The sequence below is a fragment of the Polaribacter aestuariivivens genome (assembly GCF_005885675.1).
GTDB lineage: Bacteria > Bacteroidota > Bacteroidia > Flavobacteriales > Flavobacteriaceae > Polaribacter > Polaribacter aestuariivivens.
This window is the reverse complement of record NZ_VANR01000002.1, coordinates 57,672-173,014: the sequence shown is the minus strand read 5'-3', so window position 1 is coordinate 173,014 and position 115,343 is coordinate 57,672. Positions and strand designations below refer to the sequence as shown.

96 protein-coding genes, 1 other RNA gene, 2 pseudogenes and 1 riboswitch (2 of these 100 cut by a window edge) are annotated in these 115,343 nt (G+C 29.1%); of the genes and pseudogenes, 47 read left to right on the top strand and 52 right to left on the bottom strand.

Annotated elements, in window-relative coordinates:
- The 7 genes from FDT66_RS03945 to FDT66_RS03915 form a co-directional block, all read left to right on the top strand.
- On the top strand, positions 1-450 hold the 3' portion of the coding sequence (locus FDT66_RS03945) for a M48 family metallopeptidase (protein WP_138534859.1). Its footprint begins 783 nt before the window's first position; only the last 450 of its 1,233 coding nucleotides appear in the window; its start codon lies off the left edge, out of view; the stop codon is at positions 448-450.
- A gap of 180 nt (positions 451-630) precedes the next feature.
- A complete protein-coding gene (locus FDT66_RS03940; RefSeq protein WP_138534858.1) occupies positions 631-2,853 on the top strand; it encodes a RelA/SpoT family protein in 2,223 nt (740 codons plus the stop codon).
- A 72-nt stretch (positions 2,854-2,925) separates the two neighbouring features.
- The gene (locus FDT66_RS03935) at positions 2,926-3,378 is read left to right on the top strand and encodes a Fur family transcriptional regulator (RefSeq protein WP_138534857.1); all 453 of its coding nucleotides are present in this window, start codon (positions 2,926-2,928) and stop codon (positions 3,376-3,378) included.
- A gap of 54 nt (positions 3,379-3,432) precedes the next feature.
- Complete coding sequence (locus FDT66_RS03930; protein WP_138534856.1) at positions 3,433-4,704, top strand: adenylosuccinate synthase; 1,272 nt, start codon at positions 3,433-3,435, stop codon at positions 4,702-4,704.
- Positions 4,705-5,144: 440 nt separating this feature from the next.
- Positions 5,145-6,758: an OstA-like protein gene (locus FDT66_RS03925; protein WP_246034757.1), complete on the top strand. Its 1,614-nt coding sequence runs from the start codon at positions 5,145-5,147 to the stop codon at positions 6,756-6,758.
- A 4-nt stretch (positions 6,759-6,762) separates the two neighbouring features.
- Positions 6,763-7,941 carry an aspartate aminotransferase family protein gene (locus tag FDT66_RS03920; protein ID WP_138534855.1) on the top strand — a complete coding sequence of 393 codons (1,179 nt, stop codon included), beginning with the start codon at positions 6,763-6,765 and terminating at the stop codon, positions 7,939-7,941.
- 200 nt (positions 7,942-8,141) lie between these two features.
- A complete protein-coding gene (locus FDT66_RS03915) occupies positions 8,142-8,492 on the top strand; it encodes a hypothetical protein (RefSeq protein WP_138534854.1) in 351 nt (116 codons plus the stop codon).
- A gap of 161 nt (positions 8,493-8,653) precedes the next feature.
- Here the strand turns inward: FDT66_RS03915 and FDT66_RS03910 are convergent, their stop codons facing one another.
- A complete protein-coding gene (locus FDT66_RS03910) occupies positions 8,654-9,550 on the bottom strand; it encodes an anti-sigma factor (RefSeq protein ID WP_138534853.1) in 897 nt (298 codons plus the stop codon).
- Positions 9,551-9,628: 78 nt separating this feature from the next.
- A complete protein-coding gene (locus tag FDT66_RS03905; RefSeq protein ID WP_138534852.1) occupies positions 9,629-10,300 on the bottom strand; it encodes a Crp/Fnr family transcriptional regulator in 672 nt (223 codons plus the stop codon).
- Between the two features lie 98 nt (positions 10,301-10,398).
- Here FDT66_RS03905 and FDT66_RS03900 point away from each other — a divergent pair, with 98 nt between their 5' ends.
- The gene (locus FDT66_RS03900) at positions 10,399-10,953 is read left to right on the top strand and encodes a hypothetical protein (protein WP_138534851.1); all 555 of its coding nucleotides are present in this window, start codon (positions 10,399-10,401) and stop codon (positions 10,951-10,953) included.
- Between the two features lie 55 nt (positions 10,954-11,008).
- Here the strand turns inward: FDT66_RS03900 and FDT66_RS03895 are convergent, their stop codons facing one another.
- From FDT66_RS03895 to FDT66_RS03865, 7 genes are all read right to left on the bottom strand, one after another.
- Positions 11,009-13,279 (bottom strand): aconitate hydratase, encoded by a 2,271-nt coding sequence (locus tag FDT66_RS03895; RefSeq protein WP_138534850.1) that lies wholly within the window; start codon positions 13,277-13,279, stop codon positions 11,009-11,011.
- Between the two features lie 182 nt (positions 13,280-13,461).
- Positions 13,462-13,779, bottom strand: an RNA gene (rnpB, locus tag FDT66_RS03890) — RNase P RNA component class A.
- Between the two features lie 194 nt (positions 13,780-13,973).
- Positions 13,974-15,107 carry a molecular chaperone DnaJ gene (gene dnaJ / locus FDT66_RS03885; protein WP_138534849.1) on the bottom strand — a complete coding sequence of 378 codons (1,134 nt, stop codon included), beginning with the start codon at positions 15,105-15,107 and terminating at the stop codon, positions 13,974-13,976.
- Between the two features lie 70 nt (positions 15,108-15,177).
- Positions 15,178-15,726: a nucleotide exchange factor GrpE gene (locus FDT66_RS03880; RefSeq protein ID WP_138534848.1), complete on the bottom strand. Its 549-nt coding sequence runs from the start codon at positions 15,724-15,726 to the stop codon at positions 15,178-15,180.
- A gap of 114 nt (positions 15,727-15,840) precedes the next feature.
- Positions 15,841-17,151: a UDP-N-acetylglucosamine 1-carboxyvinyltransferase gene (gene murA, locus FDT66_RS03875; protein WP_138534847.1), complete on the bottom strand. Its 1,311-nt coding sequence runs from the start codon at positions 17,149-17,151 to the stop codon at positions 15,841-15,843.
- 3 nt (positions 17,152-17,154) lie between these two features.
- Positions 17,155-17,805 carry a DUF4290 domain-containing protein gene (locus FDT66_RS03870; RefSeq protein WP_138534846.1) on the bottom strand — a complete coding sequence of 217 codons (651 nt, stop codon included), beginning with the start codon at positions 17,803-17,805 and terminating at the stop codon, positions 17,155-17,157.
- A 119-nt stretch (positions 17,806-17,924) separates the two neighbouring features.
- A complete protein-coding gene (locus tag FDT66_RS03865) occupies positions 17,925-20,246 on the bottom strand; it encodes an ATP-dependent helicase (protein WP_138534845.1) in 2,322 nt (773 codons plus the stop codon).
- 300 nt (positions 20,247-20,546) lie between these two features.
- Between FDT66_RS03865 and FDT66_RS03860 the strand changes: the two genes are divergently transcribed.
- Genes FDT66_RS03860 through FDT66_RS03850 form a run of 3 tightly spaced genes read left to right on the top strand, consistent with a single transcriptional unit; the run spans position 20,547 to position 22,396 of the window.
- A complete protein-coding gene (locus FDT66_RS03860; protein ID WP_138534844.1) occupies positions 20,547-21,161 on the top strand; it encodes a SatD family protein in 615 nt (204 codons plus the stop codon).
- Positions 21,161-21,880 (top strand): DUF3307 domain-containing protein, encoded by a 720-nt coding sequence (locus FDT66_RS03855; protein WP_138534843.1) that lies wholly within the window; start codon positions 21,161-21,163, stop codon positions 21,878-21,880. Before FDT66_RS03860 ends, FDT66_RS03855 begins: the two co-directional genes overlap by 1 nt.
- Before the next feature lie 3 nt (positions 21,881-21,883).
- The gene (locus tag FDT66_RS03850) at positions 21,884-22,396 is read left to right on the top strand and encodes a DUF7935 family protein (protein ID WP_138534842.1); all 513 of its coding nucleotides are present in this window, start codon (positions 21,884-21,886) and stop codon (positions 22,394-22,396) included.
- A 102-nt stretch (positions 22,397-22,498) separates the two neighbouring features.
- Here the strand turns inward: FDT66_RS03850 and FDT66_RS03845 are convergent, their stop codons facing one another.
- Positions 22,499-24,445: a TonB-dependent receptor plug domain-containing protein gene (locus FDT66_RS03845; protein WP_138534841.1), complete on the bottom strand. Its 1,947-nt coding sequence runs from the start codon at positions 24,443-24,445 to the stop codon at positions 22,499-22,501.
- Positions 24,446-24,528: 83 nt separating this feature from the next.
- Positions 24,529-24,727: riboswitch (cobalamin riboswitch) on the bottom strand.
- 57 nt (positions 24,728-24,784) lie between these two features.
- Between FDT66_RS03845 and FDT66_RS03840 the strand changes: the two genes are divergently transcribed.
- Entirely contained in the window at positions 24,785-25,924 is a 1,140-nt protein-coding gene (locus FDT66_RS03840) for an ABC transporter substrate-binding protein (RefSeq protein WP_138534840.1), read from the top strand.
- 147 nt (positions 25,925-26,071) lie between these two features.
- Here the strand turns inward: FDT66_RS03840 and FDT66_RS03835 are convergent, their stop codons facing one another.
- From FDT66_RS03835 to FDT66_RS03815, 5 genes are all read right to left on the bottom strand, one after another.
- Positions 26,072-27,406: a LuxR C-terminal-related transcriptional regulator gene (locus FDT66_RS03835; protein ID WP_138534839.1), complete on the bottom strand. Its 1,335-nt coding sequence runs from the start codon at positions 27,404-27,406 to the stop codon at positions 26,072-26,074.
- A gap of 44 nt (positions 27,407-27,450) precedes the next feature.
- The gene (locus FDT66_RS03830; RefSeq protein ID WP_138534838.1) at positions 27,451-27,786 is read right to left on the bottom strand and encodes a DUF2834 domain-containing protein; all 336 of its coding nucleotides are present in this window, start codon (positions 27,784-27,786) and stop codon (positions 27,451-27,453) included.
- Between the two features lie 22 nt (positions 27,787-27,808).
- Complete coding sequence (locus FDT66_RS14110; RefSeq protein WP_222927907.1) at positions 27,809-28,156, bottom strand: YcxB family protein; 348 nt, start codon at positions 28,154-28,156, stop codon at positions 27,809-27,811.
- 207 nt (positions 28,157-28,363) lie between these two features.
- Positions 28,364-31,081 carry a DNA gyrase/topoisomerase IV subunit A gene (locus FDT66_RS03820; protein WP_138534836.1) on the bottom strand — a complete coding sequence of 906 codons (2,718 nt, stop codon included), beginning with the start codon at positions 31,079-31,081 and terminating at the stop codon, positions 28,364-28,366.
- A gap of 3 nt (positions 31,082-31,084) precedes the next feature.
- Positions 31,085-32,944: a DNA topoisomerase IV subunit B gene (locus FDT66_RS03815; RefSeq protein WP_138534835.1), complete on the bottom strand. Its 1,860-nt coding sequence runs from the start codon at positions 32,942-32,944 to the stop codon at positions 31,085-31,087.
- A 268-nt stretch (positions 32,945-33,212) separates the two neighbouring features.
- Between FDT66_RS03815 and lysA the strand changes: the two genes are divergently transcribed.
- The 5 genes from lysA (at position 33,213) to FDT66_RS03790 (ending at position 40,249) form a co-directional block, all read left to right on the top strand.
- Positions 33,213-34,457 (top strand): diaminopimelate decarboxylase, encoded by a 1,245-nt coding sequence (gene lysA, locus FDT66_RS03810; RefSeq protein WP_138534834.1) that lies wholly within the window; start codon positions 33,213-33,215, stop codon positions 34,455-34,457.
- An 86-nt stretch (positions 34,458-34,543) separates the two neighbouring features.
- Positions 34,544-35,059 carry a GNAT family N-acetyltransferase gene (locus tag FDT66_RS03805; protein WP_138534833.1) on the top strand — a complete coding sequence of 172 codons (516 nt, stop codon included), beginning with the start codon at positions 34,544-34,546 and terminating at the stop codon, positions 35,057-35,059.
- 87 nt (positions 35,060-35,146) lie between these two features.
- Complete coding sequence (locus FDT66_RS03800) at positions 35,147-37,294, top strand: Tex family protein (RefSeq protein ID WP_138534832.1); 2,148 nt, start codon at positions 35,147-35,149, stop codon at positions 37,292-37,294.
- 54 nt (positions 37,295-37,348) lie between these two features.
- Positions 37,349-37,861: a hypothetical protein gene (locus FDT66_RS03795; protein WP_138534831.1), complete on the top strand. Its 513-nt coding sequence runs from the start codon at positions 37,349-37,351 to the stop codon at positions 37,859-37,861.
- Between the two features lie 6 nt (positions 37,862-37,867).
- Positions 37,868-40,249: a type IA DNA topoisomerase gene (locus FDT66_RS03790; RefSeq protein WP_138534830.1), complete on the top strand. Its 2,382-nt coding sequence runs from the start codon at positions 37,868-37,870 to the stop codon at positions 40,247-40,249.
- Between the two features lie 8 nt (positions 40,250-40,257).
- On the opposite strand, the gene FDT66_RS03785 is transcribed toward FDT66_RS03790, so the two are convergent.
- The 3 genes from FDT66_RS03785 to FDT66_RS03775 are packed head-to-tail and all read right to left on the bottom strand — an operon-like array spanning position 40,258 to position 42,275.
- Positions 40,258-41,091: a BspA family leucine-rich repeat surface protein gene (locus tag FDT66_RS03785; protein WP_171032309.1), complete on the bottom strand. Its 834-nt coding sequence runs from the start codon at positions 41,089-41,091 to the stop codon at positions 40,258-40,260.
- 10 nt (positions 41,092-41,101) lie between these two features.
- Positions 41,102-41,641 (bottom strand): hypothetical protein, encoded by a 540-nt coding sequence (locus tag FDT66_RS03780; protein ID WP_138534828.1) that lies wholly within the window; start codon positions 41,639-41,641, stop codon positions 41,102-41,104.
- A 40-nt stretch (positions 41,642-41,681) separates the two neighbouring features.
- Positions 41,682-42,275: a hypothetical protein gene (locus FDT66_RS03775; RefSeq protein ID WP_138534827.1), complete on the bottom strand. Its 594-nt coding sequence runs from the start codon at positions 42,273-42,275 to the stop codon at positions 41,682-41,684.
- Positions 42,276-42,354: 79 nt separating this feature from the next.
- Here FDT66_RS03775 and FDT66_RS03770 point away from each other — a divergent pair, with 79 nt between their 5' ends.
- The gene (locus tag FDT66_RS03770) at positions 42,355-44,190 is read left to right on the top strand and encodes a sensor histidine kinase (RefSeq protein WP_138534826.1); all 1,836 of its coding nucleotides are present in this window, start codon (positions 42,355-42,357) and stop codon (positions 44,188-44,190) included.
- Positions 44,162-44,776 carry a response regulator transcription factor gene (locus FDT66_RS03765; protein ID WP_138534825.1) on the top strand — a complete coding sequence of 205 codons (615 nt, stop codon included), beginning with the start codon at positions 44,162-44,164 and terminating at the stop codon, positions 44,774-44,776. Before FDT66_RS03770 ends, FDT66_RS03765 begins: the two co-directional genes overlap by 29 nt.
- 6 nt (positions 44,777-44,782) lie before the next feature.
- On the opposite strand, the gene FDT66_RS03760 is transcribed toward FDT66_RS03765, so the two are convergent.
- The 3 genes from FDT66_RS03760 to FDT66_RS03750 are packed head-to-tail and all read right to left on the bottom strand — an operon-like array spanning position 44,783 to position 47,299.
- Positions 44,783-45,007 (bottom strand): VF530 family protein, encoded by a 225-nt coding sequence (locus FDT66_RS03760; protein ID WP_138534824.1) that lies wholly within the window; start codon positions 45,005-45,007, stop codon positions 44,783-44,785.
- A 1-nt stretch (position 45,008) separates the two neighbouring features.
- On the bottom strand, positions 45,009-45,671 hold the full coding sequence (locus FDT66_RS03755) for an NAD(P)H-binding protein (protein WP_138534823.1): 663 nt from the start codon (positions 45,669-45,671) through the stop codon (positions 45,009-45,011).
- Positions 45,672-45,673: 2 nt separating this feature from the next.
- Positions 45,674-47,299 (bottom strand): aminopeptidase P N-terminal domain-containing protein, encoded by a 1,626-nt coding sequence (locus tag FDT66_RS03750; protein ID WP_138534822.1) that lies wholly within the window; start codon positions 47,297-47,299, stop codon positions 45,674-45,676.
- A 133-nt stretch (positions 47,300-47,432) separates the two neighbouring features.
- Here FDT66_RS03750 and gcvT point away from each other — a divergent pair, with 133 nt between their 5' ends.
- From gcvT to FDT66_RS03735, 3 genes are all read left to right on the top strand, one after another.
- Entirely contained in the window at positions 47,433-48,518 is a 1,086-nt protein-coding gene (gcvT, locus tag FDT66_RS03745; RefSeq protein ID WP_138534821.1) for a glycine cleavage system aminomethyltransferase GcvT, read from the top strand.
- A 75-nt stretch (positions 48,519-48,593) separates the two neighbouring features.
- Positions 48,594-49,592 carry a metal-dependent hydrolase gene (locus FDT66_RS03740; RefSeq protein WP_138534820.1) on the top strand — a complete coding sequence of 333 codons (999 nt, stop codon included), beginning with the start codon at positions 48,594-48,596 and terminating at the stop codon, positions 49,590-49,592.
- A 92-nt stretch (positions 49,593-49,684) separates the two neighbouring features.
- Complete coding sequence (locus FDT66_RS03735) at positions 49,685-50,506, top strand: phosphatase PAP2 family protein (RefSeq protein WP_246034753.1); 822 nt, start codon at positions 49,685-49,687, stop codon at positions 50,504-50,506.
- A 95-nt stretch (positions 50,507-50,601) separates the two neighbouring features.
- On the opposite strand, the gene ychF is transcribed toward FDT66_RS03735, so the two are convergent.
- Positions 50,602-51,693: a redox-regulated ATPase YchF gene (ychF, locus tag FDT66_RS03730; protein ID WP_138534819.1), complete on the bottom strand. Its 1,092-nt coding sequence runs from the start codon at positions 51,691-51,693 to the stop codon at positions 50,602-50,604.
- 153 nt (positions 51,694-51,846) lie between these two features.
- Here ychF and FDT66_RS03725 point away from each other — a divergent pair, with 153 nt between their 5' ends.
- Positions 51,847-53,367 (top strand): carboxypeptidase-like regulatory domain-containing protein, encoded by a 1,521-nt coding sequence (locus FDT66_RS03725; protein ID WP_138534818.1) that lies wholly within the window; start codon positions 51,847-51,849, stop codon positions 53,365-53,367.
- Positions 53,368-53,433: 66 nt separating this feature from the next.
- Here FDT66_RS03725 and FDT66_RS03720 read toward each other — a convergent pair whose 3' ends face one another.
- Positions 53,434-53,784, bottom strand: a complete 351-nt coding sequence (locus FDT66_RS03720; protein WP_138534817.1) for a 4Fe-4S dicluster domain-containing protein — start codon at positions 53,782-53,784, stop codon at positions 53,434-53,436.
- 69 nt (positions 53,785-53,853) lie between these two features.
- Here FDT66_RS03720 and FDT66_RS03715 point away from each other — a divergent pair, with 69 nt between their 5' ends.
- From FDT66_RS03715 to FDT66_RS03675, 9 genes are all read left to right on the top strand, one after another.
- Positions 53,854-54,915 (top strand): acyl-CoA reductase, encoded by a 1,062-nt coding sequence (locus tag FDT66_RS03715; protein ID WP_138534816.1) that lies wholly within the window; start codon positions 53,854-53,856, stop codon positions 54,913-54,915.
- Between the two features lie 92 nt (positions 54,916-55,007).
- The gene (gene serC / locus FDT66_RS03710) at positions 55,008-56,072 is read left to right on the top strand and encodes a 3-phosphoserine/phosphohydroxythreonine transaminase (protein ID WP_138534815.1); all 1,065 of its coding nucleotides are present in this window, start codon (positions 55,008-55,010) and stop codon (positions 56,070-56,072) included.
- 79 nt (positions 56,073-56,151) lie between these two features.
- On the top strand, positions 56,152-57,102 hold the full coding sequence (locus tag FDT66_RS03705; RefSeq protein ID WP_138534814.1) for a D-2-hydroxyacid dehydrogenase: 951 nt from the start codon (positions 56,152-56,154) through the stop codon (positions 57,100-57,102).
- A gap of 1 nt (position 57,103) precedes the next feature.
- Complete coding sequence (locus tag FDT66_RS03700) at positions 57,104-58,342, top strand: DUF1015 domain-containing protein (protein ID WP_138534813.1); 1,239 nt, start codon at positions 57,104-57,106, stop codon at positions 58,340-58,342.
- Between the two features lie 49 nt (positions 58,343-58,391).
- Positions 58,392-59,057 carry a YggS family pyridoxal phosphate-dependent enzyme gene (locus tag FDT66_RS03695; protein ID WP_138534812.1) on the top strand — a complete coding sequence of 222 codons (666 nt, stop codon included), beginning with the start codon at positions 58,392-58,394 and terminating at the stop codon, positions 59,055-59,057.
- Between the two features lie 32 nt (positions 59,058-59,089).
- Positions 59,090-60,169 carry an exonuclease domain-containing protein gene (locus FDT66_RS03690; protein ID WP_138534811.1) on the top strand — a complete coding sequence of 360 codons (1,080 nt, stop codon included), beginning with the start codon at positions 59,090-59,092 and terminating at the stop codon, positions 60,167-60,169.
- Positions 60,170-60,518: 349 nt separating this feature from the next.
- Positions 60,519-61,049: an RNA polymerase sigma factor gene (locus tag FDT66_RS03685; RefSeq protein WP_138534810.1), complete on the top strand. Its 531-nt coding sequence runs from the start codon at positions 60,519-60,521 to the stop codon at positions 61,047-61,049.
- A 3-nt stretch (positions 61,050-61,052) separates the two neighbouring features.
- A complete protein-coding gene (locus FDT66_RS03680; RefSeq protein WP_138534809.1) occupies positions 61,053-61,844 on the top strand; it encodes an anti-sigma factor in 792 nt (263 codons plus the stop codon).
- Between the two features lie 108 nt (positions 61,845-61,952).
- The gene (locus tag FDT66_RS03675; RefSeq protein ID WP_138534808.1) at positions 61,953-62,591 is read left to right on the top strand and encodes a hypothetical protein; all 639 of its coding nucleotides are present in this window, start codon (positions 61,953-61,955) and stop codon (positions 62,589-62,591) included.
- 87 nt (positions 62,592-62,678) lie between these two features.
- Here FDT66_RS03675 and FDT66_RS03670 read toward each other — a convergent pair whose 3' ends face one another.
- The 4 genes and pseudogenes from FDT66_RS03670 to FDT66_RS14260 form a co-directional block, all read right to left on the bottom strand.
- Entirely contained in the window at positions 62,679-64,904 is a 2,226-nt protein-coding gene (locus FDT66_RS03670) for a TonB-dependent receptor (RefSeq protein WP_138534807.1), read from the bottom strand.
- Between the two features lie 25 nt (positions 64,905-64,929).
- Positions 64,930-66,225 carry a tetratricopeptide repeat protein gene (locus tag FDT66_RS03665; RefSeq protein ID WP_138534806.1) on the bottom strand — a complete coding sequence of 432 codons (1,296 nt, stop codon included), beginning with the start codon at positions 66,223-66,225 and terminating at the stop codon, positions 64,930-64,932.
- 229 nt (positions 66,226-66,454) lie between these two features.
- Positions 66,455-67,327: pseudogene (locus FDT66_RS14155) on the bottom strand (DUF4331 family protein).
- 93 nt (positions 67,328-67,420) lie between these two features.
- Positions 67,421-67,693 (bottom strand): annotated as a pseudogene (locus FDT66_RS14260) (DUF4331 family protein); the annotation flags it as partial.
- A gap of 191 nt (positions 67,694-67,884) precedes the next feature.
- Here FDT66_RS14260 and FDT66_RS03650 point away from each other — a divergent pair.
- The 4 genes from FDT66_RS03650 to FDT66_RS03635 all read left to right on the top strand — a co-directional run bounded on the left by FDT66_RS03650 (position 67,885) and on the right by FDT66_RS03635 (position 71,493).
- Complete coding sequence (locus tag FDT66_RS03650) at positions 67,885-68,703, top strand: ion transporter (RefSeq protein ID WP_138534803.1); 819 nt, start codon at positions 67,885-67,887, stop codon at positions 68,701-68,703.
- Positions 68,704-68,707: 4 nt separating this feature from the next.
- Positions 68,708-69,619, top strand: a complete 912-nt coding sequence (gene miaA, locus FDT66_RS03645; protein ID WP_138534802.1) for a tRNA (adenosine(37)-N6)-dimethylallyltransferase MiaA — start codon at positions 68,708-68,710, stop codon at positions 69,617-69,619.
- Complete coding sequence (locus tag FDT66_RS03640) at positions 69,619-70,893, top strand: DUF2254 domain-containing protein (protein ID WP_138534801.1); 1,275 nt, start codon at positions 69,619-69,621, stop codon at positions 70,891-70,893. The genes miaA and FDT66_RS03640 overlap by 1 nt, the downstream gene beginning before the upstream one ends.
- 81 nt (positions 70,894-70,974) lie before the next feature.
- Positions 70,975-71,493, top strand: a complete 519-nt coding sequence (locus FDT66_RS03635; protein WP_138534800.1) for an OmpH family outer membrane protein — start codon at positions 70,975-70,977, stop codon at positions 71,491-71,493.
- An 80-nt stretch (positions 71,494-71,573) separates the two neighbouring features.
- On the opposite strand, the gene guaB is transcribed toward FDT66_RS03635, so the two are convergent.
- From guaB to FDT66_RS03595, 8 genes are all read right to left on the bottom strand, one after another.
- Positions 71,574-73,049, bottom strand: a complete 1,476-nt coding sequence (guaB, locus tag FDT66_RS03630; RefSeq protein WP_138534799.1) for an IMP dehydrogenase — start codon at positions 73,047-73,049, stop codon at positions 71,574-71,576.
- A gap of 66 nt (positions 73,050-73,115) precedes the next feature.
- Positions 73,116-75,524 carry a TonB-dependent receptor family protein gene (locus FDT66_RS03625; protein WP_171032308.1) on the bottom strand — a complete coding sequence of 803 codons (2,409 nt, stop codon included), beginning with the start codon at positions 75,522-75,524 and terminating at the stop codon, positions 73,116-73,118.
- A 1-nt stretch (position 75,525) separates the two neighbouring features.
- Positions 75,526-76,899, bottom strand: coding sequence for an HTTM domain-containing protein (locus tag FDT66_RS03620; RefSeq protein WP_138534798.1), 1,374 nt, complete (start codon positions 76,897-76,899; stop codon positions 75,526-75,528).
- A 67-nt stretch (positions 76,900-76,966) separates the two neighbouring features.
- Positions 76,967-78,067: an imelysin family protein gene (locus FDT66_RS03615; RefSeq protein ID WP_138534797.1), complete on the bottom strand. Its 1,101-nt coding sequence runs from the start codon at positions 78,065-78,067 to the stop codon at positions 76,967-76,969.
- A gap of 87 nt (positions 78,068-78,154) precedes the next feature.
- A complete protein-coding gene (locus FDT66_RS03610) occupies positions 78,155-79,342 on the bottom strand; it encodes a DUF4856 domain-containing protein (RefSeq protein WP_138534796.1) in 1,188 nt (395 codons plus the stop codon).
- A 140-nt stretch (positions 79,343-79,482) separates the two neighbouring features.
- A complete protein-coding gene (locus FDT66_RS03605) occupies positions 79,483-81,006 on the bottom strand; it encodes a bifunctional metallophosphatase/5'-nucleotidase (protein WP_138534795.1) in 1,524 nt (507 codons plus the stop codon).
- A 106-nt stretch (positions 81,007-81,112) separates the two neighbouring features.
- Entirely contained in the window at positions 81,113-83,053 is a 1,941-nt protein-coding gene (locus FDT66_RS14150; protein WP_246034751.1) for a CHRD domain-containing protein, read from the bottom strand.
- A gap of 122 nt (positions 83,054-83,175) precedes the next feature.
- On the bottom strand, positions 83,176-84,030 hold the full coding sequence (locus FDT66_RS03595; RefSeq protein ID WP_138534794.1) for a hydroxymethylglutaryl-CoA lyase: 855 nt from the start codon (positions 84,028-84,030) through the stop codon (positions 83,176-83,178).
- 85 nt (positions 84,031-84,115) lie between these two features.
- Here FDT66_RS03595 and FDT66_RS14255 point away from each other — a divergent pair, with 85 nt between their 5' ends.
- Both FDT66_RS14255 and FDT66_RS14250 read left to right on the top strand, forming a co-directional pair.
- Positions 84,116-84,667: an MFS transporter gene (locus tag FDT66_RS14255; RefSeq protein WP_317130835.1), complete on the top strand. Its 552-nt coding sequence runs from the start codon at positions 84,116-84,118 to the stop codon at positions 84,665-84,667.
- The gene (locus tag FDT66_RS14250) at positions 84,648-85,286 is read left to right on the top strand and encodes an MFS transporter (protein WP_317130834.1); all 639 of its coding nucleotides are present in this window, start codon (positions 84,648-84,650) and stop codon (positions 85,284-85,286) included. Before FDT66_RS14255 ends, FDT66_RS14250 begins: the two co-directional genes overlap by 20 nt.
- Before the next feature lie 189 nt (positions 85,287-85,475).
- Here the strand turns inward: FDT66_RS14250 and FDT66_RS03585 are convergent, their stop codons facing one another.
- The 4 genes from FDT66_RS03585 to pheT all read right to left on the bottom strand — a co-directional run bounded on the left by FDT66_RS03585 (position 85,476) and on the right by pheT (position 90,798).
- Positions 85,476-86,090: a LysE family translocator gene (locus FDT66_RS03585; protein WP_138534793.1), complete on the bottom strand. Its 615-nt coding sequence runs from the start codon at positions 86,088-86,090 to the stop codon at positions 85,476-85,478.
- 84 nt (positions 86,091-86,174) lie between these two features.
- A complete protein-coding gene (locus FDT66_RS03580) occupies positions 86,175-87,209 on the bottom strand; it encodes a quinone-dependent dihydroorotate dehydrogenase (RefSeq protein ID WP_138534792.1) in 1,035 nt (344 codons plus the stop codon).
- Between the two features lies 1 nt (position 87,210).
- On the bottom strand, positions 87,211-88,356 hold the full coding sequence (locus FDT66_RS03575) for a tetratricopeptide repeat protein (protein WP_138534791.1): 1,146 nt from the start codon (positions 88,354-88,356) through the stop codon (positions 87,211-87,213).
- A gap of 15 nt (positions 88,357-88,371) precedes the next feature.
- The gene (gene pheT / locus FDT66_RS03570) at positions 88,372-90,798 is read right to left on the bottom strand and encodes a phenylalanine--tRNA ligase subunit beta (RefSeq protein WP_138534790.1); all 2,427 of its coding nucleotides are present in this window, start codon (positions 90,796-90,798) and stop codon (positions 88,372-88,374) included.
- A 142-nt stretch (positions 90,799-90,940) separates the two neighbouring features.
- Between pheT and FDT66_RS03565 the strand changes: the two genes are divergently transcribed.
- Positions 90,941-92,935, top strand: coding sequence for an LTA synthase family protein (locus tag FDT66_RS03565; RefSeq protein ID WP_138534789.1), 1,995 nt, complete (start codon positions 90,941-90,943; stop codon positions 92,933-92,935).
- On the opposite strand, the gene FDT66_RS03560 is transcribed toward FDT66_RS03565, so the two are convergent.
- The 5 genes from FDT66_RS03560 to FDT66_RS03540 are packed head-to-tail and all read right to left on the bottom strand — an operon-like array spanning position 92,932 to position 96,947.
- The gene (locus tag FDT66_RS03560) at positions 92,932-93,492 is read right to left on the bottom strand and encodes a phosphatase PAP2 family protein (protein ID WP_138534788.1); all 561 of its coding nucleotides are present in this window, start codon (positions 93,490-93,492) and stop codon (positions 92,932-92,934) included. The genes FDT66_RS03565 and FDT66_RS03560 overlap by 4 nt on opposite strands.
- A gap of 1 nt (position 93,493) precedes the next feature.
- Positions 93,494-94,648 carry a peptidylprolyl isomerase gene (locus FDT66_RS03555; RefSeq protein WP_138534787.1) on the bottom strand — a complete coding sequence of 385 codons (1,155 nt, stop codon included), beginning with the start codon at positions 94,646-94,648 and terminating at the stop codon, positions 93,494-93,496.
- A 2-nt stretch (positions 94,649-94,650) separates the two neighbouring features.
- Positions 94,651-95,379 (bottom strand): FKBP-type peptidyl-prolyl cis-trans isomerase, encoded by a 729-nt coding sequence (locus FDT66_RS03550; protein WP_138534786.1) that lies wholly within the window; start codon positions 95,377-95,379, stop codon positions 94,651-94,653.
- Between the two features lie 16 nt (positions 95,380-95,395).
- Positions 95,396-95,929 (bottom strand): gliding motility-associated peptidyl-prolyl isomerase GldI, encoded by a 534-nt coding sequence (gldI, locus tag FDT66_RS03545; protein WP_138534785.1) that lies wholly within the window; start codon positions 95,927-95,929, stop codon positions 95,396-95,398.
- Positions 95,919-96,947 carry a DHH family phosphoesterase gene (locus FDT66_RS03540; RefSeq protein ID WP_138534784.1) on the bottom strand — a complete coding sequence of 343 codons (1,029 nt, stop codon included), beginning with the start codon at positions 96,945-96,947 and terminating at the stop codon, positions 95,919-95,921. The genes gldI and FDT66_RS03540 overlap by 11 nt, the downstream gene beginning before the upstream one ends.
- A 147-nt stretch (positions 96,948-97,094) precedes the next feature.
- Between FDT66_RS03540 and FDT66_RS03535 the strand changes: the two genes are divergently transcribed.
- From FDT66_RS03535 to FDT66_RS03520, 4 genes are all read left to right on the top strand, one after another.
- Positions 97,095-97,514, top strand: coding sequence for a nucleoside-diphosphate kinase (locus FDT66_RS03535; protein ID WP_138534783.1), 420 nt, complete (start codon positions 97,095-97,097; stop codon positions 97,512-97,514).
- Positions 97,515-97,735: 221 nt separating this feature from the next.
- Entirely contained in the window at positions 97,736-98,509 is a 774-nt protein-coding gene (locus FDT66_RS03530; RefSeq protein WP_138534782.1) for an alpha/beta hydrolase, read from the top strand.
- A gap of 2 nt (positions 98,510-98,511) precedes the next feature.
- Positions 98,512-99,924 carry a leucyl aminopeptidase family protein gene (locus FDT66_RS03525; RefSeq protein WP_138534781.1) on the top strand — a complete coding sequence of 471 codons (1,413 nt, stop codon included), beginning with the start codon at positions 98,512-98,514 and terminating at the stop codon, positions 99,922-99,924.
- 41 nt (positions 99,925-99,965) lie between these two features.
- The gene (locus FDT66_RS03520) at positions 99,966-101,165 is read left to right on the top strand and encodes an ATP-grasp domain-containing protein (protein WP_138534780.1); all 1,200 of its coding nucleotides are present in this window, start codon (positions 99,966-99,968) and stop codon (positions 101,163-101,165) included.
- Between the two features lie 78 nt (positions 101,166-101,243).
- Here the strand turns inward: FDT66_RS03520 and FDT66_RS03515 are convergent, their stop codons facing one another.
- From FDT66_RS03515 to FDT66_RS03480, 8 genes are all read right to left on the bottom strand, one after another.
- Positions 101,244-102,446 carry a hypothetical protein gene (locus FDT66_RS03515; protein ID WP_138534779.1) on the bottom strand — a complete coding sequence of 401 codons (1,203 nt, stop codon included), beginning with the start codon at positions 102,444-102,446 and terminating at the stop codon, positions 101,244-101,246.
- A 6-nt stretch (positions 102,447-102,452) separates the two neighbouring features.
- Complete coding sequence (locus FDT66_RS03510; RefSeq protein WP_138534778.1) at positions 102,453-103,268, bottom strand: type 1 glutamine amidotransferase; 816 nt, start codon at positions 103,266-103,268, stop codon at positions 102,453-102,455.
- 14 nt (positions 103,269-103,282) lie between these two features.
- Positions 103,283-104,377: a carboxylate-amine ligase gene (locus FDT66_RS03505; protein WP_138534777.1), complete on the bottom strand. Its 1,095-nt coding sequence runs from the start codon at positions 104,375-104,377 to the stop codon at positions 103,283-103,285.
- A gap of 57 nt (positions 104,378-104,434) precedes the next feature.
- Complete coding sequence (locus tag FDT66_RS03500) at positions 104,435-105,544, bottom strand: ATP-grasp domain-containing protein (protein ID WP_138534776.1); 1,110 nt, start codon at positions 105,542-105,544, stop codon at positions 104,435-104,437.
- Positions 105,545-105,562: 18 nt separating this feature from the next.
- Positions 105,563-106,267 carry an esterase family protein gene (locus tag FDT66_RS03495; protein ID WP_138534775.1) on the bottom strand — a complete coding sequence of 235 codons (705 nt, stop codon included), beginning with the start codon at positions 106,265-106,267 and terminating at the stop codon, positions 105,563-105,565.
- Between the two features lie 123 nt (positions 106,268-106,390).
- Positions 106,391-106,900, bottom strand: a complete 510-nt coding sequence (locus FDT66_RS03490) for a DinB family protein (protein ID WP_138534774.1) — start codon at positions 106,898-106,900, stop codon at positions 106,391-106,393.
- 106 nt (positions 106,901-107,006) lie between these two features.
- Positions 107,007-109,475 (bottom strand): exopolysaccharide transport family protein, encoded by a 2,469-nt coding sequence (locus FDT66_RS03485; protein ID WP_138534773.1) that lies wholly within the window; start codon positions 109,473-109,475, stop codon positions 107,007-107,009.
- A gap of 4 nt (positions 109,476-109,479) precedes the next feature.
- Positions 109,480-110,283: a polysaccharide biosynthesis/export family protein gene (locus FDT66_RS03480; RefSeq protein ID WP_138534772.1), complete on the bottom strand. Its 804-nt coding sequence runs from the start codon at positions 110,281-110,283 to the stop codon at positions 109,480-109,482.
- An 89-nt stretch (positions 110,284-110,372) separates the two neighbouring features.
- On the opposite strand from FDT66_RS03480, the gene FDT66_RS03475 reads away from it, so the two are divergent.
- The 4 genes from FDT66_RS03475 to secA form a co-directional block, all read left to right on the top strand.
- The gene (locus FDT66_RS03475; RefSeq protein WP_138534771.1) at positions 110,373-111,146 is read left to right on the top strand and encodes a class I SAM-dependent methyltransferase; all 774 of its coding nucleotides are present in this window, start codon (positions 110,373-110,375) and stop codon (positions 111,144-111,146) included.
- A 93-nt stretch (positions 111,147-111,239) separates the two neighbouring features.
- Positions 111,240-111,812: a cob(I)yrinic acid a,c-diamide adenosyltransferase gene (locus FDT66_RS03470; RefSeq protein WP_138534770.1), complete on the top strand. Its 573-nt coding sequence runs from the start codon at positions 111,240-111,242 to the stop codon at positions 111,810-111,812.
- A 168-nt stretch (positions 111,813-111,980) separates the two neighbouring features.
- On the top strand, positions 111,981-112,202 hold the full coding sequence (locus FDT66_RS03465; protein WP_015479930.1) for a DUF2795 domain-containing protein: 222 nt from the start codon (positions 111,981-111,983) through the stop codon (positions 112,200-112,202).
- Between the two features lie 145 nt (positions 112,203-112,347).
- Positions 112,348-115,343, top strand: the 5' portion of a protein-coding gene (gene secA, locus FDT66_RS03460; RefSeq protein WP_138534769.1) for a preprotein translocase subunit SecA. 346 nt of this gene lie beyond the right edge of the window; the window shows 2,996 of its 3,342 coding nt (coding positions 1-2,996); its start codon is at positions 112,348-112,350; the stop codon falls past the right edge of the window.

Here is a 115,343-nt window from a genome sequence, read left to right as displayed (position 1 = left end):
ATAAACGATTTAGAAACTCAAGAAATTGTAGCAGTTTTAGCACATGAAGTTGGGCATTATCAAAAAAAACACATCATTTTTAATTTAATCACTTCTCTCCTACTTACAGGATTTACCTTATTCATTTTATCACTTTTTATAAATTCACCTCTTTTATCAGAAGCTTTAGGTGTTACAATACCAAGTTTTCATATTGGGTTAATTGCATTTGGAATTTTATACACGCCTATATCAAAAATTACAGAAATTATTATGAACTTTATTTCTCGAAAATTTGAATATCAAGCAGATAATTTTGCCAAAGAAACATTTGATGCAGTACCTTTAATAAATTCATTAAAAAAACTTTCAAAAAATAGTTTAAGCAATTTAACTCCTCACAAATTATATGAATTTGTGTATTATTCTCACCCTACATTGTTAAAAAGAATAGAAAATTTAGAAAAATAATTGATCTATTTTTCTTTCCATGAGATTATTTTTTTTAAAAGAAAAACTCAATTTTTAAAATCAAAAATTATAACTGCATTTATATTTCTGTTTATTGAAAATTAGAACTCAATTTCTTGTGAATTAAAATTCTTATTGCTAAATTCACTTTAGATTAGTTAACAATACCACAAGCAATTTATGGAGTACAATGTTACCATAGAAGAAGAAAACAAAGAAATTGCAAATCGTTATAAAGATTTATTAAAAGGTACTTATGAGGTTTTATCAAAAGAAGATAAAGAGCTTATAAGAAAAGCTTTTGATATTGCTTTAGACGCACACTCCAAGCAACGCAGAAAAACTGGCGAACCCTATATTTTTCACCCAATTGCAGTAGCTAAAATTGTAGCTATGGAAATTGGTTTAGGAGCAACATCAATTGCTGCTGCACTTTTACACGATGTTGTAGAAGATACCGATTACACTATTGATGATATGGAGCAATTGTTTGGAGAAACTATTGCCAGAATTGTAAATGGATTAACTAAAATTTCTCGTTTAAATAAAGCCCAAGATGCTTCTATACAAGCAGAAAATTTTAGAAAAATGCTCCTAACATTACATGATGATGTTAGAGTTATTTTAATAAAAATTGCAGACAGGTTACACAATATGCAAACAATGGATGCAATGCCTGCTCATAAACAGGTTAAAATTGCTTCAGAAACCCTATATATTTATGCACCTTTAGCACATAGGTTAGGCTTGTATAATATAAAAACCGAATTAGAAGATTTAGGGCTAAAATATACAGAACCAGAGGTTTTTAAAGACATTGTAACCAAAATAAAAGAAAGTAAAGAAGAACAACAAAAATATTTAGAAACTTTTGCAAATACATTAAAACAAGGTTTAGATCAAGAGCAATTTAAATACGATATAAAAGGTCGTTTCAAATCCATTTATTCTATTCGTAGAAAGATGCGAAATCAAAATGTTACGTTTGATGAAGTTTATGATAAATTCGCAATTAGAATTATCTTCACTCCTACTTCAAAAGATGAAAAATTTGATGCTTGGAAAATTTATTCCATAGTTACAGACTATTTCAAGCCAAATCCTTCTCGTTTACGCGATTGGATTTCGCAACCAAAATCTACAGGTTATGAAGCTTTGCATATTACTGTAGTAGGTCCAGATGCGCAATGGGTTGAGGTGCAAATTCGTTCTGAAAGAATGAATGAAATTGCTGAAAAAGGGTATGCAGCACATTTTAAATACAAACAGGGCAATTCTAACGAAAGTGGTTTAGAAGCATGGTTAAATCGCTTAAAAGAATCGTTGGAGAATCAAAGTTTAAATGCAGTAGATTTTGTTGAAGAATTTAAACTAAACCTATATTCGAAAGAAATTTATGTTTTTACACCAAAAGGTGATTTAAAATCACTTCCAAAAGACGCTTCAGCATTAGACTTTGCTTTTTCAATACATACAGATGTAGGATTAAAATGTAGAGGTGCAAAAGTTAACGGAAAATTAGTTCCTTTAAGCCATACTTTAAAAAGTGGCGACCAAATTGAAGTTATTACAAGCTCTACCAACAAACCCAATGCACGTTGGCTAGATTTTGTAATTACAGCAAGAGCAAAAACAAAAATTAGAGCAGCATTAAAAGACGAAGAAAAACAAATTGCAGAAGAAGGAAAAGCAATTTTAATGCGAAAATTGCGTCATTTAAAAATTAATTTTAATGATAAAATTGTAAACGAATTAGTTGTATACTTTAAGCTAAGAACCAGTTTTGATTTGTTTTTTAGATTTGGAAACGGAGCTATTGATAATACACAGTTAAAAGCTTTTGTTTCTCAAAGAAATAGTACTTTTTTAAACTTCTTTAAAACAAAATTAAGAAGAAACAATACTAGCTCAAAAGAAATTATAGATACTGAAGAAGTTACACACAAATACGATGCTTTAGTTTTTGGTAAAGAAGAAGAAAAATTAGATTATAAACTGTCCAAATGCTGTAATCCAATTCCTGGAGATAAAGTTTTTGGGTTTTTAACCATTAATGAAGGTATAAAAGTTCATAAAAAAAATTGTCCGAACGCAATTTCACTTCAATCTAATTATGCTTACAGAATTATGCAGGCAAAATGGATTGACTCCACAAAGCAAGATTTTAAAGTAATTTTACACATAAGTGGTGTAGATAATAAAGGAATTGTAAACAATGTAACTGGTATTATTTCCAGCAGTAATGATGTTTTTATTCACAGTATAAATATTACTGGTGATGAAGGTGTTTTTGATGGTAAAATTAGTGTTAGCGTTAAGAATAGCTCACAATTAAGCAAACTAATAAAAAGCATTCAAAAGGTAGATGGTGTCAAAAAAATAGAACGTGTTAATAGTTTGTAAATATCATTTTTAAAAAACATATATTTATTCAGAAATATCTGTAAATTTGTTGTTTCGTAAAATTTTAAGAAAATGAGTAATTCTCTTGAAAATCAAGAAGTAGTTAAAACAGTTTTTACCACATATTTAGAAGAAAACAAACACAGGAAAACTCCTGAACGTTTTGCGATTCTTCAAGAAATTTATGCGGCAGAAGAACATTTTGATATAGAATCATTATATATCAAAATGAAAAATAAAAATTATAGAGTTAGTAGAGCTACTTTATACAATACTATAGATTTACTTTTAGATTGTGGTTTGGTAAGAAAACATCAATTTGATGGACAATCTATGGCGCGTTATGAAAAAAGTTATTTCGATAAAAACCATGACCACGTAATTTTTACAGATTCTGGTGAAGTAAAAGAATTTTGTGACCCAAGAATACAAATTATCAAAAAAACCATAGAAGATATTTTTGATATTGATATTCACAACCACTCACTATATTTCTACGGAACAAAAAAAAATAATAACAAATAAAAAAAGAGGTTTAACGATTTCTTGCAAACAAACAATCAACAAATTAAACAACTAATGGCAGTAGATTTATTACTCGGATTACAATGGGGAGATGAAGGAAAAGGAAAAATTGTAGACGTATTAACAAAAAACTATGATATTATCGCTCGTTTTCAAGGTGGCCCGAATGCAGGACATACTTTAATTTTCGACGGTCATAAGCATGTATTACACACAATTCCTTCAGGAATTTTTCATAAAACAGCGTTAAATGTTGTTGGAAATGGTGTAGTTATAGATCCTGTTATCTTTAAAAAAGAATTAGAAAATTTAGATAAGCACAAAATCGACTATACATCAAAATTATTAATTTCTAGAAAAGCACACTTAATTTTACCAACACATAGGTTATTAGATGCTGCCTCAGAAACTTCTAAAGGAAAAGCAAAAATTGGCTCTACTTTAAAAGGAATTGGCCCTACTTATATGGATAAAACTGGTAGAAATGGTATGCGTGTTGGAGATTTAGAGTTAGAAAACTGGAAAGAAAAATATGATGCTTTAACTGAAAAGCATATTAAAATGTTAGAGTTTTTTGATGTAAAAATTGAATATAACTTAGATGAATTAGAAGCTGAGTTTAGAAAAGGAATTGACAAATTAAAAACACTACAGTTTATTGATAGTGAAGAGTTTTTAAATCAGGCAATAAAAGATAAAAAAACAATTTTAGCAGAAGGTGCACAAGGCTCTTTATTAGATATCGACTTTGGTACATATCCTTTTGTAACATCTTCTAACACAACTGCTGCTGGAGCTTGTACAGGCTTAGGAGTTGCACCAAACAGAATTGGTGAAGTTTTTGGAATTTTTAAAGCGTATACAACAAGAGTTGGTTCTGGACCTTTTCCTACTGAATTATTTGACGAAGATGGAGCTACTATGGCTAAAGTTGGTCACGAATTTGGTGCTACAACTGGTAGACCAAGAAGATGTGGTTGGTTAGATTTAGTTGCATTAAAATATGCAGTTGATGTAAATGGTGTTACCCAATTAATGATGATGAAAGGCGATGTACTTTCTGGTTTTGATACTTTAAAAGTATGTACATCTTACAATTATAAAGGTGAAGAAATTTCACATTTACCATACAATATTGAACCTGAAAACGTTTCTGTAAATTATTCTGAATTTAAAGGTTGGAGCGAAGATTTAACAAAAATGACTTCTGCTGACCAATTACCACAAAATTTATTAGACTACGTTGCTTTTATTGAAAAAGAAACAGGAGTTCCTGTATCTATTGTTTCTGTTGGTCCTGATAGAAAACAAACTATAAACAGATAACCTCAATAAAATAGTAAAAACAAAAAAGCATCTTTTAAATTCTAAAAGATGCTTTTTTTTCAATATTACTTTGAATAAGGTAAATAATATTTTACCCCAAAATTAAAGTTATTACTGTAAAAGTTTTTTATTGTATAAAATTCGGCATTTCCAGATGTGTAAAAGTAATTAGAAACTGGATAACTAATTTGACCTCCGTATCTTAAAAAGCTTTCTGAAAAAGTATCTACGAAGACACCAGTGTTTAAAAAAAATTCTTCATACAAAGATATTCATACAAAGATAGAAGATTATAAAACATTATATTTTATTAGCAATTTACTACACCCTAACATATTAAAACAATAATTAAATACAATTATCTTTACTAAAAATTAATTTCACTTTTCTTTAATAGTTACAGCGATTCTTTTCTTTATTTTTGTGCAAAACAAATAATTTTGAAAAAAATATTTTTACTACTTTTTATAAGTTTTTCATTTCTAACTTTTTCACAAAATAAAAAGTTACAATATGGTGCCGAAATTCAAGAAGTAGATGAAGACAAATATCCAGGAGCAGTTCTTTTAATTGGAAATGTTAAAATGACTCATGAAGGCGCTGTTTTAACATGTAAACAAGCATTATATTATAAAGATAAAAATTTTTTTAAAGCAATTGATAACGTTTTAATTAAGCAAGGTGATACCATAACACAAACTAGTGATTATGTAGATTATGATGCAAATTCTAAACAAGCACTTTCTTGGGGAAATGTAGTTTTAAAAGACCCAACAATGACGTTAACTACAGATACCTTACAGTTTGACAGATTAAACCAAAAACTATATTATAGAAGTTTTGCTACTATAAAAGACCAAACAAATACCCTAAAAAGTAAAGTTGGAAATTATTATTTGGAAACTAAAAAATTTACAGCAACCAACAGAGTTACTGTTGTAAATCCAGAGCATAATTTAGAATCGAATCATTTAGATTATTATACAAATTCTGGTTTAGCGTATTTATATGGTCCATCTACCATTACAAATACACAAAACGATAATAGAATATATTCGGAAAAAGGTTTTTATAACACAAAAACAGATATTTCTTACTTCGTTAAAAATGCCAAACTATTTTTAAAAGAAAGAACTGTAGAAGGTGATAGTTTATATTACGACAAGAAAAAAGGTTTTGCATCTGCTACAAATAATATTCAGGTAATAGATACTGTTCAAAATTTTGTTACACAAGGTAATTATGCTGAAATTTTTGAATTAAAAGACTCTCTTTTTATCATAGATAAAGCTGTGGCAATTTCTATTATTGATAAAGACTCTATGTTTGTTCATGGTGATAAAATATTAGTCACAGGAAAACCAGAAAACAGAATTGTAAGAACTTTTAATAATGTAAAAATTTTCAAATCAGATTTACAAGGAAAATGCGATTCTATTCATACAGATCAAAAAACAGGACTTACAAGAATGTTTAGAAGTCCAGTAATATGGTCTGATAGTAACCAAATTACTGGAGATACAATTCATCTTTTAACCAACCTTGAAACCGAAAAATTAGATTCTTTAAAAGTTTTAAACAACGCCTTTATTGTTTCTAAAGATTCTTTATCTAAAAGCGATTTCAACCAAATTAAAGGAAGAAACATGTTTGGTAAATTTAAAGACAACAAACTACGATTACTTTTGGTAAAAGGAAATGCAGAATCTGTTTACTATAATAGAAATGAACAAACAAATGAATTAGAAACCATTACAAAAGAAATTTCTAGTAATATTGAGTTTATTTTAGACAAAGGACAAATTGAAACCATAAAATATTTAAAACGCTCTGAAGGTACCACTTACCCACCTTCTAAACTTCCAGAAGAAGTAAAACAATTAAGTGGTTTTATTTGGCGAGAAAGTGAGCAACCCAAAAAGAAAGAAGATATTTTTATAAAAGATAAAAATACACCTAAAGAAAAAAAGAAAGAAGTAATTAAGCCAAAAGCAGCTTTAGAACCAAAGCCTAAGAAAAAATCGAAAAAAACAAACCTTTCTTCTAAAGAATAGCAGAATGAAAACTGATTTTTTAAAATACCAAGCACAAACTTCTCCTCACCCATTGGCAATAGAAATTTCTCATGCAAAAGGAAGTTATATTTACGATACTTCAGGTAAAAAATATTTAGATTTTGTTGCTGGTGTTTCTGCAAACAGTTTAGGTCACAATCACGCAAAAGTAACAGAAGCTATAAAAAAACAGTTAGATGCCTATTCGCATGTAATGGTTTATGGTGAGTTTGTACAGCAACCACAAGTTAGTTTATGTAAATTATTGGCAATTAATTCACCAAAAAATTTAAACTGTGTTTATTTAACCAATTCTGGAACTGAAGCTACAGAAGGAGCTTTAAAATTAGCAAAAAGAATTACAAATAAATCAGAAATTATTGCCGCAAAAAACTCCTACCATGGAAATACAATGGGTGCAATGAGTGTTTCTGGTGTAGAAAAACAAAACCAAGCTTTTAGACCTTTAATACCTGGAACAAAGTTTATTGAATTTAATAATGATGCTGATTTAGAAAAAATAACCAAAAAAACTGCAGCTGTAATATTAGAAACCATACAAGGTGGTGCTGGATTTATCGAACCTAAAAATAATTTTTTGTCAAAAATTAAAAAAAGGTGTGATGATGTTTGTGCCCTTTTAATTTTAGATGAAATTCAAACTGGAATTGGTAGAACTGGAACTTTTTGGGGATTTGAAAATTATAATGTAATTCCAGATATTGTAATTACTGGAAAAGGTTTGGGTGGTGGAATGCCAATTGGAGCGTTTATTTCTTCTTTTGAAAAAATGAGTTTGTTAAAAAACAATCCTAAATTGGGGCACATTTCTACTTTTGCTGGAAACCCTGTAATTGCAGCTGCAGGAGTAGCAACTGTTCAAGAAATTACGACTTCTAATTTAATTTCTGAAACCTTACGAAAAGAAAAAATTATTAGAAAATATTTAAAGCATCCTAAAATTATAGAAATTCGTGGTAAAGGTTTAATGCTATCTGCAATTTTAGAAACATCAGAATTGGCTGTACAAACCGTACACAAATGTTTAGAAAATGGATTGATATTATTCTTTCTTCTTTTTGAAAATCGGGCTATAAGAATAACTCCTCCACTTACAATTTCAGATAAAGAATTAATTGAAGGGTGTAAAATAATTATTGACGCATTAGATTCAACACTCTAAAAACTGCACATAACTTACTAATAATAAAATACTTATAATTTAGTTTGTTCGCCTACAACTCTATTTTAACATAAAATAGTTAATTTTTCACATTTACTTCATTTGTTTGTTAATAAAATATTAAAGTCAATTTTGTATTGAAACGTTTTTGAAATAGTAGCGTCTTTTCAATATAACATTAACCCAAAACACTTATAATTATGAAAAATTTCAAAACCATTATCACTGTTATTGCATTGAGTTTATCAACAGTATTTACTGTAGTTGCAAATGATGTAGATCCGAAAAACAACAAGGAAACAAAAAAATTAAGAACAGAAATGTCTTTATTAATTGGTAAAAATATACCTGTTAAATTGAACAAAACTACAACTGCTCAAGTTTCATTTACTGTAAACAATAAAAATGAAATTGTAGTACTTTCTGTAGAATCTAATCTAAATGAATTAAATTCTTTTGTAAAGAAAAAATTAAATTATAAAAAGCTAGTTACCAAAGCTGTAAAAAAAGGAGAAGTATACATTATTCCCTTAAAAGTAAATGTAAAATAATACAACTGGTTGGTTAGTTGGATGCCTATTAAAAGTAAAATTATTTTTTTTAGGCATTTTTTATACCAAAAAGAGCAATCAAAATAATGATTGCTCTTTTTCTTTTTGAATACTCTTAAATTTAGGGGTTATTAGGGGTTAAGAATATTCATTTATAAAAATTATCTTCTTACAGTTCCTGTTAATATTGCTTTTGGTCCTGCTTCCATATTTAATACTGAATGTACGTTTGCGTTGCTAGGAACTATATGTGCCAAAGGCTTTAAAGTAAATGGTGCTGTACTGTTATCTGGATTCGGTTCTACAGAAATTACAACTGTAGCTCCTTTTAAATCTGTAGGAAAATTTACACCTGCAGCAGCACCAATTAAATAATCTTCTCCTGGAAATGCTGGACCATTTCCAGCTGTACCTTTAAATGGTGATGTTATTGCGTTACTATCTGCTTCAGTAGTAGAGGTAAAAGTTCCTGTACTTATTGGGGTACCATTTAAAACTACCCAACCTTCATATTGCCAACCTGCAGCTAATGTTGGTAAACCTAAACCTGCAACTGCTGGTGGTGCATTTGAATTATCTAAAAACCAAATTCCACTTGCTTCATTAGTATCATCTGTATCTGTTGGAGTTGCTAAAATATACTTTCCCCAAGAGGCGTCTAAAGTTTTAATTGTTCCATTTGCATCCACTACAATATTGTCAGAATTTACGGTAGCTGTATTTCCAGAGAAATCTCCAGCTAAAATTTTGGTTGCAGCTGGTGCTGGATCTGTATCTATTGCTGGTTCAATAGAAAGTACAAATTTTGTAGCATTTTGTAAATCATTAATATCCACTGTATATGTTTGTGGAAAAGATACACTTGTAAAAGTTCCTGTACTTACAGGATTTCCGTTTACAATTAACCATCCTTCGTAAACAAAATCTGGACCTAATTCTTCTAAACCATCTAAATTAACAGTTAAATTAGCCATTGTAGGTGCATCATCGTTATTATTACAGCTTACAAAAAATATTGTTACTGTAAAAACCATTATTAAATTTAAAACTTTTTTCATCTTTTTAATGTTTTTATAATTATTGTTGATGACAAAGTTATAAGGTAGAAATATTATAAAATGTTAGCTAACGAACACTTATGCTATTTTTTTTAATAATCTTATTTCTTTCCTATTAAAATTAATGATATTTTCTTCCTTCAATTCATTCATTAATACATTTAAGTTAGATCTGGAAGTACCTATTAAGGATGCAATATCCTTTTGTGTATATGGATGCTCAATAACCTTATCTCCTGTTTTTTCGCAATCATGTCCATATTCTTCACACAACTCTTTCATAAATTCTAAAAAACGTGTTTTGGTATTTTTAAAAAGTATTAACTGTAATCTTCTTTCTAATTTTTGAAAACGCAACCCTAAAAACTTATAAATTTTTAAACTAAAGGTTTTATTATCTCTCATTAAATCATGCAAAGTATCTACTCCAATTGGACAAATTGATGTTGAATTATCCACAGACTGTGCGAATTCATTTCTAACTTCTTCTCCTAAAATAGCTTTTTCACCAAATAATTGTCCTTTTGTTAAAATTGCATTTACAATTTCATCTCCTTCTTCTGTATAATAACCAATTTTAACTTTGCCCTTTTGAATAAGAAATACTTTACTTGCTGCGTCTTGAGCAAAATAGATATAATCGCTTTTTTTATAACTATCAAAAGTATGGCACTCTTTATATTCTTTAAATTTATGAGGACATAAAAGGTTAAATAGATTTACATTGTCAAAAAACCATATATTTTTCATGTTAACTAATTTGGTTGGATATGAGATAAGTCTTCCATAAATAATAAAGCTTACAGTAACAAAATCAAAAAAAAATGTATTTTTGAAAAAAAAAGAAAATGAAAAAAGTTATTATATTAAATTTCATATTAGTTACATTATTAAATGCTTGTACTGTAGATGAAATAATATCAGAAAATGTTAATTTCAAATTTAATTTAGAAAACTACACAGATATTGATTATCAAAATACAAATTTGATAATAGGTGCTAAAGATAAAAACGGTAATTTTATTGCTCTTGAAACAGTAACATATCCAAATATATTATCAAACATTTCTCCATCAAATGATTATTTAACAGGTGATGAATTACCTTTTTTTAAACCTTCTAGTAATGGTTATTTTTATTATAGGATAAATAACGAGCAATTTGTAGAAATTCCTTTTCCTTTAACTACAACTGGAACAATTAATATTGATGAGAATGAAATTTTAGAAATTTCTGATTTTGCAACTTTTAAAGTTGAATTTGCTAATGGAAACTTTGCTTTTATTGAAGATTTTAATTTGAAAGAAGCATTAGATAATTCAGAAGAATTGATTCATCTAATTGTAAAAATTGAAATTAAAAACAACGGTGTTTCAGGTAATGTAACTTTTAGACCATATTAAAAAAAACTCCTGAATAAATTCAGGAGTTTTTATATTTATAGTAATAAAAATTTAATTACTTAGCGTTTTCTTTCTTGATTAAATTTAATGCAGAACCTTCTTTGTACCATGCAATTTGTGCATCATTATAAGTGTGGTTTAACTTTATTAAATCTTTGCTTCCATCTTCATGAACTACTTCTAAAGTAAGTTGCTTATCTGGTGCAAACTCATTTAAATCTATAAAGTTAAAGGTGTCATTTTCTTTAATTAAATCGTAGTCTGCTTCATTTGCAAATGTTAAACCTAACATTCCTTGTTTTTTAAGGTTTGTTTCATGAATTCTTGCAAAAGATTTAACAATAACTGCTGCAACACCTAAATGTCTTGGTTGCATTGCTGCGTGTTCTCTAGAAGAACCTTCTCCATAATTATGGTCCCCTATAACTACTGTTTTAATACCAGCTTTTTTATAAGCTCTTTGTGTAGCTGGTACTGCATCATACTCTCCAGTTAATTGATTCTTAACAAAATTTGTTTTTTTATTAAATGCATTTACAGCACCAATTAAAGTATTATTTGCAATATTGTCTAAGTGACCTCTAAAACGTAGCCAAGGTCCAGCCATAGAAATATGATCTGTTGTACATTTACCAAAGGCTTTAATTAATAATTTAGCTCCTGTAATTGTATTTCCTAATGGTGTAAAAGGTTCTAACAGTTGTAATCTTTCAGAATCTTCTTTTACGGCAATTTTAACATGACTCCCATCTTCCTCTGGTGCTAAATAACCATCATCTTTTACTTCAAAACCTTTTGGAGGTAATTCCCATCCAGTTGGTTCATCTAACATTACTTCTTCACCATTTTCGTTAATTAATTTGTCCGTTACAGGATTGAAATCTAAACGACCAGCAATAGCAACTGCTGCTACCATTTCCGGTGAAGCAACAAACGCATGTGTATTTGGGTTACCATCTGCACGTTTTGCAAAGTTTCTATTAAATGAATGAATTATTGAGTTTTTTGGTGCGTTTGCAGGATCTGAATATCTTGCCCATTGACCAATACAAGGTCCACAAGCATTTGTAAAAATAGTTGCATCTAATTTTTCAAATACACCTAAAATTCCATCTCTGTCTGCTGTATATCTTACTTTTTCAGAACCTGGATTTATTCCAAATTCTGCTTTTGTTTTTAAGTTTTTATCAATAGCTTGTTGTGCAATAGATGCTGCTCTTGATAAATCTTCATAAGAAGAATTTGTACAAGAACCTATTAAACCCCACTCTACTTTTAATGGCCAATCATTTTTATTTGCAGCTTTTGTCATATCTGAACCTGCTTTTGTAGATAGATCTGGAGTAAAAGGTCCATTTAATAGTGGACTTAATTCAGAAAGATTAATTTCTATAACCTGATCAAAATATTGTTCTGGATTTTCGTAAACTTCTGAATCACCCGTTAAATAATCTTTTACTTTATTAGCTGCATCTGCAACATCGCTTCTATCTGTAGCACGTAAATAACGTTCCATCGAATCATCATATCCAAAAGTAGATGTTGTTGCACCTATTTCTGCTCCCATATTACAAATAGTACCTTTTCCTGTACAAGACATTGCTGTTGCTCCAGGGCCAAAATACTCAACAATAGCACCTGTTCCACCTTTTACGGTTAAAATATCTGCTACTTTTAAAATTACATCTTTTGGTGCTGTCCATCCAGAAAGTTTTCCTGTTAATTTTACACCAATTAATTTAGGAAACTTTAATTCCCATGCCATACCCGCCATAACGTCTACTGCATCAGCTCCACCAACTCCAATTGCTACCATTCCTAATCCTCCAGCATTTACTGTATGAGAATCAGTACCAATCATCATTCCTCCAGGAAATGCATAATTTTCTAAAACTACTTGGTGAATAATTCCTGCTCCTGGCTTCCAAAATCCTAAACCATATTTGTTTGATACAGACTCTAAAAAGTTAAAAACTTCGTTACTTGTATTAAGTGCAGATTGTAAATCTGAACTTGCTCCATTTTTAGCTTGAATTAAATGATCACAGTGAGTTGTTGTAGGAACCGCTACTTTACTTTTACCTGCTTGCATAAATTGTAATAATGCCATTTGTGCAGTTGCATCTTGTAAAGCAATTCTATCTGGAGCGAAATCTACGTAGTCTTTTCCTCTTTCAAAAGCTTTGGTTGGATTTCCTTCCCAAAGATGAGAATATAATATTTTCTCTGCTAATGTTAATGGTTTACCTGTAATTTCACGTGCTGCATCTACTCGTTCCACAACGTTAGCATACACTTTTTTGATCATATCTATATCAAAAGCCATATGTAGTTATTTTTTTATGATTTATTTGTAACAAATTTACAGTATTTATAACAATTTTAAAAGATAAATAATAGATTGCTGTAATTAATGAATAAAAAAAAGCTATTTTTCATATAGCTCATAATTTCGCAAAAAAAAAGTGATTTTTTTATTAAAAAATGAAAATTTCGCAAAAATAATATTAAAAAAGCAGGCTAATAAGCCGAATTCTGTTTCCTTTAGAAGGTTCTTATCATTTATCTAGTTCTAAAATTACTCTTAGAATCAATCTGCCTACCCTTTAGAATCGAGCGAGTAACTCTCTCCCAAAAATTTGGATCTCTAATTTACATGGCATTGCACCTCATAGAGTTTACCTGGTTTCACTACAGCCTAACTGTACTTGCTTTCTGTTGCACTGGTCCTCAACTTACGTTGGACGGATGTTATCCGCTATGATACTCTTTGGTGTTCGGACTTTCCTTCACATTTAAAACATGACGATAAGATAAGCCTGCTTATTTTTAATATTTTGTAAAACTACGTATTCTTTTATAAAAAAACCCACTCAATAAAATTGAGTGGGAAAAATTGCTATGAAAAAGAAAAAGTGTCGCTGATAAAATCAACGACACTACAAATATAAATTAATTCTTACAAAAAGGAAATCTTTTCTTTTAAAGATTTATCAATTTTTTAATTTATAAACATAGGTTTATGAAAACATATCTTTTACTTTTTCAAAAAATGACTTGTCTGATGTATTTGGTGACGGCTTAAAATTTTCGTTAACAGACATTTTTTCAAAAAACTGTTTTTGTTCTTTATCTAAATTTTGTGGCGTCCATACATTTATGTGTATTAAGAAATCGCCTGTTCCATAACGCTCAATACTTGGTAATCCTTTGCCTTTTAAACGTAAAATTTTACCTGATTGAGTACCTGGTTCTATTTTAATTTTTACTTTTCCTGAAACTGTTTCTACTTCTTTACTAACACCTAATACAGCTTCAGAGAAATTAATATATAAGTCATAATGTATATTAGTTCCTTCTCTTTTAAGTTTTTCATGTGGAATTTCTTCAATTAAAACCAGTAAATCTCCCGCAATTGAGTTTTTTCCTGGTGCTTCGTTTCCTTTTCCACCTACTTTTAATTGAACGCCTTCTGTAACTCCAGCTGGAATATTAATTGGTACTGTTTCTTCTTTTACAATTAAACCTTGTGCATCTGCTCCATTAGGCTTGCTTTTCATGATTTCTCCAGCTCCAGAACAAGTTGAACATGTTGTTGCTGTTTGCATTCTACCTAAAATGGTATTAGTAACTCGCATTTGTTGTCCAGATCCATTACAAGTTGTACAGGTTTTATAGGTAACACCTGCTGCTTGTACTTTTCTTTTAACTTTAACTTTCTTTTCAACTCCTTTTGCTATTTCTTCTAAGGTTAGTTTTACGCGAATTCGCATATTGCTACCTTTAACTCTGGCTTGACGTTGGCCTCCACCACCAAAGCCTCCAAAACCTCCAGCGAAACCACCACCTCCGAAAATATCTCCAAACTGACTAAATATATCATCCATATTCATGCCTCCACCTCCAAAGCCACCTCCACCTTGTGGACCTTCAAACGCTGCATGACCATATTGATCATAACGTGCTTTTTTATTTTCGTCGCTTAAAACTTCATAGGCCTCTGCTGCAAGTTTAAATTTTTCTTCGGCAGTTTTATCATCTGGATTTTTATCTGGATGATGTTTAATTGCCATTTTTCTATAAGCTTTTTTTATTTCTGCTTGAGAAGCTGACTTTGAAATTCCTAATATTTCGTAATAATCTTGTTTTGCCATTTTTTAAGTTTTCAGTTTTCAGTATTCAGTTTGAGCTAAAAAACTCTTGTTACTGCTCACTGTTACTAATTTATTGTCCTATAACTACTTTTGGATAACGGATAATTTTGTCACCTAATTTATATCCTTTTTCTACACAATCAATGATTTTACCTTTCATATCTTCTGACGGAGCAGGTATTTGCGTAATTGCTTCGTGAATTTCTGCGTCAAAAACATCACCAGAATTGGTTTCTATTTTTGATAATCCTTTCTGCTCTAAAGTGTTGTAAAATTTATTGTAAATTAGTAGTACTCCTTTTCTTAATTCTTCTGCTTCTTTATCGTCTTCAATATGTGACAAAGCACGCTCGAAATCGTCAATAACTGGCAGTAAAGATGTCATAACTTCTTGTCCTGCTGTTTTAAACAATTCTATTCTTTCTCTTGTTGTTCTTTTTTTATAGTTTTCGAACTCTGCAAAAAGACGTAAAAATTTATCTTTTTCTGCCTGAATTAATTCTTCTGGAGTTGGTTCTTCTTTTACAGATTCTACTTCAACTTCTTGATTTTCTTCAACTTGTGAAGTTTCTTGTTCGTTCTTTATTTCTTCTTCTTTAATTTCTTCTTTCTTACTCATTTCTTTGTAATCATTAAATTGTACATACTTTATTGGCAAAAATGTTGCCAACAAAAAAATAGTGTCAAACTGACACTATTTTTTATATTTCTAAAATTAATTTTTATTAAAAACCTAATCTTCAATTCTTTCAATTTTTGCACCAATAGATTTCAAACGAGCTTCTATATTTTCATACCCTCTATCTATTTGTTCGATATTATTTATAATTGATGTTCCGTTTGCTGAAAGTGCTGCAATTAAAAGCGAAATTCCTGCTCTAATATCTGGAGAAGTCATTTTTGTTGCTTTTAATTGTGACTTATGATTTTGCCCTATTACAGTTGCTCTGTGTGGATCACAAAGAATTACTTTTGCCCCCATATCAATTAATTTATCAACAAAAAACAAACGACTTTCGAACATTTTTTGATGTATTAAAACGGTTCCTTTTGCTTGAGTGGCAATTACTAAAACAATGCTTAATAAATCTGGTGTAAACCCAGGCCAAGGTGCATCTGCAACTGTTAATACGGAACCATCTATATAATTTTGAATTTTGTAAGAATTTTGTGCTGGGATATAAATATCATCGTTTCTTTTTTCTAAGGTGATTCCTAGTTTTCTAAAAACATTTGGAATTTGTCCTAAGTTTTCCCAAGAAACGTTTTTGATGGTTAGTTCTGATTGTGTCATAACAGCTACACCAATCCAAGAACCAATTTCAATCATGTCTGGAAGAACTGTGTGTTCGCAACCTCCTAAAGCATCTACTCCTTGAATAGTTAATAAGTTTGAGCCTACTCCTGAGATTTTTGCTCCCATAGAGTTTAACATTTTACATAGTTGTTGAATGTAAGGTTCACATGCTGCATTGTATATTTTTGTGGTTCCTGTTGCTAAAACTGCTGCCATTAATATATTTGCAGTACCTGTTACTGAGGCTTCATCTAACAACATATCAACTCCTTTCAGTTCTTCAGCTTCAACACCGTAAAAAGATTCTTCTTTATTGTATCTAAATTTTGCACCTAGTCTTATAAAGCCTTCGAAATGAGTATCTAAACGTCTTCTTCCTATTTTATCTCCTCCTGGACGTGGAATGTATCCTTTTCCGAAACGTGCCAAAAGTGGACCAACAATCATAATTGAACCTCGTAAAGAACTTCCATCTCTTTTAAATTCGGCTGATTCTAAATACGGTAAGTTTATTTCATCTGCTTGAAAAGCGTACGAATTTTTACTTAATTTTTGAACTTTTACACCTAATTCGCCAAGAATAAATATGAGTTTATTTACGTCTATAATATCAGGAACGTTATTTACAATTACTTTTTCTGGTGTTAGTAATACTGCACAAAGTATTTGTAAAACTTCGTTTTTTGCTCCTTGTGGTGTTATTGTTCCGTTTAATTTGTGACCACCTTCAATTTTAAATGATGCCATTAATTAATATCTTTTTCTGTTTTTATGATTGCTACTGTTTTGTTTCTTGTGATTTTTAGAATTGTTCTGACCTTGAGAATTTCTCTTTTTTAATAAGCTTTTGGCTTCTGATAATTCTTCATCAGAATTTCTTAAATCTAGTTTTCCGTCAGATAAATCGTATAAATGGTTAAAAATCACAGCATCGTCTACAGTGTCTTTATTCCAATTTAAATAACACTTTTTCATGTGGTTCGCAATGGTATATACTAGTGCTTCTTTTTTTTCATCTTCATCCCAACTTAAGGCTACATCTATCATGGTTTGAATATTGTTACCATAATAACGATATTTTGATGCATATTTTGGATATGGTAAACGCTCTGGTTTTTCTTGAAGCTCTTCTCTTGAAGGTATTGGATATGGAGATTTTGCATCCAATTTAAAATCGGACATGATGTATAGTTGATCCCATAATTTGTGTTTAAAATCTGGAACATCTCGTAAATGTGGTTGTAAATTACCCATAACATCTACTATTGCTTTGGCCATTTTATTTCGCTCTTCTTCATCTTCTAAGGCTACACAATGATCTACCATTTTTTGTATATGTCTACCATATTCTGGAATAATCATTAAAGGTCTTTCTGAATTGTATTCTAAATCGAATGTCATTTATTTTGTTTTGAAGTGTCTTGATTTAGTTTCAAGAATGTCACTTATTATAATTGAAGTTATTTAATGTTGCAAAATAATTAATAATTACGAATTAGTGATTATGAATTCGTAATTATTTATCCTATCACTTTTAGTTTTGCAAATTGTAATAACAATTTCTTTTTACCTGCTGTTGCAAATTGAATTTCTGCTTTTTTATCTGGTCCTTTGCCTTCTAAACCCACCACTTTTCCTTTACCAAATCTATTATGCTCCACAATATTTCCTACAGTAATGTTTCCATCAAATAGGTTCATTTTTGGTGAAACTTGCGATACTTTTTTTAAGTTTTTAGGAATAATAATTTCTTTCTTTTTTGCCAAATCACGTTCCATTTTTTTACGTTGAATTGGTTTTTGAAATCGAATTCCTTTTGGAGCGTCTTCAAAAATACTTTTATCAATAAACCTATTTACAGATGGTTCTGGTACTTTTGGTGTGATGTAGTGCAAAAATTGATCATCGATTTCTTCTAAAAATCTACTTGGTTCTGAGTCCACTAATTTACCCCATCTGTAGCGTGTTTGTGCGTATGTTAAATAGGCTACTTTTTCTGCTCTTGTTAAAGCTACGTAAAATAATCTACGTTCTTCTTCCAATTCGCTTCTTGTATTCATACTCATTGCAGATGGAAACAAATTTTCTTCTAAACCAACAATGTAAACATGTGAATATTCTAATCCTTTTGATTGGTGAATGGTCATTAAAGAAACGCTTGGTTTATCATTATTCTTATCTGAATCGAAATCTGTAGCCAAAGCTACATCTTCTAAAAAGGAAGTTAATGAAGCATCTTCACCTTGCTCAATTTTATCGGTAATAAAATCTTTAATTCCGTTTAACAATTCTTGAACATTTTCTACTTTACTGACAGCTTCAGGTGTTCCGTCTTTTTCTAAATCTTTAATTAGTTGGGTTTGCTTTACAACAACTTCAGCTATTTCGAATGCGTTTTTTGTTTTTGCTTCAATTTGCAATCTCAATATCATGTTCATAAAATTCTGTAACTTACTTTTGGTTCCAGAATTTATTTTTAAATCTATCTTATCTATATATTTTATGATTTCGAAAATGGATTTTTTATAATGATTTGCTGCAATTGTAAGTTTATCTATGGTTGTTGCTCCAATACCTCTTGCAGGATAATTGATGATTCTTTTTAATGCTTCTTCATCATTTGGATTGATTAAAATACGCAAATAAGATAAAATATCTTTGATTTCTTTTCTTTGATAAAAAGAAATTCCACCATAAATTTTATAATCTAAATTCTTTTTTCTTAATGCGTCTTCAATGGCTCTTGACTGTGAATTCGTTCGATATAAAACACAAAAATCGCTCAATTGCATTTGGTTGTTCATGTGATTTTCCCAAATAGATTGTGCTACAAAACGTCCTTCTTCTCCATCTGAAATGGTTCGCATTACGTTTATAGAGTCACCTGCATCATTACTGGTCCAAACTTCTTTATCTAACTTTGTTTTGTTTTTTGCTATTACAGAATTTGCTGCATTTACAATATTACTTGTAGATCTGTAATTTTGCTCTAATTTAAAGGTTTTTACATCTGGATAATCTTTCTGAAAATTTAAGATATTTTGAATATTGGCACCTCTAAAACTATAAATACTTTGCGAATCGTCTCCAACAACACAAATATTACCAAACTTATCTGCCAAAGCTCTAACAATTATATATTGTGAGTGATTTGTATCTTGATACTCATCTACCATAATATATCTAAAACGATCTTGATATTTTGCTAAAACGTCTGGAAAACGTGCCAACAATTCGTTTGTTCGTAACAACAAATCATCAAAATCCATAGCACCTGCTTTAAAACATCTATCTACATATTCTTTATAAATATCACCTACTTTTGGTCTGCTAGCATGCATATCTGCTTCTTGTAAATCAGAATTATTAAAATAAGCTCTAACTGTAATTAAACTATTTTTAAAAGAGGAAATTCTCCCTAAAATTTGTTTTGGTTTGTAACGTTCTTTGTCTAAACCCATTTCTTTAATAATTGAAGTTATTAAACGAACTGAGTCTTGCGTGTCATAAATTGTAAAGTTACTTGGAAAGCCTAATTTATCGGCTTCTGAACGTAAAATACGAGCAAAAACGGAGTGAAAAGTTCCCATCCAAAGGTTTTTTGCTTCACTTACACCAACAACAGTTGCAATTCTTGCTTTCATTTCTTTAGCAGCTTTGTTAGTAAATGTGAGTGATAAAATATTAAACGAATCTACACCTTGCTTCATTAAATGAGCAATTCTGTAGGTTAATACACGTGTTTTACCTGAACCTGCACCAGCAATAATAATCATTGGGCCATCTTTTTGTAAAACAGCTTGTTTTTGAGCTTCGTTTAAAGAATTTAAGTAATTATCCAAGAGTTATTTTTTTGAAGAATTTAGAGTGTGAATTTAGCCAAACTATTCGTTTTTATGAAGAATGAATTCTCTTTTTTATTCACAAGGTTATCAGTTTTTAAATTCGGAGCTTTAACCGAATTTTAAATAATTTATCTTAAAATTCAAATACCCTTGATCTAATTCAAATTTTATCTGCTCACAGCCAGATAAATTAAAATATCTGTCTATAGGCAGATAAATTAAAATATCTGGTTATAGGCAGATAATTTTGGTGTTTTCGTAAATAAAACATACATTTGATAATAAATTATACAATTAATGATAAGTATTTTAACTGGAGACATTATAAATTCAAGAAAAAAAAGCGATGCTTTTTGGCTACAAGCTTTAAAAGAAACTTTAAAAACTTTTGGTAAATCGCCTAATAATTGGCAGATTTATAGGGGTGATAGTTTTCAATTAGAGATAAAAAAACCAGAAGAAGCATTGTATGCTGCTTTGAAAATAAAGTCTCATTTAAAAAAAACAGAAGAGATTGATGTTCGAATTGGGATTGGTATTGGAAAAACAGCATATAAAGACGCAAGTATTACAGAATCAAATGGAGAAGCATTTATAAACTCTGGTTTTGCATTTGACAATTATCTAAAAAAACAAAATTTAGCCATAAAAACACCTTGGCAAGAGATTGATGAAGAAATAAATATTGCGTTAGATTTGGCATTATTAACCATAGATTCTTGGACACAAAATTCTGCCGAAGTTTTTAATTTATCATTGGAAAATAGAGAAGCAACTCAAAAAGAAATCGCAAAGATTTTAGGAATTACACAAGGTAGAGTTAGCGAGCGACAAAAACGTGCTGGTTTTGAACCCATTATGAATCTCGAAACTCGTTTTAGAAAAATTATCAACCAAAAAACTTCTGAATAATGGTACTGTTTTTAAAATTTTTATTGGCACATATATTAGGAGATTTTGTTTTTCAATCAGAAAAATGGGTAAAAGATAAAGAAGAAAAGAAAATTAAGTCTGTTAAGCTCTATTTTCATATTGCAATTCATGCAATTTTGTTATTATTTTTTTTACAATTTAACTTAAAGGAATATTGGCTTGGTTTTACAATCATTCTTATATCTCATTATATTTTTGACGTCTTAAAACTATCTTTTCAAACTAAAAAAAACAAACGAAATTGGTTTTTTGTAGACCAATTTTTGCATCTTATTGTTTTGATTTTTGCTGCAAGTTTATACAGTAATTTCAGCTTTAATTTTGATGCTTTTTTTACTAGCAAAATATTACTATTATTAATTGCAATCTTTTTAATAACAAATGTTTCCTCAGTAATTATTAAAGTATTTATTACACAATGGAATCCTGAAAGTAAAAAAGAAAATGATGATTCTCTTGCAAAAGCAGGACGTTATATTGGTATTTTAGAACGTTTGTTTGTTTTTGTTTTTATCATTACCAATCATTGGGAAGCTATTGGTTTTTTATTGGCTGCAAAATCGGTTTTTAGATTTGGAGATTTAACATCTTCAAAAGACAGAAAATTAACAGAATATATTTTAATTGGTACTTTATTGAGTTTTGGGTTGGCAATTATCATTGGAATCTTATATTCGTATTTTGTAACTATTATGTAATTTATGGAAGATAAAATTTTAGAAAGCATCGCATATATTTTACCTGCTGCAGTAACTGGTTTTGTAGCGTATTATATGTTTAACGGATTCATCAACAATAAAAACACCGAAAAGAAATTAGAACTTTTAGCACAACAGAAAAAAGAAAGTTTACCAATTAAACTTCAAGCTTATGAACGCTTAATGCTTTTTTGCGACAGAATAAATCCTGTAAAAATGTTGATGCGAATTCCACCAATATCAACAAACACAAACGATTATTTACAATTATTAATCGCAAACATAGAGCAAGAGTTTGAACACAACTTGGTACAACAGATTTACATTTCTGAAGATGCTTGGACAGCTATTTACGCAGCAAAAAATGCTGTTACAAACAAATTGAAACAAGTAGCAGAAAACTCAACTTCTGCTAATGATTTAAGGGAAAATATATTGATAGATTACTCAAAATCAATTCCGCCTACAGAAACTGCTATTGATTTTATTAAAAATGAAGTAAAAAAATTATTATAAGCAAAAAGCCTTCTTAGTTAAGAAGGCTTTTTGCTTTTTAAATCTTCAAAAAATATGAAGACTCAAAGATTCTTTTTTCTTTTTCAACCTATTTTCCCAGCTCTAAAATTGTAATCTTACACCTACTTTATAATTTCTACCTCTAGTAGAGTATCCTAAAATATCTTCATAATCTTCGTTAAAAATATTAGAAACTGTACCAAAAAAAGTTACAGTTTCATCTAAAAGCTTATAATTAATATTAAAGTCTAACAGATTATATTTAGGCAATGTTGTTTCTACTGTTGTAAAAGTATTGTTATCAAAAAAACGTGCAACACGTTCACCAACACTTTTATAAACTAAAGAAACAAATGTATTTTCAGTAGGATTCACTCCTAAATTTGCTACCAATTTGTGTTTTGGAATATAGTCTACGTCAGTTTCTTTGTCCGTAAATGTATAGTTTACATCTAAAGAAACTTTATCTATTGGTTTGATATTAAAAGTAGCCTCTACTCCACTCACTTTTATTTCTTCCGTAGAATTTTGATAAATACCAAATGGAGCAACACCAAGACCTTGAAATATAATAGATTCATTTTCTGTTCTATTAAAATACACAGCGCTCACATTTATAAAACTATTTACTGAAGCATCAAAACCAGCTTCTAAAGTTTTACTGGTTTCAGGATTTAAATCTGTATTTCCAAAGACTGAAAATAATTGATAAGTACTTGGTGCAATAAATGCAGTTCCGTAAGAAGATAATAATTTTACATTGGTGTTTTCTTTGCTAAAAACATTGTAAGAAACATTTGCATCATAAACAAAATGATTTCCATAATTGCTATGCATATTTAAACGGCTACCTAAGTTTACATTTAATCCGAAATTTGAAATATAAACTGCTGATAAATAAGGATCAAGTGTGTTAAAATTCGCTAAATCTTCATCGATATTTCCAAAAGGTGAAGTCGTATTATTTTGATGATCTTGATAATTTACACCTGCAATAAGTTGTATTTTGTTTGAAATATCATATTTATTTACAAGATCTAAGTTTAAACTTTCACCCTCAAAAATAGATTCATTTACGGAATTTGAAAAAGAACTAAAATTATTATCAGTTCTTTTTACTTTGTTTACACTAGTTAACAAATAAATTTCACCAGAATTGTAGGTAAACCTTGGCTTTAAACCAAACCTTACCTGTGTTTGTTTGCCATTATTTATATTAGAATCTGTATAGATTGCAGCATCATAATCGTAAGAAAACTCATCAAAGTTCACAAAACTTTCAACAGAAAAATGATTAGAAAACTGATATCCTAATTTTAATAGTCCGTTTTTACTTTCGTACTTATCCTCTTCAAACACTTGGCTTGTATTACTTTTTGCAGATGATAAGCCTTCTTTTCCTGTTAATGATATTGTACTTAAAAAAGTGAAATTACCAATACTTCCATTCACATTTGCATTTTGATTTACATCTGATAAAAATGAATTTGTGGAATTTGCATCATTATTTGTACCAAAACTTGTTTCAAAAGAACCTGAAATTGTATTTTTTGAAGCTTTTTTAAGAATGATATTAATTACACCTGTTGCTGCTCCAGAACCATATAAGGTAGATGAAGCTCCTTTTAACACTTCTATACTTTCTATTTGGTTTAAGCTTAATAAACGTAAATCATACTCTTGGTTAATTCCTGATGGATCAGAAACTGGTACACCATCAATTAAAATTAAAACTTGACGACTTCTACCTCCTCTAACATACGTACTTCTTGGTTCAGAAGGATTTGTATTAGAACCTTTAATTTCAATTCCTGGTAAATTATTTAGTAAATCAATAGCTGTTTTACCAGCATTTTGCTTGATTTCCTGTTGTGTAATTTTGTAAATTACCTTACCAGTGTTTTGTTTTTTAAGTTTAAATTTTGTGGCTGTAATAACAACCTCTTTTAACACTTCTACACTATCTTTTTGCTGTTTTTGTTGCGCAAAAAAATTTGTTTTGGCAAAACTACATGCCAAAATACCAACAATAATTAATTGTTTTTTCATTTTTAATAAATTTGATTTACAATAAATCAGGTAAATTTCGTGTACGAATAGAAATTAGTACATAAACTTTTATCCCGAAAGTTTTTAACTCGTGATTAATGGCAGGTCTCCTGACTTGCGTCTTGTAACAAACCTTCCCAACAATAATATTGTCAGTGGCAAAAGAATTAGTTACAAGCTTTATAGCTTACAGTTGCGGGAACAGTTCTGGAGTTTAACCAGATTCCCTTTTAATTTGATGCAAAAAAAAGTTACATCAAAACCAAAATTCGTTGCAAATGTAGTTTTAAAATTGTTAATAGAAAACATTTTTGTAATCTTGTTAAAAATTAATTTTTGATGAAAAATATTACCAAAAAACTTATTTTATTAACCATTGTAGTATTTGTTGTTTCTTGTAAAAAAGAAACTAAAAATATTCCTGAAAAAACACAACAGAAAAGTAGCATTACATATGCAAAAGGCTTTGATATTATAGAAGATAATGGCGTGAAAAAGTTAATTATAAAAACTGCCTACAAAGGTTCTAAAGATATTTCTGAATATACAATCAAGAAGAAAAGAAACAATCTTAATATAGCTAATAATCGTAATGTAATTAAAATACCTATTGATAAAATTGTAGTTACCTCTACAACTCATATTCCAATGGTAGAGTTGTTAAATGAAGAAACTACTATTGTCGGTTTTCCATATGCGAAATATATTTCATCAGAAAAAACTAGAGTTTTAATTGATGAAGGAAAAATCACAGAAATAGGAAAAGAAAATTCTTTAAATACAGAAATATTATTAGATTTACAACCAGAACTAGTAGTTGGTTATAGTGTTTCATCCGCAGATAAATCGCTATCAACCATTAAAAAAGCAGGAATAAATGTAATTTACAATGGCGATTGGTTAGAAGAAACTCCTTTAGGAAGAGCTGAATGGATTAAATTTTTTGGAGTTTTGTTTGATAAAGAAAAAGAAGCAGATAGTATTTTTAAAGTAATCGAAAGCAACTATTTAAATGCAAAACAAATCGCATTTAAATCAACAAAAAAACCTACTGTTTTATCTGGCGCAATTATGAGTAAAGATATTTGGAATTTACCTGCTGGAGAAAGTTTTGTGGCTACTTTTTTAAAAGATGCTAATGTTGATTATTTATGGAAAGATTCCAAAGGAAAAGGAAGTTTATCTTTAAGTTTTGAAAGTGTTTTTGACAAAGGAAAAAATGCAGATTTTTGGATTGCTCCTGGTTATTTCACATCCAAAGAACAGCTTTTAAAAAGTAATAAATTGTATAATGAATTTAGTGCCTTTAAAAATGACAAAATTTATACTCCAACTACTAAAACAGGAAAAACAGGTGGTGTTATTTATTATGAATTGGCACCTACAAGACCAGATTTGATTTTAAAAGATATTATTAAAATTACAAATCCTGACTTGTTACCAAATTACGAACTTACTTTTTTTGAGAAGATGAAATAAAGAAGTCTCCAATATTTCTATTGAAGACTTCTAGAATTGATTGGGGGAAATAAATTTTCGCTCTGATGTTGTAAATTTAATAATAATCACCTAAAATGTAATTTAAAAAGCGGGTAGTTTTTGGGTAGTAATACTCTTAAATTACTGTTAATATTGACTTTTAGCTATTTCTAAAACTTCCTTTCTGCTTTTTATATTTAGTTTCTCATAAATATTTTTAATATGAAATTTTACTGTATTAACAGATATATTTAATTGATTTCCTATTTCCTTATTTGATTTTCCTTCTACAATTAATTGAAAAATTTCATCTTCTCTTACACTTAAAATAGTTTCTAATTTTTCTAAGGCATTTTGTTTTTCTTCTGAAATTTCTTCTGATAAATTTTTAATTTCAATAGAATAAGAAATAATTTCATTTCTCATAAAATGATTATCTTCTTTTAATGTTTTCATTCTGTATAAAACCGCAATTGATAATATAATCATTTCTAAAAATGCACCAACTTTTATATTTGTTGAGTTTGTATCTATAACAGAAACTCCTAAAAATTTTAATACGAAAAAATCTATTCCAGATATTAAAAAAATTACATAAGCAAAAACCAATATTTTAGTGTAAATATTTCTTTTGAATAATAAAACTGCTGAACACCAATAAATAACCAATAAAGAAAACACCAATATATTTAATACAAGTAAATAGTAGTAATTTTTAAAAACCAAATACAAAATTGCTGAAATTATGATGCAAACTCCTACAGAATAACTAAACTTTTTAAGTTTTGGATAAAACATATCTAAAAACAAATAGCTATTCGCGAATTTAGAGGAAACGTATCCTAAAATTACATAATTCAACGTCATTAAAAAATCGTCTATAAAATCTGGAATGTTTAAAAAATTTAGCATTCCGTCCATTATAAATAAACCGAAAGTAATACTCATTAAAAGTAAAGAGTAATAGAGAAAAGCATCGTCTTTAAATAAAAAGAAATAAAACAAATTATACACTATTACTAAAAAAGCAAAACCGTAATAAAAGCTATTTAATAGTAGCTGGTTTTTTTCTTTTAAAATTGATTTCTCTTCTGTATTTAAATCAATAGGTATATAACAATGAAGCGTTGGTTTTACTTGAATATAAACATCATCATCTCTAGAAATTTTATAACTTACATACCTTTGGTTTTTTAATTTTTTTATTTTTTTGCCATTTTGAAATGCGTTGGCAGTATGAATTCTATCATAAGGAATTCTAAAAATATATTTAACATTGATTTTGGATGCTGGAATTTTAAACCAATATGTTGTGTTGGAATGCCTCTCTAAAATTGTTTTATTTAATAAACTGAACTCAGCGTTTTCAATAGTTTCTATACTAAAAACATTGTCTGAGTCTTTAAAATAATAAATTTCTGTTTGCGAAAAAATAGCTCCACACCACAAAAATAATATTATATAAAGTAGTTTCTTATGCATTTAAAATATTTAGAGAATAATATTTAAATATACTGATAAAAAAATTAAGTTGCTTTTTGAAGTTTCTCCAAAGCATTCGCTCTCATATATAAAAATAATGGGAATGTAAATGCAATGGCAATTAAAAAAGTAAGCGGAATTAAAACCCACCAAAACCTAATTTTAAGTTTAATTGATTCAGGAATCATAAACACAAAAAAGGTTAACACAACCACCGTTAAATCTGCACCAAAAGATTTACCCGCAAAATTCACTTGTGCATCTTGCATAAAACCCAAAAAAGTAGGATTTTCTGCAGTTTGAAACCATTGGATATTGTAATACCAAGTATAACAAATACCTAAAACGGATAATGCTAAATAGAGGTGTTTGAGTTTCATGAGGTTTCTTAATTATTTACAACTATTTCCAAACCCAATTTAATTCATTAATATATTTTACACCAAAATCATTTATTATATTTTTAAATCTGTGATTATCATTAATAGAATGCTTTGGAATAATTATGGAAATGTCTGTTTTTAACTTCAAAAAAAAATGTTTTTTTGTTTCAATAAGTTCTTTTATTTCACTTCCACTAATTTTACTTTCAGAAGTAAAATCTTTAGCACTTATATAGCCTTCATTAAAAATGATTTCTACAGACTTATTGATTCTATTTTTATAGTTTTCTTCTACGTGTTTTTTGAAATGATTTTTATAATGCCATTTAGAGTAAATTGGATAAAGTAAAAACCATAATACTGACACTATGGTAAATACCGTAAGAATTATATTATCTTCTTTTACGTAAGCAAAATAGACCCCAATTATTAAATAAAGTATAGGTATAGTTATCCTTGAAAGAAACCTTTTCTTTTTATGAAATTTAGACTTTGAGGAACTGTAAAGTTGATATTCTAAAAAATCAGAATTTGTAAGATGATATGTTATTTTCATTTCGATAATTAAATATCCTTAAAACAACTTCTGTTGTGAATCGTCAGAATTATCTTTTTTCTTCTGAATCGCTTTCTTTAAAAGTGCTTGTTTTTTATCTTCTTTATCAGCATCCTCTAAAACAGGTTTTTCAACAACAGGAACATCAATTAGTTTTTCTTCAACAACCTCTATATCAACCTCAGCTTCTTCTGTAGTTTCCTTTTTTTCCTCTTCTTCAAAAGGCAATGATTCTAATAAATTAACTTGTTTAATTTTTTCTGTAGTTAATTGATTTCCTAAAGCTTTTATTCCTTTAACAGCGATAAATTCCTCAAAATTAACTTCTTCATTCTCTAAACTTCTTTTAGAAAATTGTACCTCTGCAATTGGCCTGTAATCTGTAGCTACAATTTCTAATTGGCTCTTAGGATGATCTGAAATAAATTCTTCTTCCTTTTCTGTAGTTTCAATTAAAAAACGTTTTACATAGTAGCGTTCTTTTTCTCCATCATAATAAATGGCAGAAATTGGTTTGTTTGGTTTCCATTTTTCTAAAACAATCATATCGTCTTCGAAATGCATTGCCAAATCTGGTTTTACAGCTTTTGCTTTACCACTTTGTGTAATGATTAAAAGTTTGTCTTCTGCTCTAAATTCACCTAATAATTCACCTCTATTATCCACATTTAAACGTTGTACTGCATCATCAAACCAAATTTTTCGTGGTTTTAAAGTTGAAACTCCTTCTGATTTAAAATCGACACTTTTTATGGTGTATTTTGTGATGGTATTTCCACGTACACCTCTACCTTTTACAGCTAAATCTGCAAAATCAATGTCCCATTTTAGTTTTTTAATACTGCCAACTGCTCGTAAATTAATAGTAACTACTTCTGCTTCACCATTTGGATTTGCAGAAAAATAATGTACCAAAGAGCCTTTTTTTCCGTTTGTTAAATCATATTCTTTATCACGTGTTACAGATGTTACGTTAAAACGTTTCATGTAAGAAGGTCCTTTTGGACCATCTCTGTACATGTAATTATAGACGGTTCTTTTGTCTTTTTTCTTGAAAACAGCTACGTGAATAATGTCTTTACCCACAAAAGTTTTAGCATCTACTTTTGTAACCATCATTCCACCATCTTTTCTAAAGATAATAATATCATCAATATCCGAACAATCGCACACAAATTCGTCTCTTTTTAAGGTAGTTCCAATAAAACCTTCTGCCCTATTTACATATAATTTTGCGTTGTTCATAGCAACTTTAGATGCTACAATGTCATCAAAAATTCTAATTTCTGTTTTACGTTCTTTACCTTTTCCATAGGTTTCTTTTAAACGCTTAAAATAGTCAATAGCAAAGACAACCAAATTTGCTAGATGCCCTTTTACGACAGCAATTTTATCTTCTAAACTTTCAATAAATTGTTTTGCTTTGTCAATATCAAATTTTGATATTTTTTTGATACGAATTTCTGTTAAACGTACAATATCTTCTTCAGTAATTGCTCGTTTTAAATGTTTAATATGTGGTTGTAATCCCTTATCAATTGCTTCGATTACACCTTCCCAGGTTTCTTCATCTTCAATATCTCTATAGATTCTGTTTTCTATAAAAATACGTTCTAATGATGAAAAATGCCATTGTTCTTCCAGCTCATTTAACTGAATTTCAAGTTCCTTTTTTAGCAATTCTACCGTTAAATCTGTAGAGTGTTTCAACATATCAGAAACTCCAGTAAAAACGGGTGTATTATTTTTAATTGTACAAGCCAAAGGCGAAATTGAAGTTTCACAATTTGTAAAAGCATACAAAGCATCTATACTTTTATCTGGTGAAACATTAGGTGGTAAATGCACCAAAATTTCTACTTCAGCTGCAGTATTGTCTTCAATTTTTTTAATTTTAATTTTACCTTTTTCGTTGGCTTTGATAATGCTATCAATTAAAGATGATGTTGTTGTGCCAAAAGGAATTTCATTAATTACCAACGTTTTTTTGTCTAATTGGGCAATTTTTGCACGAACTCTTACTTTTCCTCCACGTTTACCATCTTTATAATTGGTAAAATCTGCAATTCCACCTGTTAGAAAGTCAGGAACAATTTTAAAACTTCTACCTTTTAAATATTTAATGGAAGCATCTATAAGTTCTATAAAATTATGTGGTAATATTTTTGTTGATAAACCTACAGCAATTCCTTCTGCACCTTGAGCTAATAACAATGGAAATTTTACAGGTAAATCAATAGGTTCTTTTCTACGCCCATCATAAGAGAGTTTCCACTCAGTTGTTTTTGGGTTAAAAACTACATCTAACGCAAATTTAGACAAACGTGCCTCAATATATCTTGATGCTGCAGCTCTATCTCCTGTAAGAATATTTCCCCAATTTCCTTGCATATCAATCAGTAATTCTTTCTGACCTATTTGCACCATTGCATCAGCAATAGAGGCATCTCCATGAGGATGATACTGCATTGTGTGACCTACAATGTTAGCTACTTTATTGTAACGCCCATCATCTAAATCTTTCATAGAATGCATGATTCTACGTTGTACAGGTTTTAAACCATCTTCTAAAGATGGTACTGCTCTTTCTAAAATTACATACGAAGCATAGTCTAAAAACCACTCTTTGTACATTCCTGTAACTTTGGTAATGGTTTCTTCTTGTGGTGAATCTAAATTTTCATTTTGATTCGTTAATTCTTCTTCGTGTTCGTTTTCATTTATTTCTTCACTCATAATCTAAACTTCATCTTCTACGTAATCCAACTCTACTTTTAGGTTGTTTATGATAAATTTTTGTCTGTCTGGTGTGTTTTTTCCCATGTAAAACTGTAACATTTGTTCTATAGACATTTCTTTATCTAACATTACAGGATCTAAACGAATATCATCACCAATAAAATGTACAAATTCGTTTGGTGAAATTTCACCCAAACCTTTAAATCGAGTTATTTCTGGTTTTCCTCTTAATTTTTCTATTGCTTCACGTTTTTCTTCTTCAGAATAGCAATAGAATGTTTCTTTTTTATTTCGAACTCTGAATAAAGGAGTTTCTAAAATATACAAATGTCCTTCTTTTATCAATTCAGGAAAAAACTGCAAGAAAAATGTAATTAATAACAAACGAATGTGCATACCATCTACATCTGCATCTGTAGCAATTACAATATTATTGTATCTTAAATCTTCTAAACCATCTTCAATATTTAAAGCAGCTTGTAAAAGGTTAAACTCTTCATTCTCATAAACGATTTTTTTACTTAACCCATAAGAGTTTAAAGGTTTTCCTTTCAAGCTAAAAACTGCTTGTGTATTTACATTTCTTGACTTTGTGATAGAACCAGAAGCAGAATCTCCCTCTGTGATAAATAAAGTAGTTTCTAAATAATTTTCTTTTTTAATATCGCCTAAATGAATTCTACAATCACGTAATTTTTTGTTGTGCAAACTCGCTTTTTTAGCTCTATCTCTTGCCAGTTTTCGAATTCCAGAAAGTTCTTTTCGTTCTTTTTCTGCTTGTATAATTTTTTTCTGAAGTTTTTCCGCAACTTCAGTGTTTTTATGCAAATAATTATCTAGTTGTGTTTTTACAAAGTCGTTGATGTACGTTCTTACCGTTGGTAAATCTCCACCCATTTCTGTAGAACCTAATTTTGTTTTAGTTTGACTTTCAAAAACAGGTTCCATTACTTTAATTGCAATGGCAGAAATAATGGATTTTCTTACATCTGAAGCTTCAAAGTTTTTACCATAAAATTCACGAATTGTTTTTACGATTGCTTCTCTAAATGCTGCTTGGTGAGTTCCACCTTGTGTGGTGTGTTGTCCGTTTACAAAAGAGTGATATTCCTCAGAATATTGTGTTTTACTATGTGTTAACGCAACCTCAATATCATCGCCTTTTAAATGAATTATTGGATACAACATATCATCTTTATTGTTGTTGTCTTCCAATAAATCTTTCAATCCGTTTTCTGAAAAATATTTTTCTCCGTTAAAAATTATGGTTAAACCTGGGTTTAAATACACATAATTTTTTAGCATTTTTGCTACGTATTCACTTCTGAACTTATAGTTTTTAAAAATTTCTTCATCAGGGATAAATTGAACTTTAGTACCTTTTCTTCTTGAAGTTTCTTCTAAAAACTCTTTATTTTCTAAATTACCTTGACTAAACTCAGCAGAAGCAGATTTTCCTTCTCGTGAAGACTCTACTCTAAAGTATGAAGAAAGTGCGTTTACTGCTTTTGTACCTACTCCGTTTAAACCTACCGATTTTTTGAAGGCTTTTGAATCGTATTTACCTCCAGTATTCATCTTAGAAACTACGTCTACAACTTTTCCTAAAGGAATTCCACGTCCGTAATCTCTTACTGTTACTTTGCTTCCGTGAATAGAAATTTCAATAGTTTTTCCAGCTCCCATTACATATTCATCAATGGAATTGTCTAAAACTTCTTTTACTAAAATATAAATTCCGTCATCTGCAGAAGAGCCATCACCTAATTTACCAATGTACATTCCTGGACGCATTCTAATATGCTCTTTCCAATCTAAAGACCGTATATTATCTTCTGTATATTTTGTTTCTTGACTCATAAAATCGCTTACTACTGTTAGGTTTGAAGTACTCGTAAAAATAGGGTTTAACAAAGAAAAATGAAATGGCTTTAACAATTAGTTATCAACAGGATTTCAACGTTTTTTAAAGGCATAATTATTAATTTTTATTTGTAGAAAAACTGCTACCTTCTAAAAGCTAAACAACCTTAAAATTCACAATAAAAAACAATTTGTTATATTTTTAAACAAAAACAAGTTTATTAAACAATTTGGTTACTTTTGACCAAAATTAAATAACATTATTGTGGAAAACACACAACTTTTAGAATTAGCAAATAAATACGGAAGTCCTTTATACGTTTACGATACAGATAAAATTGAATCGCAATATAATAGATTAACTCAGGCTTTTAGTAGTGTAAAAAACTTAAAATTAAACTATGCTGTAAAAGCATTGTCAAACATAAATATTTTAAAATTCTTTAAAAATTTAGGTGCAGGTTTAGATACGGTTTCTTACCAAGAAGTTCAATTGGGTTTAACAACAGGAATTGATCCAAAAAATATTATTTACACGCCAAATGGAGTTTCATTACAAGAAATTGAAGAAGTTGCTAAATTAGGTGTACAAATAAATATTGATAATCTATCTATTTTAGAGTTATTTGGACAAAAACATCCAGAAATTCCTGTTTGTGTTCGTATCAATCCGCATATTATGGCTGGTGGTAATTCTAAAATTTCTGTAGGTCATATCGACTCTAAATTTGGTATTTCCATTCACCAAGTGCCACATATTAAACGTGTTGTAGAAAATACAGGAATGAACATCAACGGAATTCACATGCACACAGGTTCTGATATTTTAGATATTGACACTTTTTTACGTGCCTCAGAAATTTTATTTGATGTAGCAAAACAATTCAAAAATATTGATTTCATAGATTTTGGAAGTGGATTTAAAGTTCCTTACAAAGAAGGAGATATTTCTACAGATATTGAACAATTGGGTATTCAATTATCAGAGCGATTTAATGAGTTTTGTACAGAATATGGTAAAGAAATTACCTTGATGTTTGAACCAGGAAAGTTTTTGGTTTCAGAAGCTGGTTCTTTTTTAGCAAAAGTAAACGTTGTAAAACAAACAACCTCTACTGTTTTTGCACATGTAGATTCTGGTTTCAATCACCTAGTAAGACCAATGATGTATAATTCCTATCATCATATTACAAATATTTCTAATCCTGATGGAAGAGACAGATATTACTCTGTAGTAGGTTATATTTGTGAAACTGATACATTTGGTTCTAATAGAAGAATTGCAGAAATTTCTGAAGAAGATGTACTTTGCTTTCACAACGCTGGCGCATATTGTTTTTCAATGGCATCTAATTACAACTCACGTTATTTACCTGCAGAAGTAATGGTTGTTAACGGAAAAGATTATTTGATTAGAAAAAGACAAACCATTCAAGATATTTTGCATAACCAAGAAGTTGTAGATTTTGCTCCAAAAAGTAAAGTCAAAAAAGAAAAAGTTACCGCATAAAATCTTAAAAAATAAATTATTTTAGCCACAGAAATACAACGTACAAATTGTATTTCTGTGGTTTTTTTATTCAAATATTTAATTCAATGAAAATTCAACTTTCAACTTTACATGATATTCCAAGAATTATGGAAATTATTAACGATGCAAAATCATTGTTAAAATCAATGAATATAGATCAATGGCAAAATGGATACCCAAATAAAGAACAAGTTGAAAACGACATTAGTAATAAAGAAAGTTATGTTATTTTAAATGAAAATGACACAATTGTGGCTACAACTATGTTTACCACGAGAAAAGAACCTACTTATAAAAAAGTAATTGATGGTAATTGGATACAAGATGAATCTGAGCCTTATGGAGTAATTCATAGATTAGCGATGAGTAAAAATCATAGAGGAAAAGGCATTTCAAAATTTGTTTTTGAGCAATTGCATCAACAGTTAAAAGAAAAAAATATTAGAAGTTTAAAAATTGATACGCATGAAGATAACAAAACCATGCAAGCCTTAATTAAAAAAATGGGGTATCAATATTGTGGTATTATTTATACCAGTTATGGAGCAAAACGTTTGGCTTTTGAAAAGATTATTAATTAATAAAAGAATTTAAAAACTATCTTAGCAACCTCATAAAACCACTTTTATGAGGTTTCCTTTTCTTAGCGTATTATAATTGATAAAAAAATGCAATTACACACTTACATAAAACAACAAACTCAATTATCAGAAAAAGCAATAAAAAATACAATTTTATTATTAAATGAAGACGCTACAATTCCTTTTATTAGTAGATATAGAAAAGAATTGACTGATAATTTAGACGAAGTAGAAATTGGTGAAATTGTAAAATTTAAAGAAGCTTTTGAAACCCTTGAAAAACGTAAAAAAGCAATTTTAAAAGCTTTAGAAGAACAAGATTTTTTAACATCAGAATTAGAAGGAAAAGTAACTAATTCTAAAGATTTAATTGCTTTAGAAGATGTGTATTTACCTTTTAAAAAGAAACGAAAAACCAAAGCAGAAAGCGCACGTTTACAAGGCTTAGAACCTTTAGCTAAAATGATGATGAGTCAGCGTGTAAATGATTTGGAATATACTGCATCAAAATACATAAATAATGATGTTGAAACCATTGAAGAAGCTCTAGAAGGCGCACGTTTTATTATTGCTGAATGGATTAATGAACGAACTGATATTAGAAATAATATTCGTTATCAATTAGAACGTTTTGCGCAAATTTCATCCAAAATAATTAAGACTAAAAAAGATGACACTTCGTCTGCGCTCAGTACAAGTTCCAAAGCACAAAAATTTAAAGATTATTTTGATTGGAGCGAATCATTAAACAGAATTCCATCACACAGATTGTTAGCTATTTTACGAGCTGAAAGCGAAGGTTTTATTCGTGTAAAATTAGAGATAGATAATGAAAGAGCTTTGCAAAAAATGGAAGATAGAATTATTCGTTCCAACAACGAGTGCGCTCATCAAATTCAATTGGCTATTCAAGATGCTTACAAACGATTATTATTCCCTTCTTTATCCAATGAAGCTTTAGCTATTGCTAAAGAAAAAGCAGATGAAGCAGCTATTACTGTTTTTGCTAAAAACTTAAAACAATTGTTATTAGGAGCGCCTTTAGGTGAAAAAAGAGTGCTGGCAATAGATCCTGGTTTTAGATCGGGTTGTAAAGTGGTTTGTTTAAATGAGCAAGGTGATTTGCTTCACAATGAAACTATTTTTCCACACACTCCTCAAAATCAATCTTTTGATGCCATTAAAAAAATCAGTTCTTTAGCTGAGGCTTATCAAATTGAAGCCATTGCTATTGGAAATGGAACAGCTTCTAGAGAAACAGAACAACTTATTAAAAAAGTACAGTTTAAAAATACCATTGATGTTTTTGTGGTAAGTGAAGCTGGTGCTTCTATTTATTCTGCTTCCAAAATTGCTAGAGATGAATTTCCTAATTACGATGTTACAGTTCGTGGAGCAGTTTCTATTGGACGTAGATTGCAAGATCCTTTGGCTGAATTGGTTAAAATTGATGCAAAATCAATTGGTGTTGGACAATATCAGCATGATGTAGATCAAACCAAACTAAAAAAATCTTTGGATACTACAGTTGAAAGTTGTGTAAATACAGTTGGCATAAATATCAATACAGCAAGTGAATCTTTGTTGAGTTATGTTTCTGGAATTGGACCAAAACTAGCAGAAAACATCGTACAATATAGAAACGAAAATGGAGCTTTCAACTCAAGAAATGATATTAAAAAAGTACCAAGATTAGGTGGAAAAGCCTATGAGCAAGCAGCAGGATTTTTACGTATTAAAAATGCAAAAAATCCTTTAGATGATTCTGGAGTACATCCAGAAAGCTATACTATTGTTGATAAAATGGCAAAAGATTTAAAGAGTAAAGTTGATGATTTGATAGGAAATAAAGAAATTCTTCAGAAAATTAATTTACAAAATTATATTTCAGAAAACGTAGGTTTACCAACTTTGAAAGATATTATTAAAGAACTAGAAAAACCAGGAGTTGACCCAAGGCAAAAAGCAAAAGCTTTTGCTTTTGATGCAACTATTAAAACTATCAACGATTTAGAAATAGGTCAGTTATTACCTGGAATTGTAAATAATATCACCAATTTTGGTTGTTTTGTAGATATTGGTATTAAAGAAAGTGGTTTAATTCACGTTTCTAATTTATCAGATACTTTTGTAAAAGACGTCAATACCATTGTGGCTTTACAACAACAAATTGTAGTGAAAGTTTTAGAGGTAGATGTGGTTAGAAAACGAATTCAATTGGCTTTGGTGAAGTAATTTCTAAAAAAACCATAAATATTTCTTTAATTTGAACTTCAAAAAAAACTTATTATGCAAAAAATTAAAAGCTTTTTATTCATATCAATTTTAGCATCATTTTTTTCATGTAGTTCAGAAAAAGATTGTGCAAAAACTATTATTATTCAAAATGAATTTACAATTACTACTACATCTGGTTCCGTTTTTTATCCAGAAATAACCCAGGTTGTAGACTGTAGTTTTCCAGAACCAGATATTGCAGAAACAATTAAGGAACTTCCTAGATTATCTGAATTTTCATATAATGTTTTAGAGTTTGATTTTACACCTGACACAGGTAATAATACGAGTAGATTAAAATATAAAATAGAACTAAATAATACAGGCAATAAAAATATTAAAGGTATTCCATTTATAACTACAAATGCTGATGGTGTTATTGTTTCACAAGCAAATATTGATAATTGTGTTGAATTAAATCCTGACTCTAGTTGTATAATTTCTTATGATAAAGAAGAATCTTTAGATATTGCAATTATTAAAAATATAACATTACAAAATGTCGAATATTTAGTCATTCAATAAAAATAAATGAAAGTCTGTATCGCCGAAAAACCAAGTGTCGCAAGAGAAATTGCTAGTATTTTAGGAGCCAACACAAAACGTGATGGTTTCTACGAAGGTAATGGCTATGCTGTAACCTACACTTTTGGGCATTTATGCACGCTTTTAGAGCCCAAAGATTACAAACCGCATTGGAAAAGTTGGGATTTGAATAACCTACCTATGTTGCCTGAACGTTTTGATACGAAAGTGAATGGAGATTCAGGAATTAAAAAACAATTTAATATTGTAAAAAGTTTGTTCGAAAAAGCAGATGTTATCATAAATTGTGGTGATGCTGGTCAAGAAGGAGAACTCATTCAACGTTGGGTAATTAATCAATGTAATTACAAAGGAGAAGTAAAACGATTATGGATTTCATCACTTACAGAAGAAGCCATAAAAGAAGGCTTTCAAAATTTAGAATCTTCTAAAAAATACGATAACCTTTACTATGCTGGGTATTCTAGAGCTATTGGAGATTGGTTGTTAGGTTTAAATGCAACTCGCTTATATACTGTTAAATTTGGTGGTTATAAACAAGTGTTGTCCATTGGTAGAGTGCAAACTCCTACTCTAGCGATGTTAGTAAATCGTTATAAAGAAATTCAAGATTTTAAACCACAACCTTATTGGGAGCTGCAAACAACTTACAGAAATACACTTTTCAATTATGAAGATGGACGCTTTTTAAAACAAGAAGATGGTCAAGTTTTAGCGGATAAAGTGGCTCAATCTGAATTTGAAATTGTTTCTGTTACCAAAAAGAAAGGAAAAGAATATGCTCCTAAATTATTCGATTTAACGGGTTTACAAGTATATTGTAATAATAAATTTGGGTTTTCTGCAGATGATACTCTAAAAATTGTTCAGAAATTGTATGAAATGAAAGTAGTTACCTATCCAAGAGTAGATACTACTTTTTTACCAAATGATGTATACCCAAAAGTTGCAGGAATTTTATCGAAATTAACCAATTATAGCGAATTAACTCAACCACTTTTAGGAAAGAAAATAAAAAAATCGAAACGTGTTTTTGATGATAAAAAAGTAACAGATCATCATGCTATAATTCCAACAGGAATTCAAGGAAATTTGCAGTACAACCAACAGCAAGTTTATGACATTATTACCAAAAGATTCATCGCTGTTTTTTATCCGGATTCAGATGTTTCTAACACTTCAGTAATGGGTAAAGCTGCTGAAGTACCTTTTAAAACAAATGGAAAAGAAATTTTAACCAAAGGTTGGCGTGTTGTTTTTGAAACAGAAGAAAGTAAGGTGAAAAAAGAATTAAACGCACAAACTACTTTACCATCTTTTGTAAAAGGTGAAAAAGGTTCACATGAACCATCCTTTTTAGAAAAAGAAACCAAACCACCAAGAAATTTTACAGAAGCAAGTTTATTACGCGCCATGGAAACTGCAGGGAAACAAGTGGATGATGATGAAATGCGCGAATTGATGAAAGAAAATGGTATTGGAAGACCATCAACCAGAGCAAGTATTATTGAAACATTATTCCGAAGAAAATACATTAAACGTAAAAAGAAATTAGTTGTACCCACACAAACTGGCATCGACTTAATTGAATTAATTGACAATGAACTTTTAAAGTCTGCAGAATTAACTGGTAGATGGGAAAAGCGTTTAAAAGAAATTGAAAGAGGAGAATTTAATGCAGGAACTTTCATAAATAATATGAAAAAAATGGTGGATGAATTGGTGTATGAAGTTCGTTCTAATAATACAGTAAAAAGACTTTCTTCAAACTCAACAGTCACTTCGAGCGCAGTTGAGAAATCTCCACAAGGTAAAAATGATAAAAAATCTAAAAAACAAGTAGCAGGTAAAACGTGTCCGAAATGTAAAAAAGGAACTTTACTAAAAGGATCTTCTGCTTATGGTTGCTCTGAATACAAAAATAATTGTGATTTAAAAATTCCGTTTGAAATTTACGGAAAAAAAATATCTGAAAATCAACTAATTCGTTTGATTGATAAAGGTTGTACTACAAATTTAAAAGGTTTTAAAACTGATTCTGAAAAAATAGATGGATTGATTCGTTTTGATGAAAATTTTGCATTAAAATTAGAGGCAAAACAAAAACAAAATGCAAAAAAAAGTGAGATTTCTATACAAGGTCGAAATGACAATTCAAATGTTTCTTCGAACGCAGTTGAGAAGTCTTCTGATAAAATAGTTTGTCCAAAATGTAAAAAAGGAACTATTTTAAAAGGAAAAACCGCTTACGGTTGTTCCAATTATAAAAATGGATGTGATTTTTTATTTCCTTTTGCAAAAATTAAAGAAATAGCTAATGGAAAAACCTTAACTAAAGATTTGGTCTTGGAAATTATATCGAAATAACTATTTTTTTAATTACAATTTGTGAAGTTTGGCTTTGGTAAAGTCCAATTTAGTGCATCTTTGCTAAAATTAATACAACCTGAAGCTTTCACTTCATTTCCACTTGTATTTGTAAATACATAGCTTTCGTCTGTTATTTGGTTTACAATCCAAGAAGATAAATTTTGATTAAAGTTTTCACAATCAAAAAACATTTCAGTCATATTTAAAACGTTTGATGTATTCCATGAACTTATATCTTGATTAAAATTATCAGCATCGTAGAACATTTGACCCATATTCTCTACACTACTAACATCCCAAGAACTTATGTTGCCGTTATAATTTGAACTAAAAAAAGTTAAACTCATATCTAAAACATTTGAAGTATCCCAATTATTCAAGTTTTGATTAAAGTCTTTTGTACCTCCAAACATATAAGACATATCAATTACATTAGAAACATCCCAATTGCTTATATCTTGATTAAAATCATTAGCATTAGTAAACATTCTGCTCATATTTGTTACAGCGCTAACGTCCCAAGAACTTATATCTTGGTTAAATGATCTGTCTGACCAGAATAACTCACTCATATCTTTTATACCTGTTGTAACAACTTTAGAAAGATCTTGTAAATTGTTTCTCATTTCAATAATCATTTGCTTGTCAACTAAAGTGTACGTTTCGCCATTTAAAATTCCTTTTGAGCCAACTGCAACGTTTTGTTTTGCTTTTATAGTTATACCATTAGTAGCAACAAAAAAGATATCAGTATTATTTTGATTATCGTCTATTTCATCCTCGCTTGTAGAACAATTTATTAGACAAAATACACCTAGTATAAATATTATTTTTTTCATTTTCATATATTTATAATCTTATTGCTAATCCTACTAAAACTCTATCTACTCCTTCAATTGCGTAATTATATTCTACTTGAATTCCATATTTTGATTCTTTACCAAAAAATACCATTCCTCCAAAGTTTGCATATGAAATGAAATCAAATAAAAATTCACTTGAACTTTCAGTTGCTATTTTTATATCTGAATAGCCAATTTGAAGACCTGCAGATAAAGTAGAATAAAATTTAAATATATCTTCTTCAAACATAAATCCACCTCCTACTTGCAATGGTAAATAAAATAATGAACTTTCATTATTTTCAAATTTAGTAGCAGAGTAACCTACACCTATTTTACCTTGAACAATAAAATTCTTTAAAAAAGTTTCATAAGGCATAATAGAACCACCTTCATAATATATATTTAAAAAATTATCATCTAGCTCAAGATTTTTAATATCTAATGTATGGTAGTCTGATGGAGATAGAGAGTTATTTTTTTCATCTTGTCCAAAGATTGAAAAACTAGTAAGAATTAGTAATGTAAATAAAAATTTAATTTTCATAATTGATTGTTTAAAGTTGAAATTTGATATTATTTAGTACTTAACATGTAGAGTTTAAGATTGAAAATGTTCTCTCTCCTCTAAAAATTTCATTTCCATTGTTGTCTAAATATTTTAAAAAGAAAGGAAATTCTATATATTCAAAATTGTCTTTTGTAATGTTATAAAATGATGGAATTGTTAAATTAAATTCAAAGCCTGAAAGCTCTTTAGTGTCATCATTTGGATCTTGAATTATTCCAATAAATTTGAGACTACCATCCTCGTAAACGTCTTCTGTAAATAAACCATTATCATATCTAATAATAACTCTATTGCTCTCTAAAGTTTCTAAACCTGTTTGAAATCCTTCTTGAGGATGTTTTGGCAAATAAATTTTTATGGTTGCAGTTGTAAAAATATTAGATGGAAGTTCTGCTTGACATACAAAACAATCAAAATTTACATTCGTAGAACCTTCAATTTCTGTAGTGAAAAAACTTATATTGTTTATATTATGCTGTCCTCCATAAAATTTTCTTTCCCAAGGAGTAAGCACTTCTGAATCTACTATTTCTTCTTCTGTACTTTCACATGAGCTAAAGGAAAATGCAATAACAAATAAGTATACAAAAGGTTTAAAAATAGTATTCATAATCATTTAAATTAAAAATTTAGCACAAAATTAGAACATCATTTTCAATAAAAAATCATACTTTAGTGTTAGATTTTTCATGAAAAAAAGGATTTTATTTTTTTTAGTTTTATTGCCTCTTTTAGTCTTTTCCCAACAAAAAAAGACTGAATATCTTATTCATAAAAATGCTTACTACTTAGATAATTCTCAGGATATTGATGATTTTAATCAGATATATAGCTACTATAAAAATGGAGCGTTTATCAAACCTATTGGGAATGACATTTATGATAATATAGATAAAAACAAAAGTAAATGGTTGCTAATAAAATTACCCAAACAGTTAAAGGAAGATTCTTATTTTACAATTTGGCATCAATATTTTAAAAGCGTAGAAGTTTATCAGATAAAAAATGATACTGTTCTCAAATTACACTGTATTGATAATTTACAGAATTTTAGTCATAAAGCAATAAATTTTAGACTGCCAACTTGGAAAATTGAAAAAGGAAATAATATTGAATTAATCATAAAAATAGAGAATAGCATTTCGCTTTTTACAAAAAAATTTCTGCTTCTTAACGAAAATGAGTTTTTAGAATTCGTTCAAAAAGACGGTTACTTTACCATTTTCTTGCTAACTTTTTTTATTATTTTACTTTTAGTGAATCTATTGTTGTTTTTAGACCAAAAAAGATGGAGTTTTATTGCTTATGGTTTTTTTCTAATTTTTACTTTTCTAGATTTATTTGCCTATAAAGGTTTGGGTGTAAAATATCTTTGGGGGGATTCTCTTTTTTTAATTGTGAATTTAAAAACAATGTTTCAGCTACTTGGATTTTCTTTTTTAATTCTCTTTCAGCTATCATTTTATGGAAAAAAAAGAATTCCAAAATTCTTTAATGGTTTTTTAAAGTTTTTCATCGGAATAAATTCTCTTTTACTATTGTTATTCTTGTCAAAAATTTATCACTCAAACTTTTCGAACATAAAAAGTATTTCTTGGGTTGTTTTGCAACTAGAGATTATTTTTATGATCGTTTTTCATGTTTATTTGGCTTTTAAAAATAAAATCCCAAAATATCTTGCTGTAGGTTTTACAATACCTTTATTTTTCTATCAAATTAGAACTTTATACAATCCAGAAGCAGACATATCAATACTTACAGGTTTACTTTTAGATAACGCACAATACATTGCTACTGCATTAGAACTGGTTTTTATTACTTATTTTATCATATCTGAAATACTTCAAGAAAAACGTATGGCATCTATTTTAAAACAAGAGAACTTAGCTCTAAAAAACTCATTTCAAGACAATCTTTTGCAATTGCAACTTAAAGAGAGAAATCAATTAATAAACGCTGTTCACGATAGTTTTGGAGGTAATATTGAAGCTTTAAAAATTAACCTTTTAGGTAATATTCATCAAAAAAAATCTGAAATAGAAAAAATTGTAAATTCCTTTTATAAAGAATATCGTTTCTTATTAAATACCATTTTTACTCCAAAAATAAACGTGGAAAATCTTATTGAGAATTTAAATGACTTATGCTTAAAGTTAAATACTTTATCAAAGATTGATATTCAAACTCATTTTCATTTGAATGATACTTTTTTAAAACAAGAGGATACTTATCATATTTACCTTATATTTTCCGAACTATTAACAAACGGAATTAAATATTCTAAAGCATCACATATTTTAGTTAGAATGGTTACAGAAAATCAATTTATTATATTAAAATATATAGATAATGGTATTGGTTTTGATACTACATTTATTCCAAAAAATGGTTTTGGTTTGCATAATATCAAAGAGAGAGTTGCTTTATTAAATGGTACTACTAAAATTGAATCATCCAAAAACAATGGTGTAACTATAACAATGAAAATCCCTAAAAATGAAACAAATAAAAATAGTAATAGCTGATGATAGTCGGTTTTTTGTAGATGCTTTAGCAAATCATTTTTCGGATAATAAAAAAATAGATGTTGTTGCTACTTTTATTGATTTAAATGAATTAATTAAATACACCAATAATGCTATTTTTGATGTGCTGGTTTTAGATATCAATTTTAAAGGAGTAAATTCATTAGATTATATTGATAAAATTAGACCAGAAAAGAAGAGCTTTAAAATTATAAGCTTAACTTCTTTAAATAATAGTTTTATGAAAAGAGAATCTTTAAAAAAACAGGTAGATGTGTTTGTTGGTAAAGATAGCGACATTGAAAAGTTCGAAGAGATAATTGTAAATAGTTTATCTGCTAATAACCAAAAAAAAGAAATTAAAACTAAAATTCACTTTGATAAAATAGATTTTACAGATAGAAAAATAGAGATTTTAAAAGCACTATATAAACACTCTGATAAAACTTCAGAACAAATTGCTGAAATACTTAACATCACAGAAAATTCATTAAAATCTCATAAAAGGCAACTGTTTGAAATGACAAACACTCAAAACACAACAGATTTAGTAAAATATGGTATACAAAAAGGATTGATAATTTAAAATAACTTATTTATCAATTATATGTTTAATGTAAAAACGCTCCACTTTTTCTCTTGCCCAAGGTGTAGTTCGTAAAAATTTTAAACTCGATTTGTATGTTGGGTTGTTTTTAAAAGCTTTTATATTTAAAGTATCTCCTAACTCTTCCCATCCATATTCTTTAAAAAGTTCTTCTAAAATTGTTGCTAACTTTATTCCATGCATTGGATTGTTGGGTTGTTTTTCACTCACGTTATTTGGTATTTGCTATTAATAAAATTTTATCAGAACTAATAATAACTTCTTTTTCGGGTTTATTAGCTAGTATTTTCATACAGCTGGCAATTTTTTCTGGGTGTATCATTCTGTATTTTTTTAAAGCACCAACAAATAATGGATTTAAAATACTCATTATTATTTTCCCTATTTTTTCTCCAATTCTTTTTTCATCACGATTACCGCCAATTAAAGAAGGTCTTAAAATAAATGTATTTTTAATTTTTAGTTGTAAAACATCGCGCTCCATTTCTCCTTTCGTTCTATTATAAAAAACACTACTATCTGGATTTGCTCCCATTGATGACATTACCACAAATGTTTCAATACCATTTTGTTTAGAAAGTTTTGCTGCTGTTACTGGAATTCCGTAATCTATTTTCTTATACTTTTCTTTATCTTTCGTTTTAGAAGCTGTGGTTCCAATACAACAATAAACTTCATCTCCAGTAAAATCTTTTGAATGATTTTCCAATTGTAATAAATCAACAATAAATTCTTGTATTTTTTCTGATGCAACTTCTACAGAACTTCTTGAAAAAAGTTTAATTGTTGAGTACCTTTTATCTGCTAATAATTTTTCTAAAAGAATACCTCCTGTTAAGCCTGTTGCTCCTAAAATGATTGCAGTTTTACTCATTATTAATCTAAATCTGGTAAAATAAATTCATTTAAAACAGATTTCTTTTTCATCATTTTTTCAATTTCATCTGATTTTCTTGGAGCTTCCCCAGATAAATTAACAGGCCCATTGTTGGTAATTAAAATATCGTCTTCAATTCTAACTGCTATTCCCCAGTATTTTTTGTCACAATTACTTCCTTCAGGAATATAAATTCCAGGTTCTACAGTAATTACAGAATTTTCTACAAAAGTACCATAGGTTCCTGCATCATGAACGTCTAATCCAATATAATGTGTAACTCCATGAGGTAAATAATTATGTTTTTCATCTACAGATTTTATGATTCCTAATTTTACCAAACCTTCATTAATCACTTTTCTACAGGCCATATTTGGAGCACCAAAACTGTTGCCCACTTTACTCTCGGCAATACCAGCTTCTTGTGCTGCATATACAATATCATAAATTTCTTTTTGTTCTTTTGTAAATTTTCCACTTGCAGGTATTGTGCGTGTTACATCTGCAGTGTAACCTCTATATTCTGCTCCTAAATCCATTAAAACCAAATCATTACCAACTTTGGTTTTATTATTTTCAATGTAATGTAAAATACAACCATTGTTTCCTGCACCTACAATTGATGGATATCCTTCATATTCTGCACCATATTTTTTGTAAACAAATTCATGAATTCCTTGTAATTCAGTTTCAGACATATGTGGTTTCATGGCTTTCATTACCTCAATTTGTCCAACTGCAGAAATACGAACTGCTTTGGTTAAAAGTTTTAGTTCTTCTGCTGTTTTAACTTCTCTTAACGCAGCTAAATTATTAGATAAAAAACTAACGTCTATATTAGTTTTTGATGCTAATTTTAAGGTTATTTTTTGTTTAAGTTCTTTTTTTAATTTATCAGTTGTAGCATCTTTATATTGCATTAAATCTTCATCATTTTTTAATGAAGGGTCATAAGCCAAAGCTCTACCAATTATTTGCGCAACATTGGCACTGTTTTCTATTGGTGTAACTTTAATAAACTCATAAATTTGCTTTTTTATTGATGATAAAAAATTCTTTGGATTATAGTTCGCTTTCTCTTTAAAAGATTTTACCAAATCATAAATTTCTGCGGTTTCTCTTTCTGAGTTTCTGTAATCGTCATTAAACTTTTCTATAAAAACTCTATCAAATTTTGTAAAATCTACTTTTGAGTCTACAAAGTCTTGTCCGTTAAAAGCCACTTTAAAACCTAAGTTCTTCTTTGCTCCTTCAATTCCTAAACGCTTTCCATTCCATTGTTCTGCTCTTTCATCTTTCTCTTGAACATATAATATTTCATTATAAGAAATACCATTTTCATCAGTTTGATTATCAGAAAATAATACCAAAACTCCATTTGGCTCTCTGTAGCCTGTTAAATAGTAAAAATTTGGATCCTGATGAAACACATAATCTACATCATTCGCTCTATTTCTTAGAGGGTTTGCAAATACTACAGCCACAGAATTTGGTGGCATTTTAGCCCTTAAAGCATCTCTTCTGCTCTTATGAAATTCTTTTGATAAAAAATCTGTAGGTGTTTGTGAAAATCCACTGAAAGTAATTGTCAGTAAAAAAACACATAAAAAATTAAAATTCTTCATTTTAAAAAAGATTAATGGTTGTTTTTTCAAATGTAGTATTAATTATTTTTTCCATAGAAACATTAACAAAAAATTAGTGATTGATTATTGAGCATTTTTCAATATTTTAGCTGAAATTTTAAGAAATCGATTGATGAAAAATATAGCACTTAACTCTATTCACGAAAAACTTGGAGCAAAAATGGTACCTTTTGCTGGTTTTAATATGCCTGTACAATATGAAGGTGTTACAGCAGAACATTTAACTGTAAGAGAAGCTGTAGGAGTTTTTGATGTAAGTCATATGGGTGAGTTTTTAGTTTCTGGAAAAAATGCACTAGATTTAATTCAGAAAGTAACTTCAAATGATGCCTCTAAACTACAAATTGGTGATGCACAATACAGCTGTTTTCCAAATACTGAAAATGGAATTGTAGATGATTTAATTTGTTATAGAATTAAAGAAGACACATATTTATTAGTAGTGAATGCTTCTAATATTGAAAAAGATTGGAATTGGATTTCTTCTTATAACGAAGAATTTAATGCAGATTTAAAAGATTTATCTGATGATTATTCTCTATTAGCAATACAAGGTCCAAAAGCAATTGATGCAATGCAACCTTTGTCTTCTTTAGATTTAGCAGACATTTCTTTTTACAAATTTAAAGTTGGTGATTTTGCTGGAATAGAAAACGTAATTATTTCTGCAACTGGTTATACTGGTTCTGGTGGATTTGAAATTTATTGTAAAAATGCTGAAGTAGAACAAATCTGGAACAAAGTTTTTGAAGCAGGCGCAGATTATGGAATTAAACCAATTGGTTTGGCTGCAAGAGATACTTTACGTTTAGAAATGGGCTATTGTTTGTATGGAAATGATATTGACGATACAACTTCACCAATTGAAGCTGGTTTAAGTTGGATTACCAAGTTTACCAAAGATTTTGTTAATCATGAAGCTTTAGCGAAAGAAAAAGAACACAAACCAGAAAGACGTTTGGTGGCTTTTGAATTAGACGAAAGAGGTATTCCAAGACAAGGTTACGATATTGTAGATGGAAATGGAAACGTGATTGGAAACGTAACATCAGGAACTATGAGCCCTTGTTTACAAAAAGGAATTGGAATGGGGTATGTACCAACGCTTTTTGCAAAATCGGGTACACAAATACATATTCAGGTTCGTAAAAAAGCAATTCCTGCAACGATTGTTAAGTTGCCTTTTTATAAAGGATAAAAACTAAAAAAAACAAAAACAGATTATATTTTATAATCTGTTTTTTTTTTTGAATAAAATATAAATTAACAAGTATTGGATTCATTAACTCAAATTGTTTTAGGAGCTGCAGTTGGTGAAGCTGTTTTAGGAAGAAAAATAGGAAATAAGGCCATGTTATATGGCGCTATTGCTGGCACTATTCCAGATTTAGATGTTGTTGCTTCTTACTTTACAGATACTGTTACTGCTTTAGAAATTCATAGAGGTTTTACTCATTCTATCTTATTTTCAGTACTCTTTGCTCCTCTTTTTGCTTTTATAGTTACAAAATACGAAAAATATAAAAACTTTAAAAATTGGACATTATTGTTCTTTTTAGCTTTTGTAACACATCCAATTTTAGACGCGCAAACTACTTGGGGTACAAAATTATTTTGGCCTTTAGATATTCGTTTAGCTTTTAAAAATGTGTTTGTGATAGATCCTTTATACACATTTCCTTTTTTAGGTTTTTTAGTTTTAGCACTACTTCAAAAAAAGGAAGCGAAAAAAAGACGTTTGTACAATAATTTAGGGTTGATAATCAGTTGTTCTTATTTAGTAATCACTTTAATTTTGAAAGGAATTTCTTATCAAAAATTCACCAAAGAACTTGCTTCTCAAAACATTATATATAAAAATATTGAAACAAAACCAGCTCCTTTAAACACTATTTTGTGGACAGCAAATATCGAAACCGAAGATGCCTTTTTAATTGGATATGCTTCATTTTTTGATGAAAATCCAATTCAGTTTTCTAAATATCTAAAAAATCATCATTTATTAGGAGAATTAAAAAACCATCCTAAAATGAAAAGAATGATTGCCATTTCTAAAAATTGGTATACCATTAACAAAATAAATAATACGCTTTATTTTAACGATTTACGTTTTGGTACATTAAGTATAAAACCAAATGCCAATAATTTTGTTTTCAAATACAAAATTAATATCGATGAAAATGGAACTCCGTTTTTTATTGAAGAACCTAAAGAAAAGCGTAATGCTAAAAAATTGCTATTTGATTTATGGAAAAGAATAAAAGGCAATTAATAGGGTTGCAATTTGCTTTATTGAGTTAATATTTTAATTATTTGAGATAATTGAAAATTGAGATTCCTAGTTTCTTTGTAAAAAAGAAAAATATGAAAATTTTTACATCGCTATTAACCTTTCTTTTACTATCACAAATTTCATTTGGACAACAAAACACGTCTCCTTATGAGTGGAAATGGAAAAGAGATGGAATATGGACAGGTGCAGCTTTTGCGGCAAGTGCAGGTGGTTTGCTTATAATATCTAATAAAGATTCTTATTCAGATGAAGATTTGGCTCAAATTAGAAGTGAAATTGATGAAATTAATTTTATGGATAGATGGGTTGCCGGAAATTATTCTGAAAACGCCAATAAAATAAGTGACATTCCTTTTGCACTATCTTTTGCAGCACCTTTTGCATTATTATTAGACAAAAAAACACGCAATCATTCTGGACAATTATTTGGAATTTACATAGAAAGTTTGGCAACAACATCTGCATTATTTACAATAACAGCAGGTTTATCTAACAGAAGTAGACCTTACACTTATGGAACAGATGCTCCTTTAGAACAACGAAAAAGCATTACAGCTACCAGATCATTTTATTCGGGACATGTAGCTGCTACTGCAACTGCAACTTTTTTTGCAGCAAAAGTATATCAAGATTTTAATCCAGATTCACCCGTAATTCCATACATTTATGCAGGAGCTGCAATTTTACCAGCTGCTGTTGGTTATTATAGAATGCAAGCTGGTCAGCATTTTTTAACTGATGTTATGTTAGGCTACACTTTAGGTGCTTTGGCGGGTTATTATATTCCTGAATTGCATAAAAAAAAGAACCAGTCTTTATCTTTCCAACCAATTATGGACCAAAATTTTTATGGTGAAAATTACCAAGCAATTAGTTTAACATATCAATTTTAAAAATATCAAATAAAAAATCCAACGAATTACTTCATTGGATTTTTTAGTATTTGTCAAAAAAAAAGTTAGTAAAAACTTATTTGAGTAATAATAAATTATACATTAAAACGGAAATGCATTACATCACCATCTTTTACAATGTATTCTTTACCCTCTACTCTCATTTTACCAGCTTCTTTCACTTTTGTTTCTGAACCGTAAGTTACGTAATCTTCATAAGAAATAGTTTCTGCTCTAATAAAACCTTTTTCAAAATCTGTATGAATTACTCCTGCAGCTTGAGGTGCAGTTGCTCCAATAGGAATTGTCCAAGCTCTTACTTCTTTTACACCTGCTGTAAAATAAGTTTGTAAGTTTAATAACTTGTATGCAGAACGTACCAAACGTGAAACACCAGCTTCTTCTAAACCAATGTCTGCTAAAAACATTTGACGTTCTTCATAATCATCTAATTCTGTAATATCTGCTTCTGTACCAACTGCCAATACAATAACTTCTGCATTTTCATCTTTTACAGCTTCTTTTACTTTATCTACATAATCATTTCCTGAAACAGCAGAATTTTCATCTACATTACAAACGTATAATACTGGTTTTGCAGTAATAAATTGTAAAGATTGTACAAACTCTATTTCTTTTTCAGAAAACTCTAAAGTTCTTACAGATTGTCCTTTCAACAAAGTTTCTTCAATTTTTAATAAAACAACCAATTCTGCTTGTGCTTCTTTGTTTCCTGTTTTTGCAGTTCTTTTTACTCTTTCAAGTCTTTTTTGAACCGTTTCTAAATCTTTTAATTGTAACTCAATATCAATTGTTTCTTTATCTCTAACAGGATCAATAGAACTATCAACATGAATAATATTATCGTTATCAAAACATCTTACCACGTGTAAAATAGCATCTGTTTCACGAATATTTGCTAAAAACTGATTTCCTAAACCTTCTCCTTTGCTAGCCCCTTTTACCAAACCTGCAATATCTACAATTTCAACAGTAGCTGGTATTACTCTTTCTGGATTTACCAATTCTTCTAATTTCTCAATACGTTTATCTGGCACATTTACAACTCCTAAGTTTGGTTCTATCGTACAAAAAGGAAAGTTTGCACTTTGTGCTTTTGCATTTGACAAACAATTAAATAAAGTTGATTTTCCTACATTTGGTAATCCTACAATTCCGGCTTTCATTGATGTTGTTTTTAAATAGAAAGAGAAGAGTTAACATAATTTTGGTTAATCTTTTCTAAAATTTTCAGAATGCAAAGATAATACTTTGTTAAATTTAAATGTGTTTTATTTAGGAATAAAAATTAAGATTACTTTACCAAAAAATTAAAATATATGAATAAAAAACTACTTATTATTTACGGTTTCTTTTTAGGATGTATTGCATCGTTTTCGCAAACAATTTCTGGTAAAGTAATAAACGAAAACTCTTTACAACCAATGGAAAATGTATCTATAGCAACGAATTTAAAAACAGGAACTACTACTGATAAATTTGGACGTTTTAGTTTGAATTTAAAAGATGTAAAAACTGTAACTTTTTCATTTTTAGGATTTTCAAGCAAAACAATACCTATTGATGATTTCAAAAAACTAAATTATATCATAGAATTGACTGAAATAGTAAATCAACTAAATGAAATTCAATTAAATATTGCCAAAATATCTTTAGACTCTTTACTCTCAAAAACAACAGCAAGTATGAAAAACAACTACTTGTATGAGTCTGTAAAACAAGAGATGTATGCTATTGATACACAAAAAATGGATTTCAAAAAATTAGAATTAGCGTTAAAATCTAGTTCAATTTTAAGTAAAAAAAATAAAAAATTAGCAGAACAAGAACTTAAAGAGTTTTCAGAAAATATTCAGCAAAAAAAACCAGAATTTGTAACTGAGTTTAAGGCAAAAACAATGTCTAAAGAAATTTATGAGCCGAAACTTAAAAAAACACTCACTTTTTACAAAACTGATACCATACAAGGTTTTAAAAAAGCGGATGTTGGAAATGGTCTTACTATAAAAAATGTGACTAACAAATTACAAAATATTGTTTTGAAACATTTAAGTAATGATAAAACTTATAAAGTAAAATCTGGTTGGTTTAAAGTTGAAGATTCTCTATCGTTTAAAAAGGTTTTAAAAACAAATGATTCGCTTGAAAATAGCAATAATTTTAGCAACATAAAAGTTTCCAACTACTTAATGAGCATAAAAAAAGAAAGTGTATTTTTTAATAAAAAAAATGAGTTCAATTTTTTTGACAGAAAATACTACAATCACAAATTAGAAAAAAACGAAGTTTTAGGAACTGCTAAGTATTACGTTATTTCATTTGAACCAAGGAAATCTAAAGCAAAATATACTGGAAAAATACATATTGATCCTTTTGATTTTTCCATTAAAAAAATAGCTTATCAATTTGCTGATGGCAAAAGAGGAGATCATATAAATTTAAGGTTATTGTTAGGTGTAAAGTTTTCAGAAAACAAAAATGAAGTTACTTTATTTTATGAAACAAATGAATTCGGAAAAATTTATCCTTCGTATTATTATGAAACAAAAACAAGTTACGCCTACGTAAACAGACCTATAAAATTTATAGAAAATACAGAAGAAAAAGAGAAAGTAAAATTTAATATAAAGGTAGAAGTAAATGTTTCTGAAACTACAGAAGTACTTTTAAATGAACCTTTAAATATTAAAAGTTCAGAAATAAAACCTTTTAAAAAAGAAGATTTTAAGAAACGAACTACTTACATGTCTAAAGAAGAGTATGAAAATTCTTCATGGAAAAACAGAGCTATCATAAAACAATATTTACAAAAGTATTCACCAAAAAAAATCCCGAATTAACCTCGGGATTTTTTCATTCTATATAAAAGTATAAACTATATTCTCTTAATTCTTAAAATAAAAATATTAATCGTTATGCATAAATTTTTGTTTCGCTAACAACTCTTCTTCAGTTTCTACATTATCGTCATCTGGCACACAACAATCTACAGGACAAACTGCAGCACATTGTGGCTCTTCATGGAAACCTTTACATTCTGTACATTTGTCTGCAACAATGTAATAAATTTCGTCGGAAATTGGTTCTTGGTCTTCATCTGCATTTGCAGACTTACCATTTGGTAAAACTACATTTCCACTTAAATCTGTTCCATCTGAATATTTCCAATCGTCTGCACCTTCGTAAATTGCTGTGTTAGGACATTCTGGTTCACAAGCCCCACAATTTATACATTCATCTGTTATTATAATTGCCATAATTTTCTTTTCTAATTTGTACCTTTGCAATTGCAAAAATAACTCCAAAATTAGTTACAACCAAAATAAATGGATAGTATTCAAAATAGAATTGCTGCTTTTGCCAAATTAGGCGCTTTTTTAAGTCAGTTTTCGCAAGAAAAAGTAGTTAAAAAGGAAAATATAGCACACAACGATTTATTTTTTGATGGCTTTAAACATCAATTAAAAATTGCAAAAGAAAACAATTCTTGGTTTACAACCGAAAATTTATTGTTTTCTTTAGAAAGTTGGTCTAAAGCTTTAACCAAAAGCAATTTAGAAAAATGGATTTTTGATAATAATATCAAAGTTGAAACTCCAAAAACAGTTGCAATTGTAATGGCTGGTAATATTCCTTTGGTTGGTTTTCATGATTTTTTGTCGGTTTTAATATCAGGTCATTCCGTTTTAGTGAAACAATCTTCTGGCGATAAACATTTATTACCTTTTTTAGCAAAGTATTTAGAATATGTTGAACAAGAATTCAAAGGAAAAATCACTTTTACAGAAGAAAAGTTAGAAAATTTTGATGCAGTAATTGCAACTGGAAGCGATAATACAGCACGTTATTTCGAATATTATTTCAAAAACAAGCCAAATATTATTAGAAAAAGTAGAAATTCTGTAGCTGTTTTAAAAGGAAATGAAACTGAAGAAGATTTACAGAAATTAGCAGATGATGTTTTTACCTATTTCGGTTTGGGTTGTAGATCTGTTTCCAAAATTTATGTTCCAAAAGAGTACGATTTCAATAACTTTTTTAATGGAATGTATGTAAAAAAAGACATGATTAACAACGCAAAATACGCCAATAATTACGATTACAATAAGGCTGTGTATTTAATGAGCGAGTTCGATTTGTTAGAAAATGGTTTTTTAATAATAAAGGAAGATGAGAGTTACTCCTCTCCTATTGCCACTGTTTTTTATGAATATTATGATAATGAAATCGACCTAAAAATAAAATTACATGAAGATAGAGATAAGATACAATGTGTTGTTGCCAAAGAGTTTATAGAAAATGAAGTTGCTTTTGGCGAAACTCAAAATCCTGCATTGTGGGATTATGCAGATGGAGTGAATACATTGGAATTTTTATCGAAAATATAAAAATGGTTTTTTGTTGATGGTTGATAGTTTTTGGAATTTTTATTACTAAAACTTTGAAACTTTGAAACTTTGAAACTTTGAAAACTTAAGAAATGAAAAAACATAATTTTAGTGCAGGACCTTGTATTTTGCCTCAAGAAGTTTTGCAAAAAGCATCTGAAGCAATTTTAAATTTTAATGATGATAATTTATCGTTAATAGAAATTTCTCACAGAAGCAAACCTTTTGTAGAAGTAATAGAAAAAGCCAGAAGTTTGGCTTTAGAGTTGTTAGGGTTAGAGAATAAAGGCTATAAAGCATTATTTTTACAAGGTGGTGCAAGTATGGAGTTTTTAATGGTTGCCTACAATTTACTAAACAAAAAAGCAGCATATTTAAATACAGGAACTTGGGCAGATAAAGCCATTAAAGAAGCAAAAGCATTTGGAGAAGTTGTAGAAGTTGGTTCTTCTAAAGATAAAGGCTTCTCTTACATACCTAAAGGATATTCAATTCCTGAAGATGCAGATTATTTTCACTGTACAAGTAACAATACAGTTGCAGGAACACAAATGAAAGAGTTTCCTGAAACAAATATTCCTTTGGTTTGCGACATGAGTTCAGATATTTTTTCTCGTCAGTTAAATTTCGAAAAATTCGATTTAATTTATGCGGGTGCACAAAAAAATATGGGTCCTGCAGGTGCAACTTTAGTTGTTATTAAAGAAGAAATTTTGGGAAAAGTAGAAAGACACATTCCTTCTATGTTAAATTATCAAGTTCATATCGATAAAGACAGTATGTTTAACACACCTTCTGTTTTTGCTGTGTATGTTTCTATGTTAACCTTACAATGGTTGAAAGATTTAGGAGGAATTCCTTTTATTGAAGAAGTAAACAACAAAAAAGCTTCTCTTTTATATGCTGAAATTGATAGAAATCCGCTTTTTAAAGGAATAGTTGCAAAAGAAGACAGAAGTATTATGAATGCTACTTTTACATTAACGGATGAATCTTTAAAGGAAAAATTTGACAAAATGTGGAAAGAAGCTGGAATTAATGGATTAAATGGACATAGAAGTGTTGGTGGTTACAGAGCAAGCATGTACAATGCATTGCCATTATATAGTGTACAGGCTTTGGTAGATGTGATGCAAGCCTTGGAAAAAGAGGTTTAAGGTTAAAAATTTAATATTCAAAATTTTGAGTATTAATAAAAACCTTGAACTATGAACATTAAATTTTGAACTTATTAGGATGAAAATATTAGCAAACGACGGATTATCAAAAAGTGGTATTGACGCTTTAGAAAAAGAAGGTTTTGAGGTTTTAAACACAAAAGTAGCTCAAAATCAACTAGAAAATTATATAAACGAACATAATATAGATGCACTTATAGTAAAAAGTTTAACGGAAGTTCGTGACGATTTAATTGATGAATGTCCGTCTTTAAAACTCATCGCTTTTGCTGGTGTAGGTATGGATACTATTGATGTAGATTATGCTATTGAAAAAGGATTGCACGTAATTAATGCACCAGAAGCATCTACAATTTCTGTAGCAGAAATGGTTTTTGCACATCTTTTTGGAATGGCAAGATTTCTTCATTCTGCAAACAGAGAAATGCCTTTAGAAGGAGATTCTAGATTTAGAGAATTGAAAAAAACATATTCTAACGGAACAGAATTACGTGGTAAAAAATTGGGAATTATTGGTTTTGGAAGTATTGGACAAGAAGTAGCGAAAATTGCCATCGGAATTGGTATGGAAGTAATTGCCATGGACGAAAATATAGACTCTGAAAGCATTACCTTAGATTTTTTCAATGGACAAAAAATCAATTTTAATATTGAAATGAGTTCGAAGGAAGAATTACTAAAAGATGCAGATTTTATTACCATTAACGTTCCAGATCAAGATAGTTATGTAATTGATACCAAAGAAATTGAAGAAATGAAAGATGGTGTTGGTATTATAAACACATCAAGAGGAGGAAATTTAAATGAAGTCGCTTTGGTAAATGCGATAAAAGACGGTAAAGTACAATTCGCTGGTTTAGACGTTTTTGAAAGTGAACCAACTCCAGAAATTCAATTACTTATGAATCCAGATTTATCTTTATCTCCACATATTGGAGCTGGAACTTTAGAAGCAGAAGAAAGAGTTGGAATAGAAATTGCAAATCAAATTATAAAACTTTTAAAATAATTTGGCAGTTGTAAAACCTTTTAAAGCAGTAAGAGCTACAAGAGATAAAGTCGCTATGGTTTCTTCCAAATCGTACGAAATTTATACTCCAGAAATGCTATATTCTAAATTAGCCTTTAATCCGTATACATTTTTACACGTAATTAATCCTGGTTATAAATATCATAAACAAGATATTACACAAGAATTACGCTTTAAATTAGTGCATAACAGGTATTTAGAATTTAAAGAAAATAACGTTTTTCAAAAAGATGAAATTCCTGCTTTTTACATTTATGAAAAAATAACTCCTAATGATACTTTTTGTGGAATTATTTCTGCTGTTTCAGTAGAAGATTATCATAATAACGTAATAAAAAAGCACGAAGGAACACTTAAGAAAAGAGAATTATTATTTGAAAATTACCTAAAAAACACAGGTTTTAATGCAGAACCTGTATTATTAACATATCCTGATAATGATGTAATTACATCAATTATTAAAAAATACAAACAACAAAGAGCTGAATACGAATTTTCTACAACTGATAAAGATTTGCATTTATTATGGGTTGTAAATAATGCTAACGATATTAAAAAAATAACAGCAGCTTTTAAAGAAGTGGAAACTTTATACATTGCAGATGGGCATCACAGATCTACATCATCTTGTTTGTTGGCACAAAGATTGGCGAAGGAAAATCCAAATCATACAGGTGAAGAAGATTATAACTTTTTTATGAGTTATTTACTGCCAGAAAGTGAGTTGAAAATCTACGAATTCAATCGATTTATAAGAGATTTAAATGGTTTAACTTCAGATGAATTTCTAATTGAATTAGACACCTATTTCAGAATTGAAAATCGAAAACAAGAATTGTATAAACCGAAAGAAAAACATCATTTTAGCATGTATTTAAACGGTGAATTTTACGCGTTATATTTAAGAAAATCTATGTATAAGTTTACAGATGCTTTAAGTAAACTAGATGCTCAAATATTATATACCACAGTTTTAAAACCAATTTTAGGTATTAATGATATTAGAAACGATTCTAAAATTGTATATTCTCAAGATAAATCTGATAGCTTAGAACTAAAAACAAAAGTAGATGCTGGCGAATTTAAAGTATCTTTTGGAATGTTACCCACTAATGTAAATGAGTTAAAAGAAATTGTAGATGCTGGTTTGTTAATGCCTCCAAAAACTACTTATATTGAACCTAAACTAAGAAGTGCATTAACTATTTATGAATTTTAAAACATCATAAAAAACTTGTTTTAGAGTCTGAATTTATTAAAAAATAAATATGAGTATTAAAGAAAATTTACATCAAATTAAATCGAATTTACCAGAAAACGTAACCTTAGTTGCTGTTTCTAAAACCAAACCAATTGCAGATTTACAGGAAGCTTACGATGCTGGTCAGCGTGTTTTTGGTGAGAATAAGATTCAAGAAATGGTGGAAAAATTCGATGTTTTACCCAAAGATATTCAATGGCATATGATTGGACATTTACAAAGTAATAAGGTAAAATATATGGCACATTTTGTAGATTTAATTCATGGAATTGATAAATTTTCAACCTTAAAAGAAATAAACAAACAAGCCAAAAAACATGATAGGGTTATCAATTGTTTGTTACAAGCAAAAATCGCAAAAGAAGAAACCAAATTCGGATTATCTTTTGAAGATATTGAAACCATTATAGCATCAGAAAAGTTACGTGAATTAAAAAATATAAAAATTGTAGGTTTTATGGGAATGGCAACATTTACAGAAAATCAAGAACAATTAAATGAAGAATTTTCAGCATTAAACAACTTTTTTAATACACAAAAAACAAAAATAGAAACTGAAAACTGCCAACTAAAAATCCTATCTATGGGAATGAGTGGTGATTACGAACTAGCAATTGAAAATGGAAGTACAATGATTCGCGTAGGAAGTTCTATATTTGGCAGTAGAAATTAAAATTAGTAAATTTCCACGTTAAGAAAAAGAATTTGTACGCAATACTAGACATTGAAACAACTGGAGGTAAGTTTAATGAAGAAGGCATTACTGAAATAGCCATCTATAAATATGACGGACAATCAGTTATAGACCAATTTATTAGCTTAGTTAATCCTGAAAAAGAAATTCAGAAATTTGTGGTAAAACTAACAGGTATTAACAATGCCATGTTACGAAATGCACCAAAATTTTACGAAGTAGCTAAAAGAATTATAGAAATAACCAAAGATTGTACCTTGGTTGCTCACAACACAGCATTCGATTACAGAATTTTAAGCACAGAATTTGAACGTTTAGGCTATGATTTTAATAGAAATACGCTTTGTACTGTAGAGTTAAGTCAAGCTTTAATTTTAGATCAGCCATCTTATAGTTTAGGAAAACTAACCAAATCTTTAGGAATTCCAATGACTGATAGACATAGAGCTTCTGGAGACGCTTTAGCAACTGTGCAGTTATTCAAACTACTTTTAGAAAAAGACGTACATAAAAACATAATTCAAAAATCAGTAAAATATTACGATCGTAGAATTGAAAAACAAAAAATTCAAAAGTTAATAGATAGTACACCTAAAACACAAGGCGTTTTTTATGTTCACGATTCCGAAGGAAAAGTAATTTATATTGGTCGTGGCAAAAATGTTCAAACAGAAGTAAATAAGTTATTCTTAAAACAGACCAAAAGAGCAATTAAAATACAAGACAGAGCTAATTCTATTTCTGCAGAAAAAACTGGTAATGAATTGTTTACTAATTTAAAATACAATTTAGAGTTAGAAACACTATCACCAAAATATAACTTCAAAAAAAAGAGAAAACCTTTATTATTAGACTTCAATAACGACAATTTTATAATCTTTGACAAAGGAAGAGAGGTTGAAGAACACGCAGTGATTCTTATAGAAAACAAAGAAGTTTTTGGATATGGTTTTACTAATTTAGCTTACCAAGAAAACAAAATAAATGTTTTAAAAAATGTATTAACCCCTATTGAACATAAAGAGTTATCCAAATCAATTATAAAAAATTATTTGAATAAAAATAAAGTTCAAAAAATTGTACGACTGTAATCCTACTCATTATGAATTCTTAAAATACCTCAAATGACGTATTTTTTTTTTTGCTATTTCTTCAACTTTGTAGAGTAACACTAAAACTCAAAAAAAAAAAAACTATGCTCACTTATTTGCTGTTTATTAACAACAGTAATAAAACTGTACAAGAGGAGATGAAATTCAAAGACCTATATGTGCACCAATTAGTAGAACTGGTGATGAAGGTGGAGATTTTATATTTATAAAAAGATAAAATTCATTCATTTTTAAAAAAGTCTCAAGAATTATTCTTGAGATTTTTTTTTCTTTAAATATTTCTTTTTTAACCAATTAAATTTAATATTTTAGCAGAGAATAAAAATATATGAATTTAGACCAACTAGTTTTACAATTTCAACAAAAGGATATTAAAGCCTATGAAAAACTATACAATATGTATTGTAATAGTGTTTCCGGAATTGTAAATAACATTGTTAAAAATGACGATGTTGCACAAGAAATTACCCAAGATGTTTTTATAAAAGCGTGGAATAATTCAGAATCTTACTCCTCAAAAAAAGGGCGTTTTTTCACCTGGATCTTAAATATAGCTCGAAATGCAGCTATCGATTATACACGATCTAAAAAATTTAAACAGTCTAAACAAAACCTTAACTCAGATTTTTTCGTAGATATATTAGAAACCAGTCAAAGTTTAGATAACTCTACAGATGCAATTGGTATTAAAGAGTTTGTTACCAAATTAGGTGATAAATGTAAAAAAGTAATAGAATTACTTTATTTTAAAGGATTTACCCAAAAAGAAGCATCAGAAGAATTAGATATGCCACTTGGCACAGTTAAAACACGAAACAGAAATTGTATAGGCGAATTACGTACTATGCTTGGAGTTTAAAAAATGGATATAAAAAAATACATAACATCTGGAATTTTAGAACTGTATGTTGCAGGTTCACTCTCTGAAAAAGAGAATGAAGAAGTGCATGCTGCAATTCAACAAAACCCTGAATTGTTAACAGAAGTATTATCTATAGAAAATGCTATTGTAAAATTAACTGCAGCAGCCTCAAAAACTGATAGTACTTACTTATTTACAACAATAAAGAAAAAAGTTGATGGTGATGTAACAAAAGTAGTTTCAATTTCCAAACCAAAAAATAATTGGATACAATATACTGGTTGGGCAGCATCAATACTAATTGGTAGCGCATTAGTTTGGTCTATTTCTCAAAATAATAAATTGAAAGATCAAGTTGCTACAGAAAAACAACAATTAGAAGAACAAATAGATAAAGCTTCAAACAATTTAGCGGAAGCAGAAAAATTAATTACCATATTTAGAGATAAAGATATTGTATCTGTTCCTCTTTCTGGTCAAGCAGTTTCACCAGAATCTTATGCAAAAGTTTATTGGGACAAGAAAACTAATAATATTTATTTAGATGCTAAAGGTTTACCAGCTCCACCAAAAGGAAAAGTTTACCAAGTTTGGTCATTAAAGCTAACTCCTTTAACACCAACAAGTTTAGGTACTATAGATACTTTTATGGCTGACAATAATAAAATTTTCACCATAGAAAATGCAAATAACTCAGAAGCATTTGGAATTACTTTAGAGGATGAAGGTGGTGCAGAATCACCAACACTTGAGCAACTGTATACATTAGGTGCAGTTCCAGCAGCTCCATAAAAATTTACATAAATTATATATAAAAAACCTCACTAAAAAGTGAGGTTTTTTTTGCGATATTTTGATTTTAAAAAAATAACCACGTTATTTAAATTTAAATATAAGTTAATGATATTAAAACGTTTATTCATACTTACACTACTTACATCATTTTCGTTCTTAAAAAGTAGTGCACAAAATCAAAAAAAATATATTTATTATTTACATGGACGAATTATTGAAATCCAAGGAAAAAATGCTGTAAGTAATGTGTATGGAAAATATGAATTTAACAGTATTATAAAGGCTTTAAGCAATAAAAATGATAGTGTTATAGCAATGATAAGAAATACTAATGTAGATCATTTACAATACGCTAAAAAAGTATCTAAACAAATTGATAGTCTTGTAGAAAAAGGTATAAAATCAACCAATATAACTGTTATAGGAGCCTCAAAAGGGGCAATAATTGCGAGCTATGTTGCAAGCATTAATAAAAACCATATCAATTATGTTTTACTTGCTGGTAACAATGATTATCAAGAAAATAATAGGAATTGGAAGTTTCACGGGCAAGTACTTTGTATTTATGAAGTTTCAGATACAATTGCAGGTAAACACTATAACTATTGGAAAAACAGAGAAAATTTTACTACTAAGTTTGAGCAAATAGCCTTAAAAACAAATTTAGGTCATGGGTTTTTGTACAATCCTATAGATGCTTGGTTAAAACCCACCAAAAAATGGATTGAGCATCAAAAAATGTAAAAATAAAAAATGCCTACCACATTGCTGTGATAGACACTTCATCCAACTAAAATTAACCAAACAAACATGGTTAAAATCGTTTATATTTTAAAATTGATATATGATTGATGCTTTTGCAAAAAACGGTGTTCCTGGTGTAAAATGAATTTCTTCTACAGAATTGGCTTCATTTTGTAACCTAGATTCTGTTGCAAATTGCGTTTCATTCCAATCAACGTCAAAAATATTTTCAATTGCTAAACCTAATGTAATTGCTTTCATTTTGTAATTGATATTAAAATCTGCTACAAAATAACCTTCTGCTACAATACTATTGTCTTCATTTGCAGGTCTATCACCTAAATATCTGTAACGAAAGCCTCCTGAAAATTTTCCTAAATCTGTAAAAGATAAACCTCCAGCCATTGTAAAGTCTGGTGCTAGTGGAATGTAATCTTCTCCAGCAATATTTTCTAAACTTCTTGCTTTTGTTAATGTAGCGTCTGTATCAAAATACAACCAATCTGTAAATTGATAACGTAAACCTAAATCTAACCCAAAACGTTCTGATTTTCCTGAAGGCTCTACAATACCTGCATCACCAACATAAACAAACTCTTCTTCAGAAAACAAGTACCAAGCTGCTGTATTTAGAACTAAATTTGGTGTTGGTTTCCAAATGTTACCAAAATCTACTCCATAAGCTCTTGGTAAAACTTTATCGGCATTTTGTTGTAAAACAACTCTAGTATCATTAGAGTGAAAACCAATACCTGATTTTAAAAACCACTGTAAATTATCTTTTTGAGTATATAAAAAATTTAATTTTGGATTTATAATTGCTTTCGTTTTCGTAAGTGTTTCGTAGGTAGGATTTAAATCGTCATTGTAAACGAACTTAAAATAATCTAAACGAACTGCTGGTGAAATTTTAAATTTTCCAATTTCAAATTCTGAATTAAAAAACGCATACATATTGGTTTGTCTTACATCTCCTAATTGAATTCTTTCTAAAATTTCTTTTCTATTTTTTGTTCTTGAAAGTTCAACATCGTTAATTAAATCGTAACGTAAGCCAGCACCTTTGGTAAATTTTGCTTCTACATCTCCAAACTTTTTATTTGAAATAATTTGTGCGCTTGCTCCAAAAACATCTCTGTTTTCAAATTGTTTAATTTGATCGCCATTTACTGGATCTTCTAAAAAAAATGTAAAATTAGAATACAATTCAAAATTATATTTTGAGTAAAAAACGTTTGTCTTAAAAATTGATTCATCCGTTAATGTTTTATTAAACTGTACGTTAAAATTTGTTCTAGAGGTAAAACCTCCTTCAGTATCATCAATTGCTCCAAATCTTGTAATGTTTCCATTATTTACTTCTCTTTCAGGTATTTGTCCTGAAGCATCCCAACTACTTGTAAAATGTGAAGCTGTTAAGGTTAGTCTATCTTTTCCTTTTAAAAAGGCACTGTATTTTCCAAAAACATTTAATCTATTAAAGTTTTGTGGAGATTCAAAAGGACCATCTGTTGCAATATATTCTATAGCAACATAAGCATTCTGATTTTTTTGAGTATCTAAAAGATTGAACATTCCTAACATTCTTTGAGAGTTGAATTGTCCTGCTTCAAAAGAAACCGAATTTTTTTGAATTGAAGTTTTTGTAGAAAAATCTACATAACCAGCTGTGTTAAAATCACCTTGATTTGCATAATAAGGTCCTTTACCAAAGTTGATGTTTCTTATAGTTTCTGGAATTACAAAATGCAAATCACTATATCCTTGACCATGTGCGTGCGAAACCATGTTTATTGGCATTCCATCTACTGAAAGTGTTACATCTGTACCATGGTCTATATCAAAACCTCTTAAAAAAATTTGTTCTGCTTTTCCACCTCCTGCATGTTGTCCAATAAAAAGTCCTGGAACTTTTCTAAGAATTTCTTGTGAAGAGTTTACAGGATTCACTTGCAAATCTACCTTAGTTATGGTTTGTAAAGCGTTTATTTCTTTTCCTAAAACCAATTCTTCTAATTGAAAAATTTTAGTTTTTAACTGAATTATTAAATTATTAAAACTTTCTGTTGTAAGAATTATTTCTTGTTTTTCGAATCCTAAAATTCCTACTTGTATTGTATTTCCTACTTGTGTATCACTTAAAGTGAAGTTTCCATTTAAATCTGTATGTGTATGTGAGTTAGAACTAGAATTGTATATGTATGCATTTTCGATAGGATCATTAAACGCATCTAAAACTCTACCTTTCAATTGTTGACTAAAAGTTTTTACACAAAAAACAATTGAAAAGAATATGATTAATTGATTTTTCATTTCTTAATTTTTAGTTTTTGCGAATTTATATACTCTTAAGTTCTTTTTCAACTAAAGGACCTAATTCATAAACAGCTCCAAGAAGTTCTTTTTTTATTTCTGAGGCCTCTTCTACTCTACCATTAGCTTTTAAAATATAAGCGGTATGTAACATAGCTTCAGGCTCAAATGTTTTGTTTATTACGTGGTTTTCAGAAATTTTTAAAGCTTTTTCTTTTTCACCACTTTTGTATAATGACCAAGCTAGCAAATCGTAAGATTGCGCTGTTGGTCTTTCATTAACTTCTTGTTGTGCTATTTCTAATGCTTTTTGAAATTTGCTAGCATCTTCTGCGTATAATAAAACATCGTATTTATGATACATAACTCCGTAATTGGTATCTTTTACTTTTGCCAAATACAAATCAATTTGCTTGTTTTTTACTTCTGTATTTCGAGTAAATTCTGCAATTTCTGCTTTTAGTAAATGATAGTCTGGAGCTGCATTTTCTTTAGTCACAGCATCTAAAATTCTTAAGGCTTCTTCTGGATTTCTTTCATAAGAATAAACTATCCAAGCAATTCCTTTTTTTGCATAACTATCATTAGGATTTAATTCTAACGACTTTAAATATGCATTGTAAGAATCTTGAATTCTACCAGCATGACCATAATAATCTGCCAAATTTGTGTAATTCCATTGTAGTAAACTTTCGTTTTTTGATGACTTAGCAATTTCTAATGAAGCTTCTAAATATTGTATAGCTTTATCTAAGTTTCCTAAATGATCATTGTATTTAGAAAGTCTAATTAAATAATCGAAACTTTTAAAGTTTTTTACTTCAGTTAAATAGTTTTCTACAGCTTGTAAATTTCCTAGTTCTAAATTTACATCTATTAACATAAATTGAGTTAGTTGTAGTTTTTCTCCATTTTCTTCTGCTTTCTTTAATAATGATAAAGCTTCTTTAAAACGATGTTGTGAAATGTAATTTCTTGCTAAACTTCTTAAATAACCAGCATTGGTGTAATTTACTTTTTCATTTGCAATTATTAAGTTTTGTTCTGCTTCTTTTAAAGCCTTAATATTACCTGTTAACTGAAAAATTGTTGAATTTGCAGTAGCCAATTTTGCATTGTATGGATACTGATTTGGTGTTTCTATTAATTTGTTTTCCCAAAAACTATATTCAGATAAAGAGTTGTTTAAAGAAATATTTTTATCAATATTTAAATATGCGTTATAATCTTTTGGGTTTGTTATTTTATTGTCTGTTTTGTTATTGCAACTAATTGCTAGTGAAAAAGTTACAAATAATAAAATTAGTTGGATATATTTCATTGTTTGTATTTTTTATTGATTAAAATAACTGGCGTACTTTATAGGGATATGTACGCCAGATAGTGTTTAGGGGTTTAGGGGATTGTTAGGGAAAAAAAAGTTAAAGAGTTAGGGGCACTTTACTTTTTTATTTTAAGGGGGAACTTTTTGAATAAATTAGGGGGTTCAAAAAATATTTTAAACAACTGGCACAAGTTCCCCCGAAAATGCACCAGTTTTAAATACTTCTCTACCAAGGAGAAGCTAAATAAGGAAAGCTTGTTAAGAAAGGCTTATCATTTGCACTTACGTTATCATCTGATAAAGTAGGATTTTCTGAAAAATCTTCACCTCCAAATATTAATAATAGCTCTACAGTAATTACATCATCTGCTAATGCTCTTCCTGTTAAAACATTTGTTCCATCAAAGAAAGTAGTTTTACCATCTAAAGAAACATTTAAAACGTCTGTTGCTAATAAACCTGTAAAAGCAGCTGCATCTAAACCTAAAGCATTTTTATCTCCAGGATTTGCAAAAGCAGGACTTAAGGCTTTTAAGTTTGTTTCAAACATAGATTGAAATTTTGCATTTTGTTCTGAAGGTACTGTTACGTTAAATTCATCTTTACTACTTGCAGATACAAAAACAGTATTTACTGCTGGCCTACCCATTTGATCTTTTTGCATGAATGTTCCTGAAAAATCTACTGGTATTGGTGTAGGTTCATTATTGTCGTTGTTTGAACATCCAACCATAATTAAAGAGGTTATGGCTAAAATTGCTGTATATTTTATAAAATTAATTTTCATGATATTCTATTTTTTTAGTTAGTTATATTATTGCTTCACTTTTGTTTCTACCCAAGTATTAATCGTACCTGAACCACCAATTTCTGATTTTGGCACTTCAACAACTATAGATAATACGTTTGTACCTTTAAAAGTATCTGAACCAGGATTGTTAAAACCAGGTGCAGTTCCACCAATAATTTGTCCGTATCTAGCAAAATCCATAAAGAAAGGATCATCTCTTGGTCCTGCAAACATTTTCATTCCATTTTCAGTAGCTACTACTGCTGGAACTCCATAAGTTGTTACTGGTACGCTTGATTTTGTTGCCATTTCATTTATAGAACTAGACAAACCTGTTGTACCTGGAGCATAAGGACCAAAGAAATACATTGTATTGTCTCTTGGAATTGCTTGTATTACTAAATCTTCAACATTGTCATTATTAGTGTCAATATTAAACTCTACTAAAACATTTTCATCAAATTGTGCTGCTGCTGTTGATCCAGGGCTTAACAAACCTTGAACGTTTGCAACGAACACTAAGTTGTTAGTATCCTCTCCTTGAAAAGCATAAAAATCTGTAATGTCTGCAGTTGTACCTTGTGCTGCTGGCGCATCAATATGATCTGCTGCAACTGTAATTAAACCAATTATTGCGATAATAACGGTTCCTAATAAAATTTTACTTTTTTTCATTGTGTGAGTTTTTAGTTATTTTTAATTGAATCTCACACATACTTACGAGAAGATTTGAAGTACGGTTTTAAAAAAAGTTCTTTTTTTTTATTTTTTTTTACAAACCCTTATAAATACTAAGAAAATTAGTAGAATAAATTTTTAAACTCATTAAATATTTGTAGTATTGTAATAGAAAAACAACTTAAAAATTGAATAAACCGACAAAAAAAACCAATTGGAAAGTAAAAATTCATGAAATTATTTATGAAGCAGACACCAAAGAAGGAAAACTGTTTGATGTAATTTTATTAATTGCCATTTTAGCTAGTATAATTTTAGTAATGCTAGAAAGTGTAAAAAGTTTTGATGATAAGTATCATAATTTTTTAAACATATCTGAATGGGTAATTACAATTTTATTTACAATTGAATACATTCTAAGAATAATATCTATAAAAAAACCATTTAAATATATATTTAGTTTTTATGGAGTTATTGATTTTTTGTCTACAATACCTAAATACCTTTCCATATTTTTTGTAGGATCACATCATTTCGCTGCGTTTAGAGCATTAAGGTTATTAAGAGTATTCAGAATTTTAAAATTAGGAAGGTATATTGGTGCTTCAAACAAATTAAAATTAGCTCTTAAGGCTAGTAAAGCCAAAATTGCTGTTTTCATTTTTTTTATTGTAATTATATGTATCATTCTTGGTACTATAATGTATATGATAGAGGGTGAAGAAAATGGATATACAAGTATACCTACAAGTGTTTATTGGGCTATTGTAACTTTAACTACAGTTGGTTTTGGTGATATTGCACCGCAAACACCTTTAGGGCAGTTAATTGCTAGTGTAATTATGATTTTAGGTTATGGAATAATTGCAATTCCTACTGGAATTGTAAGTTCAGAAATGACAAAAACAACTTTAGACATTAATACACAAACTTGCCCAACTTGTGCTGCAGAAAAACACAAAGATAAAGCTCAATTTTGTTACAATTGCGGAAGCAAACTTAATTAAAACGATGGCTACCAATTATTTAATTACCATTTTAGGACCAACAGCTATTGGTAAAACAGCTTTGAGTATAGAACTTGCAAAAGCATTTAATACAGATATAATTTCGTGTGATTCCAGACAGTTTTATAAAGAAATGACAATAGGAACAGCAGTACCAGACACAAATGAATTAGCTGCTGCAAAACACCATTTTATTCAAGATAGAAGTATTTTTGATAATTATAATGTAGGTGAATTTGAAAGAGATGCTTTAACTAAATTAAATGAACTTTTTAAACTTAACAAAGTACAAATTATGGTTGGCGGAAGTGGTTTGTATGTTGATGCCGTTTTAAAAGGTTTAGACTATTTTCCTGAAGTTGATATTAAAATAAGAGAACAACTAACTAAAGAACTTGCCGAAAAAGGAATTGAACCTCTACAACAAAAATTAAAAGAATTAGATATAGAAACCTATAATACTATAGCAATTGAAAATCCGCATCGTTTAATGAGAGCTTTAGAAGTATGTATTGGTTCTAGTTTGCCCTACTCCACTTTTAAAAACAAACCCAAAAAAGAAAGAAACTTTATACCTATAAAAATTGGTTTGAAAGCAGATAGAGCAATTATTTACGACAGAATTAATAAACGAGTAGATTTAATGATGGATGCTGGTTTATTAGAAGAAGCAAAAAAGTTATATGAACATAAAAACCTAAATGCTCTTCAAACGGTTGGTTACAGAGAGTTATTTTCTTATTTTGATGGAAGTTTCACGAAGGAATTTGCCATCTCAGAAATTAAAAAAAATACCAGACGATTTGCAAAAAGACAGTTAACTTGGTTTAAAAAAGATGACCAAATCACTTGGTTTGACTATAAAACGCCACCAACAAAAATTATTTCAGAAATAATGAAAAAGATAAATAATTAATGAGAGATAAATTTTTAAACCTATTTCATAAAGTATACAACTTAAAAAATAAAATTGCCTTTTTCCCTGCAATAATGGGTATTGGTGGAGCTCTATTTGCATACATAATGATGTTTTTAGAAAATCGTGGTATTTCTAAATACATTCTCGATTTTCTTCCTGAACTAGTAATAAACAATACAGAAACAGCAAGAGTTATTTTAACCACTTTTATTGCGGGTTTAATATCTATCATGGTGTTCAGTTTTTCCATGGTAATGATTTTATTAAACCAAGCTTCAAGTAATTTTTCTCCAAGACTTTTACCTGGTTTAATTTCAAATAGAAGGCACCAAATTATTTTAGGTGTGTATTTATTTACCATCATTTATTGCATTTTTATACTGGTTTTTATTGAACCCTCTGGAAAAAAATATCAATTACCTGGTTTTTCTGTATTAATATCCATCATTTTTATGGTGTACTCTTTAGCAGCTTTTATTTATTTTATTCATTCAATTTCTCAAGAAATTCAAATAAATAATATTTTATTGTCCATTTTTACTTCTTCAGAAAATAAACTGAAAAAAATTATCGAAAAAGAAAAGAAAATTAATGCCACAAAACCAGATACCGAAAATTGGACATCTTACAACGCAAAATGTTCTGGTTATTTCAATACAATTTCTACAAAAACTTTATTAAAGTTATCCAAAGAAAATAATATTAAAATTGAAATAGTTTCCAATAAAGGTGCTTATTGCAATGAAAGTGATATTCTTTTTAAGATTGATAAAAAAGTAGATGAAAACATTATAGAAAGAATTTACACAAACTTTAATTTTTCTAAAGGTGAATTAATTGACAATAATTATTTACTTGCCTTTAAACAAATTACAGAAGTTGCTGTAAAATCTATGTCACCTGGTATTAATGATCCAGGAACAGCTATTAACGCTATAGATTATTTATCTCAATTACTTATTTTGAGAGTTCAAAAACAAGATATAGATTTGGTTGAAGAAGATAATGAAATTTTATTAGTGTTAAATTCCATTAACTTTAATGACCTTTTATACAATGTAATGGCACCTTTAAGAATTTACTGTGCTCACGATATAATTATTGTAAGAAAATTACTGGCATTATTAAAAAACTTAAAAACCAATGCAATTAAAACTGAGTATAAAAATAGTATAGATTCTGAAATAAACTTATTGCTTACAGACGCTAAGAGAGAAATTGCAAACGAATCTGACATTAAAAAGTTAGAAGAGTTAGGTATAAACTCTTAAAATAAAATTTAACTTTTTTTATGTTATTGATATTTGGCTAACCCACTCGCTTTTATATCTTTGCCAAACAAAAATAAAAACATGAAATTTAAAATAATAACTTTACTTATTGCTTTTTCAAGCATTATAACAACTGCACAAACTAAAGTTGGTACTATAGACAGTGATTATATTTTAAGCATAATGCCAGAAGCCGTAACTGTTGTAAATATGCAAAAACAATATGGTAAAAAACTAGACTCTTCTTTTAGTATAAAAGTTGACGAATACAAGTTAAAATTAGAAGACTACAAGGTAAAAGAGAAAGGTTTAAGCGATTTAATGAAAAAGGTTTTTCAGGAAGAGTTAATGGGACTTGAAAAAGATATTCAAAAATATCAAAAAAACGGAAACACATTAATGCAATTAAAAACAGACGAATTAATGCGACCGCTTTATAAAAAATTAAACGATGCCATTTCAGAAGTTTCTAAGGCAAATGGTTATACGCAAATTTTAACAAGTACAGGAAATCAATTTGCTTATATTGATGAAAGATTTGATATTACAGATCTAGTTATAAAAAAATTAGGAATTACTGTTAAACAAACTGACAAATAAAAAATTAAAAAAAATATGAATCCCCATTTTTTTATAAAAAATGGGGTTTTGTTTTTTAAAATTGTTTGTAAAACAAAAAATTATCTTCTACTATAATTTGGAGCTTCTTTGGTAATAGCTACATCATGTGGGTGACTTTCATTTATTCCACTTGCAGTAATTCTTACAAACTTTCCATTTTCTTTAATTGTTTCTATGTCTTTTGCTCCACAATAGCCCATTCCAGCTCTTAAACCACCAATAAATTGATGAATACTTTCAGCTAGTTCACCTTTGTAAGGTACTCTACCAACAATACCTTCAGGCACTAATTTTTTAATATCATCTTCAACATCTTGAAAATAACGATCTTTTGAACCTTGCTTCATAGCTTCAACAGAACCCATTCCTCTATAAGATTTGAATTTTCTTCCTTCGTAAATAATTGTTTCTCCTGGAGATTCTTTTGTACCTGCCAATAAAGAACCTAACATCACAGAATCTGCTCCTGCTGCCAATGCTTTAGGTATATCACCTGTATAACGTATTCCACCATCTGCAATTACAGGAACTCCACTACCTTTTATAGCTGCTGCAACTTCTAAAACTGCAGAAAACTGAGGAAAACCAACACCAGCCACAACTCTTGTAGTACAAATAGAACCTGGACCAATACCAACTTTTACAGCATCTGCACCAGCTTCAACCAAATATTTTGCAGCTTCTGCAGTAGCAATGTTTCCAACTACAACATCTAAATCTGGAAACTTATCTTTTACACTTTTTAAAACGGCGACAACACCTTTTGTATGTCCATGTGCAGTATCAATAATAACAGCGTCTACACCTGCATTTACTAAAGCTTCAGCTCTTTCTACAGCATCACCAGTAACCCCTAAAGCAGCTGCTACACGCAATCTACCATAAGAATCTTTATTTGCAATTGGTTTTTGGGTAACTTTTGTAATGTCTCTAAATGTGATTAAACCTTTTAATTTATAATTTTCATCAACAATTAAAAGTTTTTCAATTTTATTTTTTTGAAGAATTATTTCTGCGTCTTTTAAAGATGTTCCAACACCAGCTGTTACCAAGTTTTCACTTGTCATAACCTCTACTATTGGTCTTTGATTGTCATGCTCAAAACGCAAATCTCTATTGGTTACAATTCCTTTTAAAGTACCAGCATTATCCACAATTGGAATTCCGCCAATACTATGTTCTTTCATATTTTTTTTAGCATCTAAAACAACAGCAGTTAAAGGAAGTGTAACTGGATCTATAATCATACCACTTTCTGCACGTTTTACTTTTCTAACTTCAAGAGCTTGTTGCTCGATAGTCATGTTTTTATGTAAAACACCAATACCACCTTCTCTAGCCATAGCTATAGCCAAAGCAGATTCTGTAACTGTATCCATTGCTGCAGATACAATTGGTACATTAATAGTTATGTTTTTCGTAAATTTTGTTTGAATGTTTACTTCTCTTGGAAGTACATCTGAAAAAGCGGGTACTAATAAAACGTCGTCATACGTTAAACCTTCTCCTAAAATTTTGTTGTTGTGTGCTGTCATGTTGCAATTAAGATATAATTGCGTGCAAATTTACAATTAATTAATCACTTTTTCGTAAAATTAGTTTTATAATTTAATTTGCAAGGTTATATAGTAATTTCTTGGTGCAGATGGTATAATTCCTGGACCAGGATAACCTGTAGCTCTTCTAGTAAAATATGCATTGTTTAATAAGTTATTTACTCCAGTTTCTAATTTAAATGCATTGTACTTGTAAGAAAATGAAAGGTCTAAAATATCGTAAGCAGGTATTTCTCCTGTTACGCCACTAATACTTCCACCTTTGGCGTTGGTGGCATCTGAAAACTGACTCGATAAATATGAATATTGAAAGCTAGATAAAAAGTTTTTGTATCCAAAACGAATGCCTGTTTTTAAATTTACATTTGGTATAAATTCAACTTCATTTCCTACCACTCCGTTTTTTTCTGAACTTGTATACTCTGAAGTAATAAAGGAAGAATTTATAAAATAGTTAAAGATATAATCTTGATTTATTTCGAAGATTTTCTTCATATTAAAATCCATTAAACTTTCTATTCCTAAAATTCTGGCATCACCAATGTTGTCTCTTTCTGCTTTTCCATCTGATCGTGTATAAATATTAATTCTATCATTATAAAACAACCCAAAAACATTGGCATCGTAAGAAAAATAATTTTTATAATTTCCACGAACACCAGCATCTACCGTAAATCCTTTTTCATCTGTAATATCTGGTGAAATTTCGAAAGCTGGGTTTGCAGTACTAATATCAGAAAAGGTTACAGAACGATAATTCTGAGAAATATTTCCATAAAACTCCAATGATTTATTAAACTTATAACTTGTTCCCACACCAAAAAGGAAGAAATTTCTTTCATTAGTTTCTTCTTCGTCTCTTAAATTTTCGTTGATAACATTTCCTGCTGCATCTGTTACAATGTCTTTAATAATTTCGTCTCTTTGCGTGTTTATATATTCGAATCTAAATCCTGGTGTAATAGAAAATTTATCATTTACGTAAAAAATATTTTCTCCAAATAAAGACACATTTAAGTTTGGGAACGTACTATTCGATTGCCTTGGATAATTAGGATATTGGTCTAGTTTCATCATAAAATCTGCATCCGAGCCGTTTGAACCTGGACCTTGCATGTTTGTGTTTTCTGCTTTATAAAATTTTGAACCAATTAAAAATGTTCCTTTTTTATTAAAAACTCTATACTTATGTACCAATCTCGATTCGAAACCAAAGTTTTTAAAAGTTCCTTTGATTAAATCTCTTTCGTTTCCTGGATCTACTTGATTTACCCTATTTGTACGAAACCCCAAAGCATCTCTGGAAGCATTTAAACCAAAAAAGTTGAATGAAAAATTTGTTCTTTCTGAAAAAGTATGCTCCCATTTTAAATTATACAATAACCAATTTACCTGAAACCAATTTCTTTTACGATTGCTTCGGTATGGATTTTCTTTAAACATTTGATCGGTTAAACCTCCTGCTTGTTGTGCCAAATAATCTAAATATGTTAATTCTGCGGTAAAAACATTTTTATCATTTGGATTGTATCCTACATGAACAAAGGCATTTTTAGAATCGAAATTAGAATTGGGTCTAAACCCATCTCCATTCTTATAGTTGATATAAGAATAATAAGAAAATTTACCTTTGGTGCCACTAACACTCGTAAAATTCGTGTACAAACCATAACTTCCTGCTGTGTTTCTAGTAATAACCTCAAAAGCTTTATTTGCATTTGGTTTCTTGGTTACAAAATTTACAAGACCGCCAAATTGCGTTCCATATTGTAAAGAAGCTGCTCCTCTAATTACTTGAATTTCGTCTAGACCTTCTGCTGCTGGCGTATAATAACTTTCTGGATACCCTAAAACGTCTGCACTTATATCGTAGCCATTTTGTCGTGTATTAAAATTGGCAGTTCTATTGGGGTCTAAACCACGACCACCAATATTTAATTGTAAACCAGCATCGTCATTCTGATAAATGTTTAAACCTGCAATTTGGTTAAAAATCTGACGCGCATTATTTGAGGCCAAATTTGCGGTAGATTGATTTACCAAAATAACTTCAGTTTTCTTACCTGCAAAAATAGAAGTTCCAACAACATCTTTTAAACGCTTTAACTCAAATACTTTTTCTTTTCTTACTCTAATTTGAATTTCTGATAATTCTTCTGAAAAGGATTCTAAAACAACTTTTACGTTTTCATAATTATCCAATTTTAAATACACATTTTTTAATCGGTAATTTTCGATGTAAAATATCAAAGGAATTTCTTGTGCATTAGTCGTAAAAGAAAATTTTCCTAAAACTCCTGTTTGAGCTAATAAAGCACCTGTTTCACTATAAATTTCGACTTTATTGATGGGATTATTATCTTCTGAAACTACAGTTCCTGTGACTTTATACTGGCTGAAACCCATTAATTGATACCCTAAGAAAAATGCTAAAACTATTTTGTTTTTTATCATTTTAAATTCCTTTTATTTTTATTTCTGATGAAAATGGCAACACCCATTCTTTATGCTTAAATGATTGTTTCTTTTGAAATAAATCAACCTTAGAATTGATGTATTTTGTGCTCATTCTTCCATTTAAAGCAACATAACTTTCCACGAAAACTCCTACATTTTCATGCCCTTGTTTTGTAAAATGGTCTCCTAAATAATGCGCGTATTCCAAAATAAAATCTGGTTGAAAACTCATTTGTTTTTCTTGAAAAGACGTTAAAAAATCGGTATTATCGACCACAAAAGAACTCCCAGTTTTTAGGTTTACGATTTTAAAATTAGTGCTTCCTGCTTTTTCCATTAACATTACTCGCCAGGAAAAACGATAGCCTTCTTCCGTCCAAAATAATTCTCCAGGATATAATAAATAACGCCAAGGAATTAGTATTTGAAGTAGTAAAAACGATCCAACAAATAGTATAATTCCTTTTCTTTTTGCTTTTAGAAAATGATATTCTTTAAAATCTTGAACAATCGTTTTAGACTTTAAAATATAGCTACGAATAAAACGGATGATTTTCTCATGCAAACTAGCATCAAAAAAAACCAAGGTAGAAACAATCATAATAAAAGGGAACATACCTATTGGAAACAATATTCTCGTAAAAATGTGGAAAAATACCACCATAAAAAAAGCAAATAAACGTGTTCTTTTGTACAATAATAAAAACGGAATTGCTAAATCGTATAACATTCCAGCCCAACTCATCGCATAAAAAAACCAATCTTGTTGCATTATGGTTTCTCCTATAAATGGCAAATCGTATTTAGAGGGCAACCAAATTTTTAAAGGCATTGCTCTAAACAACCAATCAGAATTTATTTTTGCCAATCCTGCATAAAAATATACGATTCCTAAAAGTATTTTAACACTATCTATTGTCCATTTTGGTACATAACTAAACTGTTTTTTCTTTTGAAAAGCATCTACCGAAAAATAGGCGTTTGCAGGTAAAAAAATCAATAAAAAGCTTAAAAGACTTATAAAATAATAGTGATTTAGGTAGGTCGTTTTATCCATTAATTCTATATACGTAAAAGATAGAAAAAAAGTGATAATTGCCAAGCGATATTTATAACCAATAGCAACAAAAATGGAAGAAATCCCACAAACTAAAAAAAGAAGATATGTGTAATTTCCTAAGGGTTTTATCCATTCGAAACCGTAATAAGAAAAGAAGAATTTTGGTTGTATGTAAAGTTTGTCAATCCAACCATTTGCCCAAAAACGGATGATACTACCAAACATCATTAGCCCAAAAAGTAAACGAAAAACTGCTAAAGGAGCAGCTTTTGTTTGGGTGTTAAAGTTATATTTAAAGTATTTATTTCTCATAAAAAAATACCTGAAAACTTTTTAAAAATAAATAGTTTTCAGGTAGTTTTATATTATATCTATTTTATTAATCTCCATCTGCATCTACATAATCTACATTAATGTTAAATGCTTGCAACATATCTACTTTTAAAAGTACAGTTACTTTTTGTAGTTCGTCATAAGATTTTGTCATTTTAACATTGTCGCTTTCAATTTGTATTGAAAAACTGTTATCCAATAAATTAATAGTCGATTTTGCAGTCGCAAGTTGATTAGAAATTGCGCTTCCAATGTCTGCTCTTTCTAGGCTTTCTAAATAATTTTTATAACTTATTCCCTTTGTTGTATTGTTATAATGTGTTCCTTCAAAAATATTTATAACTGCTTTTAAAGCTTCTAATGCTAATTCTTTAGAAACATCGTTTTTATAAAAAGCTTCTACCTTTTCTGGTAATGGGTCTGTAGAAAATACGCCTGCAGGAATTCCGAATTTGTTGGCTCTTAAACCTTTTTCGTAGTAAAAGATATAATCGTTTACAAGTTTGTTAAAAGAACTTGTGGCGGTGTTAGAAACACTATTTACAAATGTTGCTTTGTTACTTTTAAAATCGGCAACCACTTGTTGTGTAAGTGAGTTCATCTGATTTAAAACATCTGTAATGTAGTTTCTATAATTATCTTTATTTGTAGCAGTTGTGTATTTTTCTAAAATTTCTGCATCTGTTGCTCCAACCCCATTTAAAAGGTAATCTAATGCAGGAAAGCCTTGTGCGTCGTGATTGTTAACACTGTTTAAATCGTAGTTTCCAGTAGAAATATTTGCTTCAACATCTGCAACCGTTAACGGGTAAATGTTCATGTAAAATTTATATTGAAGTGTTTCTGCTTTACCAATATCAAACATTTCTATATGTTGCCAAACTTTGTAAGCAGTAAACCAAGAAGTTCTTAAAGCTTCTAAATTTACTTGATTTGGAGTTGTTGTAAACGTTTCTCCTGCTGTTTTTAGGTTTGTTAACTTCGTACTAAAATCAGTATATGCAGGAATAATAATATTGTCTGCAATGTTTTGTAGCATTTCAGATCTATTAAAATTATCTTCAATTTCTGGTTCATTTTCAGTAGTAGAAGAACAAGCGTAAATAATGGCAATTAAAAAAGCAAATGGTAAAAATTTCTTGAACATCTTATTTCTATTTATTCTAAATAAAGATACAAAAGTAGTAAAAAGCTACCAAATTATTCGCTTTTTACTACTTATATTTATAGTATTTTAATTCGCTGCTTGCGTTAATGTAAAGTTGAATTTCCCAACAATAGTGTTTGATATTTGATCTAAAGTATTTGTAGAAACATCCCAAAATCCATTATCTTTTAATAAAGTATCCATAAAAGTATCAACTTCTGCTTTTGTAAAATAAGATTCTGATGAATTTGGTTTTCTTGTAAATTGTAAACTATACACAAATCCTAAACCTTCAGATAAATCATGAAAAGCCGCAGCTTTATCAGTAGCTAACTTACCTTTACCTTGTTGTAAATAATATACAGCCCTAATAGCTACAATTTCTGAGATTTTTTCTCTTAAAATTTCTATTTGCTCATCTCTAGTATTGTAATCTTTAGCAACAATTGCAGCTCTTCCTAATTTAAAAGCGTCGTAAATAGTTTTAGAAATTCCTGCAAAGTCTGCATCTCCTTCTACTCTGCTTAAATACTTGTTTAAAAAACTGTCTTTACCTAAGACTGGAGCAGTAATATCGTCTTCAGATCCATATAAATAACCAAAAGCTTCATCCCATTTATGTTCCATTGTTGTGTAGTTTTTATCAGTCGCTGTAACATTTCCATTGTTGTCAGAAATATTTGTAGCTTCATCTAAAACAGCTGTACTTAAATAATTATTTAAAATTTGATCAACCATTAAACCACCAATTAAACCTTTTGCTATTAATTGATTGTACTCTAATCCTTTTGCACTTACATAACGTGTAGCACCACCTCCAGCTTGCTGAATTTTACCAGCAACTCCTGCAGCTGCATCTGTATTCCAATTAGGAAAAACTTCTGTTACTTGTGCTGCAATCCAACCATCGAACTGATTTTTTATTGCAGTTGCATCTGTACTATTTGAAGAGAAAAAATCGTTTGAAGCTGCAACTTTACTACGTATATTTTTTGAAGATGCATTTAAATCTGCATCAGAAAAATCTGCATTACCAGCAGTATGAGCAAATTTAGCATCTAAAGTAGCTTCTGTTTCTGTTGTTTTCATTAAAGCAGAAGCAAACTCTCCAGCCATTTTAATTCTGGTTGTTTGTCCGTTAAAATCTATTGTAGATTCTCCATTTCTTTCAAAATTATATTTTGTTGGAGCTACAGTTATTGGTAAACCATTGTCGGTTTTACTGCAAGAAACTAAACTTACAACTACAGCTAAGGATACTAAAACTTTTTTCATTTTTATTAAGATTGATTATAAATAATATTGTAATTTTTGGCAAATATAAGCCTCAAAATTAGTTTTACAAAGTTTATTTAGAATAAATTAAAATAAGAAAACGAAATAAATACTAACTAATTGATATTCAACAGTAAAAATTACTGTTTTTTTAAGTATTCAACTACTGCTTTTCGTATATCAAAAGCCAGTTCATTGTTGTTTGGACGATAAATAGACAAAACTTCTTCATTTTTATCAGATAAAAAAGGAATATCAAACCCTTTTAACAAATAATCCGAAAAAGCTACTGTATAAACTTTATCTTTATCTAATGGTTTATTGGATATAAACCAATTTTTCTCTTGTAAAGAAATTTGATGCCTGTGTAAATACGCTCCAGTTCCTTTGGCCAACTCACCATAATCTAAAACTCTTTTTAACAATCTTCCTTTAATTTTTATTTTTACAATAGCTCCTCCATAAGGTAAAACTCTAAAAATATCTACAGGAGTTATATTACCAAGTAATTGATCGTCAATTCTTATAGAACCACCATTTACGATAGCTGCATCTAAATCATTTCCGTAGGCAAAAGCCATTGATTTGGTAATTACTTGACCTAAATTGGTTTGCATACTTCTAATTGGTGCATCTCTTCCGTCTAAAGGTTTTTTTGCATAATAAATAATTTCTTCAGGATTTTTAATTACATTCTTAATAGTTGTATTTAATATATTTTCCCATTTATCAACAATAAGTTTTACTTTTTCGTCTGATTGTATTGTTGAGTTTATTTCTTTTAATTCTGAATTAATAGTTGTTTTTTTTGTTTTTTTATCAAAAGAAATTTTATGAATATAAACAGTTTTTGCGTTTGCGTCTGCTTTTGATATTTGAACATTACCCACAAAATTGTTACTGTTAGTATGCTCATGACCACCCATAATTAATGGTATTTCTGGAAGTAGTTTTGCAATTCTTTTATCATTAACAATCTTTACATGTGTTAGACCAAAAACAACATCTACAGAGTCTTTAATAGCTGCATAAGAGCTTCTTGCTTTTACAAACATATTTTCATACTCAACATAATCTACTGGATTAGAAGGTATGCAAACACTAATAAAGCCAATTTTAATTTTTGTGCCATCTGAATCTTTTATTTCTTTAATAAAAGTTTCATGTACATTTTGTTTTGTATTACTTACTTCTTTGTAAAAAAGAATGGAGCTATTATTTGTTTTTAATTTCACATTTGCTGAAACCCAAGGAAAATTACTTTCATTCAATCTTTTTTGAAGGTCTTGTTGAGATAAATCGAACTCATGATTCCCAAAAGCAACCAAATCAAAATTCATGGCATTCATCACCTCTATCATTTGTTTTCCGCGAACTCTTTCTCCATTTACTTTTAAGGTTCCTATTAAAGAAGGATTTAAAAAATCACCTGCCATAAAAAGCAGTGTATTTTTGTTTTCTTTTAATAAATTCTTACGTACGGTTTCTACTCTTGCCATTCCTCCAAATTCGCCTCCTTGAATGGGTGCTATTTCGTACACATCATTTAATTGTAAAAAAGTGAAGTCTATTTTACCATCTTCATTTGAATGTTGTTTTATTGATGAACAAGCAAATAAAAAATATATGATGAAAACATACGCAATTGATAAATTAAATTTCATTTTAAAGAGTTTAAATTTTAATAAATTTAAATCAAAAATAACAACATAAAATAAAAAACCCATCAAAAAATTGATGGGTTTATACTTTTTAAATAATTAAATATAATTACTCATTTGATCCAATGTTTCCTTGCGCTACAATTGTTCCTAATTGTGTTGCACTAAGGTGCACATTTATATAACCGTCAAAAGATAGTATATCATCATAAGTAATTGGAGTATTATCATCTAAAGTTTCTACTTGAGTGTTACTCATTCCAGTATCTCCGTTTACAACATTAAAAGTAAAAGCAATATCTCCACCTGTTGCAGCATCATTTTCATGTATGTGTGCTGGGTGCATACCTCCTGCTGGTGTATTTTGAATATTTAAAACAGCTAGTGCAGTATTATTTACTCTTTTGTAAAAAGTAGCAGTACCCGAAATTCCTGGAACATCTTTTTCTGCTAAAACATAAGCTTTAGATTCTCCACTTAAATCATTTTGTCCAATGTCACCTTGAGAAACTATTGTTCCTAATGCACTTGCACTTAAATGAACATTTACATATGCATCTAAACCTTCAATATCTGAGAACATAAAAGCTGAACCATCATCAAAAGTAGCTACGTTTGATACACTCATTCCTGTATCACCATTTACTGGTGTAAAAGTGTATAAAATTGCTCCAGTTTCTGCTGCTGTGTTTGCGTGTATATGTGCTGGGTGCATTCCTCCTGCTGGAGTTCCATCAATCATTAAAGTTGCCAAAGCTTCTCCATTTACTCTTTCCGAAAAAATTACATCTCCAGAAATTCCAGCTACATCTTTTTCTCCTAAATCATATGTTTTTGTAGTTCCTGTTAAATCATTTTGTCCTATATCTCCTTGAGAAACTATAGTTCCTAATGCATTTGCACTTAAGTGAACATTTACATATGCATCTAAACTTTCAATATCTGAAAACATAAATGCTGAACCATCGTCAAAAGTAGCTACGTTTGATACACTCATTCCTGTATCGCCATTTACTGGTGTAAATGTATATAAAATAGCTCCAGTTTCTGCTGCTGTGTTTGCGTGTATATGTGCTGGGTGCATCCCTCCTGCTGGAGTTCCATCAATCATTAAAGTAGCCAACGCTTCTCCATTTACTCTTTCCGAAAAAATTACATCTCCAGAAATTCCGGTTACATCTTTTTCTCCTAAATCATACGTTTTTGTGGTTCCTGTTAAATCATTTTGTCCTATATCTCCTTGAGAAACTATTGTTCCTAGTGCATTTGCACTTAAATGAACATTTACATATGCATCTAAACCTTCAATATCTGAATACATAAAAGGGGAACCATCATCAAAAGCATTTATATTTGTAACGCTCATTCCTGTATCTCCGTTTACGGGTGTAAAAGAAAATAAAATAGCTCCACTTTCTGCTGCAGTATTTGCATGTATGTGTGCGGGGTGCATTCCTCCTGCTGGAGTTCCATCAATCATTAAAGTTGCTAAAGTTTCTCCATTTGCTCTTTTAGAAAAAGTTACGTTTCCAGAAATACCAGCAACATCTTTTTCTCCTAAATCATATGTTTTTGATTCTCCAGTTAATGCGTTTTGCCCAATGTCTCCTTGTGCAACAATGGTTCCTAATTCGTCAGCACTTAAATGAACATTTATGTACCCATCAAAATTTAATAACTGACTGTAATTGATAGATGTACCATCATTTAATGTACTAAAAGTAGTTACACTTTTACCATTGTCTCCATTAACTGCATTTAAAGTTAAGGCAATGTCTCCTCCTTCAAGAGCTGAGTTTAAATGAATGTGAGCAGGATGCATTCCTCCTGCTGGAGTTCCATCAATATCAAGTACAATAGTTACTGAAGCATCTGTATTTTCTACAAAAGTTGCCTTTCCAGAAATACCAGAAACGTCTTTAGTTCCTAAGTCATAAACAGTTGTTTCTCCTGTTGATACAGGTAAATCAAAGTCGTCATCATTATTATTACAACTTTGAAAAAGTAATGAAAACGATGCTAAGAATAAGATTAGATTGAGTTTTTTCATGATTTTATTTTGTTTAATTTATTTTTGACAAAGTTAAACAATTAAAAATATAAAATGTGCTCTATCCGATTAATAATGCGCTCTATTAAAATAACTAGGAAATTATTATTGTATAAAATAATTTAAAAAACTTCTAAAGCCTTATTGTAGGCACTTTCAAAACTCATAGGTTTTATATTGGTTTGTACTTTTTGGGCTGTAAAATAACTTAACAATTTTTCAGTTGGCATATTTCCTGTTAATTCATCCTTTGCCATTGGACAACCTCCATAACCTTTAATTGCCCCATCAAACCTGTAACAACCTGCTTTAAAAGCAGCATCAACTTTTTCTTGCCATTTATCTGGAGTTGTATGTAAATGCGCACCAAATTCTATTTCTGGATATTCAGAAATTAGATTAGAGAATAAATAATCTATAACTTTTGGTGTAGAACTACCAATGGTATCTGAAAGCGATAAAATTTTTACGCCCATTTTGGCTAATTTCTCTGTCCATTCACCAACAATTTCAACATTCCAAGGATCTCCATAAGGATTTCCAAAACCCATAGACAAGTAAGCAACTACTTCTTTCTTTGTTTTATCTGCAATTGTAAGAATTTCTTCTAAAGTTTGGATAGATTCTGCAATGGTTTTGTGCGTATTACGCATCTGAAAATTTTCGGAAATTGAAAAAGGATATCCTAAATAATCAATTTCTTCAAATTGTGAAGCATCTTCAGCACCTCTTAAGTTAGCTATAATTGCTAATAGTTTACTATTGGTGTTTGATAAATCTAATTTAGACAAAACAGCAGCAGTATCTCTCATTTGCGGAATCGCTTTTGGAGAAACGAAACTGCCAAAATCAATAGTGTCAAATCCAACTTTTAAAAGTGAATTGATATACAATGCTTTTTTTTCTGTAGGAATAAAATGAGATTTTATACCTTGCATTGCGTCTCTAGGACATTCTATGATTTTGACTTTTTTCATTAATTCAAATATACAGAAACTACTGTAGTTGTGAAATTTTTACTGAAATTATTAATTGCTTTTTTGGTACTTTCGTTATTCTAAAATGAATGTAAAGAAACATATTTTACCAATTATTGTTATTGCCCAATTTTTCTGTACATCATTGTGGTTTGCAAGCAATGGGGTAATTACAGATTTAGTTTCGGCTTATCAATTAGATACGTCTGCTCTCGGAAACTTAACTGCGACTGTAAAGTTTGGTTTTATCATTGGAACATTACTGTTTGCATTGTTTACAATAACAGATCGTTTTTCTCCGTCTAAAGTATTTTTTATTTGCGCTTTACTAGGAGGTACTTTTAACTTGGGGTTAATTTGGGAAGAAAATAACTTGAACACCTTACTAATATTTAGGTTTTTAACAGGATTTTTTTTAGCTGGTATTTATCCTGTGGGAATGAAAATAGCAACAGATTATTATGAAAAAGGATTAGGGAAATCACTTTCTTTTTTGGTAGGTGCTTTGGTTTTAGGAACTGCGCTTCCACATCTTTTAAAGGCAACTTCTACTATATTTCTTTGGAAAAGTGTTTTGTATACCACTTCTTCTTTGGCTTTTTTAGGAGGTTTTTTTAGTGTTTTTGTTAATTCCTAATGGTCCATTTAGAAAAAAAGCACTGAAATTAGACTTTTCTGTATGTTTTAAAATTTTTAAAAACAATAAATTTAAACAAGCTGCTTTTGGTTATTTCGGGCATATGTGGGAACTCTATGCTTTTTGGACGTTTGTACCTATATTCTTAAAAATTTATTTAGATACTCATAAAAACATAAAATTCAACATCTCTTTAGTTTCCTTTTTTATTATTGGAATCGGAAGTTTAGCTTGCGTTTTAGGAGGTTTTATGTCAGAAAAATTAGGTGTTAAACGAACTGCTTTTTTATCATTATTATTATCTGGGTTTTGCTGCTTATTTCTTCCTTTTATTCTACAAATTAACAATCAGTTTTTATTTATTGGTTTTTTACTTTTTTGGGGAATGTTTGTAATTGCAGATTCTCCTCTGTTTTCTACTTTGGTAGCACAAAATGCAATTTCAGAAAACAAAGGAACAGCATTAACCATTGTAAATTCTATTGGATTTTTTATAACAATTATTAGTATTCAGTTAATTAATGTTATATATCAAATTTATTTTTCAAATTATATATTTTTATTGTTAGCTATTGGGCCAATAATTGGAGTTTTCAAACTGAAAAAAGAGTTTAATTAACAATAATAATGACACAATACGGAAAAAGTCATGAAAAAATATTTCAAAGGCTTAAGTATAGGTGGTTTTTTAAATTTATACTATGAATTTACAAATAAGTGGAAACAAATGGTTGCCATACTTTTTTATATACTTCGATTAGTTTTGGAACTTGGAGATTTTCTAAAAAAAATCAGTAGGAAAATAATTTTAAATCAAAATTAAAACTGCAATCATCACAAAAACAATAATTTGAGCCCATTTCAAGTACAAACCTGTTTTTTTATGCTGTTTTAAATATGTTGATACTTTTCCTGCCAAAACAGCAATACTTCCAAAAATCATAAAAGAAACCAAAATAAAAAGAAAGCCTAAAATATAGAATTGTAAAATGGTAGACATTTCTGAAGAAAACAAAAACTGAGGAAAAAATGCCAGAAAGAAAATGGTGACTTTCGGATTTAAAACATTCATTAAAAAACCTGTTTTAAACAATTGAGTTGTGCTTCTTTGAGGTACATTTTCTGTTGAAATTAAAATTTCAGAGTTGCTTTTATATACTTGATAAGCTAAGTATAATAAGTAACTTGCTCCTAAAATTTTAATAATTAGGAATAAATTCTCATTTTCTTTAATAATTGTTGAAACTCCAAATGCAACCAATGTTGTATGAATAATACAACCTGTCATTAACCCAAAAACTGTTGCCAAACCAAATTTTTTACCATTTACAATACTTTGTGTTAACACAAAAATATTATCAGGTCCAGGAGAAACTGCAAGTACTGAAGTTGCAACTACAAAAGAAATGAGTGTTTCTAACATAAATGTTTGAATTATAATTTCTTAAGTATATATTTAAATAAGAATTTATAGTTAATTATTTATTGAACTTATTTTTAAACAAAACTAAATTCTTTTTAAAAGAGCCTTATTAATTTGCTTTATTAAACTTGGACCTTCGTAAATAAAACCAGTATAAACTTGCACCAAATCTGCACCAGCATCTAATTTTTCTAAAGCATCTTCTGCAGAATGTATACCTCCTACTCCAATAATTGGAAACGATTTGTTAGAGTTGTCTGCTAAATATTTAATTACTTTGGTGCTTTGATTTTTAATAGGTTTTCCACTTACACCACCATTGCCAATTTCTGCCAAACGTTGTTTAGAAGCTTTTAAATTATCTCTTGAAGTAGAAGTATTGGAAGCAATTACACCGTCAATTTTTGTTTCAGCAACCAATTCTATAATTTCATCTAATTGAATATTATTTAAATCTGGTGCAATTTTTAATAAAATTGGTTTTTTAATTTTAAAAATATGGTTTTCTTTTTGGCAAGCAGTTATTAATTCAACCAAGTAGTCTTTATCATTTAATTTTGCATGACTTCCTACATTAGGACAACTAACATTTAACACAAAATAATCTACAAACGGATGTAGTTCTTTAAAAACCTCAATATAATCTTGTGTATAGTTTTCTGGCTTTGTATTGGTGTTTTTACCAATGTTTCCGCCAATAATTACCTTGTGTTTATTTTTTTTGAGGTTTTTAATGGCTTCTGCAACACCTTCATTATTAAAACCCATTCTGTTGATGATTCCCTGATCATCTTTTAAACGAAATAGTCTTTTCTTAGGATTTCCTATTTGACCTTTTGGAGTAACAGTTCCTATTTCAATAAAACCAAAACCGAAATTTGCCAATTCGTTATATAAAACTGCATTTTTATCAAAACCAGCAGCCAAACCAACTGGGTTTTTAAAGGTTAAACCAAATAAAGTTTTTTCTAAACGTCTGTCGTTTACTTGATATAATCTCCTAAAAATAGAAGCTCCAAAAGGAATTTTACATAATATTCTAATTAAAGAAAATGTAAAATAATGTACTTTTTCTGGATCGAATAAAAATAATATTGGACGAATTAAAGTTTTGTACATATTATATTGTTTGATACCAATTTTTAAATTCTTTGGTTTTTGTAAAATTAATGAAACCTTCTTCTAAAGAAAGTTTTAAATCTTCTTTTTTTATTTGAAATTTATTTTCTAAAGTATTTAAAATACTTACGGCTTTTTCATTTTCATTTGTAGCAATGTAAACTGATAACAAACCATCGTAAACATCAATAAAATCTGGATATTCCTTATTAATAATTTGAAACTTTTCTAATGCCTTGGCATACTCTTTTTGAAAATAGTAAATGTTACCTCTTAAATAATCCAAAAATGGATCTCCGTTTAAAGCTTCATCTAATTTATTTACACTTTCTAAACTTTTTTCGTATTGTTCTTTCAACAAATACCCATCTACAGAAACTAAAAATAAACTTGGGTCGTTTGGAAAACTATTTTCATAATCTAAAATAACTTCTTGATAAACATCTTCAGACAAGTTGCTAACAGTCATTAAATGAATCAATTTAAATATTTTAGTTCTTTTTGATTTGTTACTGATGCTTTGATAAGCTTCATTTGCTCTAACAAACTGACCAGATGCATTTAACTGCTTTATTTCTTTTAATGTATTCATATCTTTCAATATTTCAACATCGCTAGTTTTTACATATTTGCTAAAAAAATCACTGCTGTACAATACGCTTTTATAAAGTTGACCAAAAGTTTCACTTAAGTTTTCACCTGTTAAATAAATATAAGAATCTACAATTTTTGGTTGCCCATTAATAATTTTTACTAGATGATCGTGATAATTTAAACCATCTCCAAAAAGTCTAAATAGTAAGTGAAAATCTTTATTTTCATCTTGATAGGCTCTAATAAAATCATAAGATGAACCATTGCTTAACTCTTTTACAATAAGTTCTCCAAAATTAAATTGAGAGGAAAAACTAGCATAAAAGCCCGTATTAAAGTCTAAAACATTCTTTTTTGATGTTTTAATTAAAAAGCGATTGGTAAACGCTTTTACATCGTAAAACTTATTGGTTTCAATAATGTCATAATTTGCTAAACTATGTTCTATTTCTAACCCTATTTGTTCTACATCTGTAATTTTAATTGTTTTCTTTTCTTTTGTATTACAAGAAAATACAGCTGTAAAGCATAAAATTAAAATGATTTTTTTCATAGTTTGTTTTGCTTTCTATCTTAAAACAGCGTCTAAATTCTTTTCAAAAGTTTGCTGTAATTTTTGCATTATTTTATCTATCTGCTTGTCTGCCAATGTTTTTGTTTCATCTTGCAATAAAAAACTAACTGCATATGATTTTTTACCTTCTGGCAAATTATCACCTTCATAAACGTCAAATAAATCTACCTCTTTTAATAATTTCTTTTCTGACTGAAAAGCTAGATTATAAACTTCTTTAAAGGTTGTTTGAGAGTTTAACAACAATGCCAAATCTCTTTTTACTGTTGGAAATTTAGGTAATTCAGTAACTTTTATATTTTTATTACCTGTTATTTTTAAAATGGTATCCCAATTAAAATCAGCAAATAAAACCTCTTGTTTGATTCCAAATTCTTTTAACAAACTATTTTTTACAACTCCAAATTCTACCAATTTCATTTTGCCTAAACCGAATGAAATTCCTTCTGAAAAGACATCTAATTTACTTGGTGTCGATTTTAAATTATCAATACCTAACCTACTTAAAACACCTTTAATTATTCCTTTTAAGTAAAAGAAATCAGAGGTTTTTTGTGTAACATTCCAACTATCAGTTGTTCTGTTTCCTGTTATAAAAAGCGTTAAATGCTTATCTTCTTGATATTTACCTGAGTATTTATGGTACGTTTTACCAAACTCATAAAACTTTAACGAATTATTTTTTCTATTGATGTTATAAGCAACAGATTCTAAACCACTAAATAATAAAGACTGACGCATTACTTTCAAATCGTTACTTAACGGATTTAGCATTTCTACATTTGCTTCTTCATTAATATTTTCTGACAAGTTTGCGTATGCTGGTTTTGTTAATGAATTTGCCATTGTTTCATTAAAACCTTGAGCTGTTAATTGATTAGCAATTACATTTTCTATTTTAGTTTCTTTATTTGAATCAAAAGAAATTGAGGTATTTAACTTGTGAGAAAACTCAATATTATTATAACCATATACCCTTAAAATTTCTTCGATAATATCTGCTTCTCTTTGCACATCTGTTCTGTAAGATGGAATTGTTAAGCCCAAACCACCTTCAGTTTCACTATTGATTTTAATTTCTAAAGATGCTAAAATGTTTTTAATGGTTTCTCTCGGAATTTCTTGACCAATTAATCTGTTTGCATTTTCGTATGATAAAAAAACTTGAAAATCTTCTAACTTAACAGGATAAAAATCGGAAATGTCAGAAGCTAATTTACCTCCTGCATATTCTTCGATTAATAAAGCTGCTCTTTTTAAAGCATATTCAGTTAAATTAATATCTATTCCACGTTCAAAACGAAAAGAGGCATCTGTATTTAAAGCATGCCTTTTGGCCGTTTTTCTAACAGAAACAGCGTTAAAATAAGCACTTTCTAAAAATATTGATGTTGTATTTTCTGTAACACCAGAATTTAATCCTCCAAAAACGCCTGCTATACAAAGTGGGTTTGAATCTGCATCACATATCATAATATCATCTGAAGATAGTTCTCTTTCAACTTCATCTAAAGTGGTAAATTTTGTACCTTCTGGAAGTGATTTTACTAAAATTTTATTTCCTTTAATTTTTTGTGCATCAAAAGCGTGTAAAGGTTGCCCTAATTCGTGTAAAACATAATTAGTTATGTCTACAATATTATTTTTAGGTGTAATACCAATAGCTTTTAATCTATTTTGAATCCATTTTGGTGAGTCTTTTACTTCAACATCCGTAATTGTAATTCCGCAATATCTTGGAGTTTGTTCTTTATTTTCAACTTCCACATCAATTCTAAGTGTTCTTTCATCTACATGAAAATCACTTACAGATGGTGATATCAATTCTAAGTTAACATCATTTTGAAGTAAACCTGCTTTTAAATCTCTTGCTACTCCAAAATGGCTCATAGCATCTGAACGATTTGGTGTTAAACCAATTTCGAAAACTGCATCAGTTTCTATATTAAATACTTCTGAAGCCAATGTTCCAACTTCTAAAGTTTCATCTAAAATCATTATTCCATCATGACTAGAACCTAGACCTAATTCGTCTTCAGCACAAATCATTCCATGGCTTTCTTCACCTCTAATTTTTCCTTTTTTTATTTTAAAACCTTCTCCTTTATCATCATACAAAATTGTACCAATCGTAGCTACAGGAACTTTTTGACCTGCTGCAACATTTGGCGCTCCACAAACTATTTGTACAGGTGTGCCATTACCCAAATTTACGGTAGTTACTTTTAATCTGTCTGCATTTGGATGCTGTACACAAGTTAAAACTTCGCCCACAACAATGCCTTTTAGACTTCCTTTTATAGATTCTATATTTTCAATGCCTTCTACTTCTAAACCTAAATCGGTTAATAACTCTCCTGTTTTAACTGGTTCCCAATCTATTTGAAGAAATTGTTTTAACCAATTGTACGAAATTTTCATATTTATTTTTTGAGTAATTCAAGCGCAAATTTACTGAAATTATGCTTTTTTAAAGCAGATTTTTACACTAAAATTATAGCAATTTATTAAACATATAATTTCTATTAAAATAAATATCTTTGCGTTGAATAAATTACAATTGATGTTTAAAAAAATTCCGAATTATATCAAATACATTTTTGCGAACGTATTTTTTCTGTTTACATATATTTTTATTTTCAGAATTATTTTCTACAGCTTTTTTGCTGACTTAGGAAGTGCCACCTCAAATGAAATTAAAAACGCTTTTTTATTAGGTATTCGTTTTGATTTAAAGCTAACCACCATTGCTGTTTTTCCATTAGCTTTATTGGTTTTGGTAACAAATTATCGTTTTTTTAGAAAAAAATTTTATAAGACATTTGCAACAGTATATTTAATTTTAACATATTTCATTTTAACCTTATTTTACTTATTTGATTTTGGTTATTATGATTATTTAAATATTCGCTTAGATGCATCTTCTCTCAGGTTTTTAACCAATTTAAAAATTTCTGGTCAGGTTTTATTAGAAAGTTACCCAATATATAAAGGTTTTTTAGGTTTGTTTGTTTTGTGTTTTTTAATTTACAAACTAACAAGGTTTCATTATTCATCATTTAAAAATCAAAAAACATTAATTTCTACGAAGGTAAAATCGTTTTACTTTATTGGTACTTTTTTAGTATTGTCTTTTGGTATTTATAATAGTTTTACTCATTATCCTTTGAGGTGGAGTCAGGCTTTTTTTTCTAAAAATAATGCTGTAAATCAATTTACATTAAACCCTGTTCTGTATTTTTTTGACAGTTTTGCTTATAGAAGTGAAGGTGTAGATATGGAGGAATTCAAAAAATATTACCCAGTAATTGCAAAACATTTAAACTTACCAAAAGATACAGTTTCTTTTGAAAGAAAGGTGGTTTTTGACTCTACATATGCAAAAAAACCAAATGTAGTTATTGTAATGATGGAATCTGTAGGTGTAAAACCAATGAGTTTTTATGGAAATCCTATAAAAACAACACCAAATTTAGATTCCTTGGCGAAACAAAGCGTAAGTTTCCCTAATTTTTATGTACATAAATCTGGAACTGCTGCAAGTGTTTTTGCTAGTGTTACAGGTTTGCCTGATGTTGAAGATGTGAGAACTGCTTCTAGAAATCCTTTATTGCAAGATCAACGTATTATTTTTGATCAATTTAACGGTTATGAAAAATTATATTTTTTAGGTGGAAGTGCAAATTGGGCAAATATTAGAGGTGTTTTTCAGGCAAACATTAATAATTTAAAAATTTTTGAAGAAGGAAGCTACAAAACAGAAAACAGAGCAGATGTTTGGGGTATTGACGATTATGAATTGTTTAAAGAATCTGACAAAGAGCTTCAAAAATTACATGAACAAGAAAAACCTTTTATTGCTTACATACAAACAGCATCTAACCACATGCCTTTTACGGTTCCTGATGAAAAAGAAACCTTTAAACCTTTAAATGAAAGTGATGTTTCTGAAGATTTATTAAACAAAAGTGGTTTTAAATCTGTAGCGCAATTAAATGCTTTACGTTATTTAGATTTTAATGTTGGTCGTTTTTTAAAACGTGCAAAAAAATCTGGTTACTATGATAACACTATTTTCGTGTTTTTTGGAGACCATAACACCGCTATGAAAAGAACAGATTTATACTCTAAAGAATTTGATTTGAATATTCAATTACAACATGTTCCTTTTTTAATTCATGCTCCAAAATTTGTAAAGCCAAAAGTTATTAATAAAAACGGAAAATTAATTGATTTATTTCCAACTGTTGCTAGTTTAGCGAAGATAAATTACACCAACTACACTTTAGGAAACGATTTATTAGATAGTACCCAAACAAATACTACTTCTTTTGTTTATTTAGGTATTAATGGAGAACCAGCAGTTGGTTTGTTAAAAGACAGTTTATATTATTCAAAAACCAACGTTACAAATACCACTAGATTATATAATTTAAACGAAAAAAGTTTGATTGATTTGAAAGATAAATATCCTTTACAAAGTAAAAAAATGGATAGTTTGTTAGAGGCATACTACCACTCTACAAAGTATTTGTATTTTAACAATAAAAAACGTTAGGTGAAGTAAGTTTTATCTATTTTTTTATACAATAAAAAATATAAATTACCTAAAATGGTACCTACAGTAATTCCCATAATAATATCTAAAGGAAAGTGTACACCTAAATAAATACGACTGTAAGAAAATAATAGTGGAAATAACAATAGTAAATATATGTACTTGTACTTTCTTCTAAGCAATAATATAGTATAAACAGTAAAGAAAGTTGATGTTGTTGCATGACCAGACATAAAACTAAAACTTCCAGGACGTATTAAAGTTCTTAAACGTTGGTTTATTTCTGGATCGTTATTAGGCCTTAATCGTTCAGTACTATTTTTTATAAAATTAGCAAACTGGTCTGAAAAAGCTACTAAAATTATCATAGATAGAATGATAATTCCTCCTCTTTTCCATCCAAAAGACTTCACTATTAGAAACAAAACAAGTAAAAATACTGGTGCCCAATTAAATTGGTTTGTAATAAATAGCCAAAAAGAATCCCAATGTTCGTTTCCTAAATTATTTAAAAAAACTAAAAGCTCTTTATCAATTTTTATAATTCTGTCTAGCAACTTATTTTCCTATTTTTAAAATTTCTATTTCGTAAATTAAATCAGATTTTGCTGGAAATGGACCAGCTTTTTGATCGCCAAATGCAATTGAATAAGGAATAAAAAAGCGTGCTTTTTCACCTTCTCTCATTGTTAAAAGACCTTCTCTTAAACCAGAAATCATAGGATTTTGTTCGTCTTTTAAATTAAAAACTACAGGTTTTCCAACATCTGAAGATGATTGCATTCTTTTACCATCTGCAATATACAATGTGTAATTTGCAGTAATTGGTTTATTTTCTGTTACTTTTTTTCCTTTAGTTTCTTTTAGCATTAAAATACGTAAACCTGTACCAGTTTCTTTGGCTTTAGAAACATTCATTTTTGCCAAAAAAGCTTTTTTACGAACTAAATATTTTGCGTATCTCTTTTCTTCTCTCTTATTTTCTTGGTTTATTTTTGCTTGTTGAGATTTTTCAAAATCTGCCTCTTCTTCATTAAAAACTGATGCAGCATCAAACTCTTTTGCTGCTGCACCAATTCTTATTATTTTAATGGTATTAATAGTATCATTCTGTACAATTTTATTTACAATTGCCATTCTTGTGGAATCTATTGCTTTTTTTAATTGTAGAGAATCTGTATATTTTTTTTGTAATTCTTTTAATTCTAATGAATTTACAGTTGTTTTACCAAATACACTGTGTTTTCCATTTAAATGTGGTATTGCTCTGTGAGTTATAAAAAACTGACTATTATTAGTTTTTGGACCTCCATTTGCCATGGAAAGTATGCCTTGGTCATCGTGTTTGTATATATAATCTCCATTATCCGCTATTGGAAATTCATCACCAAAAAGATACCCAGCAATTTTTCTTCCTTTTGAGGTGTAACCACCTGCTTGAATAACAAAATTTGGCACTACTCTATGAAAAATAATACCTTCGTAAAAGTTTTCTCCTTTTAAAGAATCTAATAATCTAGTATTTGTACCTTCAACTAAAGATATAAAGTTTGCAACGGTTTTTGGTACATCGTTTGCATACAATTCTAATAAAATATCTCCTTTATTAGTTTCTATGTTTGCGTAAATACCGTCTTTTAAATCTTTATACTTTGGAGATGTACAAGAGGTTAATAGTAAAAAAATAATAAAAAAATATACTATTTTTTTCATTATTAATCTAATACTTCTAATAATTCTACTTCAAAAACTAATGTTGAAAAAGGTTTGATTTTATCACCTCTTTGTTGTGCTCCATAAGCCATTTCTTGGGGAATGAAAAACTTATATTTTGCACCTTCTTTCATTAATTGTAAGCCTTCTGTCCAACCTTTAATTACTTCATTTAAAACAAATTCTGCTGGAGTTCCTCTATCTACAGAACTATCAAATACTTCTCCTTCTAAATTTGTTCCATGGTAATGTACTTTTACTCTAGTAGAAGGTGATGCTGGTTGATCTCCAGTTCCTTCTTTTAATATAATATATTGTAAACCACTATCTGTTGTGATAACACCTTCTTTAGTTTTGTTTTCTACTAAAAAATCTTCACCAGCTTTTTTATTGTCACCAAACTTAGCTTCAGCTTCTTTAGCTGCCTTTGCACGCTGCTCTTCCATTTTAGCAGTTTGTTGTTTTCTTAAGTAAGTATTAATTATTGTTTGAATGTCTTTTTGCGCTACCAATAAATTCGTAGAATCTTTTCCACTGATGTAACCTTGTATAAAAGCATCATCATTCACTTCTTTTAAATTTGCTTTGAATTGAGTTGCCATATTTAACCCAATTGCATAACTTACAGAGTCTATTTCTGTATTTAAAGTTTTCACTTCTTTTACTTGATTCCCACAAGAAAACATACTTACTGTAATTGCTACTGCTACTAAACTTTTTACTAATTTCATTGTTGTTTCGATTTATTTAATTTTTAATATTTATTAATGTTACTGTACTTTTTAGGCTTTGATTGATTCCTATTTTATTTCCATCTCCAGATACTCCAAAGGCGTTGTAAAATGGAATGACAAATGTAATGGTTTCTCCTATTTTCATCAACTTTATTCCCTTTTGTATTCCAGAAATAAAATCTTCTTTATCAACGCTATAATTTTTGACTCCTAAATCGTCTTTACTGTAAATTATTGAGTCATTTAAATCACGTATTTCATACTCGAAAGTTACCACATCACCTACTTTTGGTGTTGGTTTTTCTTCCTCAATTTTTGTAATGTATTTGTACCAAAATCCATTGTTTGAGTTTATGTATGAATTTGTTGAATCTTTTTGAATTAATAATTGAATTTTTTCTTCTTCTATTTTATTTAATTGTTTTGATTCTTCAATTGTTTTTTGAAAAATGGTTGTTGATGGTTTTGGGTTTATAGGTCTTCTTGCTGTTGGTTTTGTACAGCCTATTAAAATAATTCCGAAAAATAAAAATATTTTAATTTTCATAAGATGTATTTAACTCTTCTTTATATTTTGGTAATAATGAAGTGAATTTTGAAACAGTTTCTTCAATAGATAAATTACTTTTTCCACCAGCAGCATTGTCATGACCTCCTCCTTCAAAATAATTTCTCGCAAATTGATTTACGGAAAATTTTCCTTTTGATCGAAATGATATTTTCACCAAATTTTGTTCACTATCTTCAATAAAAATAGCTGCAAAAACAATACCTTTTAATGATAATGCGTAATTAACTACACCTTCAGTATCACCTTTTTGAAAATCGAAACGATTTTTTTCTTCATTTGTTAAAGTAATATATGCTGTTTTATATGTAGGTAATATTTGTAAATTACTCAACGCTTTTCCTAACAATAGTAGCCTGTTGTATGAATTTGCATCATAAACATTGTTGTGAATTTTATCGTTTTGAGCTCCTTTATCAATTAAATCGGCAATAATTCTGTGTGTTTTACTGGTTGTAGACCTGAATCTGAATGAACCTGTATCTGTCATAATACCTGTATACAAACAAGTTGCAATATCTGCATCTATTAAATGTAAATCGTTATTCATTTCAATAAATTGATATACCATTTGACAGGTTGAACAAATTTCTACATCTGAATACATATATGTTACATCATCTGGTTGTTGATGATGATCTATCATCGCAAAATCATTTGGATATTTTTCTAAGGTATTTTGCATATCAGAACCTACCCTATGTAACGCATTAAAATCTAGTAGAAAAATAATATCAGAATTGTTTATAGCCTTTTGAGATTGAGAATTTTGCCAGTCGAAACGAAAAGTATTTTCTGAACCAGGTAACCAATGTAAAAAATCTGGATATTCGTTTGGAACTACCACTGTTGCATTGTGTCCTTTTTTGGTGTAATATTTACACAAAGCTAAAGTAGAGCCCATAGCATCTCCATCTGGGTTTCTATGTCCAATTATTACGATATTTCTCTGTTTTTCAAGAAACTTATTTAACGCTTCAAATCCTTTTAAAATCATAAGTCGCGAAGATACAATTTAATCGTATTTATAGAAATTATTTTGAGTTTCAATTTTATATATTTAATCCCCTTCATAATTGAAAACGAAGTTCTATTGTTTTTATGATAAAAAACCGTACTTTTGCCGAAATTTTAAAAAAATAAAATGGCAACAAATAGAACATTTACAATGATTAAACCAGATGGTGTTGAAAACGGACATACTGGTGCTATATTAGATAAAATTAATGCTGCAGGATTTAGAATTGTAGCTTTAAAAAAGACACAAATGACAAAAGTAGACGCAGAAAAATTTTATGCTGTACATAATGAGCGTCCGTTTTTTGGTGAATTAGTAGAATTTATGACTCGTGGACCAATTATTGCTGCTATTTTAGAAAAAGAAAACGCTGTAGAAGATTTTAGAACTTTAATTGGTGCTACAAATCCTGCAGAAGCAGCTGAGGGAACTATCAGAAAAATGTATGCTACTTCTTTAGGTGAAAATGCAATACATGGTTCAGATTCTGACGAAAATGCTACTATTGAGGGAGATTTTCATTTTTCTGGAAGAGAACAATTTTAAGAATTTTTAGAAATTCTTAGTCTAAAAATATATTTAGTGTAAAACTCGCAACAATTGTTGCGAGTTTTTTATTTTAAAAATAAATCAAACCATCAAAAATAGATGATTAATACCAACAATTATACTTGTTTTTATAAGCTCATATCTTTGTTAATTTATATCTTAAATTTTATATTTATGAAATCATAAAATCGTATTTTTGAGCTCTTAAAACATAGCACATGACATTGACGGATTTTAATCCTATTATAGAAACGATTGAAGAAGCTTATGAAATTCCGCATTTGAATGCGACCAGAAGAATTTCGGCGTTATTACCTCACAATTATTACGAAACTGACAAGCATTATCCAGTATTATATTTACAAGATGGTCAGAACCTTTTTAACCCAATGGCGCAATATGGTGATTGGGCAATAGACAAATCTTTGGCTAAATTAGCAGAACAAGGTTTGGCGGATATTATAATTATTGCTATAAATCATGGTGAAGAAGAACGTATATCTGAATATTTACCATATTACCATCCAAGATTCGGACAAGGAAAAGGAAATTTTTATATCGAATTTATGATAGAAAAATTGCTTCCTTACATCAATAAAAAATACAGAACATTAACCGATTTCGAAAATACAGGAATTGGAGGAAGCTCAATGGGAGGTTTAATTAGTTTATATGCAGGTTTATCAGCCCCTAAAATTTTTGGTAAATTGATGATTTTCTCTCCAAGTTTATGGATTTCTAAGAAAATATTCGACAATACAAAAAGTTTCATGCCTTTAGAAGAAGCTAAAATTTATTTATATTCTGGAGGAAAAGAAAGTAAAGAACACCTACCAAATGCTTTAAAGTTAGGTGGAATTATCAAAGAAAAAATGATTAAAGGATATCATATTGATTTTCATTTTTCTATCAATCAAGAAGGAAATCATTCTGAAGTACATTGGCGTAAAGAATTTCCAAAAGCTATCAAGTGGCTTTTCAATAAAAAATAATTATGAAATACACTCAAATAAAAGAATTAAACTTTTCTAAAGACATTATTTTACCTTGTAAAAAAGACGATTTAGAAAGCATAAAACACCTACTTCCAATTGAAAACCCCAATTTTGATGGTAGTTTTCTTACACATCATTTAGTGTATGGAAAAGAAGGGAATAAAATTTATCTAGTTGGTTTAGGAGAACAAAAAAACGAGGCTCATTTAGAAGATACATTTCGTAAATTTTGTTTCGAAACTAAAAAATATTGGGGAGAAAATATTCAGTTTTTTGCTCAAAATCTTTCTACAGAAAGTTTAAAGAAGGCAGTAATAGGTTTAGAAATGGCACAATATGTAATTGGTGCTTTTAAATCTACCAAAGAAGAAATTAAAGAAATAAATATTGATTTTATTTCTACAGAAGATATTCAAAAAGAGTTAGAAGAAGGGCAATTTACTGGAGAAGCAATCAATAAAATTAAAGCTTTGGTAGATGCTCCACCAAATATTAAAACTCCTGAATATTTAGGTGATTGGGCTAAAAAATCTTCTAAAGATTCGAATTACAAATGCACCGTTTTTAAACAAAAAGAATTAGAAAAAAAAGGTTTTGAGGCAGTTCTATCTGTTGGAAAAGGAAGTGTAAATAAACCAGTGGTAATTGTAAACGAGTACACTCCAAAAAAATCTAAAAAAATAGATATTGCTTTGGTTGGTAAAGGAATCACTTTTGATTCTGGTGGAATTTCTATTAAAGGCTCTACCAATTTACACTATATGAAAAGTGACATGGGTGGTGCAGCCGTGGTTTTAGGCGTTGTAGAATTGGTGGCGAAACTAAAATTAGACATTAATATTGTGGGTATTGTAGCCGCAGCAGAAAATGCTGTAGATGCAGAAAGTTACAGACCTGGAGATGTTATTGACTCTTATTCTGGAAAAACCATCGAAATTATAGATACAGATGCTGAAGGTCGTTTGGTTTTGGCTGATGGAATTAGTTATGCCATTAAAAAATTCAATCCAGAATATTTAATTGATTTAGCTACTTTAACAGGAAGTGTAGTTAGAACTTTAGGATATGCTGCTGCAGGAATGTTCACACAAAATCAAGAAATGGCAAATTCAATGTCTGCAATTGGATATAAATACCATGAGCGTGTTTGGCAATTGCCAATGTTTGAAGATTATGAAGCAGATTTAAAATCGGACGTTGCAGATATTAAAAATTTCAACGGAAAACCAATTGAAGGTGCTATAAATGCTGCTAAATTTTTAGAATTTTTTACAGAAAAGCATCCAAAATGGATTCATTTAGACATTGCAGGAGTTTCTTTTGGAGCCTCACAATACGCAAAAATGAAAAGCGCTACAGGATTTGGAATTCAGTTAATTACAAATTTCATTAAAGAAAAAGTTACAATGTAACATTCTATTTTGTAAATTTATAACATACCAAATCTAAAAAAATGTCTGAAAAATCGTTAAATTTTCTTTGTATTACCACTTATTTTAAAGGAGAAGATTTTATTAAAAGCTGTAAAGAAGCAGGTAACAAAGTATATTTACTTACCAAAAAAAGTTTAGAAAACGAAAAATGGCCTTGGGAAGCAATTGATGATGTTTTTTATATTGAAGAATGGAATCAGAATGATATTATTAAAGGAATTGCCTACAAATTCAGAGAAATAAACTTCAACAGATTTGTAGCTTTAGATGATTTTGATGTAGAAAAAGTTGCTTTACTTCGTGAACATTTTAGAGTTCCTGGAATGGGAAGAACTACTGCACATTATTTTAGAGATAAATTGGCAATGCGTATCAAAGCTAAAAATGAAGGTGTGAATGTACCAGAATTTACTTCGCTGTTTAACAATGATGATATAAACAATTATGCTGATACAATTCCTGCTCCATGGTTATTAAAACCAAGAATGGAAGCTTCTGCAACAGGAATTAAAAAAATTCATACAAAAAATGAATTGTGGCAAATTGTAAATGATTTAGGTGACGAAAGAGATAATTATTTAATTGAAAAATTTGCTCCTGGAGACGTATATCATGTAGATGGTTTAAATGTTGATGGAAAAGTGGTTTTCGCGAGAGTGAGTAAATATTTAGATACTCCTTTTGAAGTTGCTCATGGTGGAGGAATTTTTAGATCTGCCACTTCAGAAATTGGTTCTAAAGTAGAAAAAGGATTGCAAAAAATGAATGTTCAAGTAATGAAAGCATTCGGAATGCAATCTGGTGCTTCTCATACAGAATTTATTCAATCAAAAGAAACTGGAGAATTGTTTTTTTTAGAAACATCATCGAGAGTTGGTGGTGCTAATTTAGCTGAAATGGTTGCTTATGCTTCTGGCGTAAATCTTTGGGGAGAATGGGCTAAAATTGAATCTACCAACCTGAAAAATGAAAGTTACAAATTACCTAAAATTCACAACAAATATGCAGGAATTGTAGTTTCTTTAAGCAGATTCGAACACCCAGATACTTCTAGTTTTACAGACAAAGAAATTGTTTGGAAAATGGATAAAGAATGGCATATTGGTTTAATTGTAGTTTCTGAATCGAGTGCGCGTGTTATTGAATTATTAGACAAATACACGCATAGAATTGCTTCGGAATTTCATGCAAGTATTCCTGCACCTGATAAGTCTTTATAGAAAACGTAATTTTATGAAAATAAAAAAGACCTCACAGGTTTTAAAGCTGTGAGGTCTGAATATTTTTAAAAGTATAATTTAGTTTTCAAAAAAACCAGTGCTACCTCCAACCCAAGTTTTGTCTTTATTATATTTTACACCCACCATTTCACCTTTACTAATTCTAATTAAATTACTAACGATTTCAGTTTTGTTGGTTTTAGAATTGTGCATGAGCATCATACGAACTTCGCATTTTGCAGGAACATCCATGGTTTCTATAATTGGTGCATACGCTACTTTTTCTTGCAATAAATAGTTTGATTTATCTTTAATTTCATCAATCATTTTACGTGTTACGTGAATCTCTACTCCTGCACCAGCAAAAGAATACAAAGGTTTTAAAACATAGTTTTCTAAATCTTCTGGAATTTCCGCTAATTTATCTAAATAAAACGATTTTGGTACATAATCTCCTTTTAACAAAGGCATTGTGTATTTACTTATTCTGTAAAACCAATTTGGGTGACCAATCCATTCTATATCCACTTTATCTAAAAAACTAAATTGGGTTTTTAAACCTTTTCGTTGATCTAATTCATCAAAAATAATTCTATTATAGATTTTTAATATCTTTATTTCTTTACTTTCATCATCTAAATAAAAAAGCTCTTTACCTTTTTTTATCAATTTTGAAATACACAATATTTTAATTCCTAGTGCTTTTTCAGTTGCATAAAAATCGATTGCAGTTGCCTGTTTTTCTGGCTCTATTTCTAATAAAATAACTTGTTTAGGGTTTGTTTCACCAACAATTTCTTGTTGCAATAAAGTAACATACTCTTTAGAAGTTATTCCATTTACATGTTGAGAATAGTTTTCTGGAATTACGTTTCCAAAATGTTTACGATACATACTTCCTAACAAATGCTGAAAGAAATATAAAGATGGAAACCCTTGTAATTCAATCAATTTTGGAACCAAATTTCCGTTTTCGTCTTTACAGATACCGAAATCTAGTTGTAAAAATTTTGAGTGTTCATCTTCATTGGGTACAATTCTATCTTCCGTAAAAAAAGCACCATTTGTGAGCTCTTTAAAATTTGGTTTATTAATGACTTCCAAAATATCATTGCAAGCGTTTACTAACTTATTTTTTAAATCTTTTGGAATAAAAACCGGTGTTTCTGCGATTTTGAAAGGTGGTTTATAATCGAACGTATTTTCAATATCTTTTAAAAAAAATTGATACTTTTCTTGAGAAAAATTTTTGTTGTATAACTTTCTATTTTGATGTATCATAATATTTTAAGAAAATACGGGTTGCTTAACACTAATTATTGCGTTTGAGATAAATTTCGGTAAAATGGTATTGTATGTCATTATTAACTTATCTGGATCATCCATTCTATCCATCATTTGATTGTATTTTTCTTCACCAAAACTGTTAATTACAATTTGCTTGTTTTCTTCTAAAGTAAAAAATGCTTCCATACTTACTGGATCTGCTTCTGGATGAAACTGTGTTCCAACGAATTCTTCAGAAAAACGAACCGCCATAATTGCACGCTCTAACTCTACATGTGTTCTTATTTTTTCTAAACTTAAAATAGTAGCTCCATGACCAGCAAACACCTTTAAATTTGGTTGAATTAATTGCCAATCTCTCGAATCTACTGCATAAAATGGGTCGTTTAAACCATCTAATAATACATCTTTTTTTCCTGCTTTTGTTTTGTGTACTTTCAAAATACCGAAAGAGGTACTTTTTCTTAATTTTATTTCTCCTAATTGAAAATAATTACACATTACTTGAAAAGAATAACAGATAAAAAATACGTGTTTTTTTTGATAAGAAGTTTTATTGATGTCCCATAATTTTTGCATCAATACTAAATAAGGTTCTCTCCAAATGGCGTCTTCTAAAGGGCTTCCAGGACCTCCACTTGATATATAAATATCGTAAGAAGTATCAGGAATTTCATTTTTTGCTCTAACATCAAAAATGGCAAAATCTACATCATCACTAAAAGTTTCAACAATTTCTTTGATACAACGTAAACCTTGGTTCGGTTGGTTGTTATTCATATCTAAAATTGCTAATTTCAATTTATTATTTGTCATTTAAAATTCTATAATTATAATCCTAAAATAGTTTGCTCTGTAATATAATCAACTACTTTTGTTAAGTCTTTTGTTTGTTCGTACACTTTTAATTGTCTGTCTGCACCTGTTCCGTTTTCTAACATTTTAAAGATGTATTCCACTTCTTTTCTTGATCCTAAATCATCTAAAACATCATCTAAAAAAGCTACAAACTCATGCATTAATAATTTTGTTTCAATTTCTTTTTCTAAACCAAAATCTATCATTTTTCCATCAATTCCATAACGTCCAGCTCTCCATTTATTTTCATTAATTAAAGCTCTGTGATATACCATAAAATTAAGATTTTGAGTTCTTAATTTATACAATTTAGCTACTAAAGCCTGAATTAAAGCTGCGATACATATGGTTTCATCAACAGTTAATGGAACATCACAAATACGAACTTCTAAAGTTGGAAAAATTGGATGTATACGAATGTCCCACCATATTTTTTTTGGATTATCTATACATTTTGTTTTTACTAATAAGTTTACGTAGTTCTCATATTGTGCATAATTATCGAAAACTCCTGGAATTCCGGTTCTTGGAAATTTATCAAAAACTTTAGATCTATAAGATTTAAAGCCTGTATTTCTACCTTCCCAAAAAGGAGAGTTTGTAGACAAAGCGTATAAATGAGGCAAAAAGTAACGCATCGCATTTACCAAATGAAGTGCCATATCTTTATCTGCCATACCCACATGTACGTGTAGCCCAAAAATTAGATTAGATCTTGCAGTATCTTGTAATTCGTTTACAATTTCTTCATAACGTGGATTTGGAGTAATTAATTGAGTTTCCCATTTAGAAAAAGGGTGTGTACCTGCAGCTCCAATTTTAAAACCCAAATTGTTTGCGATGCCAGAAATAGATTTTCGAAGGTGTGTAACTTGCTTTTTTGCGTCTGCAATATTCTCGCAAATATTGGTTCCAACCTCTACAACAGCTTGATGCATTTCTGCTTTTACTTGGTCATCTAAAACTTTGGTTGCTTCTGTAACAATTTTTTGATCATGAGATACTAATTCTCTCGTAACAGGATCAATTACTTGATATTCTTCTTCAATACCTAATGTAAATTTCATATAAGAAAGGTTCGTTTATAAAATTTGATTGTACAAACAATTAAATTTTGTGAAATACTATTTCTTCGTAGTTTTTTTTGTGGCTGACTTTTTTACAGGTGCTTTTTTAACTGCAACTTTTTTAGTAGTAGCCTTTTTTAAGGCTGTTTTTGCTGGTGCTTTTTTAACGGCTACTTTCTTTGAAGGCGTTTTTTTTGTAGTTGTCTTTTTAGCAGGTGCTATTTGATCTGATACAAAACTACCCCAAGTAAGATTCATTTGCCCTTTTTTGTATTGTTTTGCCTTTTCAATTGCCATGTTTGCCGCATTTTCTACAATCCATTCAAAATTTTCTTCACCTACAGAATGTATATCTGCATCTGGTGCAGGGTTACAAAAATCGATTGCATAAGGAATTCCATCTCTTACAGCAAATTCTACTGTATTAAAATCATAACCCAAAGCTTTGTTTAAACGAATACAATAATCATGCACTGTGTCTAATATTTTTTGATCTACAGGTTCTCCATCTAAAACATATCGTAAATGATGCGGATTTCTAGGCTCATATTGCATAATATGCACATTATCTGTTCCTAAAACATAACATCTAAAGTATTCTTTAAAATTTATTTCTTCTTGTAACATCATCACTAAATGCTCAGTTTCTCCATGTTTTTTCCATAAGTCGTCTGGATTTTCAACTTTGTAAACACTTTTCCAACCTCCACCATCATGAGGTTTCATATATGCAGGAAAACCAATTGTATCAAACATTTTTTCCCAATTGAAAGGAAATTTCATGTTTCTGAAAGAATTTTCATCTGTATCTGGTGGTCTGTGTGAAGTTGGTAAAATAAATGTTTTTGGAACTGGTACACCTACTTTTTCTGCCAAGGCATTGTTAAAAAATTTTTCATCTGCACTCCACCAAAATGGGTTATTAATTACAGCAGTTCCTGTAATTGCCGCATTTTTTAAATACGCTCTGTAAAAAGGAACGTCTTGTGAAATTCTATCAATAATTACAGCATATTCATCAGATTTTGCTTGTTCTACAGTATCAATTAATACTGCTTCTGCCATCATATCTTTAATGCCTTGTGCTGCTATTTTTTTGTTTACTCTATCAATAAACGCTTGTGGAAACGTATTTTCTTGTCCGAATAAAATTCCAATTTTTTTCATATATGTTTTTTGTTAGTTTTAAATTTTTGATAAATAGTGTGGAAACATTTCTCTCCAAATTGGCCAGTCGTGTTCTGCCCATTTTCGCTCATCAAACCAAAAAGGAATGTTTTTATCACTTAATATTTTTGCCAGTTTTTGATTTGCTTCTAAGCAAATATCCCAATCACTTGTTCCTAAAATAATTTTCATGTTCCATAAATCAGGATGGTTACTTCCCGGTAAAAAATCTACAGGATTATTATAAAAAACATTGTCATCATAATAACCATCTAAAAAAGATTTGATATCAAAAGAGCCGCTTAAACTGAACATATGGCTTACTCTTTCTGGATGTTTAAAAGCAAAATTTGCTGCGTGATAACCTCCAAAACTTACTCCTGCAATGGCTAATTTTTGAATACCTCTTTCATGGCAAATAGGGTTTACAACTTCGTCCATAATAAATTTATCGTACCAAATATGGTTTTTCACACGATCTGCTGGATGAATTCCCTTATCATACCAACTTAATTCATTAATACTATCAGGACAATAAATTTGAACCAAACCTTCTTCTAAAAACCATTTTGCAGATTCTATTAGTTTCATGTCTTTACATTCAAAAAAACGCCCCATTGTTGTTGGAAATAATACAAGAGGATAACCTGCATGCCCAAAAACCAGCATTTCAATTTCTTTATTTAATGTTGGCGAGTGCCATTTATGATATTGTTCTTTCAATATACTAAATATTTATTTATTGTTAAAATATATGTCAAAATTACACTATTTCAAATAGTTACGTAAAAAAAAAAATAAAGAATTAGATATTCTATTTTTTTTGTATCATTTTTTATCAAAAATTTATAAATAACGTTGTTTAATTACATTTAAATGATGTAATTGATGACCAGAAGATAAGTACCCAAGAGCTCTTACAGATATTTTATTGTTTGAGGCTGTACCTATTCTTAATAATGCTTCTTGAGAAAAACTTTTATACATTTGAATGGTAGATTTTCTTAAAACTGCCATTTCATCTAATAAATCAAAATAATTTAATTGATTTGCATTCCCGTAATTTACAAAAACATCTTGATCAAACCCTGGTAACAAAGCTTTATCATTTCTCGCAAAACAAAGTGCTCTATAGCAGAAAATTCTTTCTGTATCTATAACATGTTGAATTAATTCTTTTAGCGTCCATTTTCCTTCCGCATATGAAAAACTATGTTTTTCTTTTGGTAAATTTCTAAGAATAGTATCAAATTGATTTTGAGAATTTTCTAAATTTTCAATTATAGATTTATTATTTTTTGAAACAAGCTGAATGTATTGTTCAAAATAAGGATTGTATTCGTTTTTAGGAATCATTATTAATATTTATAAATGTTGTTGAAACGAATTTACTGTTTTTTTATGACTCTAAAAATCTATGTAGATAAAAGAAAAAGCATCGAATTAACGATGCTTTTTGGTGTTATTTTTTTGATTTAAAAATATTTACGATTTTTGAAATAAGCCCTTTAGGTTTTTCGTTTTCGTGATAACCATAACTATATTTTCCATAACCGTAACCATAGCCATATCCGTAACCATAACCATATCCGTATTTACTTTTTATCGAAAAGTCGTTTAGTACATAACTAATATTGGAAACTTCTTTGTTTTTATATTTATCATCAATCATTCTCATCATTCCTTTTTCAGTATAGTTCTGACGAATTACGTAAATAACAGCGTCAGAGTATTTAAATAACTCAAGAGCATCTGAAACTAAACCTACAGGTGGTGTATCAATAATTACATAATCATAATCTTCCTTAAGCTTTTGAAACATTTTTTCTGCAGCATTGTTTAATAATAATTCTGAAGGATTAGGTGGAATTGGACCTGAAAGAATTATATCTAAATTAGGTATTTTAGTAGTTACTTTTACCTCATCTAATGTTTTTTGATTGATCAAATAGTTTACAACTCCAACATCGTTTGGTAAATCAAAATCATCATAAATTTTTGGTTTACGTAAATCTAAACCTACTAAAATTGTTTTCTTTCCACTTAAAGCAAAAACAGTTGCCATGTTTATTGAAATCATTGTTTTACCTTCTCCACTTACAGAGGAAGTTAAAATTAAAGTTTTTGAACTGTTTTCATCGTTATTTTTAAATAAAAACTGAATATTAGATCTTAATGCTCTAAAAGATTCTGCTACAGAAGATTTTGGTCTTTCAAATACTGCCAAGTTATTTTTGGTTGAATTTCTTCCAACTACTCCTAAAACAGGTATTGTATAGTTATTTTGTATTTCTTCTGCTGTATGAATTTTATTATCTAATAATTCTTTAACAATGATATAAAATAAAGGAAATACAATTCCTAACATTAAAGCAACTAAATAATTAAAACTTGGCAAAGGGTAATTTGGACCTTGACCTAAATCTTTTGCAGTATCAATTATTTTTACATCAGAAACGTTTGCCGCAATTGCTGTACCTGCTTCATATTTTTTTTGTTTTAGGTAATTATAATTTGCTTCAGAAATTTCGTAATCTCTTTGAAAAGTTAATAAACCTTGTTCTTGTTTTGGTAATTTTTTCTTTTTAGATGCATATTTTATTAGGCTAGTATTTAATTTTTTTAACCTGTTTGCATTCACCCTTTGTAAAGACGATATATTTTCAAGAAGATTATTTTTTATGATGCTAATCTCCTTATTCATTTGAATGATATCTGGATGATTATCTTTAATCATATCCCTATAAACCTCTCTTTCACTAGATTTTAAGACTAATTCATTAATTAAACTAGTAATTTTTGGGTCTTCAATTTGAAGTGTTGCAGGTACCAAATTATCTTTATTATAGCTATTATTCCTTCTTAAGTATGAACTTAAATTTTGTAAATAATCATTATAATTTTGCAATTTTGTTTTTTCTTTTTCTAAAGAAATAGTTTCTCCAAATATTTCTGCCCCTTGAGAAGATAAATCAAAAATATTATTGGTTTCTCTATAGTTTCCTAAATCCTTTTCAAGTTGCTTTAATTTTTCTGCCTCTGCAATAAATAGTGTATCAATATATGCTTGTGTTCTTACAGCATACTCTATTTTTTGAATTTGTTTTATAGAGTCTAATACTTTAACAGTGGTATTCAAATAAACTTCTAATCTTTTTTTATTTACACCTTGCATTTGCAGTTTTAGCATTGAAGCTGCATTTGTAACGCTATTAATGCTAATACTTCTATTTGCACTGACTGTACCATCAAAGCTTGCAAATTGAATGAAGTATTTTTCACCGATATTAAATGGTGCTATTTGTTTTAACGAAAAATTTAAGAAAGGGGTATTAATAGTGTCCTTTACGTTGTATTCTTTCGAAAAACTTAACTCTTTAGAAGGTAATGATATTATGGTATTTTTATCATAATTAATTACAGGGTTTGAACCAGATTCGTTAAAATCAAACGAAATTCTAAAAGTTTCATCTCCTGTAAACTCAACACTTATAAGTTTATTAAATAATTGATATTTCTCTCTATTCAAGTTTACAGTGAAAGGTGTGTAACCAAATTTGTCTTCCATTCTAAACCTACCTTCCTGTAAGTATTTTATATAAAAGTTTAATCTTTTTACAACTATTTCATTATGTGATCTAGATTTTAAAATAACTTTTACTGTTTCTATCTCATCACTAGCTCCCCCCCAATTAAATGCTATATTTGTTCCTGTTGAAAAAAGTGGATTATTTTCTTCTTTTACAGAAATAATAGTGTCTAAACTATATTTTTTTTGCAAGTAACCGTTCATAAACTTAGCTACAATCAGTGCTATTACAATTGTTACTAAAAATAGTTTCCAATATGCTAAAACTTTATATATATAGTCTTTTACGTCTATATTTCCAGCAGAATTAGCTACGTTAGAAATTTTTGATTGGTTATTCATATTATTACAAATTTCTGGCTAAGATTATTGTTGAGGTAATTAGAGTAAATATAGATATAATGGTAGATAAACTTTGCAAACCTGTAGTTCCAGTTCCCCAAGATTTTTCTGGTAAAGGTTTAATATTTATAATATCATTTGGTTTTATATAAAACATCTCAGTATCAACAATATTTATATTAGTAACATCAATTTTAAAAACTTCTGTACCTTTTGTAGTTTTTCTAATAATTTCAATTTCTTTTCTATTTCCAACATCGGTAATATCTCCAGAACTAGCTATAGCATCAATTATTGAAACTCTGTTTTGATAAATAATATTAGTACCTGGTTGATTTATTTCTCCAATAATTGTATATCTAATTCCAGATAACTTTACAGAAACAAATAAACTTTGATCGTTATTAACGTATTCTTCTTTAATTTTATTTTCTATTTTTTTTCTAACCTCTAACTCGGTATAGCCCAAAACATTTATTTCTCCTAAGGTTGGTATTCGAATATTACCGTAATTATTTACACTATAATCAGAAAAATAACCTTGATTGTTACTTTGACCATTTCCTCCTCCATTACTTCTAATATTTGAATTTTGATTTCCTTTTTGAAAATCGTCGACAATTTTTGGGTTATTTGAACTTATTGTAATATTTAAAATATCATCAATTTGTATTTTATAAGGTATATTATTTATCCTTTTTATTTCTTTATTGTTTGAAGGTTTTCCTTGAAGATACGTCAGTTCTTTATTCGAAACACAAGAAGCTAAAAAACAAATTAATAAGATAAGAACTAAATATTTTTTCATTTTTAAATTTTATTACTATCGCTACAAATATACTTTTTATAAGTGTAAAGCTATAATTTTATTTTATTTTCGTTTTTCATTTATTTAAAATGTTCTATCAACAAAAACAATATATCAAATTTTTATTAAAAGCCACAAATCAACATGGTGTACATTCACCTTTTGTATACAATTTAGTAACAAAATGTATCTATAAAAAAACTGACCGTAAACTTTGGTTTTATTTTAAAACAATAAAGCAACATTTATTAGACAATAAGCAAAAGATAAAAGTCACAGATTTTGGAGCTGGATCTAAATATTTTAAAACAAACGAGCGTAAAATTTCAGAAATTGCTAAAGTTGCAGGAATTTCTAATAAAAAAGCGAAACTTTTAATTCATATTATTAATTATTTTAAACCCGCTGTTACTTTAGAAGTTGGTACCTCATTAGGTTTGGCAACCTCAGCTATAAAAATTGGAAATAATAGCACGAAAATCACTACTTTAGAAGGCTGCAGAGAAACAAGCAAAATAGCAAGCGAATTACTAAATAATAATTTTAAGAATATAAATATTATAACTGGTAATTTTAATGAAACACTTCCTGAGATTTCTAAAAAAAACAAATACGATTTTATTTATTTTGATGGTAATCACACAAAAAAATCAACTTTAAAATATTTTAATACCTGTTTAAAAACTTCAGATAATAATTCTATGTGGATTTTTGATGATATTTACTGGAGTAAAGACATGCAAGAAGCTTGGATGGAAATAAAAAACAATCCTGCTGTTACAGTAACTGTAGACCTTTTTTACTTCGGAATTGTTTTTTTTAGAAAAGAGCAAGCAAAAGAACATTTTAAAATCAGAGTTTAATCAATAAAAAATTAACTGTTAAACTATCTTAATAAGAAGAATTACCTCTTTTAAACTTTGTAACTTTGATACTTTAATTTTTTTTAACTAAAAATGAAAATATACACAAAAACCGGTGATGCTGGAACAACTGCACTTTTTGGTGGCACAAGAGTAAAAAAATATAATTTACGTATAGATGCTTATGGAACTGTTGATGAGTTAAATTCTTATATAGGATTGATTAAAGATCAAGAAATAGCAACTTCCACAAAAGAATCGCTACTTAAAATACAAAACGAACTGTTTACTTTAGGCGCTATGTTAGCAACACCTCCTGAAAAAGAAACTCTAAAAAGTGGCAAAGAGCGTTTAAATATTCCTAAAATAGATGAAAATGCTATTTCATTTTTAGAAAATGAAATAGATCAAATGGATACAGAATTACCTCAAATGACACACTTCATTTTACCTGGAGGTCATCAAGCAGTGTCATTCTGTCACATTGCAAGATGTGTTTGCAGAAGGTCAGAACGCCTTTCTGTAGAATTAAATGACGAAGAAACCATTAATAATGACATATTAAAATACTTAAACAGACTTTCTGACTACCTTTTTGTGTTGGCACGAAAATTGTCTAAAGACTTACAAGTAGAGGAAATCAAATGGATTCCTAAAAAAAATTAACACGTTCTTTTTTTATCGATTTGAAGTAATTTTTTAATTTTAAAACCCATAAACACCTGATTTTAAAGTGTTTTAAAATTAAAAAACACACTTCACAATAAATTTCTTAAAAAAGACTTGCATAATTGCACAAAAAAATTATTTTTGCACAAAATTAAACAATAAGAAATGTATTGGACATTAGAATTAGCATCTTATTTAGCAGATGCACCTTGGCCAGCAACCAAAGACGAATTAATAGATTATGCTATTAGAACTGGAGCTCCTTTAGAAGTAGTAGAAAATCTACAAGATATCGAAGATGAAGGTGATGCATATGATTCAATTATAGAAATCTGGCCAGATTATCCAACCGAAGATGATTATCTTTGGAACGAAGATGAATACTAAAAAATAAAAAATATTAAAAAGTCTCTAAAGAGGCTTTTTTTTTGTTTGAATTTCATCAAAAACAGTACTTTTTTCAAGTTTTTAAAAACTTGATTTACAATAAAATAATACAGTTATTTTTAACTGATTAAATCATATATCAAAAATGAGCATTTTAAACTCCGTAATTAAACTTTTTGTTGGTGACAAACAAGAAAAAGATTTAAAAAACCTACAACCAATTGTAGAGAATGTTAAAAAATTCGAAGCAGAATTTTCAAAACTTTCAAATGACGAATTAAGAGCAAAAACAATTGAATTTAAAAACAGAATTCAAGAAGCTACAAAAACGTTAAATGATAAAATCAACACCTTAGAAGAAGAAGCAAAAAATGCAGATATAGACAGGCAAGAAGATATTTATACAGAAATTGACGCTTTAAAAGACGAGGTTTATAAAATATCTGAAGATACCTTAAATACAATTATGCCAGAAGCTTTTGCTGTTGTAAAAGAAACCGCAAAACGTTTTGTAGAAAATGAAGAAATTGAAGTTACAGCAACACCTTATGATAGAGAATTATCTGCAGAAAGAGATCATATAACATTAGAAGATGATAAAGCTTATTGGGCAAATTCTTGGGATGCAGCAGGTAAACCTGTAACTTGGGATATGGTACATTATGATGTGCAGTTAATTGGTGGTTCTGTTTTACATCAAGGTAAAATTGCTGAAATGATGACTGGTGAAGGAAAAACATTGGTTTCAACTTTACCTGTTTATTTAAATGCATTAACTGGAAACGGTGTACACTTAGTAACCGTTAACGATTATTTGGCAAAACGTGATAAAGCTTGGATGGGACCAATTTTTGAGTTTCACGGTTTTACAACAGATTGTATTGATTATCACCAACCGAATTCTGACGCTCGTAGAAAAGCTTACAATGCAGATATCACTTACGGAACAAATAACGAATTTGGGTTCGATTATTTGCGTGATAATATGGCAAGTTCAAAAGACGATTTGGTACAAAGAACTCCAAATTATGCAATTATTGATGAGGTAGATTCTGTGTTAATTGATGATGCAAGAACACCTTTAATTATTTCTGGTCCAGTTCCTCAAGGAGACAGACATGAATTTACCGAACTAAAACCCTTAGTTGCAGATATTGTTTCTTTACAAAAACAACATTTAGTTGGTGTTTTAGCAGAAGCCAAAAAATTAATTGCAGCTGGAGATACCAAAGAAGGTGGCTTTCAATTATTAAGAGTTTACAGAGGTTTACCAAAAAACAAAGCATTAATTAAATTTTTATCTCAAGAAGGAATCAAACAAATTCTTCAAAAGACAGAAAATTATTACATGCAAGACAATAACAAATTAATGCCAGAAGTGGATCAAGATTTATATTTTGTTGTTGAAGAAAAAAATAATCAGATAGATTTAACAGATAAAGGTATTGCTCATTTATCAGAAAAAACAAATAACGATACTTTTTTCGTTTTACCTGACATTGGTGTAAAAATTGGTGAAATTGATAGCTCAGATATTTCAAAAGAAGAAAAAGCAGCTAAAAAAGAAGAATTATATAAAGATTTTAGCATAAAAAGTGAACGTATTCACACTATGAATCAACTTTTAAAAGCTTACACTGTTTTTGAAAAAGATGTGGAATATGTAGTAATGGATAATAAGGTAATGATTGTTGATGAACAAACAGGACGTATTATGGATGGTCGTCGTTATTCAGACGGATTGCATCAAGCCATTGAAGCTAAAGAAAACGTAAAAATTGAAGATGCAACGCAAACTTTTGCAACAGTAACACTTCAAAATTATTTTAGAATGTATCGCAAACTTTCTGGTATGACTGGAACTGCGATTACAGAAGCTGGTGAATTATGGGAAATTTATAAATTAGATGTTGTTGAAATTCCTACAAACAAACCAATTCAGAGAGATGATAAAGAAGATTTAATTTACAAAACTGCCCGTGAAAAATACAACGCAGTTATTGAAGATATTGTAAAATTAGTAGAACAAAAAAGACCTGTTTTAGTTGGTACAACTTCTGTAGAAATATCAGAATTATTAGGTAGAATGTTACAAATGCGTAAAATTCCACACAATATTTTAAATGCAAAGTTACACAAACGTGAAGCAGAAGTTGTTGCTGAAGCTGGAAAACCAGGAGTAGTTACTATTGCAACCAATATGGCTGGACGTGGAACAGATATTAAACTTTCAGAAGAAGTAAAAGAAGCTGGTGGTTTGGCAATTATTGGTACAGAACGTCATGACTCACGAAGAGTAGACAGACAGTTAAGAGGTCGTGCTGGAAGACAAGGTGATGTTGGTTCTTCTCAATTTTACGTTGCTTTAGATGACAATTTAATGCGTTTATTTGGTTCTGATAGAATTGCAAAAATGATGGACAGAATGGGCTTAAAAGAGGGTGAGGTTATTCAACACTCAATGATTTCTAAGTCTATTGAAAGAGCTCAAAAGAAAGTAGAAGAAAATAACTTTGGTATTCGTAAGCGTTTGTTAGAGTACGATGATATTATGAATGCTCAACGTGAATTTGTTTACAAAAGAAGACGAAATGCGTTAGATGGTAAGCGTTTGCAAGTAGATATTGCTAATATGATTTATGATACTTGTGAATCTATCGTAAATTCCAACAAAGCTGTCAAAGATTTTCAAAATTTTGAGTTTGAATTGATTAAGTTTTCTTCAATGACTTCTCCTTTTTCTGAAGAAGAATTTAATAAAATGTCTGAAAAAGAAATTACAGACAAATTATATGAAATTGTTACAGAACATTATAAAAACAAAATAGAAAGAAATGCTGTATTGGCATATCCTGTTATAAAAGATGTTTTTGAAAATGAAGGAGATAGATATGAACGTATTGTAGTTCCTTTTACTGACGGAGTAAAATCTTTACAAGTTGTTACCAATTTAAAAGAAGCTTACGAAACTCAAGGTAAAAGCTTGGTAACAGATTTTGAGAAAAACATTACTTTGGCTATTATTGATGAAAACTGGAAAGAGCATTTACGTAAAATGGATGAATTGAAACATTCTGTACAAAATGCCTCATATGAGCAAAAAGACCCTTTATTAATTTACAAGTTTGAAGCATTTGAATT

Bases quoted from the DNA above. Each gene is read 5' to 3' on its own strand.
- FDT66_RS03695 (WP_138534812.1), top strand. From the start codon at position 58,392: ATGAGTATTAAAGAAAATTTACATCAAATTAAATCGAATTTACCAGAA.
- pheT (WP_138534790.1), bottom strand. From the start codon at position 90,798: ATGAAAATTTCGTACAATTGGTTAAAACAATTTCTTCAAATAGATTGG.
- FDT66_RS03505 (WP_138534777.1), bottom strand. From the start codon at position 104,377: ATGAAATTTACATTAGGTATTGAAGAAGAATATCAAGTAATTGATCCT.
- FDT66_RS03580 (WP_138534792.1), bottom strand. From the start codon at position 87,209: ATGTACAAAACTTTAATTCGTCCAATATTATTTTTATTCGATCCAGAA.
- FDT66_RS03800 (WP_138534832.1), top strand. From the start codon at position 35,147: ATGCAATTACACACTTACATAAAACAACAAACTCAATTATCAGAAAAA.
- FDT66_RS03665 (WP_138534806.1), bottom strand. From the start codon at position 66,225: ATGAAATATATCCAACTAATTTTATTATTTGTAACTTTTTCACTAGCA.
- FDT66_RS03670 (WP_138534807.1), bottom strand. From the start codon at position 64,904: ATGAAAAATCAATTAATCATATTCTTTTCAATTGTTTTTTGTGTAAAA.
- FDT66_RS03715 (WP_138534816.1), top strand. From the start codon at position 53,854: ATGGATAGTATTCAAAATAGAATTGCTGCTTTTGCCAAATTAGGCGCT.
- FDT66_RS03725 (WP_138534818.1), top strand. From the start codon at position 51,847: ATGAATAAAAAACTACTTATTATTTACGGTTTCTTTTTAGGATGTATT.
- FDT66_RS03500 (WP_138534776.1), bottom strand. From the start codon at position 105,544: ATGAAAAAAATTGGAATTTTATTCGGACAAGAAAATACGTTTCCACAA.
- FDT66_RS03475 (WP_138534771.1), top strand. From the start codon at position 110,373: ATGTTCTATCAACAAAAACAATATATCAAATTTTTATTAAAAGCCACA.
- FDT66_RS03640 (WP_138534801.1), top strand. From the start codon at position 69,619: ATGAGAGATAAATTTTTAAACCTATTTCATAAAGTATACAACTTAAAA.
- FDT66_RS03535 (WP_138534783.1), top strand. From the start codon at position 97,095: ATGGCAACAAATAGAACATTTACAATGATTAAACCAGATGGTGTTGAA.
- FDT66_RS03530 (WP_138534782.1), top strand. From the start codon at position 97,736: ATGACATTGACGGATTTTAATCCTATTATAGAAACGATTGAAGAAGCT.
- FDT66_RS03920 (WP_138534855.1), top strand. From the start codon at position 6,763: ATGAAAACTGATTTTTTAAAATACCAAGCACAAACTTCTCCTCACCCA.
- FDT66_RS03840 (WP_138534840.1), top strand. From the start codon at position 24,785: ATGAAAAATATTACCAAAAAACTTATTTTATTAACCATTGTAGTATTT.
- FDT66_RS03905 (WP_138534852.1), bottom strand. From the start codon at position 10,300: ATGAAAAATATATGGTTTTTTGACAATGTAAATCTATTTAACCTTTTA.
- FDT66_RS03610 (WP_138534796.1), bottom strand. From the start codon at position 79,342: ATGAAAAAAGTTTTAGTATCCTTAGCTGTAGTTGTAAGTTTAGTTTCT.
- FDT66_RS03790 (WP_138534830.1), top strand. From the start codon at position 37,868: ATGAAAGTCTGTATCGCCGAAAAACCAAGTGTCGCAAGAGAAATTGCT.
- FDT66_RS03855 (WP_138534843.1), top strand. From the start codon at position 21,161: ATGGTACTGTTTTTAAAATTTTTATTGGCACATATATTAGGAGATTTT.
- ychF (WP_138534819.1), bottom strand. From the start codon at position 51,693: ATGAAAGCCGGAATTGTAGGATTACCAAATGTAGGAAAATCAACTTTA.
- FDT66_RS14150 (WP_246034751.1), bottom strand. From the start codon at position 83,053: ATGAAAAAACTCAATCTAATCTTATTCTTAGCATCGTTTTCATTACTT.
- FDT66_RS03720 (WP_138534817.1), bottom strand. From the start codon at position 53,784: ATGGCAATTATAATAACAGATGAATGTATAAATTGTGGGGCTTGTGAA.
- gcvT (WP_138534821.1), top strand. From the start codon at position 47,433: ATGAAAAATATAGCACTTAACTCTATTCACGAAAAACTTGGAGCAAAA.
- dnaJ (WP_138534849.1), bottom strand. From the start codon at position 15,107: ATGGCAAAACAAGATTATTACGAAATATTAGGAATTTCAAAGTCAGCT.
- FDT66_RS03735 (WP_246034753.1), top strand. From the start codon at position 49,685: ATGAAAATTTTTACATCGCTATTAACCTTTCTTTTACTATCACAAATT.
- FDT66_RS03785 (WP_171032309.1), bottom strand. From the start codon at position 41,091: ATGAAAAAAATAATATTTATACTAGGTGTATTTTGTCTAATAAATTGT.
- serC (WP_138534815.1), top strand. From the start codon at position 55,008: ATGAAAAAACATAATTTTAGTGCAGGACCTTGTATTTTGCCTCAAGAA.
- FDT66_RS03770 (WP_138534826.1), top strand. From the start codon at position 42,355: ATGAAAAAAAGGATTTTATTTTTTTTAGTTTTATTGCCTCTTTTAGTC.
- FDT66_RS03910 (WP_138534853.1), bottom strand. From the start codon at position 9,550: ATGAAAAAAGTTTTAAATTTAATAATGGTTTTTACAGTAACAATATTT.
- FDT66_RS03620 (WP_138534798.1), bottom strand. From the start codon at position 76,899: ATGAGAAATAAATACTTTAAATATAACTTTAACACCCAAACAAAAGCT.
- FDT66_RS03510 (WP_138534778.1), bottom strand. From the start codon at position 103,268: ATGACAAATAATAAATTGAAATTAGCAATTTTAGATATGAATAACAAC.
- FDT66_RS03615 (WP_138534797.1), bottom strand. From the start codon at position 78,067: ATGTTCAAGAAATTTTTACCATTTGCTTTTTTAATTGCCATTATTTAC.
- FDT66_RS03555 (WP_138534787.1), bottom strand. From the start codon at position 94,648: ATGAAAAAAATAGTATATTTTTTTATTATTTTTTTACTATTAACCTCT.
- FDT66_RS03775 (WP_138534827.1), bottom strand. From the start codon at position 42,275: ATGAATACTATTTTTAAACCTTTTGTATACTTATTTGTTATTGCATTT.
- FDT66_RS03900 (WP_138534851.1), top strand. From the start codon at position 10,399: ATGAAAAAAGTTATTATATTAAATTTCATATTAGTTACATTATTAAAT.
- FDT66_RS03470 (WP_138534770.1), top strand. From the start codon at position 111,240: ATGAAAATATACACAAAAACCGGTGATGCTGGAACAACTGCACTTTTT.
- FDT66_RS03515 (WP_138534779.1), bottom strand. From the start codon at position 102,446: ATGATACATCAAAATAGAAAGTTATACAACAAAAATTTTTCTCAAGAA.
- FDT66_RS03595 (WP_138534794.1), bottom strand. From the start codon at position 84,030: ATGAAAAAAGTCAAAATCATAGAATGTCCTAGAGACGCAATGCAAGGT.
- FDT66_RS03480 (WP_138534772.1), bottom strand. From the start codon at position 110,283: ATGAAAAAATATTTAGTTCTTATCTTATTAATTTGTTTTTTAGCTTCT.
- FDT66_RS03940 (WP_138534858.1), top strand. From the start codon at position 631: ATGGAGTACAATGTTACCATAGAAGAAGAAAACAAAGAAATTGCAAAT.
- FDT66_RS03585 (WP_138534793.1), bottom strand. From the start codon at position 86,090: ATGTTAGAAACACTCATTTCTTTTGTAGTTGCAACTTCAGTACTTGCA.
- FDT66_RS03755 (WP_138534823.1), bottom strand. From the start codon at position 45,671: ATGAGTAAAACTGCAATCATTTTAGGAGCAACAGGCTTAACAGGAGGT.
- FDT66_RS03795 (WP_138534831.1), top strand. From the start codon at position 37,349: ATGCAAAAAATTAAAAGCTTTTTATTCATATCAATTTTAGCATCATTT.
- FDT66_RS03915 (WP_138534854.1), top strand. From the start codon at position 8,142: ATGAAAAATTTCAAAACCATTATCACTGTTATTGCATTGAGTTTATCA.
- FDT66_RS03805 (WP_138534833.1), top strand. From the start codon at position 34,544: ATGAAAATTCAACTTTCAACTTTACATGATATTCCAAGAATTATGGAA.
- FDT66_RS03895 (WP_138534850.1), bottom strand. From the start codon at position 13,279: ATGGCTTTTGATATAGATATGATCAAAAAAGTGTATGCTAACGTTGTG.
- FDT66_RS03565 (WP_138534789.1), top strand. From the start codon at position 90,941: ATGTTTAAAAAAATTCCGAATTATATCAAATACATTTTTGCGAACGTA.
- miaA (WP_138534802.1), top strand. From the start codon at position 68,708: ATGGCTACCAATTATTTAATTACCATTTTAGGACCAACAGCTATTGGT.
- FDT66_RS03550 (WP_138534786.1), bottom strand. From the start codon at position 95,379: ATGAAATTAGTAAAAAGTTTAGTAGCAGTAGCAATTACAGTAAGTATG.
- FDT66_RS03520 (WP_138534780.1), top strand. From the start codon at position 99,966: ATGTCTGAAAAATCGTTAAATTTTCTTTGTATTACCACTTATTTTAAA.
- FDT66_RS14255 (WP_317130835.1), top strand. From the start codon at position 84,116: ATGAATGTAAAGAAACATATTTTACCAATTATTGTTATTGCCCAATTT.
- FDT66_RS03870 (WP_138534846.1), bottom strand. From the start codon at position 17,805: ATGACATTCGATTTAGAATACAATTCAGAAAGACCTTTAATGATTATT.
- guaB (WP_138534799.1), bottom strand. From the start codon at position 73,049: ATGACAGCACACAACAACAAAATTTTAGGAGAAGGTTTAACGTATGAC.
- FDT66_RS03750 (WP_138534822.1), bottom strand. From the start codon at position 47,299: ATGAAGAATTTTAATTTTTTATGTGTTTTTTTACTGACAATTACTTTC.
- FDT66_RS03860 (WP_138534844.1), top strand. From the start codon at position 20,547: ATGATAAGTATTTTAACTGGAGACATTATAAATTCAAGAAAAAAAAGC.
- FDT66_RS03685 (WP_138534810.1), top strand. From the start codon at position 60,519: ATGAATTTAGACCAACTAGTTTTACAATTTCAACAAAAGGATATTAAA.
- FDT66_RS03635 (WP_138534800.1), top strand. From the start codon at position 70,975: ATGAAATTTAAAATAATAACTTTACTTATTGCTTTTTCAAGCATTATA.
- FDT66_RS03830 (WP_138534838.1), bottom strand. From the start codon at position 27,786: ATGAAACTCAAACACCTCTATTTAGCATTATCCGTTTTAGGTATTTGT.
- gldI (WP_138534785.1), bottom strand. From the start codon at position 95,929: ATGAAAATTAAAATATTTTTATTTTTCGGAATTATTTTAATAGGCTGT.
- FDT66_RS03765 (WP_138534825.1), top strand. From the start codon at position 44,162: ATGAAACAAATAAAAATAGTAATAGCTGATGATAGTCGGTTTTTTGTA.
- FDT66_RS03880 (WP_138534848.1), bottom strand. From the start codon at position 15,726: ATGAGTAAGAAAGAAGAAATTAAAGAAGAAGAAATAAAGAACGAACAA.
- FDT66_RS03820 (WP_138534836.1), bottom strand. From the start codon at position 31,081: ATGAGTGAAGAAATAAATGAAAACGAACACGAAGAAGAATTAACGAAT.
- FDT66_RS03680 (WP_138534809.1), top strand. From the start codon at position 61,053: ATGGATATAAAAAAATACATAACATCTGGAATTTTAGAACTGTATGTT.
- FDT66_RS03835 (WP_138534839.1), bottom strand. From the start codon at position 27,406: ATGCATAAGAAACTACTTTATATAATATTATTTTTGTGGTGTGGAGCT.
- FDT66_RS03850 (WP_138534842.1), top strand. From the start codon at position 21,884: ATGGAAGATAAAATTTTAGAAAGCATCGCATATATTTTACCTGCTGCA.
- FDT66_RS03930 (WP_138534856.1), top strand. From the start codon at position 3,433: ATGGCAGTAGATTTATTACTCGGATTACAATGGGGAGATGAAGGAAAA.
- FDT66_RS03780 (WP_138534828.1), bottom strand. From the start codon at position 41,641: ATGAAAATTAAATTTTTATTTACATTACTAATTCTTACTAGTTTTTCA.
- FDT66_RS03525 (WP_138534781.1), top strand. From the start codon at position 98,512: ATGAAATACACTCAAATAAAAGAATTAAACTTTTCTAAAGACATTATT.
- FDT66_RS03540 (WP_138534784.1), bottom strand. From the start codon at position 96,947: ATGATTTTAAAAGGATTTGAAGCGTTAAATAAGTTTCTTGAAAAACAG.
- FDT66_RS03675 (WP_138534808.1), top strand. From the start codon at position 61,953: ATGATATTAAAACGTTTATTCATACTTACACTACTTACATCATTTTCG.
- FDT66_RS03625 (WP_171032308.1), bottom strand. From the start codon at position 75,524: ATGATAAAAAACAAAATAGTTTTAGCATTTTTCTTAGGGTATCAATTA.
- FDT66_RS03490 (WP_138534774.1), bottom strand. From the start codon at position 106,900: ATGATTCCTAAAAACGAATACAATCCTTATTTTGAACAATACATTCAG.
- FDT66_RS03935 (WP_138534857.1), top strand. From the start codon at position 2,926: ATGAGTAATTCTCTTGAAAATCAAGAAGTAGTTAAAACAGTTTTTACC.
- FDT66_RS03575 (WP_138534791.1), bottom strand. From the start codon at position 88,356: ATGAAAAAAATCATTTTAATTTTATGCTTTACAGCTGTATTTTCTTGT.
- FDT66_RS03485 (WP_138534773.1), bottom strand. From the start codon at position 109,475: ATGAATAACCAATCAAAAATTTCTAACGTAGCTAATTCTGCTGGAAAT.
- FDT66_RS03465 (WP_015479930.1), top strand. From the start codon at position 111,981: ATGTATTGGACATTAGAATTAGCATCTTATTTAGCAGATGCACCTTGG.
- murA (WP_138534847.1), bottom strand. From the start codon at position 17,151: ATGGCATCATTTAAAATTGAAGGTGGTCACAAATTAAACGGAACAATA.
- FDT66_RS03845 (WP_138534841.1), bottom strand. From the start codon at position 24,445: ATGAAAAAACAATTAATTATTGTTGGTATTTTGGCATGTAGTTTTGCC.
- FDT66_RS03605 (WP_138534795.1), bottom strand. From the start codon at position 81,006: ATGAAATTTAATTTATCAATTGCGTATGTTTTCATCATATATTTTTTA.
- FDT66_RS03815 (WP_138534835.1), bottom strand. From the start codon at position 32,944: ATGAGTCAAGAAACAAAATATACAGAAGATAATATACGGTCTTTAGAT.
- FDT66_RS03705 (WP_138534814.1), top strand. From the start codon at position 56,152: ATGAAAATATTAGCAAACGACGGATTATCAAAAAGTGGTATTGACGCT.